Below are 115343 nucleotides of genomic sequence, written 5' to 3'. Positions count from 1 at the left end.
AGAATATTATAAAGAACGCAACCCAACGCATAAATATCCGCACGCCCATCAACCGCTTTACCGCGCGCCTGCTCGGGGGATAAATACTGGGCCGTACCGATCACAGCAGAGGTCTGCGTCATATCCGCGTTGACATCATCAAGCGCACGAGCGATACCGAAATCCATGATCTTCACCACGCCGGTATTCGTGATCATCACATTCGCAGGCTTGATATCTCGGTGGATAATTCCTGCGTCGTGGCTAGCTTGAAGGGCCTCACACACCGGAATCAACGTGGTGGCGGCTTCCTCTGGGCTCAGCGGACCCGTTTCTTTGATGATATCTCTGAGGTTTCGGCCGTTTACGAGCTCCATGACGATATAGGGCGTGGAAATATCATGACGCATAATCTCGCCCGTATCATAGACGGCTACGATTGCAGGGTGATTCAGGCGGCCAGCATTTTGGGCCTCCTTGCGGAAACGTTCACGGGAGTTTTCATTGCGGGCTAAATCAGCGCGCAAAATCTTAATGGCCACCTCGCGGCCCAGAAGAGTATCCATGGCCTGGTACACCTCGGACATCCCGCCGGTGCCAATCACAGGGCCCAGTTCGTAGCGATGAGCGATCATACGGGTCACTGGGCTTCTCCTTGGGTCGATTGGTCAACGGGCGGGGCGGGTATCTCCACCGTGGGGGTATCCGCAGGAATCGGCTGAGCTGGTTCAGGCAGCACCATCGTTGGTGGAGTATCTGGAATAACAGGCGCCTCGGTGATGTCCTCGCGCTCAGGTTCCACCTCGGTGGGCGGAGCCGGAGTATCAATATCCTCAGGCGCCGGAACTGTTACAACCTCCTCGGGAACGACAGTCACAATACTCGGTTGAACTGGAGGAGAGGGCTGCATCAGCTCATCGATTATCCCAGATCTATAAAGGAAGAATCCTAGTGCCACCACACCGCCGAAGACAACTACCAGTATCACACCTGTTATCCATCCACTGCGCTCAGGCGCTGGGGGAACTTCATAGGAAGTCCGAGCCATCTGGGTTGGCGGCATGATTGACGTCGATGCGGGCTGAGGCGGCGATATGATCCGAGTGGTTGGAGGCGCGCTCACAGGTGCCGGGCGCCGACCCAGCCGCGCCGCAGAAATAGCCTGTGCATATTCTCGCCCATCCCGGTAGCGATGCGAAGGCTCTTTGCGCAGCGCGGTAGCAATTACCTCGCGCGCCGGGGCGCTGATAGTGGTGGGGAGAGCAGGCGGTGCCTGATGGATATGCGCCAGCGCCACCGACACGGTGGAATCGCCCTCGAAGGGTCGACGGCCAGCCAGCATTTCATAGCCCACCACCCCGAGGGAATAAATATCGGAGGCAGTATCAACTACAAGACCTTGCGCCTGCTCGGGAGAGACGTACTGAGCGGTTCCTACCACCATGCCCGTGCGGGTTAATGGGGCGGAGGCGGCGGCCTTGGCGATACCAAAATCAGCAATCTTAACCCGCTTATTTTGGGTAATCAGCAAATTCCCAGGCTTAATATCGCGGTGCACGAGGCCCAGACCGTGGATCGTGGCAAGGCCCTGCGCTGCTTGCTCCAGAATATCGAGGGCTTCTCCCTCCTCGAGAGGGCCAGAGCGCCGCTGGAGGAGATCGCTTAAGGTTTCCCCACGCACATATTCCATAATGAGCACGCTGAGAATCTGCTGCGAGTGAGGTTCGCGTAGCTCCAGATAATCGTAGGTGCGCACCACATGATCGGAATTAATACGAGTGCTAGCCGCCGCTTCATTGCGAAAGCGGGAAAGAAATTCAGGGTTGGAGGCAAATTCGGGGCGGAGTACCTTAATGGCCACCTCGCGCTGGTGACAGAGATCGTCGGCTAAATAGACGGTGGACATTCCGCCGGTGCCGATCACCCACTGCAGCTGATAATGACCCGCGAGGAGTTCCTGGAGACGCTCCTGTTCATTCATTACTGTCCTCCCTTGGGTGCTTGAGCGATAATGGCTCGCCCAATTGGGGCGGCAACTGATCCACCTGTTGCTGCCTGGCCGAGATCGCCACCATTTTTGACAACTACGGCCACCGCAATATCTTCGCCCGGGGCAAAGGCGATATACCACGCGTGGGGGTTTGAATTTCGGGAGTCTTCGCCATGCTCCGCGGTGCCCGTTTTGGAGGCAATATTTTGACCTGCGTATCCTGCGGTGAAGCGCTCCGAGGCCTGCATCAGATTAGTCAGCGTTGTTGCCTGATCTTCTGTGATACCTGAGGAGAGAACGCGCGGGCTAGTCTTAGAAATCTCGGTAAGATCATCTGCCACTACGCGGTGGATCAGATGTGGCTCCATGCGCACGCCCTTATTGGCCACGGTCGCGGCAATAACAGCATTCTGTAGCACGGTTAATGCCACATCACGCTGCCCAATCGCAGATTGCCCCAGTGCTGGGTCATCGGGTAAATCACCGACGGTGCCGGGTACCACGGGAAGACCCAAGTCATATCTCTCGCCGATACCGAAATCTCTCGCTGCTTGGCGTAGCGCATCCGCGCCAGCCTGGATTCCCATCTCCACAAAAGCAGTATTGCAGGAGTACTGGAAAGCAGTTAGAAGATTAACCTCGGTAGCACCACCGCACAGTTGACCCCCATAATTCTCCAGTGTTGCCTCAGTGCCAGGCAGCGTTATCTGCGGTTGCCCAGTCAGTGTGGAATCGGGAGTAAAGCCCTTGTTTAAGGCAGCTAATGTGGTCACCACCTTAAAGGTTGAGCCCGGTGGCAGCGTTTCCTGTGTAGCTTTATTGAGCAAGGGATCGCCTGGGTTGGCATTGAGTTCCTGCCAGGCTAATTCGGCCTGGTTTGCATCACTAATGGCGGCTGGGTCGAAGGATGGAGTCGAGGCTAAAGCCAGTACTTCTCCTGTCGATGGTCGGATAGCTACTGCCGCTCCTTCATAGCCGCGTGAGGCGAGTTCGTTGAAGGCGGTCTCTTGGGTAGCAGGATCGAGGGTTAGTTCCACGTTTCCTACTTGTTTATCCTGGCTAATAAGGCTTTTCCACCATAGTGTGGGTGATTGAGCGGTGCCGTTGAGCACATCATTGTAGCTGGACTCAATGCCACTGGCACCGTAAATATCGGAAATATAGCCCTCTACCGCGCCAAAGGCTTGGGGGTTATGTGGATAATTGCGGTAGTAGAAGCCGTCCTCACCTTTTAGTGATTCAGCCAGAATGATGCCACCTGTGGCAATATAGCCGCGGGGCTGAGATTTCAGCTCAATCAGACCGCGTCGGTTGGCGGGGTTTTGAGCGTATTCCTCCTCTTTGAAAACATGAATATAGCTGGCGTTGACTAAGAGGATAGCCATCATGACGAGGGTGAAATAAAAAGATTTCGCAATGGTTCGATTCATGAGTGCACCCCCTGCTGGGCGGATTGGCTAGCGGAGTGGGAGATCCGCAAGATGATACCGAGCAGAATATAATTAGCCATCAAAGATGATCCGCCTTGAGACATAAAGGGTGTTGTCAGACCCGTCATAGGCATCAGTGCTGAGATTCCGGCGGTGACCACGAAGACTTGGATGGCTAGGGTGAGGGAGAGCCCGGCGGCTACCAATTTGCCGTAGGAATCCTTAGTCATCACAGCGGCGCGCATTCCGCGGGCGATCAAGATGGTAAACAAAATCAAAATGGCGGCAAGCCCATACAGCCCCAATTCCTCAGCTAGTGAAGACAAGATAAAGTCGCTCCACGCCACAGGCACTAAATACGGGTGCCCGAGGCCAAGTCCCGTCCCCGTGAGGCCGCCCGTGGACATACCGAACAGAGCCTGCGAAAGCTGGCGGCCCGTATCATAAGGATCAGCTAATGGGTCTAAGAAAATGGAGAAGCGGGTTTGGATCTTATCGGAGATTTGATAGATGGCGGTGCCACCTATGCCAACGAGAATGACTCCAATAAATAGCCATGAGACACGCCCCGTCGCCAGATACAGCATGCCCAAAACTGTGCTGAAGAGAAGCAGAGCGGGGCCGAAATCGTTTTCGCCAGCCATAATAAAGATAGCAATTGCCCACACCACAAGAATGGGTCCGAGATCGCGGAGGCGGGGGAATTCCATACCCATAAGTCGGTAGCCCGCAACATTAAAGAGGGCCCGCTTGGTCACCAGAAGTTGGGCGAAAAAGAGCAACAGAAAAATCTTGGAAAATTCTCCTGGTTGGACCGAAAAGGAGCCGATACTAATCCAGATACGGGCATCAGCGACAACCCCGGGGCGTGTGGGCCAAATGAGCGGGAGGGCCAAGAGGATTAATCCTACGAGACCTAAAATATAGGAAAAGCGTCGCAGCACGCGGTGGTCGGTGAGGAAGATGAGGACGGTGATCATAAGTCCCACTCCAACGAGCGTCCAGATCACCTGCCGCGAGGCCATTGTGGTTTCTTGTGCCACATCGATGCGATACACCATGGCAAGCCCTAAACCATTGAGGAGGGCCGCTACGGGGAGCATGATCTGGTCAGCCTGTGGGGCCAGAAAACTTAAGGCAATATGGGCGATGAGGAAAACTCCGATAAAGCCCCCGATGACCCAGGCGAGTTCGGCGTTGATATCTAACCCCAGCGCCATATTGAGGCTGAGCAAGGTTATGGCCATGATGATGGTGGCCGCTATGAGAAGGCTTAATTCCGTGGTGCGCCAGCGGGCGGTTGAAATCATGGGTTCTTCACCTCCCGGCAATTAACTCCAGGGGTTGAAAGATCTCCTGGGCGGCTTGGGGCAGCAGATGATTGCGATTGCGGTGTGGTGCGCACGGAGCTCGTAGTCGTGCGGGTTTGCGACCGTGGAGCGCTGGTCGAGGTCGGTGGCGTCGTGGTGCTGGAAGGAGTACGTGTAGCACGAGGAGTGCTGGTTGTGCGAGGGCTGGTGGTCTCCTTAACCTTTTGCCTGGTCACACACACAGGTAATGCTTCTTCAGAGAGGCGCTGCATCTGCTGGATTACTTCGTCATAACGCCCGCCAGAGAAATTACTGACGAGGGCGCGCGCCGGCTCGTTGAGATCGTTGAGGGAGAAAATAGCACAATCAGGCCGCTCGCTATTATCAACGAAAGTAAGATTCCCAGCGGCGTTAATGCACGCCGCTTGATAGGCCTTTACTCCCAAGGCGCTGAGGCCTGGGGTCTTAAGCCCCTGGGAAATAATGAATTCCTGCTGGTCATTAAGGCTAATGAAGTAGCGGTCGGCGGCGTAGCTCTGAGCTGCGAGGAAACCTCCGCCGCTCACTAAGAGGGCGAGCATAAACGCAATGACAGGGATGAAACGGCGTGAGCTCTGGGGCGCTTCTTTAGCCTGCTGCGGATGTGGAGGTATCACCTCCGGTTGCCGCGCTGTGGCTGTGGCAAGGGCTGCAGCAGCCCTGCCAGCAGCGGTATTAATCTGCGGGGGTTCCTCCTCGTTATTGAGTGCTCCCGCGGTCAAAGGTGTAGCGGGCAGTGTGGCTGGATCGATGTCATCAGCGACGATATCGGCCACCACCACGGTGACGTTATCGGGACCACCGGAGCGCAGCGCTAAATCGATGAGGCGCCGCACAGCTTCTTCTGGGGTGCCATATGCTAATTCATCGGCGATGGTATCAGTAGTTACTGGATCAGACAGCCCGTCGGAGCAGAGCATGAGCCGATCACCAATACGCGCATCGAGGTGCTCTAAGGTCGGTTCGACCGGCCTACCCGTATAGGCCTTTAAGATCATGGAGCGCTGCGGGTGAGTGGAGATATCCGCAGGGTCTAGCTGGCCTTTATCTACCAGCGATTGCACATAGGTATCGTCGACCGTAATCCGCTCGAGGGTTCCAGCGCGCATGCGAAAACCGCGAGAATCACCCACATGGCATAGTCCCAGTTCGTCCCCGTTGAACATCAGCGCTGTGAGCGTGGTCCCCATGCCCTCAATTTCTGGTTTTTCACGCACTCCGCGCGCAAGCGCCCGATTGGCGTCATCGGCCACGGAGCCGAGCAGCGCTAACATATCATTCTCACCCGGGTCGGCGTCGATCTCCGCGAGATAATTAATCATCATCTGGGAAGCCACCTCGCCGGCAGCGTGTCCGCCCATTCCATCAGCGAGGGCGAGCAGATATGGGCCCGCATAGGCGGAATCCTCATTATTGCTGCGTACTAATCCCCGGTGGGATCCGAGAGCATAATGTAATTTCATCTAGCCCACAAGCCTTAGAGTGGTCCGTCCAATTTTCAGGTCTTGCCCGGCGACAACTCGCTCAGGGGCGTCAATACGTGCACCCTGGACGAAGGTTCCATTGCGAGAATCTAGATCTTCGATAAACCACTCATTGCCGCGACTAAATAGCCGCGCGTGATGTCCTGAGGTGAAATCGTCGTCGAGATTGAGACCGCAATCGTGCGAGCGTCCGATAGAGATATCTGACAGGCCTGATAGATCGACGCGGTAGCCGGTCAACGGACCGTCGAGAATAGCTAATTGCTGCGGGCGTCCTCCTAGAGGAGCCTGAGCAACGGCGGGGCTGGTATGGGATTTCATGGTACGTCGCATTGCAATGAACGCGAAAAAAATAAAAAGCCATAAAAGGGCGAGGAGCCCAATGCGCAGCCCAAATAAAAACGCCGAATCCATGCTTCTCCTTGCCAGTTATTTAATGCGGACGACGATCTGTGAATGCCCAATTGTGATCACATCACCATCGGCGAGTAACCAATTGTCAATCGGGGTGCCATTGACCGTAGTGCCATTGGTGGACTGTAGATCCACAATATAGGCCTCGTGGCCATCCCACACGATCTCCGCATGGTGCCGGGAAACCCCAGTATCGTGCAGCCTATAGTCCACATCCGTACCGCGACCAATCATCGTCGACCCAGTCCTAAGTTGATAGCTGGGGGTGCCGTCGACAGTCAGGCTGATCATCTTCCCAGTGGGTGCGGAAGGAAGCGGAGCGGGGGGATTCATAGGAGCACTCTCTTTCTTAGGTGGGCTCACTTCCAGATCAAAATCGCTTGTGGCATGCAATTGCCCCGTGCGCAAGGATTGATCGGCGCTAATTCTGATGACGATCGGAGCAGGAGAAATCCAGGAGTTATTGCGGAAGTACCGCGATAAGCGATCGGTGAAATCATCTGCCAGAGTTGGGTGCTCAGCGGATATGAGATCAAAATCCTTTTCGCTAACAGAGACCTCATATATATTCGGAACTTCAACGGTGCCTTCATAGGTGTGCACCAAGTTATCCTCCGCCTCCTGCTTGAGAAGTTCTTCGATCTCTGCAGGTACCACGCGGCCGCCAAATATATAAGCGAAGCCGTTATCGAGCCCGCGCTGCATGGCGCTGTCGAGTTTGGCAATCTTGCCGATAATTGACACGCTGCTTCGCCTCCTAGGATGCTCTATCGATCAACGCTTTCCTAACTAGTATAAAGTCAAAGCTGCAATACTCCTAGAGTCACTCCTTGAGCAGTGCCGTAAAAACCAAATGTGTACTGCGGATTTGTTGCTCTATTGTGCGATCGTGTTAAGTTAATGGCAACGCTTTTTCTGTGTCATTGAAGTAGGAAGTGTTAGTTTGAGCCCAGGTGGCGGAATGGCAGACGCGCTGGCTTCAGGTGCCAGTGTCCGCAAGGGCGTGGGGGTTCAAGTCCCCCCCTGGGCACTATCCCATCACTCATCGTAGTGGTGGGATTTTTGCTGTTTTCTAGTCATAAGAGGTGGCAACAAGGTAATAGTCACCCGAAAAGGAAAAAATTAGTGGGACCTAAGAGGTGCAGGCTATAGCGCGATTGGTGTTATAACCGAAAAAAACTTGAACGTTGTTTAAGTGTTTGAGGTGCGCATTGATTAGACTGAGATGACATCACGCAAGCGATCTTCTCACTCGCTCTACTGCAATACGCTACTCGATCGCTCATACAACCGTAGGAGATAAGCCATGGATATCCTCGCGCTGGCACAGGACAAAGTACTTGGGCAAGGCATCGGTCTCAATAAAGACGAAGTTCTTGAGATCCTCAATCTGGAAGAAGACCGCATTCCCGAGCTTCTCGACCTCGCCCACCAAGTCCGTCTGAAATGGTGCGGCGAAGAGGTTGAAGTCGAAGGAATTATCTCGCTCAAAACAGGCGGCTGCCCCGAAGACTGCCATTTCTGCTCCCAATCGGGTCTCTTTGAATCTCCCGTACGCTCCGCCTGGCTTGATATCCCAGGCCTTGTAGAAGCGGCTAAGCAAACTCAAAAATCTGGAGCTACCGAGTTCTGCATCGTTGCAGCCGTAAAGGGGCCCGATGAGCGGCTCATATCGCAGCTCGAACAGGCTGTCGCCGCTATCAAGGCCGAAGTTGATATCGAGGTTGCCGCATCCATCGGCATTCTGACTCAAGAGCAGGTCGATCGCTTGAAGGCAGCCGGGATCCACCGCTATAACCATAACCTGGAAACCGCGCGGTCCTATTTCCCCGAAGTAGTCACTACCCATAGTTGGGAATCGCGCCGGGCCACTCTTGAAATGGTCGCGGAAGCGGGCATGGAAGTGTGCTCTGGCGGCATCTTAGGTATGGGGGAGAGCCTCGAGCAGCGCGCCGAATTCGCTACCGAATTGGCCGATCTTAACCCCACCGAAGTGCCCATGAACTTCCTCGATCCCCGCCCAGGCACCCCTTTTGCCGATCGTGAGGTTATGGAGACGGCCGACGCCTTGCGCGCCATCGGGGCCTTCCGGTTGGCGCTGCCTAAGACTATCCTGCGCTTTGCTGGCGGCCGTGAACTTACTCTCGGAGACCTTGGTACCGAGCAGGGCCTTTTAGGTGGAATTAATGCCGTAATTGTAGGAAATTACCTCACAACATTGGGCCGGCCTATGGAGGATGACGTGGATCTGCTCGGCAAATTGCGGCTGCCTATCAAGGCTTTGAATACGACGATCTAATGAGAAAACCAGCATCAACGGAGCTGCTTGAGGCCGTCTTAGCCGGGGATGAACCCCATTTTCATCCCAATACTGGCCAGGAAGTTACCCCAGATCTCACGCTTGCTCTAAGTCCCTCGGCTCGTGCCGGCCTGGAGGCGCCGCGGTTTTGTCAACTCTGCGGCCGGCGCATGGTCGTCCAGGTGCGCCCTGATGGGTGGGAAGCTATATGTTCGCGCCACGGGGCTCTCGATTCTGTTTATTTAGGCAGGCGTTAACTTCGAATCCATTTGCACTACCTACAGATACGCTTTGGAGCAGAACTGCGGGCGCTAGGTATTGTAGCTCTGGGTCTGACGAGTGGCGTGGGGTCTTTCGGCGGGTAGCACCCTAACCAGCTTTAGCCAGGCTCAGTCAGCCCTCACCAGCCCTAACTAGCCCTAGCCAGGCTCAGCTAGCCCTCATATATCCAATCTGCCAAAGCCTGGGCGATAGTTTGGACGAGATGCACCACCATACCGAGTTTGATATCCCTACCGAAAACCCCCAGAACCAGATGCCCCACTGGGGGATGTTCAATACGGGCGAGCCCTAAAAGTTCAGAGCCGGGCAGCTGAACAGCAACAACCGTATCCTGAATCTCATCTTTTAATGGGTCCATGACCTGAGCTTGAGCAGTGGACACACCCAGCATCGAGGAGTTCAGGGCTGCCATGCGCGAAGCATTATCTTCGGAATCGAATCCTATGGAACACACATGAATACCATCGCCAGTTCCAATGATCATCGCATGGACATTCGGATTCTTGCTTCTGAGGTGAGAGAGAATAGGCAAAGCTGCATGAGCGATATCATTGGTGCCAAAATCGCGATCTCTAACCTTTCGGTGCTTAGCAATTAACTCATCGCTCATAGCTGATTCCTGAGGGCCAATTCTGCAACGTTGATGACATCTTCCTTTATACGGGGGTCTGCTATAACCACAGGGATGAAGGCAGTGTCTGTGCTAGGTGTCGTCTCATTAGATAGGAGGTCTCGAAGAAGACGATTGGCGATTATCTCGGCGCGTTGGACGATCGCTTTGTCGTCTCCGTGCACGAAGTTAAGAGCTATACACAGGCGTCCCGCAATAGCCGAGTCTTTGACTACTGGGAACCATGACTGTAATTGCTCTTCAACCAAGTCCTCTTCACCATAGAGCCATAAGACAATTCCAGCCTCAGGATTTTTGAGGGCGGAACGGCTGGCTGAAAAGCGCTCCTGCCCGGGAATTCCAAAGAGACCCACTTCGCGGTTGTCCGCGCGCTTCCATATCCCATAATCAATACTGACTGTGGTCGAAGACTTGCCGGGGGCAACGAATTCTTGAGCGGCTGCTTTCGCTTCGGTGGTGATAGTGAGAATGGAGGAAAGAGTCTCTATACTGGTGGTTTTTCCGATCCCGACCGGTCCGGCAAAGACGAGCTCGAGAGTGGTTGGGGATCCGACGATTGAATCTCGGGGTGCAGTGAAGGAGGGGTCGAGATCGACGACGTCGAGTTCGTCCACTTTGCCGTGACGCCTACGCCTAAAAGACTGTGCAATCATTTTTCCGATAGTTTCAATTTAAATAGAAGGTTTGTGTAGTTACCTGTTGTAAAGGAGTAGAAAATTTTCTATTCTTATCATAGCAGATTGGATACTTTGCTATTCTTGCACGATATCACCATTGTTCATCGTTAGCAGGCAGTTAAATCAAAAAGAAAGCAGAACCAAAATATGTCCGAACAACAGAAACTCATAGACTTCGTCGAGAGTCTCAGCAATAATCTCAATGGCTTCTTAGGGGCGTCGGTGGTCGATCTTGGAACCGGGATGTCTTTGGCTTCAACCTCTAAATTGTCCACTTTCGATCTGGATGTTGCCTCCGCTTATAACAGTGAAATGGTCAAGGCCAAATTCAAGGCGATTGAGGCGCTCGGGATCGACTCGCAGCTGAAAGATATGCTTCTTACCCTCTCCGACCAGCTCCATCTGATCCGCATGCTGGACGGGAATATGTTTGTCTATGTGGCAGTGTATTCCGCACAATCTAACCTCGCTATCCTCAGGACAATCGTTGATCGTAATATCGAAGCGTTTGGGCTAGCCTGAATTCAACATTCTCACTCAGTCAAGCCGGATCAGAGCGATCGGACGCCCACAAGCGCCCCAGATATTGGCGCGGATAAGGCAGACGATCTCACAGCCACAGGACTGCCGCTGAGACACGAGCAGCCCTTAGATCAGCCGCCGGCTGGCCCATCTACGTTATCTGAAGCTGAGGATGCGGGTGTCTACGATAATCTATCCAGGCATCGTGCCCACAGTGATGTGGTTATAGGGCGGGAGATGCCTGGCATGTCCTCCCTCGGCAGGTCTCCGGCACGACCAAGGAGAATTGTCTACTGGTTGCGGAGGATCCTCCGGCGCTAGGCGAGAGCCATATATCGCCCTCATTGCATGCAAAATTGTGCGTTATAAACGAGTCAATTATCTAAGGCCATCGGGTAAGATCTTGGTGCTAAGAGACTCAAAATAGCGCTCAAATGGTCTGCGAGAGGCGTATGGTATGAATGCTGTGGAAGCTGTTGAAAAGCTTATCAATCACTATGACCGATCATGCGCTTTGGCTACACAGTGTTGTGAATCTGGGAATTTCGACAACTGGAAAGATATTACGTACCCCAAACTCATGGTGCGGGTGCTACGGTGGCATCCAATTGATCGAACCGAACCGTTCGGATACGTAGACGAGGCCGGTGTGTATTCGGCGGTAATCAGCCGCCCGCGGCTGCTGCGCTCCTATTTGATAGCCCAACTCGAGAGGCTGACGTCCAACTACCCGTGTGAACTACAGGTAGGGGACTCAGAAATCGCGATTGCCCCCGAATACCTACCGGATTTTAATGCCGAGGTTTTTCTACAAACGGAGCGCCCCGCTGGGGTGCCGCGACCATCATTAGATATGGTGGACGACGCCATTGTTGATGGTGAATGGGAGGTATTCCATCGATCCGAGAAACCGCTTTTTCACTTTAGTCCGCAGCGCTTCGATATGGCCTGCGCGCGTATTGAGCACTATACGGGCATAGGCGTACAGAGTGTTCAAAAATACTTACTCTTTACCAATTACGGCATGCATATGTCTGAATTTTTGCGCTTCGCCTTATTTGAACTTCATCGCCCTGGATCTCGATACCACGAACTGGTGACTGCTAGCGGTGCGGTCCTGCACTCAACCACCGCCGAATACCCCAGCGAAGAAATATTCGAACAGGCACTAAGATCTCTACACCAAATGCCTCGCCTAGATTTGGTGGCTGCGGACAATAGCGGGGTAACAATGGTGAATATTGGGGTTGGTCCCTCAAATGCCAAAACTATCACTGACTGCTTAGCCGTTTTAAGGCCTGAAGCCTGGATAATGATAGGGCATTGCGCCGGTCTTGATGGGCGCATGCGGATTGGCGATCTCATCTTGGGAAATGCCTACCAGCGGAGCGATAACCTGCTCAATGGGCATATTCCGCTCGATCTTCCGATCCCCGCCATCCCGGAGGTCCAACGTGCACTTGAGGCAAGTGTCAAAGAGATCTACGGCGAGGATCTTTCCCTGATGCGCACCGGTACTGTGATTTCTACTGATGATCGCAACTGGGAATGGCATACCCCGAGGGCTTTATGGGAGTGGCTACGCGGCTCCACAGCGGCTGCGTGCGATATGGAATCAGCTACCTTAGCGGCTAATGGATACCGCTACCGAGTACCCTATGGCACCTTATTGAGTGTGTCAGATCTGCCCCTGAATGCGGTGCCGAAACTACCCGCTGGTGCCCAAGCCTTTTATTCCAGCTCAAAGGAAGCGCACGTGATGTGCGCGGTGCGGGCAGTGGAGAAACTTGCGGCGCAACCGGAAAAGCTACACACCAGGAAATTACGGCGCACGGTGGCGGAACTGCCGCTGCGTTAAAAAGTGCCACGGTTATATAGTTATATTAAGGCGCGGTAGCAGAATGTCCATGGATACCTCCCAGACGCTAATCGCGCAGCACTACTAAAAACTATTAAAAAATCGCGAATATTCTTCAGATAATGCCACGTCTGCTTGCTTAAAAACAAGGAGTAGAAAGCACAGGATAGTCACGCTAGAGAAATGGATCATCACTAGGAGTATGGCCTTACCATGAGCGCCTTATCTACTCATAGGTAAATGGCCAAATTACTAGCGCTGGTCGTTCTCGCAGATATCTCTCCACTGCGTGTGGTGCGCACGAGGGTTTTCCATCAATGTCGCGCCGATCGCATAAGCCCTGCTCAAGTTACGGCCTTTTGCGTACTCCACCATAGTCTTTACCATAGTCTCTGTCGGTGAAACCCCTCACCTCTCACCGTTTAAGAAAATAGCCAGCATGGCTGTGTCGAACGTGTGGCAGAGATGGCCCGAGCGCCCAGATCCAGCACTAGGTCTTAGGCCATGCGATCGGTGACGATCTAGATTCACGAGACAATTCCGCGTTGACAGTTGTCTTACTTTCGAAATAAGGAGAGGTCATTTCCACCGCTATTAGAGGCACTCACTTAATCTAAGCACTTAGTCTAAGCAGGTCCCAGCAATTAGTACCGCGACTAACCTGCGCTCCCGCACATACAGGATTCACCAGCATCCTCCCGCTCAGAGCTACTTTCTTGATCCCCGGAGCCCCAGCAGCGTCTTCTAAGAGTCAAGAAAGTAGCACCAGCGTTAGGAGTGAGAATCAATGGCGTCCAACACCCACGTGTTATTAGCGTGACGCACGATATTCTTGGCCAGAGGAATTTGGTGCGAGGCTGATTCCAAGATGTGCATAAAATACCCTGCGGTATTGACAATGGCCACGGTATCGCCAGGTGCTACAGTAAGCTGCATCTCGCGGCGGATAATGACCTCATCCTCGATGCAATATGCGCCCACCAAATACCCCGTCATATCCCTACGGGGGCCATCACCTGTGGGAATGAGGATGGGGTCAAGCAGAATATCGTCCGCGGCGGTACGACATTGTGTGCGATTCATAGCCAAGCCCACCAGATCGAGTCCGTCGGAACGCTGCTTGGTAAATTCCACGCGGCTTAAAATCATGCCACATCCATCCAACAGGCTCCGCCCGGGTTCCAGGTGCAGCCTTAAGCCCCGCGCTCGTAGCGCCGCAGCGGCCGTGCCGAAGCCGTGGACCTCGCCGCTAAGCAGCTGGGTAAGCCACTCGCCGCGAACTGGGCGCTGCCAAAAGGGGTAAGTATTTATGAGCGGATCGCCCTTCCACGTAAAGGGTTCGCGCTTGCCAGCTCGTTGCAGAGCCAGTTGCTCGTTGAAATATTCCCATTGCTTAACATCCTTGAGATAGCTCATGGGTATACCACCGCCGATATCAATAAAAGAAACCGGGTGGTTATTTTCTTTGTAGTGATCCACAAGTATTAGCGCTTCTGCTAATGCTTGTCGACGATCGTTCTCACTGTACCCGTGGAGATGGATATGCGTTCCCACCACGTCAATGCCCGAGGGGACCTCAGTGCCACGCCAGGTTGACAGCAATTCCCCAAAACGAGTTGGTGCTAAGAGAGCAGGATCAGGGGCTAAGCGCGGAGCGATATGGGCGGTGGTCTGACGTGCTTGAGCACTGCGCGAGATCCGGGTGAGTTCGGTGACATTATCGCAAGAAATGACTACCCCAGCCTGAACTGCGTAGTCGATCAGGGCGGCATCCTTAATAGCAGCACTTAAGATCACGCGCTGCGGATTAACTCCGCGTTCTAAAACTTGCTGCAGTTCACGCAGGCTCGCGACATCCACGCCCAAACCGGCATCGCGGGCGGCGTCGACAAAAGCGAGGGCTTTATTGGCTTTGCGAGCAAAGAATATTCCTACCTCAACTCCTGCCGCCTTACCTGCGGAAATGAGCTCGTTTGCATTATCGCGCAAGGGTGCTGGATTAAGGAGATTAACTGGTGATCCGTATTCGTCAATAAGGGTGCGAACCAGCTGAGGATCATTGATAACCTGATCCATCCAGGGCAGCGTCCTGGCCTCTAAAGGTACGGTGCTCATGATATATCCTCCGAACTAATGCGTGCAGCCCACCTGGGGATCTCATCCAAGAGGGTGCGATTTAGAGAGTCATGGCCTGGGACTATGTGCTCATTCATACGGCCAATAATGGTGATTCCAGGTATATCAGCAAAAACCGACGCCTGTCCTTGGGGTGGGAGCACAGCGTCGATGAGGACATCAACGGGCTGTGAACCTACCATCCATTCCGCGACAATGTCCGGGTGTCCGAGATACTGAGTATCTACCACCTGGGAATCGATAAGGTCGAGCAATACCTGCGCCGTATACGGTGGCGGGCCGAATGCAACGCGTTCCAGAGGACGCGATAAGTCCACATAGCCGGGGATCGGACCAGCATGCTGATGCCGTTTGATAATGGCGGGGTAGAGCTCTCGCAGTGCCGCCCCCACCGCGCCGGCTGGGCTCAGGGGCAGATCGCCACGGGCTACCGCCAGCGATTGCCGCAGCTCGGCGACGGCATCACCAGTAAAATCTTCACCCTTGATCACATCCTGCACCTGGTCTAGCGTACAGTCAGCGAGTGTGACCGCCGCTTCGGCTAAAATCTCGGCCAATTCCGTGGCGTTAGCGCAGCTTAGTACGCGCTGAGAGAATTTAGGATCGAGCTCGGGCACCACAACCGTGGGATCGAGTTTGACCTCCATAAAGCGCCCGGAACGATTAACCGGATAAATTTTTGTAGCCACCTGGCCGTACAACATACAGACGTCAATAAAGGTCAACGCCGCCCCGCGCACCCCAATCGTCGCGGGGTTATCGGGGAGGTTGGCATTCCAATACAGCGGCGTAACAGGCACCGCACTGTCGCTATTCCGCAGAGCTCCCGGGTGGTCATGTTCGTGGCCAGTGACAACGAGGACCTCATCGAAAACGTCGCCTGCAATTTCGTAGCCGGAATTTTCATCAGGGATAATTTCGGTGATGGTGTGCGCCTCATAGCGGATCTGAATATGTTCTGGGGCTCTCTCCAGGGCGGCTTGCCACGAGGCTGCTAGAAACTTACCAACGAGGGCGCGCGGTGGGAAAGGATCGGGGTCATAGCCCTGGTCCACGCGCCACTGGTCGAGGGAATTGAATGCAGTTTTAACCGCGGAGGAGCGCAAATTAAGACGAAAATTTGCGGGTTGATCCTCGCGGTACACTGCTCCTGCGCCGGGTGGGAAGGGATCAAAAACCACAATATCAAGGGCTTTCCGTGAGCGCGCGATGAGCTCCTCAATGGCCCAGAGGCCGCGTGGTCCGGCGCCTACAATAGCAATTTTCATTCTTTACTCCTTAAAGTAGGTCGTTGGATCATCGAGGACGTGCTGATCGATCGTAAAATTCTCATGAACCCACGTGTCGTTATAGACAGTGTCCACGTAGGCGTGGCCTCCGTCGTGAAGCACGAGCGCAACGGTGGAGGATGGGGGTAGCTGAGGAATAAGCCGTATCAAAGCAGCAATGACAGCACCGCCAGAGGCACCGGGGAGGATACCTTCGCTTAAGGCTAATAAGCGGGCGCCCATGATGGCGTCAAGATCTTTTATATATTCGACGCGGTCGGGGTGGAAGGCGCGGGAGAGCTCGGTGACCACTCCGGCGCCGTAGCCTGGCAAGAGCCGAGTGCCACGCTGCCCACCGTAGAGGACGGAACCGAGCGCATCAACCCCAATTTTCACGGTAGGCGCCGAGATTTCGCGCAGTTTTTTCGCGCAGCCCCCGAGGGTGCCAGTGGTGCTCATGGCGACTAAGAGATGCGAAGGTGGCTGACCTAGCTGCGCAATGATCTCCGTCATTGTCCCCTCAGCATGGGCGGTAAAGGCCGCTTGGTTGGCGTACTGATTGAGATTAAAAGAATCAGGTATTTCTGCTAGAAGTTCTTCTACGCGCTGGCGCCGAGCGGTCAACCAATCTCCAGTGGCCGGATCAGGACGCTCTAACATCTCCACGTGGGCGCCGAAAGCCTTCATGGTCAATACCGTGGACTTATTCACTCGCGGATCGACCACGCAGTGGAATCGCATGCCGGCACTTCTGGCGAGGCGGGCGAGGGAGATGCCAAGATTTCCTGAAGAGGATTCGATGAGTGTCGAGCCTTCGCTGATTTTTCCGCTGGCGATGGCATCGTTGATCAGAGCGTGCGCCGTTCGATCCTTCGCGGATCCACCTAAGTTGAATTGCTCCAACTTCGCATAAACGCCGATATCACTTCGGTTGTGAATACGGTCGAGGGAAACTAAAGGGGTATGGCCCACCATCTGCGTGGCGGAGGTAGGCGAAGAATCTTGGCACATAAAACCCACGCTAGTCGGATTAGGCCTTATATGACGTGTGATCTTGCTTGTATGGTGTTGAGCTGGGAAAAGAAGGCTACCCAAAGACTTATGCGGGCTGAGAAACGAGAAAATACACAGGTCGATCTGTCCTCGGAGTTTCCGCAGTATGACCATCCTCCGTCACGGTTTTTGTAGTAGATATGAAGGTTTTTACCGCTCGCAACCCTCCGTTCGATCAAAAAGGTCCTGTGCCTTCGTTGAGATCTGTCGCACCCTGGCAAGCTTTAGATCTTAAGATTTAAGGCATCAACTGCATAGAGGTGGGCGTGTGCTTGTTATGGATTACCGCATTTGAGTGCGATATCGCTGAATATAAAACCCCATCGATGAGCAGGACTTATCAGCTACAAGCGCCCTATATGGCACAGGCGGGTTTATGGCTGGGACAGTTACCGATCTTCACCCTGATGAGCCTCTTCGCTGCTCGTGCGAATCGGGGTTGTGTGGAGGATTGTGCTGATAGTGACCTCATGGAGCTGGTGCGGTTCCAGGGATTTTACCAATAAGGCACAAAAGATTACGGCCACTGCAGCAGTGTGCACGCGTGCACACCCAGATTGCTGCGCACCTGTTGATGAAGGCCTGGGTCACTATGGTGTCAGCTAGTAATTCGGTGGCGGGATTAACTGAGACCAACCGAAACCAAGACGATGAGCCCCACGTGGCCACGCCGTTGTTGTTCTGCCATTTATGGCGTTTGGGGTGCAGCTTAGGTAGTACCTTGAGGTCGCAAAAGTGGCTGGCAACCACTGCCCTTGGGTGCAATGACCGAGACGGGGGAGGAAGGATCCACCTAGCACTGAAGAGTATTGAGGTATGAGAAAACCCCTTGGGCTTGCCAAGGGGTTAGACAAAGTGATCTCTAGGAGATCGCAACATTCTGGCGGGAGTGCGACTCGGCGCTAAGGTCCTCGTAGCTGGTGTCATCATCGAAGATATCGTCGTTCAAGATACCTTCACGTTTAGCCACCACGACGGTGGAAAGATTTTGGCCTGTTACGTTGACCGCGGTGCGGCCCATATCGATGATGGGTTCCACGGCGAGGAGAAGACCCACGCCTGCAAGAGGCAGTCCCAGGGTTGATAAGGTGAGGGTGAGCATCACGGTAGCGCCCGTGGTACCGGCTGTTGCTGCGGAGCCGATGACGGACACGAAGATGATGAGCAAGTAGTGGGTGAGACTGAGGTCAATGCCGTAGAACTGGGCAACGAAGATTGCGGCGATCGCTGGGTAGACCGCAGCGCAGCCATCCATCTTGGTGGTAGCACCGAGGGGGATCGCGAAGGAGGCATATTCTCGCGGAACACCCATGGATTTTACGGCCACCTGCTGGTTGACCGGCATGACTCCCATGGAGGAACGGGTAACAAATCCAAGGGAGGTAATAGGCCAAACTTTGCTGAAGAAGCGCAGGACGGGGATGCGGTTAGCCATCAATACCACCGGGTAGATCACAAACATCACGATGGCGAGACCAACATAAAGGGCAAGAACAAATTTTCCTAAGGAACCAATAGCATCCCAACCATAGGTGGCAACCGCATTACCGATTAGGGCGGCGGTGCCGATGGGGGCCAAGCGGATAATCCACCACAAGATCACTTGAATGATCTGGAGCAGAGATTCATTGAATTGGAGGAAGGGTTCTGCGGCCTTTCCAGCTTTGATCGCAGCGATACCGAGCGCGATCGAGATAAGGATGAGTTGGAGGGCACTAAATCCTAGTCCGATATTTTCGCCACTATTCCACGCCTGGAGGCCGAGGAAATTGGTGGGAATAACAGAGTTAATAAAGCCCAGCCACGAGCCAGTGGAATTAGGCTCAGCAGCCGCTGCAGGATCGATGCTGGAGTTCACGCCTGGCTTGAGTACCGTGGCCACGATAATGGCTGCGATCACTGAGAAGAAGGCCGTGATTGCGAACCAGATGATTGTCTGTCCGGCGAGGCGGGCAGCATTTTTCACCTGTCGTAGATTGGCAATGGAGGTAATAACGGCGGTAATGATGAGCGGTGCGATCATGACCTTGAGGAGCTTGACATAGGTCGAGCCGATCCAGCTCAGGGTGGCGCTTAACCATGAGGTTTCCTCAGCCCCAAGGGAATTGTCGAAATTTTTTGCTACTAATCCTAAAATGACGCCAATGATGAGGCCGATGGTGACCTGGGCGCCGAAGCTGCTGAGCCACGAAGGTGCCTTCGAGCGGGTGGTGGTTGTCATGGGAATCCTTGAAAATTATAAGTTTTGTACTGATCGGTCTATTTGTGAATGGGGAGAGAATCTCTCCTAAATACACTTTTTCATGGTGTCCGAACTGGTTTTATCGCTGATATTGGGTGATTGCGCACTCAGTTTAGTGGGGCACCTAGGAGAAAGCAAGACGAATCAGTTGATTTTTTTGTACCGCTCGGTCTACTCTTGGCCGCGAAGTATTCGCACGGCTTCGCTGAGGCGCTCGGTGAAGGGTGGACGATGAGGTGGGGTTTCCCGCTCCAACTCCGCAAAGGTAGGAGCATTGCGCAGGAGCGCTTCTAGAACGAGCTCACGAACATATTTATTAGTCGACATTTCTTCGTGGCGCACTATTGCCCATTTGTGACTATCCTGCACACAAATATTTTCCGCATCGGGACCTTTGAGGTAGCCCGCTTCTAAAGGCGTAACAATGGCATCTTGACGGGTCACAATGGAGGTATAGCGAATTCCGGGCAGGGTATCTCCTGCGGCATTGAGTGCTGTAATGAGGGGGGAACCGCTTAATAATTCCAACCCGGCTGGGCCAAACCAGCTTGCGATGATTTTATCTAAGCTGCGCTCCAGCGTTTCAGTGCGCGCCGCCGCGGGCAAGAAGGCGATGGGAGTGGTTCCCTGGTTTGGTACGGAAAGGCTGATGAGGTGGTGAGTTTTATGCTCGCCGCCTAAATGATGCATCCAGTATCGCGCCAAGATCCCACCCTGGGAATGTCCAATGAGAATGACCTTGGGAGCCTTCGTCACTTCCAAAACTGCCTCTATATAGGCGCCTACTTGGCTGGCGGATTCCTTTACCGGCGCGGTAGAGCGATGGCCGAAGTCGGGGGCGAAGACAGCGAAGCCTGCAGAGCGCAGATCTTGGCCTAATTCTTGCCAATTACCCTTGGTTTGCCCAGTGCCATGAACGAGGACGACTGGAAAGGGGTGCGCGGAGGTGGGGCGGGCGCGCCAATCATCTTCGAAGATATTGGCGGTGGGAATACGCGCAAGCAGGGGGGTGCGGGTTTCTGCGGGTAGCTCTGCCATATTAACTAAGCTTAGACCCCTGGGGTCAGAAAGTCCTTGACCGTGTTTTTCTGCCTATGTTATCGTTGACACTTCAACAAAATTAAGGGGACATAATGTCTTTAAAAGATATGAGTGTTCGCGAGGCCATTGAGAGTCGTCGCGCAACTCGCCACTATACCGACCAGCCCGTGACCGACGAGGTTCTCGATCATATTGTCACTCTCGCCCTCGAGGCACCAAGTGCCTTTAACGGCCAGCGCCGTGACCTCGTGGTGGTCCGCGACCAGCAGATCAAGGATGGTATTTATAAAGCCTCGCAGCAGACCCAGCTGCGCGACGCACCGGTGGTATTAGTAGCTATCGCACGAACCGGCGAACCGGACGACCTAGCAGAGATCGTTGGCGAGGAACGCGCCGAAGGCATTAAAAAGTGGCTCATGGCTGAGCCGGGTAGGCTGCGTGAAAGTGCTATCAAGGACGCGATGATCATGGGATCTTTTGCAATGATCGCCGCTCAGAGTCAAGGGCTTGTAACCTCGCCCACGACTGGCTGGGATGAGCGCGGCATCTTAGAAGCAGTGGGGCTTGGCGATTCGGCCGATCACGGCGTGGGTATTGTGCTCGCGATGGGGTATCCAGCGGAATCCCCCGAGCACCCGGGGCGCAGAGACGACCGTCGCGTCGACAATCACTACTAAAATTATTTTATTGAGCGCGCCTTTTCCCAAAGGTGCGCTCAATTTAGATTAGGGTGGGTACAAAACTAGGCTTAGAATTGGGGCCTCGATGACCACCCAAAGCGTGACCAACCAAACCGTGACTGACGCTATCATGCAGCGCCGATCGGTGCGCTCTTTTACTGATGAGCCCGTAGCCAATGAGCTTATCGATCATATTATTGCTCTCGGATTGGAAGCACCCAGTGCTTTTAATGCGCAGCGACGTGATCTGGTGGTGGTGCGAGACAGGGCTGCAAAAGAGGCGATCTTTGCAGATTCTCAACAGGAATTTTTAAGTCAAGCTCCCATCCTGGTGGTGGGGGTCGCTCGGCTCTTCGAACCGGATGACCTCAGCGATTATATCGATCAGGACTTCGCCATTCAGGCTTTAGAGTGGTATCGCGAGGAACCTGGCCGACTACGCGAAAGTGCCATCATTGATGCGACCATTGCCAGCTCATTCCTCTTGCTTGCCGCGCAGAGTCGAGGATTGGCCACCTTAGCAACAACCGGATGGCACGAAGACCGTGTTCTCGAGGCTATAGGTCTTGCGGGACGAGGGGATTATGGGGTGGCTATAGTCACGGCTATGGGGTATTCGACTGAATGCCCGCCCCACCCTGGGCGCAAAGCCAATCGGCGCATTGACGGACGTTATTTCCTGTGACTAAGTAGATACAAAGATCACTATTTAATATATACCACATAGAAGCCCTTTTTCTGGCTATTGAGCCTGCTCAGGCGCCCGTAGTGTTACGCAACGCTAGTAAGATATCTCACATAAAATTACTATGAATTCACTTTATGAAGTGATTTTAATCATGGTTTTACCGGGATTTATTGGCTGATAATTTTGTAGTTATAATGAGCGCGTTTTATGGAAATTATCGGTCCTTGAGCAGAAAGAAGCTAAGCGTGCTCGCATTCTTAGAGGAAAAGAGGAAGCCGACTCTCGACCTGCCCGTCGAAGAACGTCGGAAGATGTGGTTCAAGCCTTTTATGCAGTCCTATATGGTCGTTTTCGTGGGCTATATGGCAATGTATTTAATTCGCAAGAACTTCAACGTGGCCCAGAATGATTTGATCGAAACCTACGGATTGACCAAAACCCAGCTGGGTATGATCGGCCTGGGGTTTTCGGTGGCCTATGGCATCGGTAAAACCGTGGTGTCGTATTACGCCGACGGTAAGAATACGAAGCAATTCCTCCCGTTTATGCTTATTCTCTCCGGCCTGTGCATGTTAGGTTTCAGTGCCAGCCTGGGCGGTGGCAGTGTTAGCATCTTCTTAATGGTTGCCTTTTATGGTCTGTCTGGCTTCTTCCAGAGTGCTGGCGGTCCTGCAAGCTACTCCACGATTACCAAATGGACACCGAGGAAGCGCCGCGGCACCTACCTTGGTTTGTGGAATATATCGCATAATATCGGTGGCGCCGGTGCAGCAGCGGTGGCAGTATTCGGCGCTAATGTCTTCTTCGGCGGTCACGTCGTAGGTATGTTTGTCTTCCCCTCGGTAATCGCGCTCATCATTGGTTTCTTTGGTTTGCGATATGGTTCAGATTCTCCAGAGGCCTACGGTTTAGGCAAGGTAGAGGAACTCTTCGAGGAACCAGTCAGTGACGAGGACCTCGCAGCGGAGAGGGAGAACCTATCCAAGTGGCAGATCTTCTTGCGCTATGTATTAAAGAATAAGATCATCTGGATTTTATGCTTCGCCAATATTTTCCTGTATGTAGTTCGTATCGGTATTGATCAATGGTCGCCTGTCTATGCCTATGAGGTTCTAGGATTCTCCAAGGAAGCTGCTATCTCCGGCTTCGCCCTCTTCGAGGTGGGTGCGCTCACCGGTACTCTTCTGTGGGGCTACCTGTCCGATTTCTTCAATGGACGCCGAGCGCTGGTGGCCTGCGTCGCCTTAGCCCTTATCGTGGCCACCTTGGAGTTCTACCAGTTCGCCACCAATGAATTTATGTACCTGAGCGTACTCTTCGTGCTTGGCTTCCTTGTTTTCGGCCCGCAGCTTCTCATCGGTGTGGCAGCGGTGGGCTTTGTGCCCAAGCGCGCGATTAGTGTGGCCGACGGCATCAAAGGCACCTTCGCCTACTTAGTCGGCGATAGCTTCGCCAAGCTGGGTCTGGGCATGATCGCCGACGGGCGTCCTATCTTCGGACTCACTGGCTGGGCTGGTACCTTTGCTGCCTTAAATTTCGCCGCCATAGCCTGCATCGTGCTGCTCTCCTTCGTAGCTATTGCTGAAGAGAAGAAGATTCGTAAGGCAAAGAAGCAGCAGGCCACTGCCTAAGCCTCTGTGATCAGACGCCCACCCGAAAAAAATCAGCGGGTGGGCGTTTTTTGCACCATAATGGGCACTATGCCTCTTATTCTTCCCTGCGGCGGCAAAACCCCGCGTATCCATTCCTCTGCTTATATCGCCCCCAACGCCACCATTATCGGTGATGTGGAAATTGGGCCCGATTCCTCCATCTTCTATGGCTGCGTCCTGCGGGCAGATAGCAATTCCATTCGTATCGGAGCGCGAAGCAATATCCAAGATAACTCCGTCCTCCACGTCGATGCGGATGCTCCCGTGGTAATCGGGGATGATGTCACTGTTGGCCATATGGCTCTTGTCCACGGCTCTACCGTGGCAGACGGCGTTCTCGTGGGAATGAAATCCGCTTTGCTATCGCGCTCCACTATTGGTCGCGGTTCCCTGATCGCGGCGGGCGCAGTTGTGCTCGAAGGGATGGATATTCGGCCGCTGAGTTTAGCGGCGGGTGTACCTGCGAAAATACGCCGCACTCTCAGCGAGGAGGAGGCTCGGGGATTTATCGAGCACGCCGGGCGCTATATTATCACCGCCCATACACAGCCCCTGATCACCGAGGCTGTGGACATAGCCGATGTCCGCTATGACTAGATAGAATAATAATCGCGCCGGGTTTTAATCGCCTGCGTAAATCCCAGCGGGTCTGCGAGCAAGGGCGCGAGCGCTATTGCCCGAGCTGCAGCTCGAGCATTATCAAGGTGGGTAGGAATAACCCGAATTTCCACCTGTGCGTGCTTCGAGCCGCGAATCGACCGCGCCAGGCCATGCGCCTCCTCGCGACTTTCGAAGGCGGACCCTGCGAGCACAATGGTATGCGGATTGATCTGTTCCGTGAGCTGTAGAACAGTCTCGTGAAGTGGCAGTGCTGGGTCGACGGCGAGGCGCTGGACGGAATTAAAGGTATGCACGGCGGCGCCAATAGAATCGTCGGCATAGCAGATGAGCCCACGGTGGTCTTCGCGATGGTTGACACGACTATGAGAAATGCGTTGAGCTTGTTGCTCCGCGCCCGCGATTGCCTCGATAACATTGACGGCCCGAACCTGGGTGTCAAAGGCCTCCTCGAGGGGCGAGAGCAGATTAATATGATCCCAGCCGAGGTTGTCGGCGCTGATACGGCGGCGGGAATTGACTGCTCCCGGGGTGGAAATGCCGATATTAGCCAGCGGAATATCATAATCCGACAGCATTGTTCTCAATGTCGGGATGAGCGCTTCGATAAAGCTCTTAGGAGAATGACGGTGGTGATCGAAAGAGAGAAATTGCTCGCGAATCAGTTGCCCCCCGGAACCGAAGAGTCCTATATAGGTAGAAGAGGTGCCTATAGCGATACCTATATGCAGCCATGGGCTGGGGGCAATCTCGAGTGGGATTTTGGGTCGACCTGGACCTTGAGGCTTGATTTTATCGGGGCGTTCACGCACGAGATCGAGCTGCATCAAGGCTAAGGTGGCGCGTGTGATCGTGGGCTGCGAATGCGGCGAATGGTCGACTAAGAAGGTGCGCGTGACCGGTTGGGTGAGCCTAATCAGCTGCAGACATAGGGCCGCTGGCGTTTGGGGTCCTATAAATTCTGCGGAGGCTGGGTATGAGCTCACAAGGTGCATAGGACTATGATAAACAAAACAGACAACCTAGTCTAATTAAATAGACAGATCGTTCAGCTCGGGTGTACCCTCAACGATGCAATTAAGGCTGAGGCAAAAGGAAAGACTCAGACGTTGTTATCCCGCGTACTTTTGCAAACTATTATCAACCTAGCTCCATGATATAAACGGATTCACTAGATAAACTGCCGTAATCAACCGCAATACAGCTGGCCACAGGATAGACCTCATCGCTCACATCCCCATTTGCTTCGAAAGTATCGGGGAGTGGATTAGAATGACTAACCATGACTTTCGCTGTAGCTGCTTCGCCCCTTGATGACCTCACCGTTCGCATCATGACAAACGGTGTCGACCGAGATCGCGAAGACCGCACCACAGCGGTAATCAATAATCTCAACCGCCTCAGCCCAGGTGATAGTCGCCCGGATATATCCGACCCGACTATCACCCGCTACCTAGACTTTGATAGTCAGCGCGGCGATATCGGTGTAGTCCTCGAAACTCAAACCGGCGAACTGGCCGGCGTTATGTGGGCTTCCTTTATTAAGGCATGGGGTTTTGTTGCCGATAATGTTCCAGAAATGGTGCTCTTCGTAGACCCGAAGTGGCAAGGACATGGCATCGGCGGCTGGTTTATTGATCAAGCTATTACCCATGGCCGTACCCACGGATGGCAAGGAATAAGCGTACGCGTCAATCCACATTCGCCAGCTCGACGCCTCTACGCGCGCAAGGAGTTTATTGCCCAGGATATGCAGGGCATTATGTTGCGCACCCTTTCCCCACTCATTAAATCCGTAGCCGTCTATTGCGGCTCGGTCCCAGGTAACCGCAGTGAATATGCCGATGCGGCCCGCGATCTAGGGCGGGAACTCGCCGAGCGTGGCATCACTATGGTGTACGGGGGCGCCACAGTAGGGCTCATGGGCGAATGCGCCAATGCCTGCCTTGACGCGGGAGGTGAGGTAATCGGAGTGATCCCTAAAGGCTTGAAAGATCTCGAATTCGCCCACCCAGAATTAACGCGCTTGGAAATTACCGACGATATGGTGGACCGCAAATCGCGGATGGAGGAGTTAGCGGATGCATTCATTGCCCTCCCGGGTGGCATGGGAACCCTCGAAGAGCTCAGCGAAGTTCTCGTACGTCAACAACTAGGTCCCTATACCGGCCCTGTAGCCCTCTTTGATGTCGAAGATTACTGGCAGCCGCTTATCGACGCTCTTAGGATGATGGGCGAGGAGGGTTTTATTTGGCCCCGCTATTTAGACGCTATCGTGGTGGCAGATAATGTCAAGGAGCTTTTTGAGGGCTTCAATACCTGGGCCAATCCAGGCTTGAAGTGGCAAAGGGGTGCAGCGGGAGAGAGCGTGCAACACTAGCAGCTTTTCATTGCATGCAATAGAATTGGACATATGTCCGCCCAGGAAAAACTCCAGTCAGATATCTGCTTTCAGTTCTATACCGGCGCTCGCCTTCTCCAGCGCAGCTACCGACCCTACCTAGAAACGTGGGGAATCACCTATGTGCAGTACCTCGTCTTGCAGTGCCTGTGGGAAAAAGACGGGCAAACTATTGCCGCCATCGGTGCTCTCGTCGACCTCGACTCCGGCACCCTATCGCCGCTACTCAAACGCCTAGAAAAAGCTGGATGGGTACAGCGGGCAGTCGATGAAACCGACTACCGCCGCGTGATCTTCTCCCTCACACCGAAAGCCCAGAAGCTTGAGGGAGAGGCTGAAGATATGCGCAGCCAAGTGGAATCCATGATTGGACTTAACAACGAGGATATGGCGGCGATTCACAAGATCATGGACAAAATCCGTCCTTAACTACTCTTGGCGATACTTAGCAACACCTGGCGACTCTAGCGACACCTAGCGACCCAGTGCCCTTTTAGTCTTCGCCGTGGCATCGCTTCGTGATGGATGCTCGGGCCACGGATGCTTAGGATAGCGGCCTCGCATCTCGGAACGGATATGGACATAAGCACCAGACCAAAACCGACTGAAATCGTCGGTACGCGCCAGCACCCGCCCAGCGGGGGAGAGCAGCTCGAAAAGTACTGGCTGGCCCAGGATAGTGGGAGTGTCATCGAGACCGAAGCACTCCTGTAGTTTCACCGCGACCGTAGGGCGCTGACGATAATCCACCCTGATCAAGCGACCTGAGGGTACCTGCAGAGATTCAGGAGCGAGCTGATCCAGCTCGCCTGCTATCGGCCACGGAAGAATACGTCTTAAGGCGGGGTAGAGATCAATATCTTTTCTACCTGCTCCCTCAGCTAAAGCATCAAGCTCTGGGCCTAACCAGGTCAGGGGATCAAGGGCTGCGATATCCGGCCATGGCTCGCCTAGGCGCTCATATAGGAAGTGCAGCCGATCTAAAAGATGACGGGCCCGATCAGAGAGCTCGAAGAAATCTATCCCGTGGCTGCTAATAGCCTCCGCATAGGCCCGGCGCGCCATGAGACGATCGGGAGCAACCGGGCGTTCTGAGAGGGTAATAGCACCTAGCTTCTTTCGCTTTATAGCCCGGATCTTCCCCTCGGCACTTATACAGGTACTGCATTCTTCAGTGGGAGGGTAGATGCGTAGGGCTGCTGCGTGATCGAGCGGCGCAGCCAGGCTGATCTGGGCTCCGCGCGCCTGTAAGGTCATATCAGCAATGGCAATCCACTCAGGTTTATGATCAGCCCACAAGTTTCTAAGAGTGGCTCTGGTTCCACTGGCCAGCAGATAGACCTCACCTTCATTGTGAGCAATACTTTCTGGCATAGCCAAGGCCACGATCTCTCCCACCGAATACGAACGTGCATCATCGGGGGCATAACGCTGCAAGCGTGAGACTTCCCGCCGAAAGCGTGGGGTGGGGGACAGGTCCCTGATCACTTGGTTAAGATCCCCGCGCGCATCCTCCATCATGGCCGCGATGACCTTCGCTGCTTGCTTGCCTGCTTTTAATAGTGCGTGGGCATAACGCGGCGGCGCTGGAATTTCAGCGAGTTTGCGCCCCCAGGCGTTCAACTGCCCCTTATCGTCGAGAGCAGCAAGGGTATCCAAGGTTGCCAGGGCGCTTTCCACAGCGGCCATTGGAGGGGGGTCGAGGAGTGGGAAATCACTGAGTCGACCGCCCCATCCTAGTAACAGGAGAAGAAAGTTGCTGAGATCAGCAGCAAGAATCTCGGGCTGTATATGAGGCTGAAATTTAGCGAAATCATGCTGTCCGTAGAGCCGGATCACCTCACCTGGGCCCTCACGCCCTGCTCGACCCGCACGCTGAATCGCAGAAGACTGACTACACGAGGTGGTCACTAGCCCACTAAGCGACCGACCTGCATCACGCTTCGGAGTGCGCACCAGACCTGAATCAATGACGATTCTTACCCCAGGGACCGTGAGCGACGATTCTGCAACCGGAGTGGCCACCACGATACGCTGACCAGGGGAATACAACGCCTCATCTTGGGCTTGTCTTGATAACTGTCCATAGAGGGCAAAAACTTTAACAGAACTGAGAGCCTCGATGTCGCGGCATACAGTATTGACCTCCCGCACACCAGGCATAAATACCAAAACTGAATGCGGCGACGAGGTCGCCTTTTCCACCGCAAGGCGGGCGGCTTGATGCAGAAAATCCCGATGACAGTCCGCCCGTCCAGCCAGGGGGACATAGGAGATATCCAGTGGAAAAAGGACACTGTCGGTACGTATAACTGGCGCTGACAGAAGATCGGCACAACGGGCTGTATCCACGGTCGCTGAGAGCGCTCCTACGATAAGCTCAGGGCGCAACTGTCGTAATTCCACCAGCATGCCCATGAGAAGATCGGTATCTAATTGACGCTCGTGGACCTCGTCGATAAGAACGGCGCTCACCCCAGATAGCTCAGGATCAGCAATCAGACGCCGCACCAATACCCCGGGGGTAAGAAACTCCACGAGCGCACCTGGATGGCTCTCCCCGCGCACGGTATAGCCCACACGATCACCAAGGGAACTATGGTCGAGCTGCGCAAGCCGCCGCGCAGCCTGCCGCACCGCCACCCGGCGCGGCGCGGTGACTAAAACCTTGCCATTTAAGGCGCATGTATTAGCCACCAGCGGAGGAATAAACGTGGTCTTACCCGTGCCTGGTGGGGCCTGAACCACAACAGTGCGGTGATCATCTAACGCGGTGGTGATCTCGGAAGCGATAGCGCTCACAGATAAACCACGACCGATTGATTCCAACGCAAAAACCATTATTCAAGGATAGCCTTAAAGCAGGAAACCCTCCGATCGAAAGAGAGAACTTACGTGTGATACCTGATCTCGAAGCGCGTGGTCTTATCATGGGCGCAGACGGCCGCGCGCGACCACAATGGGCGCATGGCAGTAATCTCATGCGCGCCTACTATGACACCGAATGGGGTGCGGTCATCACAGACGAGCAATCGATCTTCGAACGCCTCGTCTTAGAAAGCTTTCAAGCTGGTTTAAGTTGGGAGATCGTGCTCAAAAAGCGCGCAGCTTTTCGACGTGCCTTTAAAGACTTCGACCCCGAAAAAGTTGCACACTTTGGTGCCAAAGATATTGAGCGGATGGCGGCAGATACGGACATTATCCGCAATACCCGAAAAATATCGGCCGCCATCACCAATGCCCGTGCCACCCTAGCGCTGCGCGCACACGATGAGGGCGACTTGGCGCACCTCGTCTGGTCCTATGCGCCACAACCACGACCGCGCCCCCAAAACGCCGCCGATATACCCACCAACAGCCCGGAATCGCGCGCTCTTAGTAGTGCATTGAAAAAACACGGCTTCGTTTTTATCGGCCCCACCACCATCTATTCCCTCATGCAAGCCATTGGGATGGTAGATGATCGCATCTCAGGCGCCGCCGATCTTATCCCCACAGAAAAATCAGACTAGGAGAATAAATTTTCATGACTTCACCAACACGTACTGCCGTTATTACCGGCGCCTCATCAGGAATCGGGGAAGCCAGCGCCAGAGCACTGGCGGCCGATGGCTGGCACGTCATTCTCATCGCACGCAGAAAAGACAGGCTCGAGAGAATTGCTCAGGACATTCGCGGGCAGGCAATCGTTGCCGATATCACCGATGATGAGGCGGTACGCCAGGCCGCTTCACTCATTCCAGCATGCGATCTCCTTGTTAATAATGCCGGAGGGGCTATCGGACTTGACCCGATAAATCACGCTAACCTCGACGAATGGCTAAGCATGTATGAACTCAACGTCCTTGGAACCGTACGGATGACTCAAGCTTTGATCGAAAAACTCACGCTATCCCACGGGCATATTATTACCATGAGTTCCACCGCAGCCCTTTACCCCTATGCCGGGGGAGCAGGATATAACGCCGCAAAATTTGCGGTAAGTGCCGTTAATAAAGTGATGCGCATTGAATATGCCACAGATGATATTCGAGTCACGGAAATCAATCCGGGGCGAGTACACACCGATTTCTCCCTCCACCGTTTCCGCGGCGATAGCGCCCAAGCCGAAGCGGTCTACGCCAACCACCTCAATCTGGAAGCAGCTGATATCGCCGAAGCGGTGCGCTGGGTGGCTTCCACCCCGAAGCACGTTAATATCGACCGCCTCGTGATCACCCCGCGCGATCAAATACTGTAGCCCTCTCATCAACCGACTAGACTCGTAGCCTATGCACCCTGAAGATATTGCGATCAAAGGCCAAGAGATCAAACTTGGCCAATTCATCAAACTCGCCAATCTGGTTGATACTGGCGGCGCCGCCAAACAAGTAATTGCCGACGGGTTGGTAACCGTTGATGGCACGGTAGATACGCGCCGGGGTAAGACCTTGCGCGGTGGCGAGATCGTATGCGTGGGTCCTAGCTGTGCCCGCGTAGTTATTGGAGGCGCAAACGACGATGACTATTTCGATGAGAAAACCGCCGATGATGATTTTGATCCCGAACAGTGGCGCTCTGTAACCTTCGACTAGTACCAGTATTACCCCTTCTAATCCGCCGAGCTTACTGAATTACCCGAGGACAACTGATTATGCCTGCTTTTCAATCCGAACCAGGAATGCCTTACTGGATCGATCTGACCACCTCCCAGATGGACGTATCCACCCAGTTTTATGAAAAAATTTTTGGCTGGGAGATTGAAAAGATCAGTTCCGATTATCGCCTTGCCCGCCTTCAAGGCCTCCCAGTGGCGGGTTTCGTTGAACGCCCTGAACAGTCCCAACAACCCGATACCTGGGTCACCTATTTCCAGGCGGGCGATATCGCCCGAAACGTGGCACACGTTGAGGAACTAAGTGGCCAAGTACTCACCAGTCCCCGCAGCGTCAAACTCGGTTCAGTAGCATTGCTAGTGGATCCAACCGGGGCACTCTTTGGGCTGGTAGAACCTGAAGGAGAGGATTCCTTTATCGCTGCCGGTGAACCAGGAACCCCCGTGTGGCACGAACTAACAGCCACCAAAGACTTCGATGCAGCCCTAGATTTTTATGCGGAGCTCTTTGGGTGGGCCCTTGCGACGAGCGAAGACCATAGCTACGCCACTGCGCTTATCGACGGTTCAGGGTTCGCTGGCATCTATAATGCCCGCGAAGAATTCCCACCCCATATTCCAAGTTTCTGGCAAACCTTCCTCGGGATCAAAGACGTAGATCTTATCCGCGAGACGGTCGTGGAATTAGGCGGTGAGATCTTGAGAGAACCCTTCGATTCTGGGTTCGGCCGCATGATGATTATTGCAGATCCGACGGGTGCGCTGGTCACCTTGTGTAATATCGACGAGCCTGTAGAAGAAGGCCGCGAATCAGATCCCCTTGAGGGTTTTGACCTGCCAGGGCTCTAAGGAAGAAGAGGGCTAGACTTATCGGACGATGAAGGTGGCACCTCAGCTACCCGAGGGTATCTTTGGTGGGATTTAGATAAGACTCAGATATCCAAGGGTGACAAGGACGCTAGTTAGCGAGATCGACCTTGGATTGGTCCCGCCTGTAACGAAGCAATCTAAAGTCGCCTTTCTTATGGGTCTGTCTTAGCACTTGCTGTGAGCTGCAAATCTGCTTGGCTAAGATCCGACTAGGTAGCGACCTTCTACGTTGGCCAGGGGAAGATTCCGTATCGTCGGTACTCTAAATTGTTACGTAGATATAGATATGCTAGCTGGTAGCGGTCAGTTTCACCGCGCTTCTCATATGAAATCTCTGACCTGAGATAATGCCTATCTATCTGAATTTTAAAAGATTCTTAGGAGGATGATTTAGCTAGTGTGAAAGAGGGGTGTAAATTGCCTGCTAGGAGCCCAAAAAATGGTCGGGGCCGCAATTCACCTATCGCTATGAAGCCAATTGAAACGCATCAAACCTTACGGTACTCGATGATAGTCAGGGCTCAAGCTCCCCCTTGATAGGAATAACCTACATTTGACAACATGAACCCAGCTGAATCATAAACTTCTTCGCATGATAGTGCTGAAAAGCCAGAGGACTATTCTGTGATCATTGTTATATTTTTCTAAGCCTTCGCTATCGATACTGGCTAACAGCTTTTGTGAAATCCGTAAGAGAAAGACGATTACACGAAACGGCTCTCCGAAAAGATAAGCTTGAATATGGGAGAACCTCCTAAAAGGAACTAAGGAAAATACTATGAAGAACATGACTAACGAGGTCAAGAGACGTATCGTTGCGGTAACGACGGCTCTAGCTGTTACCTCTGGGGTCGTAGCAGCCCCCCAGGCAATCGCAGCGCCATCCAATAACTCTGCTAATGGCCAAAACGTTTCCAAGGGGCAAGGGCCTGAGACTCAGGTTATCTCGATCATCGGGGCAATCCTGGGTGTATCGGTTCTGGCTGCCTTTCTCGCAGCCATCCTGAGCCAATCGAAGGACAACGCTGCTCTTTCATCTGAGATCATCAAGGACATCGGTGACAATATTCCTCAGGGGAATACTCCGGCACCGGCGCCGACACCGCAGCCGCGACCAAACCCACGTCCAGCACCTACCCATGACCCAGCTCCAGCGCCAACTCCGACTCCTTGGGACAAACCCAATGACCCCTATATGAAGGAGTCTGAACTTAGAGAGGAGGCGTTGCGACAGTTCGACGAATGGAATAGGTACCGTCGGATGAACGGCCTTCCTGAGGTTATTTGGGACCATAGGATGGAACAGGACTGCTATCGTTGGGCCGATAAGCTTGGACGGTTCGCTACACCTGAGGGGCCTCATGGAAACAAGCTCATCAACCAGAACGTTAAGTTTGCTCACGAAAGTCCCTATATCGAGTCAGGCCTTGATCCTGAGTATGCCGAACTCGTAATGAAGGTAAGCCCTGATCGCTACTTCGCGGAGAATACACTCGCCACATTCTATGGAGACTTCCAGAAAGCCCTAGAAAAGTTCAAGGCTTCACCAGGACACAATCGGAATCTTCTGCGGGGCAAGGGAACCGGGCAACCTCGTGGAGCCGTCTCAATCGTGAGAAGTAGCTTCGATGGCATATATGGCATGAGACAGTATGTTGTGATCTACCGAATCAAAGAATAACCTATCTGTAAAATGCAGGCTCGTTTGTATCATTAACGATTCAAGTTCCCCTTAATTGGTTGTGAATGGGCTTGTCGGAGACGGCGGTGGAAACTAAGCTCTACCTCTATCGCCGTCTTTTCTATACCTTTCTTCGAGACATCCATAAAAAGTGCAACCCTGAATTCTGACGGTGGCAAGTTTCTGATACAAGCTTTTACCTGTGAGAACGACCACAGAAGGAACCGCATGTGGCCACGATACAACTGAATTGAAATAGGGATAGCCCCGCATAAACTTCAACAGTTGCAGTCCACCTATCGCTACGAAGAAATTGAAACTACGGAACCGTTCTCGCTGAATACATGAGTGAGCATCGCAACTACAGTACGCAATGTTTTAGGAGATTATACGAGACCGAATCGTGTGTGCTCAGGCACGTATTGGAATTATTCAAAATAGAACTCCACGGTGACGTCACTACCGTTCGGGTTCAGCGTGGTACTCTGCCAGCGGTTCGCAGCTAATGGGAATTAGTTCTTGAGCCTGCTGTCAGCGAGTGAGACCAGAAGGCCATATCAGGGGCAGGTGCTATTAGCAATTGTGCTCAGCTAGAAAACCAGCTATTACCTGGCGGCTAATGACAGTAGGCTTTCCATTGGCCGTTTTATTCCCGCCTAAGCTCATTTTCGCTCATATCAAAATGGGAAACAATTTCGGCTCTAGGATTGTGTCAACTGATCACTTTCGCCATGCCATAGCTATCCCATGAAAGGTCTTTCTCGCCAGCGATTATAAGGATATTGGCTCGGGTATCCTCAGCCGCGATCGAATATACGTATCCACCTCGACGGCACAGTTATAAGAACCTCTAGGAATGGAGGGCGACTCAGTTACCGAAGGGATGAGCATACTGGTAATAAAGATAAGGAAAGAGGACTTCTGAACATTTACAAAAAAGAATCTCTTCGCCCTTCCTATCCACGATGAACCGTGGTTTTTAAAATTAAGGCCGAAGAATGTGTACGCAGATGGTGCGATCAGAACTACGTTATCTATCACGTCATATTCAGTCGCGAAATGAAAAGCGTACTCCGCGCCCATCGATGTACCTAGGACGGTGATAGGTTCATCATTGCTGGTATTTTTCGGCACATAGGCGAGTAGGTCTTCGAACTGCTCCTGTGGAAATTTAATTAATATTGCAGGTTGATTAACCAAGCCGAGCGTAGAGGCCGCGAGAGTTTCGTAGCCAAGCTGCGCCAGCCGTCGGGCTTTCCTAGGATTAGGGCTGCCTTCAGAGCTGCCGTAACAGACTATGACCTCTTTGTGGGTTTTATGTCAGGGGTCAGGTGGACGTCTTGGAAGGCCCTGTCGCGAACCTCTTTGATATCCATACCGTTTACGCTCGTAGAATACGATCGCATATCTGTTGCATGAGCGAAAGAATTACTGGGAATATCGCTGTTTTTGTTATAAAACCGCATCGATACAACAAGGACGCAGAGTGCTACGGCGACAACGATAGCGGATACGGCCATCCATAACGGAATCTTCTGTGGCCTAGACACCGATGTTTCTCCTCACCGCTGATCGGTAATAAATATAGATTCTCTAAACACGAAGAGATGGTGCTTGACCCGACCGTACGCTGCTTGCGCTCTTCCTGATTCCCTTAATCGGCCACACGAGGTGGTCAAAAATTTCCGGTCTGATAGTCCTTATCGAGGATATGGGCCCAGCAACCGGGGTGGGCAGAAGCCCGCCCCATGTGCTGTATAAGTACGCTGATCCGATCGTTGGGTATTGAAATATTGTTTGTAGGTAATCAGATGGTGGAAGTGATCCCTAGTTTCAAGAATGGTTGTGTGCGGCATATACGCTACTATTCTCTTGCAGAGTACAAGGACTATCTTCTGCACTACTGCACACCTTAATAGACTTGCTAAGAGTTGCTGATTTTGATCTAGGATTAACCTTTTGCATTGTGATTCTATGTCTCGAATTGACTCCATAAATTAGACCTAAAGTGGAAGAAATACCACTGGGCTGGCTGTCGAGAAGTGAGACAAATGCAGAAACAGAAAGCAGAATCACCTTGCGCGGAGGGAAACCAGTACTAAGTACCTATGACGTAAAAGGAACCCGTTGAAGTGTGCATATTGATGAATGACCTAATATGATCACGGAGTGATGCGGCGTCTAGGAGATGTGAAGATCTTCTACAGTACTCCCTGGAGCGCTCGATGATCCAAATTTACTCACTAAGCTCGGCGATCAAATGCAAATGGTAGAGCGATATCATTGATGCAAGCGTGCGGTTTTAAGGTACCGAAATTTTCAATTAGTGTTGCCGCACTTAGCAAAACAGAAACCGCTATGACCAGTCTCGGGGTGATGGGGATGTTTTGGTTACAGTTTGCGGTTATGAGGAGTTAGTAGATCCTAGTTCGGCTTGCTCTAGTGCACGCAAAGTTACGCCATCGCTGTTCTTCCAGGAAGTTTTTCCGGAAGTCGATGCCCCAATGAGAAAACTAGAGGCCGTTGAGGGTGAGGTGAATAGCGTATCTCGCAGCAGCTTGTGATCGGCGCTTACTCGATCTGCGAAGCGCTGTCTGTTTTTCTTAACAGATTCTGGTGCCGACTCTGTAAGTCCCTCTCGCAGTGTGGCCCCCGCGAGAATAACAAAGCCATCGTTAGTTTGGCGGCCAGTACCACATGCTCCAGCGGCCTTTAGATAGAGTAGAGGCTCTACTTTGGGAGACAACGCTGGTGATTCTGGCGCAATGACCTTTGCATCATCGACTGCATCGAATACTCGGTAGCCAAGCGAGCCGATAGGGATTTTGGCGTTGGCAATGAACTCATCGAGGGCGGCTTTCTTTTCTTCGGTGACATTACCGGGGGAGGGATCATTGCTATTGACCGCACGAACTCGATCGGCGACTAAGGCATGCTGGTAAAAAGCATTTTCCAGATAAGAAATCTCGGTTGGACCAAACGAGTTGTCCGAGTCGATGATCAAGATGGAATGAGTGAAATAGTCTAGTTTCTCCTCGCCAAGGTGCTCTGCCACGCGAGCGAGCACCCCGTTTCCGTTCTTGCGTTCACGGGCTTGTCCGACATAGAGAAGTTCTTCTCCGGATTCGGTGTCATTACCGAACAGCAGGTAGACGCCCGTCTGGTTGAGCTCGGAGCGGTTTTTAGAACGATGGATTTCTGTACGGGGGATGAGATAAACCTTGCCCACCCAGTTATCTAAAGAGCATTTGATCCGACCGTTGGGTGAGCCATCCATCAAGAACAATTGTACGGTCCTAGGAAATACCATGGTTCACCTTATATCTTTTCTGTCTCCCGACTATGATCATTGCTCCAGCCCACTTGCCGCAATGCTACACCTGCAATTGGTACGTATCAGTGCGCAGCGTCGCACTATCCTCGCTTCGGCTTTACTGTTTGGTAGCGATTGGCTATCTACGAATTAATTTTGGTAGAAAGCATCGTCCGAACCTATTTTAGCACCCTCATTTGGGTCTTATTCCCCATTCTCTAAGGGACGTATGACGTCTCGATAATCATACGGCTGAATGATCCGACTGATTCCTTTGTGATTGTCTCGATAGAGACTGCCACGAAGCGAAAATTTATCCTTAACAGTTCGATTTGACGGTACCGTTAAGGACGTTTTGGTAAATGCCCATACAGCCTTGGCTGTTTGGGGCTCATTCGAGGTGGAGAACCACTGGCTATCGCTGCCGCTGCGGCCCGCGATCAGTGGTTAGCCCTAATAGCAAAGTAGTTATGTTCTGGACCCGAATTCAGGACTTGCGTCTCGCCGCACCTTAAAGAGGACCACAGATAATAATTAGCTCTCGTGGGCATAGTTGCTGCGGAAAAACTCAGCGATATCGCGAACCCGCTGCCTAGCCACCGTAGGCGTGGACACTCGATGCTCAGAGGTATAAACCTGAGTGCGCACCGCAGAAGCCTCTTCGAACCACGGATAATGGCCAGCAATAGAATCGTGGCTGGCAATCTGCATGAAAGTGGTGGGAAGTGTGTCAAGGGCCGGGAAATCAGTGCCACCGCGTATATCTTCGGGTAGTCCATCAAGCTCAAGATGGGGGAAGGTGAGTGCGAGGGCGTCAAAAAGCTCAGCGCAAAGAACGGCAAGCGCACCGCCAGAGGAATAACCCCAAGCGCCCACCCATGGAGCACCTTGACTACGAATCCACTCGGCGGCCTGGGTGACGGCAGCGATCACGGCTGGGAGATCGGACTCAGGTAGGAGGGGATAGTCGAGATCAACAATGGTAACCCCAGAAAGCTCCGCGAGACCCGCGACCTCAGGGCGCCAGGCATTCTCGAGCGCAACCCCAGAGCCTTTCCACCAACCACCAGGGTGGAGGGAGATGGCCCAAGCACCGCTGGGTTGAGAAGGCCTAAAGATTTTTGCATTCAGCTCAGGTAGATCCTCAACCGTGATGCCGTCGATAAAGGCCACCCCTGGCATAGCGTGATTTACGGCCGCACCCAACATTAACATGGAGGAGTGGGTGAGACGGTCCGGGAGCATGGCGTCGAAAGTATCGGCTGGGAGTGGATCGGAGGGGTTATCGGACCACGGCGGGTTCTTCTCTGGGGCCTCATAATGAGCATGAATATAGGAGGCGAGCTGCTCGAGCTGTTCTTCTTCGCTCATATCGCGGTCGATACCGCCAACTTGGAAGGCTTCACGTTCGGGGTCGGAATATGGATTAGTCATGGCATCATGGTAACCACACTCGTGTCTAAACTGCTAGGGCGTAGCCGCAAGATTGGAGAAGCAGAATCACCATGCATCGTCTATGCCACTCTGATTGGCGCTATCCTGGTGCTCATGCGGTGCATCTTCACTGCAACGTACTATCGTGTCTTTTCGACATCCACCGACCGCACAGAAAAGGCACTCTGTTAAACGGAGTAGTGCAGATGAGAGCCCTTGAAAATTAAAAGGATAGAGAGTAATTCCGGCTCAGATCCTCATGGGGACCTTGAAAAACCGCTGCCCATATAACCCTAAGTTGTAGGCCCACCAGCTTTAGCGGACCTTGGGAATAAGCAAAAACCCTCGCCGTCAACATTTTTCGGCGAGGGTTGGTTTGTCTCTGCTACCAGATAGTGACGCGATCTTCTGGGGCGATATAGACCGGCGCATCGGTGGGAATATCGAAGGCCTCATAGAATTCAGCTATATTGCCCGCAATGATATTGCAGCGGAATTCCGCTGGTGAGTGCGGATCCACAGCGAGAAGTTGTGCCTGATACTCAGGGCGTTGCTTGGTGCGCCACACATGCGCCCAGGAGAGGAAAAGGCGCTGCAGACCGTTATAGCTGTGCTCGTATAGCTCCGGCGATCCTCCCTCTACTGCAAAAGGCTTGCTAGGGGTATCGTCGATGCTCATACCGTGATCGTCCAAGTAGAGGCGGTAGGCGACCACCGCGATCCCTAATCCACCTAAGTCGCCGATATTTTCTCCGAGGGTGAATTCGCCATTGACACCAGCGGTATCAATTCCGGCGTCGATAAGCGTGTGGGGAACCTTACCGTTAAATTGCTCCACCAAATTGCCGGTGAGCTGAGCAAAGGCGGCCCGATCCTCGGCAGACCACCACGAGTTGAGGTTGCCGTTCCCATCGTACTGGGACCCTTGATCGTCGAAACCGTGGCCGATTTCGTGGCCGATTACTGCTCCAATGGCCCCGAATTTCTCCGCCGCGTCGGCGTCTTTATCAAAGAATGGAGGACGCAAGATAGCCGCGGGGAAGGTGATATCGTTAACCACCGGATTATAGAAGGCGTTGACGACTTGTGGATTAGCAAACCATTCCTCGCGGTTAGCGGGCTTGCCAATCTTATTTATTTCATAATCATGGGCAAAAGCGCTTCCCAGGCGGTAGTTAGCAACCAGATCTGCCCCCGCGGAGGAGAATTCGAGGCCCGAATAATCTCGCCAAGTATCGGGGTAGCCAATCTTAGCTTGGAATTTACCGAGCTTTTCGAGGGCCTTCTCACGAGTTTCCGGGGTCATCCATGGCAGTGAGGAAATACGTTGACGGTAGGCGCGAATAAGATAGTCAACCAGTTCCAGCATCTCCTCTTTATAGGAGGCGGGGAAATGCTTGGCTACAAAGAGTTTTCCAATGTCTTGGCCCACAAAGCTTTCGGCTACCCCAAGGGCGCGCTTCCACCGATCGCGTTGCTCAAGGGAGCCCGATAGGGTGGTGCCGTAGAAATCGAAGTTGGCCTTCGAGATCTCAGCGGTGAGCAGGCCAGCGCGATCTTTGATGATATGCCAAGTAGCCCACAACTTCCACGCCTCAAGATGAGATTCATCTAGGAGAGTGCCCAGATGGTCGAAGTAGTCAGGCATCATCACAATATAGCGACCCTCAGGGAATCCAGCCGCAGTTAGGATTGTGCGCAGATAGGCGGGGAGATCCTCGCTGTTAACAGGATTGAAGGTTTTTACTGCATCGCGGGTGCTCACCACATCCCAGTGCCCTTGAGCCAGCGTAGTTTCCAGCTCCAGAATGGTGCGTGCAGCTTCCTCCGGATCTGAGATCTGCGGGATAAAGCCCAGCATTCTGACAATATGCGCCTGATAGAGAGATCTAATTTCAGCGTGTTCGCTCTTGTGATAGTAGGCCTCATCGGGTAGCCCCAAACCTGCTTGGTACAAGTAGGCGCTAGCATTTTCGAGGGCAGAATCTTTTTCAATATAGGCACCGAAGGGAAGGGAGATACCCACCCGGCTCAACGCGCCCAAAGCGTGGAGGAACTCATCGATAGTGGAGATATCCACGAGTGCAAGGTCAGCGTCAATAGCGCTTATCCCTGCGCGTTCAACGCCATCAGTATCCATATACGAGGCATAGAGCGCGCCAGCTCGCGTATCAGGATTCTCCAGTAAAAGCGCGTGCGTATCAGCTTCTGCTTGGTCGCGTAAAGCATAGAAGGTCCCGTCAGAGGGACGATCATTGGGGATCTCGTGGGTATCGAGCCACGAGCCGTTGACGAACCGGTAAAGATCAGTGATATTTAAAGCCATTACTCCAGTGTAATGCTGAGTCTGGAATCGTGCGTCGGCAGTGTTCTCTGGTCCTGCACAAGGGCAGTGAATGCCCTAGAATTACCACTCATGAGTCGTTTTCAGTACAACCCCCCGACGAATGCGAAACAGTGGTGGGCCATTGTTGGCATCTTCGCCCTGCTGTTGCTCCTTCCTATAGGGCTCGCAGCCGTGGTACCCGAAAAAATCCGCGAATCCGAAGTTATTTTAGGCGACGAGGCCTATAACTGGACTGTTCCGGTGCGCAATGCCGAAGGCGAACCGCTCGTGTGTCGCATCGTCAGCGATACCCTTTATACCGGATCGTGGGATTGCGATGGCATCACTATTGATAGCTCGGTCGTCGAGGCGGGTAGCAACCAGCGCCGAACCGTTACCCGAGCTATGCGGGGGTATATACAGCCTCTGGGTCCTAGTAGCGAGGTGGAGTTTAGCGGTAATATCGCGCGCATGCGAACACTGGGCGACAATCCATATTTCGAGCTCGGATTCAACTTTGGCACCGGCGATAATTCCAATAATGCCCTCATGGTTGTGGTGGGTGGAAACGAATACGATCCGCGCATCGCGGAGGTTTTCACCGCACTAGATAATGCCCCGAAGAATCCCCAGGAGAGTGCAGCATGAGATATACCAAACCCCTCCGCATTACCTTATTAATTGTCACAATCCTCGCGGCCCTCGGGGTAGCAGGCGTGGTGGGACTATCTGCGGTGCTCTCACCGGCATCTATTGGCCTCGGCTTGGTGCTGGTATCGATCTACCTCATCGCTTTTTATTTTCTTATCAGTCGCTCCGGGTTCGCGCCGAACGCCGGTTTTGCGTGGGTATTTAGCTCATTCGCGTGGGGTTCGGCCGTGTGTTTTGGGCTAGCCACATTCGTTGGTACCGCGGTCTCTGAGGTCACCGGTAAATTAGGGTGGGATATTGTCGCCGCCTCCTTTGGAGGCGCTTACCCAGAAGAAATAGCTAAGACTTTGGGCGTTATTTTAGTAATGGCTGCTTTTACTCAGCTCAATCGCCCCTGGCACGGTTTCGCTACCGGAATTATTGTTGGCTTAGGTTTCGATACTATTGAGAATCTGCTGTATGGGCAGATGGGGGGACTGATCCACCCAGATAGTGATATTGAGGGCACGTTGATGATGTGGGGCCTGCGCTCGATTGCAGGTCCAGGCCTCCATATCCTTTTCACCGGAATCGCTGGCTACGGTATTGGCCTGGCCATGACGAGTATTGGCATTAGCTTCGCGCAGCGCCTGAAATATGGGGCAACCTGGTTTGCTATTGCCTTCGTACTGCACTTTGCGTGGAATCTCCAGATTCCCACTGAAGTGATCCTCATCGGTATTTATATCATTGTGGGCCTGATTGGTTATCCGCTCTTTATCTATCTGTGGCTACAGTGCCGCAAAGCCGCTCGGGCAGATCGTGATCAGCCTCAAACTCCCATCAGTTCGCTTAGTGAACTCAATGAATTAGTTCCCCTCGATCACAGTCGCGAGCAACCGCGATTATTTGGAGAAAAGCCTTTTGTTACTCCCATCGCTTATGTGGGACTGACCGCCGAAGAACCTCGCGATTAAGCCTCTATAAGAGTCAAGCCCGCACCGTGGATAGGGTGCGGGCTTATTATTTTTCTAAGTCTCTTTAGCTATCTCCTCGGCTACCATTTTCGATAGCTTGGTGCCCTGGATTCCACAACCCGGAGCGGGTAATAATTTCTTGATCGATGATAGCCGGGGTGGGTATTTCACCTACGGAATTTGCCCGCGGCTGATAGATCTCAACACTGCCCCAGTCGCGCTTCCAGTCATCCTTGGCGTAGCTGGGCAGCTCATAGGATTCATTGACCGCCTCCGCAGGTCCGAGTGCACCGCCGCCATAGTAGTCCATGAAATTCGAGCCCTGCATCTTGCCATCGGCATCTGCACTAATGCGATAGCCTGGAATTTCTGCCACACCCGCATAGTGGTTAAAGGGGCGCTGGCAAGGGAACTGGAAGCCAACGGCCCAATCGATCATGCCTGGTTGATCGTGGCCAATCACCTGATCGAGAGGAGCCAGGGTGGGAATACGCGGTGGGGTGAAAGCTATCCATTGCCGGTAATCGGGGGAATCATCGATAGCATGCAGGCGCACGACGGTCGCTTCAGTTGGGAGCGCATCGAGAGGTAAGCGCAGATTCCGCCACCGGTTCGTGGGCACCATAATTGCGTCATTGAGGTAGAGTTCACCGAGCTTTTCCAGTTCTCCCTGTTCATTCTCGGCGCCATATTCTACAAGCAGGCGGCGACCGTCTTTGCGCACCCCATCCTGATCAAAATAGGCGATCTTACCTGCAGCACTGACCACTAATAGTGGGGCATCCTCACGTTGGGGAGGCAATTGGTACCAGCTGGTAATAGCTTCGGCATAGGGTTGCTCAAAATTGGAATACGATCCCAACACGGGAACTGTGCGGTAGTCGAGGTTGAAGGGGAGACGAATGATTGAATCGTTGACGCCCTCTTCATTTTCTGGGCGTAACCCTTGGTTGGTATTGAGGGTCTCCGCATCTGAGACGAACCCCGTGGAGCGGCTACCTAGATAGGGTATGCGGTTGGGTTCGAATCCTTGGAATTTTGGCCCGGATTCTAGTGATTGCCCTAAGGTCGTCCCGATGGGCTTGAGGAAGGACTCGTTCGTGTCTGTCTCAACCAAGGTATCGCTTGCCAGAGCACAGCGATCGCCGGCGAGGGTACGAAGATTGCCTAAGCCAATTGAGTAGGCAGGGTATTGCGAGACGAAGCCTTTAGCCAGCGAGGCCATGCTAAAGAGCACCGTGAGTGCGCACAAAGCAGCGATCGGTGCGGTGAAGATATGGGTGAATAGGCGCTTTTTCTGTGGTGCGACGTCATCGCCGTGTTCCCCATCGAGACCTGCCTGATGGCGTACTGCCTGGATGGCTCCAATCAGCAAAATAACCAGGGCGATAGCCAGCATCACCGAAGAGGCTTCAATAGCCTTGATCTGGATTGATTTATCCCACCATGGCACTCCATAGGAGGCCACATACCAGTAACCGTTTGTGGTCGAGAGCGAGAATGCATAGACGAAGAGGAGACCACCAACAAAGAGGGTGCGCGCAGATTTCGACCGGGTGGAGAAATCACTAAGAGCCACGGCAGCAAGCGCGCTAAGAGCCGGGGCGATGCCGGCCCATACACCGAAGTGGTGTGACCACTTGGTGGGGGTGAAGCTCATGAAGAAAAGAGTGCCAATAAAAACCAGTACGAGCCGTAGCGAAGGCCCTTGAGCGGAGCCGGGTACCTTGCCGTGGCGTAAAATAGAGGCAAAAACGAGGCCTACCGCAATAAATGCGAACAGTACCGCAAATCGACGAGCGAAAGAGCCATCGACAGTCTGCTGGAAGAGCACCTCATAGCGTTGCCATTCCTGGAACCACTTCAAAGAGGGGCCGATCTCGCCACGCACATGGATGGATTCCAGCACTGTCGCGAGAGTTTGATCGCCGAAAACCGCCACGAGAACGGCCGTGCCAGCGGCAAAGAAGGGACCGAGGAAAACGATCCAGCTCAAGCCATGACGACGCTGTGTCCCTAAGGAGCTCAGTCGTATGCTCATGGTGCGTAATAATTGCGGAAGGCTGACTAGCAGCACCGATACCGCCATCAACCCCGTGGGGCCGCAGGCAAGCGTGAAGGCAGCAACTATGGTACCTACGGCAGCGGGGAAGAGACGCTGATGGGCAATTGAACGCTCGAAGAGTACCCACGTGACTAAGGTACCCAGGGCAATAATGGGCTCCGGGCGTAGACCGTTATTATAGGGAAGCCAGAAGCTTAGGAACATCAACGCGGCAGTCCACTGTGCGGCCCGGCGAGTTTTGAGAGCTGGCCCTAAGCGCGGCAAAATTTCGCGCGAGAGAATCAGCCAGATACTTATTCCCGCTATCAGAGAAGGCAGCCGCATCCACATCGAGGCCGTCGATACCTGCGAGAGCAGGGTGAGGAAATCATAGTAAGGGGCACCGAAAGGAGATTCTGGAACCCCGAACCACCGGTAATAGTTGGCCATATACCCGGCCCCGTCCTTAGCCCGGGCCATGGTGAGAATAAAGCCATCATCGGATGTATTGGCACCAAAAACATACCAGTAACCTAAGACCGCTCCTACCAGTCCATCGAGGATGCGTGGCTTGAGAAAATTCTTAGGCCAGTAGCGATGGCGACCTAAACGATCCAGGCGATCGAGACGATACAGACTAAAGAGAGCTATACCGAGGAAGATAGCGCCCAGGATCATCGTGGAGTACTTCAGCACAGTCGGTGAAGAGGTATAGCGGGAATTAATCTCAACTCGAGCCATAAGACCGGCATCAATGAGTGCGTCAGCATCACCGGTGAGCTCGGTATAGATACCAGAAACTTGCGGGCGCAGATCCTTCTCGTCCTCGCTCTGCCCAGATAAATCTGTGCCGGGAATCTCGGCTGTGCTCAGTTCCTCGGTGGTGGAAATCTGCAGAGTCGCATCCTTAGGCAGCTCGGCCACCTCCGCGGCAGGAACCTGTAGGAGGATGGTACCTAAGGAGGACACCTCAATATTGCCTTCTATGCTCCGAACAAAAAGTCCGCGAGTGGCGGATTGCTCACTCGAGGGTGGGAGCGTGGAGAAGACGAGGGTTTCATCGTCACGCAATTGCTCTAATGCTTGCAGCGGGATGGTGGCATCTAGCCGCTGCGGGGCATAGGAAACCAGCGGGGCGCTGATCTGGTTGAGGGAGCGATTCTGGGGCCACTCGAAGGAGGACTGCACCTGATTCACCGGCATGAACGGGGTCAGAATGAAGAAGAAAAAACCCAAGACTCCAGAAAGGGCAGCGAGTTTCTTCAGCCATCCAGGAGCCTGACCCAAGGTCAGGGATCCAGGTGCCATATCTTCGTGGATCGGGGGTCGAGTATCCGTAGCAAGAGAAGAGGAATTCATAAGACCGTTGGATGTGATGCTTTCAGAATGATCGGGGGATAAGGGGCGGGGGTGCGGATGAGTCACTGCCTAGTCACCACCACAAATGATCCTACTGGGGTGATCTCCCAAGGAGAATTATCGCCGAGAAAAACGGCAGGGTTAAAGCTACTGCCCTTAAAACGCACATTGGGATTGTTGGGGTAGATATCCTCGGCTATATCGAAGATCCACCCGTCGGGTTTGTCTCCTGTGGCCAGTTGCTTCTGTAGAGCTTTGAGATCCCCGCGCAACACAATGGCATCAGGGATGCGCCACGGACTGTGTTCCATGAGAGTGATCAGGTCTTGGCCCGTCATCTGCTCTTTCCAGGAGGCTTCGGCCCAGGATTCGATGGCCGCATTGCGAGCCTCAAATTCACCTAGGGGATTGGCATAATGGCTGGTGAAGGCTTGGTAGCCGCGGAAGGGGTGGAAGGCTAAAAGATTGCGCTGATCAGTAAGGACGATGATCTCACGGGCGGGTTTTGCTATCTTCGCCATAATCGTGTCAGCGATCTCAGGGTAGTATTTCTCGGCATTGGGGGGATAAAGATCTGCCCGGTGGCCGCGGCCATCGGTATCGGTATAGGCCAAATCTATGGAGTGGGCTAAACGATTCGGAATATTTTGTACATAGGACACACCACCGATCGATAAGATAACCACCATAAAAGTGGTGAGTGCTTGGGAAAAGCCGGGGCTGAGGCCTCCAGGTTGGGCGGTGGTTACGAGCCGGTGGACGCCCAATAGACGCAACTCAGCCAAACCTAGTACCCCGGCGGTAGCCATGATGAGTGCCACCACGGCATCCAGGCGGAAACCTAAAAGCGTGGTACCGGTGAGGGTTACAGCCATCGATAGCGTAATCCACCCGTAGAAAACCATGAGCGAGATCCCCATGGTGGCAATATCTGGGTGGGACCACCGTATTAGCAGATAAATTAGGCCGATCAGGCAGATGACTCCCAAAGCATCAGGGATCAGCATAGGAAGTGGGAACTGCGAACCAGCGAGCGGCAGATATTTTTGGGCGGCGGAACCGCTGGTGGGAGCTCCGGAGAAAACTTGATACAGATAGGGTGCCCACCAGATAGCGGCTAAGAGCATGGAACCAATACCCATGATGCCCAGCCGTAGTACAGGTGCGAAGGATTTAAGGACCAGGGCCGCAAAGCAAGCTGCCACAACTATGCAGCTCAAGGCCACCACCGCGGTATAGAGCGTATAAGAGGAGGCTGAGATCCCAAGGTACAAGGTCATGCCCACAAGCGCTAGATTTCCGCCAACTAAGGCGCGGTGCACCATGATGGTTGCCGCCGGAACCCCGAGGGCAATGATAGCCGCATAGGGCTCTTCCGCACTCGTTACAATCGCAATACATACGCTTACCAACGCGATGGCGGTAGCTACGGGGAGGCTTCCAGTTAGACGTTGCCACACCGGGACGAGCACGCTTCCAGCCAGGGCAATCGATACCATTGCCCACGGTTGGAAGACTTCCCATCCAGGGAGATTAAGTAGATCGCCCAATCGGCCGCCAAACCAGAACCACATGCCGGGATAGTAAGAGGGCATATCGATATAGTTCATATCTGAGAGTTGCCATGAGTCCGTGAGCCTCGTCAGAAACTGGGTGCGGAAACCCTGATCAACTGTCACTCCTGATAGATATAGCGAGGTGGCAGAGAGGGGGATAGCTAGGGTGGTTACTACTAGTGCAGCTGGGGATAAATAGCAGATAAAGTAGCTGAAAATCTGTCGCCACCGAGGGGTGCGACGTGCGTGTGCTGCATCGCTCATAAGGAAGTAGACCACTAGTCCAGTTACCAACACAACCAGCATGGACCCGAGGGAGGAGAGAGCTCGGGTCACATTGGAGGGGCCAAACGCGGGCAGATTTGTGGTGTGAATAATAAGCCACGAAGCGAGGGTGAAAAGCCCACCGCCGAGACCCGCTAGGATTATTGCGAGCACAGTGACGGGGGTGGCCAAAACATCAGGGGCATAAGCCGACGGGTGCTGGAGGTGCTGTGTTTGGCAGCGCGAACCCGAAAGACTTGGTGATTGGTCCTGAACAGTCATTATTTTAGTTTCCCATACATAGAGCCAATTATGCGCATACGCCACTGTAACCACAGGGGTCTATGTGACAAAAAGCAGGTCTTGATCATCATGATCAAGACCTGCTCGGTGCCTAAAAGAGCCTGTAAAAAACCTCTAAAAACAGAAGAATTAGAAGGGGAGTTTACGGAAGATTGCCTGCGGAATCACCTTGAATACGAGCGAAACGTACTGGAAGAGAGGATGGACGAAGATCGCATCTTTCTTGGCCACCACAGCGTTGAAGGTTGCCTTTGCGACATCTTCGCGATTTACGGTCAGCGGTGCTTCACCAGCCTCTGCGCTCATCTTGGTACGAACCTGGCCAGGGCGAACGACGAGTACGCGCACACCAAATTCGCGCAGCGCAACGCCTAAATTGACGTAGAATCCGTCAAAGCCAGCCTTGGCAGCGCCGTAGACAAAATTAGAGCGTCGGACACGCTGCCCAGCTACGGAACTGAGAGCGATGAGGTTTCCGTGACCCTGTTTCTTCAGGTATTCACCCAGGAGTACGCCCACAGAGACGGCTGCGGTGAAGTTGGTCTGAGCGGAATCGACAGCCAACTTCTGGTCTTGCCAGAGGGCTTCTTGATCCCCGAGGGTACCAAAGGCCACAATGGCAACGTCGATATCGCCGCCAGCAAAAGCCTGGTCGATAACGGCTGGATGGGAGTCGAAGTCGGTGGCGTCAAAATTAATGACCTCCACCTCCTGGGCACCCCAGGCTTTGACGTCATTGACGGCGATGTCGAGGCGTGGGGATTTATCGCGGGCAGCCAGAATGACCTTGGCTGGACCCTTATCTAAGAATTCTTTGACAATGGCGAGTCCGATTTCGGAGGTGCCCCCGAGGAGCAAAATAGATTGGGCTTGGCCCACAGCATTAAGCATTGATTGATGCCTTCCTTTAAGAAAGTGTGAGGAGAGGGAAATGAATTAGTGAAGCTCGAGGCGACGCGACATATCTGAGGCGAAAACACCGTGCGGGTCGATCGCATTGCGGGTTGTGAGCCAGTTTTCTATCTCTGGGTACATCTTGTGGAAATTCTCTGCCGAGGTCCGTGATTCCTTAGCTAAGTAGAGACGGCCACCGAATTCCATAACTCGGCGATCCAATTCATCAAGGAAGGTTCCGAGGCCGCGCTTGATGGGGAAGTCAACGCAGACATTCCAGCCCGGCATTGGGTAGCTGAGCGGGGCGCGGTTACCCGGTCCGAAGAGCTTAAATACATTCAGAGCCGAGTAGTGGCCAGAGCGCTGTATATCCCGGATGATCTCCTTGAAAGGCTCCACGGCATCCATGGGGACCACGAACTGGTACTGCAAGAAGCCACGCGAACCATAACCGCGGTTCCACTCTCCGATCAGGTCCAAGGGCTGATAGAACTGAGTGAGGTTTTGCACCTGATTGCGGTAAGTGCCGGACTTGAGCCACCACAATTCACCAATGGCCATCATGGATAGCTTGTTCATGGTGAATGAGGGGAAGATATCAGGAACGGTCACTAATTGGGGCGCATTGAATTTCAGCGGATCCTTAGCCAGCTTAGGATTCAATTCCTCGAGCTGAGCCAAGGTAGCCAGCGAGCCTCGCGAAATAGCGGAGCGGCCGAGTTTGGGTTCTGGGGAAATAGCATCGAACCATGCGGAGGAGTAGGTATAGTTCTTCTCCGAACCATCGGAGTGGAATTCGATGGTCTCGTCCAAGTTGGCAGTGAGATCGCCATCTGCGATGAAATAGGCGGTCTCGGTTCTGGTCATCTTGATGCGGGCGCGCACAATAATGCCGGTCAAACCCATGCCACCGACGGTGGCCCAGAAGAGGGAGCCATCGGGATCGTCCGCAGAGCCTTCTGGCTCAATATGGAGGATCCGGCCATCGGCAACAAGCAGTTCCATCGATAATACGTGATCGCCGAAAGAGCCGGCGGAGTGGTGGTTCTTGCCGTGAATATCGGGGCCGATGGCACCACCGATCGTGACCTGGCGGGTACCAGGTAGAACTGGAACCCAGAGCCCATATGGCAGAGCGGCTTTCATGAGTTGGTCTAGAGTGACACCACCATCTACATCAACAACTGCGGTTTCTGGATCGATGGAATGGATCTTATTGAGATCCTGCATATCGATGACCAAGCCGCCAGCGTTTTGAGTAGGGTCGCCGTAGGAACGCCCCATGCCACGGGCAATAACACCGCGCTTGAGATAGTCCGGCTTCGCGGCATTATCCTCGGCCACCAGGCGGACGGCTCGCACCATTTCCTCGAGATCGGGGGTGCGCAGCACCTGGGCGGTGGTGGGGGCGGTGCGTCCCCAACCGGTGAGTTCCTGAGCTTGGGTAGCAAGCAGAGAATGATCAGTCATGAAGGGTCTAGCCCACTTTCTTAGGTAAAAAGGACTGTTTTCTTGATACAGATAACGATTCCACCCTACCCATGTGCCGTGGCACTATCCCAATACCTTCGGTGTGAGATTGTACCGAGCACGGGATCGGGTGAGAGAAAGATGACGGGAGTATAACGCGATACTCCCGCTTAAAGATCGAGAAGGCGCCGAATCTCTTCAGGCAACTCCTCCTGGGAGGTGATTGTCGGTCCTTCGTAGGATTCCAAGATGGAATAGATCCGCCCGCGCGAATCTGAATCGAGGAGGGGAAGCTCTTCAGCAACCAGCCGCGTCATATGATCGCTCATGGGCAGATTCGTGCGCTCTGCCGCGACATGGGGCTTTGGTTGCTGCTTCTTTTTAAAAAGACCAAACATATCATCCATGGTACTTCCTCAAGTAGCACCAAGAGGGGAGCAAAACTGAGAATATACTGGCAATATTTCCAATATTTATCAGTGCCGCAGAGACCACACCACCCTGATTAAGAATCTGTGTCTAGGCTGGAGTCTATGCCCACCTCACCGCCTGCCACCCACGTGACCTCATTGACTGCGGTGCGGGCTGCAAAAATGAATAAGGCGGCAAGCGAATGGGGTACCCGAACGAGCATTGTGAGGATTCAAGCGGTATCAGCCACTGAGGAAATCGTACGCTTTATTGGGGTCAATCAGGCTCTCAGTATTGCCGAACTTAATGCGCTTTTACCTACCGTCTTCGGTATCGACGGCCATAAATCTGACTGCTGTACCACGGCTGCGAAACTCTACCCCGCCCTGGATCCTGCGCGTTTAGTGGGGGAGTATCTAGCCGAGCCAGGCGAGCATCTGCATCAAGAATGGGGACTGTGGTCCTTCGATACCGAAGTCCTCGATATTATCCCCCGCGATATAGCCACCCCCGATATTATCTGCATCGCAGGGGTTGGAAATTTCGGCCCAGGGGAGTGCGATCCGCAGGCGATTAATGCCACACTCACCGGCTCGAAGGTCATTCACGAGGTTTTAGCCCTAGCCCACGAAGAAGTGGTCGATATCATCCGCACCTCAGGTATTTATGATTTTGTGCCTCTACTAAAAGCCATAGATTTTTCGCGAACCCCAACAATAGATGCGACCATTAGCCAGGTACTCTCGCAATTACCGATCGAAAAAGAACCTCATAGGAGGCAGGCCTTCTGGATCTGCGTATTGGCCTTTAGTTGTATGAGCAGCAAAGAGCGCACCGATTATATAATTTCTTCCCTGATTGACGGACTTGATCTGGAAGGAGAAATCGATCCAGCGAGCGCTCGGCTGATGTGCCAACAATCCTTGGCGGCGCTTGCTTCCTTGGGAGCGGGGGGTCGAGAGACCATGAATCTTGCAGAGCGGATGGATATTTATCGCGAATTGCTTAGGCGCTAACGACCCCTGATTTTAGCCGACTGCGCGGTGCGGTATGCTCTATGCTCATGAGTGCCCAACCACCATCTTCCTCTTTAAAAACCCAGTTGAGTCGCTTTATTGCGGTGGGTATTGTGGCGGCCATTGTAGATTATGGCAGCACCTTAATCCTGAATTACCTCTTCGGCTTCCCGCGCTCAGGTGCTAAGGCCCTCGGGTGGTGTGCTGGCACTGTGACTGCGTATGTGATGAATTCTAAATGGACATTTAATGCCACGACGTCGAAGAAGTCAGGGCTTGCTGTTGCTGCTCTCTATCTGTCCACCTTCGCGGTACAGAATTTTGTTTACTATATCCTCAACGCTCCGCTGAGCTCCTTAGGCCTCGAGCAAGCAGCGGTAGATACCGTCTCCTTCGTCATAGCCCAAGGCCTGGCCACTATTACCAATTTCGTGGTGCAGCGTATGGTGATCTTTAAAGAACCTCGGGGCTAGGTCGGATAAATCGTTCCTTGCGCCCTAGACGGTGAAGTTTCAGCCACTTTTTAAAGCCCGTAAGATCGCGGCGTTGCACAAGGAAAAACCAGCCGAAGCGAGCATATTCCTGCGGCAAAAGCCGCCGCATCCCAGGCTGATTCATTAGATAGCCACGATTGCGGTAGGTGAAAAAGCGTTTATGTTCATTATCGGGATACTGCGTGTGCATCCGTCCGCCCAAAATGGGCTTAAATTCTGCCGCCCCGTCGGGGTGTAGATAGGCGGTTGTTAGGCAGGTACCAAAGCGTAGCCCAGAGCGCGCTAATCGACGGTGGTATTCTACCTCGTCGCCCCGAATGAACAGCCGCAAATCTGGAACCCCGATAATCTCCATGGCCTCGGCGGAAATAAGAGCGCCATTAAAGAGAGAGGCAATCCCGGCAAGCATATCTGCCTCCGGATGATCGGGATCGACCAATTCGTGCCGATGACGGCGCCAACTGAGCCCGCGCCTTAAAGGAAAAGCCAGCTGATCGGGATGATCTTTGGTGCATACCACGGGGGAGACCTCAGCGAGTTGATGCCGCTCGGCACAGTGAAGCAAGGTGGTGAGCACGTGTTCATCGGCGGGATGCCCGTCATCGTCGGCGCACCAAATAGCATCTGCGCCTAGCGATAAGGCGTATAAGAAGCCGTAGGCGAAGCCTCCGGCCCCTCCTAAGTTGCGTTGAGAGGGAAGGTAGATTCCGCGTTCGCCAGCGATATCCGTAAGCAGATCGGCTACCTCATCTTCGGCACCATTGTCTACCACGATAATCCAGTTCACTGGGGTGGTTTGATTCGCCACAATCTCTAAGGATTGGCGTAATAAATCAGCACGGTGGTGGGTGACAATAACGGCGGCAATTTTATCCTGCAAGCTCAATACCATAAGGGATATTGTTGCATATCCATCCCTTATGTCTATTGATTGACGGTTCGTTTATAGCAATGACTGCACCCTTGAGTGGGGAGCATGGCTCGGTTGATAGACTAAGCAGACACAGCCCAAAAGAACGATCGGCAGAAAGCGAGACCACATGCGCGTACTCACAGGAGCAACCCTGATCAGCTGGATTTTAGTGGCCGTCGGGATGTATATCCGTTATAACTTTATGGAACCCGTCGGGGCCGGTGGAATGAGCCCTGCCATGACCGTGCTATTTTTTAGCATCCTAGGGATTAGTCTGGTATCCCTGGTTCTCACCGCCACTCTCATTGTCAGCCTATGGACTCTTTGGCGTCACCCCGAACGCTTTAAAGAAGGAAATAATTACTAAGAGATCAGCGCGATAGCTCGCGCTGGAAAACCGGTACCACCCAGAGGCTTAGGCCACGAGGCCCATAAAAGTCCACCGCGCGCCGGGAGCTTATCGAGGTTGGTGAGCAATTCTATCTGCCACCGATCATGCGCCAAGATCGCATACTGGGCCGGCATCTCACCGCGGTCGACGAGGAATCCAGGATCAGTGTCAAAGGTTTCATGTCCGATGGCTCTAATACCGCGATGTTGGACTAGGAAATTAATGGCATCGACAGTCCACCCTGGACTATGGCGATGACCGTGGTTATCGAGACCTAGTAGTGCGTGCTGATCCGGCCAGCGCTTCGACCAGTCAGAGCGGAAAGCCACAAAACTATTCTCGGGAATCGGCCCATAGGTGGCCTCCCAGGAGACGAGCGTCTTTTTATCGAGCTGAAAATCCGGGTTCGTTTGTACGTCACGGTGATAATCTAGGACCACCAGCGGGCTGATCATATCATCGGTATCAATACGATCAACCGTGCGTCCAGATTGCAGAAAGTGTGCTGGAGCATCAATATGGGTTCCCCATTGTCCGACGAGACGGTACTGGGTAACTGCGTAGCCATTATCTGCAATATTTGTGATCTCAGTGCGTTCTTCTACAGGATCGCCAGGGAAATGTGGCTGGGTGGGATAAAAGGTGTGGGTGAGATCCACCAAGTGGGCACAGCGCAGTTGGGCGTAGAGCTCCCACAGATCTTGGTTCACCTTAATCGCTTTGGCTCATGATGCGTCGCACATGATCGGCGGCTTCCTTGCCTTCATAGGCCTGGACAATCTCCGGGATGGGGCCTGCTTGGCGTAGTTGTCCGTGATCCACCCAGATGGCAGTATCACATAGCTGCGCTAGGAAATCATTGGAGTGAGAAGCGAAGACGAGGATTCCTGAGCGCTCTACTAGCTCTTGTAAGCGAGTGCGCGCTTTGGCCATAAAGGCGGCATCAACGGCACCGATGCCCTCGTCGAGAAGCAAAATTTCAGGCTCGATAGAGGTAACGACGCCTAAAGCCAGACGGATACGCATACCTGTGGAGTAGGTGCGTAGTGGCATAGCGAGATAATCGCCGAGTTCGGAAAACTCCGCAATATCGTCCATCTTCTTACGCATTTGTTTGCGTGTTTGGCCAAGGAAAAGCCCACGGATCACGATATTTTCATAGCCTGAGATTTCTGGATCCATGCCCACCCCGAGATCAAAAACCGGGGCTACTCGGCCACGTATATGCGCGGAACCGCGGGTAGGTTCGTAGATGCCCGAAAGGAGACGGAGCAAAGTAGATTTGCCGGCGCCGTTATGGCCCACCAGACCCACGCGGTCGCCTTCTCTTAGGTGAAGATTGATATCGCGCAGGGCCTCAACCACCACCGTATTATTTTTATTGCGCCCAATCGCGCCACCAGCGGCACCGAGGAAGGCCTTCTTCATGGAGCGAGATTTGGCGTCGAAAATAGGGAAATCAACGCACGCATTATAAGTATCGATGGAGACCATGATCGTTGTCCTTATTGTTGTTATCTGGGGCTGCGCGGAGGTTCTAGTTAAGGGAGCCTAGACCCAGTAATTCACCCTAAAACGCCAGTATTTCATGGCCAGTAGCGCCACGATAAGGCCTGTGGCGGTGCACGCGATGACAACCCACCAATGGTAGGCGGGTAGATCCGCACCAATTAAGGGGGCGCGCACCACTTCCATATAGTGATATAGCGGATTAAGCTGCGCTAATTTTGCGCGCTCTGAGATGGTGCCACCTTGATCCTTCAAGGTCTGAGTCATCCACACAATCGGGGTGATATAGAAGAGTAATTGCACTCCAGACTCCAAAAGGGGCGCTACATCGCGGTAGCGGGTTGCCACTATTCCGAAGAACATCGACACCCACACCCCATTGATAATGAGGAGCGCCATCGCAGGTAAGGCGAGCAGGAGGTCCCACCCCAAGGGGCGGGGAAATACCAGCATAAGGACGAGCCAGATCACCAGATTGTGGGCGAGAAAAAGCGTCTGCTTCCACACAAGGCGGTATACGTGGACGGAGAGAGCAGAAGGGAGCTGCTTGATAAGGCCCTCATTGGTGATAAAAACCTCGGCTCCTTCCTTGATACAGCCCGAAATAAAAGTCCACATAATAAGGCCCACTGTCACGTGCGGGAGAAAAGTCGCTACCGGGATTTTGAAGAGCACAGAGTAGAGAAAACCGAGGGCAAGGGCCATCACACCGGTAGCAATCGTGATCCATAAGGGGCCTAAAACGGAGCGTCGATAGCGCTGTTTAATATCTTGCCAGCCTAATTGCAGCCACAGCTCGTGCTGCTTAAAACCGCGCACCAGATCGTGCCACGCTGCACCGAATGTGCGCGAGTGCGACGGCTCTGGGTCGATACCGTCCGCTGCAGTTATTCGCTCAATCTTCGCAGCGATCAGGGGATCGGGGGCTGGTTGAGGGTGACTTGGGTTCGTGAAATTCTTGTCTTCGTGCTCCACGAAGTATAAGCCTAGCTGGGCTGGTGCATAAGTTGAAAGTGACAGGCATACTATAGAGAAGGGTTTTGGCTTCGGTATGCCGGTAGACGGTGGGAGATACAGTACGGTGATGTTCGATAGCGCACGCATGAGGGGTTTATACCCATCTTTAGCGGATGGCTGGATCTATATGAATGCCGCCCAGCGCCCCCAAATTCCCGAATCAGTCGCTAGCGCTACTGCCCGTGGTTTCCGCATGTCCGCGGTGATGGACTACGAAGAAAGCGCCTCCGGTTCTCATGGTCGCGCCGGCACTAGCGTTCGCTTCGGCGCCGATGGTTTGGAAAACAGTGCGCGCATCGCGGTGGCTGACCTCACCAGCACGACAGCTGACGCCATCATCTTTGGACCTAGCCTGCCTGTTCTATACGAACGTCTATCGCGTGCGGTGGAACCGCTCTTTCGCCGAGGCGGGGAGGTAGTTACCTCGAGATTTAATACTCATGCAATCACCGGTAGACCCACTATTATTGCCGAGTCCGATTTAGGCACGGGAGAAGTACCTCCATGGCAATTTGCCACTCTCATTACCGGCTCCACCCGCCTGGTCTCGCTCATGAGTGCTCATCCGCTAACTGGCTCTATGCATGACCTGGTGCGCATGAGCGAGATTATTCGCGCTACCTCCCGCAGTTGGTTGCTTGTCGACGCTACACCTACCTTGGGTTTTAGCTCCGTCACTTTCGAAGCTCTCGGCGCAGATATCATTGCGCTCGATTTGAGTGTTCTCGGGGGTCCTGCCCTATCCTGTCTAGCTTTTCAGCGTGCGAGCATGGTGCCGCGCCTTGCGGGGGATGTATTCATTAATGATGTCTCTTCAGCTTTGATGGCGGGAGTTATTGCGGCTATCGAGCACCTAGCCGATATGGAGGAGCAGGATCGCGGCTCCAGGCGGCGCCGTCTAGAGAGAAGTGTGTATTCTGCGGGGGAATACCTCACCGAATTAGGTCACTACCTCGATGATTCCTTACAACATATAAGTAGCGTATACACCTTTGGGCTCAGTGGGGAATTAGCTATGGGTTCATTGGTGCCACGGCTTCCTCGTGCCACTTTTTGCATTCCAGGTTTAAGCGCGGAAACAATCCATCAGTACCTGGTTGATAATCGCGTTGTGAGCACTCTGACCACGCTTGACCCGCTGCTTGTAGCGATGGGCCTCAATCAGGAAGAAGGTGCTATTACGTGCAGTTTGGCTCCCTATAACACCAGGCACGATATTGATAGATTGGTCCAGAGTCTAGCTGCCCTCGTTGAGGGTGAGCAGTAAAGGAAACTACCCCTTAAAAGGGTTGATTTCTACTATTGGGTATTTTAATAAATAACTATCTCATTATGCTACTGATAGCTCGCAGGCATCGATCACAAATACCTGCGCACCTTCAGACTCAACCTCAAGCTTAGGAGTTTTTATGAAGCGATTCTCTGCCGCTCTCATGGCTGCCGTTACCGCCTTGTCATTGTCCACTGCGGTGGCTCAAGCTAATGATGTGACCTCGTCTACTATTACCGACGAGCAATACACCTACTGGTGGCTAAAAAAATTCTTCGATCCCAACGGAAATGGCATACATCCCGGATACGGATCCGCCCTTTCTTCCTCTGAGGATAAGCCAGCGGATAACGCAGCCATCCAAAGCTCTTTAAAGAACGATGCCGCTAATGACTACCGCATCGGCACTACATATACCATTCTGTGGGCCACTGGCCTCACCCTAACGCTCGTTTCCATCTTGGTGGAGACTGCTCGAGCTAACGGTCTACTGCCTAAATAAAAAATAACAAGCCTCCGCTGCTTTGATCCCGGATCAACTTTCTCAAGAGAAATCCAATCAAAGTTAACGGAGGCTTTTTACTGCCAGTATGGTGCGAGTTTTATGAAACTTCCAAAACAAGTTTGCCAGAAACTTCACCAGACTTAAGTAGGTCGTGTGCCCGTTGAGCCTCCTCGAGTGGGAATACTCGGTGAATATGATGAGTAATCACTTCTGACTCCAAAAGAGGCCATATATGACGTGTGGTATCGGCGACAACCCGAGCCTTATCGGCGCGGTCGCGGGCCCGCAAAGCGGTCGCTGAGATACTGCCCCGCTTGGTTAAGAGCTTGCCAATATTGAGCTCACCTTTAACCCCACCCTGGAGCCCAATAATGACCATATGGCCATCAGGAGCAAGGGCGTCGAGATTAGCGTCAAGGTATTTTGCGCCCATGATATCGAGGATACGGTCGCAGGAATTCTTCAATTCTTGGGCGAAATCTTGCTCTTTATAATTGATCGGGATATCGGCTCCTAAAGAGCGACACAGTTGCAATTTCTCATCACTGCCAGCGGTCACTGCAATTCGAGCCCCAATATGTTTTGCCAGTTGGATAGCAAAGGTGCCGATTCCCCCTGCGCCACCATGAATCAGAATGGTCTGTCCTTTTTCTAAGCCGGTTAACATGCCGATATTCGACCACACAGTGGTTGCCACCTCTACTACTGCAGCCGCCTCAGCGAAACTGTAACCCGCCGGAATTGGGAAGAGTTGACCTTCAGGTACCGCCACATATTCGGCGTAACCACCACCAGCAAGCAAACACGCAACCTTTTCGCCCTTTTTCCTATGAGTGGTCCCAGGATCGACGATTTCTCCTGCGCACTCCAATCCGAGGATCTCGGATTCCCCTGCAGGGGGTGGATAGTGGCCGGCAGCTTGCAAGATATCAGCGCGATTAACGCCTACCGCGCGCACCTTAACAAGTACTTCTCCATCAGCGATACGGGGAGTTGGTGTCTCGAGGAGTTCGAGTTTTTTGGATTCTGTAATTGCGATAGCTTTCATAACAGTCAAGGCTACCGTAGATTATGCGTGTCCTTCAGAAAAGATGTATGATCTGGGAAGCGAAAAATCGCACTGGAGATGTGGCAGAGCGGCCGAATGCACTGGTCTTGAAAACCAGCGTTGGGAAACCAACCGGGGGTTCAAATCCCTCCATCTCCGCAAGGAAAAAAACCCAGCTACCTCGTGTAGCTGGGTTTTTAGCTGTCTAGCAGGGGTTATCGTCTCCTGTGAGGTATCTGCTGTTGTTCTCGTTTGTCTCGAGAATGGCCCTAAGGTGGCCCCAAAATGACCCTAGTGGCCCCAAAATGGCCCCAAAATTAAACTGTCAAGAATCCAGCAGGAGCCCACACTCCGATGGCGAAAATCGACGCCACCCCTATACAAAAAACTCATAGCCCGAAAACAGTGGGGTTGGTGGGAGTCTCCCTGCTACAGATTGTCTACTGCTTTCTGCTTTTCTTCTGATGTAGACCCCTCACCCAATCCACTCTCGCCTGCTGTGTCCTGAGAGTTTATGTGCCCGCAAAGATATGCTGTTTTTTCGATGGAACCTGCTATCTACGAATAATCACGGTCGAAAAGATTAACTAGCTAGTGGGAGACGTACGAGCGAGGCGACGAGTGATTGCTATGTCCTCCGTGGTGGAAGTGGTATCCCCTTGAGGTGACCAATAACTCCTCTCCCTTTTAATATCTGGCAGTATTTCTCATAAAATCAGGCCAACTCTTAAAAGGCGGCGAGCAATTACGAGTGGGCTAACGCATAAGATCCCGAACCTAGATGTGGATTATAAATGCCTGGAAATCATCGCTCTGAAAGCCGCGAAATCAACGTAGTCATTTAGAACCTGAAGAAGCAGCCGCTGTCTGGTGTTTTTCCGTGGCAGGGTTACAATAGTCGCCAGTAGTTTACTTCGCGAAAGGGGTGTAACCCCGGCGGGGTGAAGAACTTCTGTGCCGCTGGAAAGGACAGTGTGTGAGTCTGAAAAATGCAGACCTAAGTACGCAAGATAAAGTCTTGATTCGCACCTTCAAAGCGACGCTGTGGTTCAAGCTAATCTTGGGATTCTTCGAGCTTATCCTTGCCGCCCTGATCAAGGTCATTCCTGTGGAACGCTGGCGCGATATGGCTGAATGGCTCACCCGCGATCAGCTCCTCGCCGACCCCTCCGCTCCATTCGCGCGCGCGGTTATCAATAGCGTCGACAGTATTGACATCAGCACTCAGAACTATATCGTCTTCTATCTAGTAGTTCATGCGGTGGTGAAAACCATCCTGATTGTGGCAGTTTTGCGCGGCAAATTATGGGCCTATCCTCTGATGATCGCCGTTTTAGTGGGCTTTGTAGTCTATCAAAGCTATGAGATGTATTTTGAGGTCACTATTGGGCTGCTCACCCTGACTATTATCGATATCATCCTCATTTGGTTGACTATCCATGAATGGCGAATTAAGAAGCGTTTGAAGTTCTAGGCCAGTCCACAAGCCTCCCACGCTCCCATCAGCGCATCGCACTCTGTAGATGTGGTCACGGTTATGCGCAGGCCTTCTGGGAAAGCGCGTGTGATCACCCCTTGTTCGCGTAAGTTCGCAGCTATTATCGACGCCTGATCAGTGGGGTACCAGAGGAAATTTGCTTCAGAATTGCCGCACTCTAGAAAATCGGCGAGCCGTGCGCGTTGTGCCACGACTTCTTCGGTGCGTTCTAAAATTTCGTCATGAGCGTGCAGGCTGGCTATAGCTGCTGCTTGAGCGAGCGAATTTACCCCGAACGGGATCGCGACCTTATTCAGGGCCGTCATAATCGCGGGATTGCCGAAAGCGTAGCCGATACGCAAACCTGCAAGGCCATACGCTTTCGAGAAGGTTCTTAAGCCCACCAGATTGGGATAGCGCTGAAGGTAGCGGAGGGCAATGGGTGCACGCGGATCGCGGAGGTATTCAATATAGGCTTCGTCGAGCGCAACAATAACAGTAGACGGCACTTGATCCATAAATTCTTCAAATTCTGGTGCGCGCAGGGCTGTGCCAGTGGGGTTATTGGGATTGCATAAGAAAATCAAACGCGTCTGCTCTGTAATGGCAGCCAGCATCGCTTCTAAATCGTGCTCAAAGTTTGAGGTGAGAGCCACGGGAACGGGACGGGCGCCGGCGACGCGCGCAAAAATGGGGTAGCCCTCAAAACTGCGCCACGGAAAGATGACCTCCTCGCCCGCCAGGCAGCTAATCTGCACAAGTTGTTGGCACAGCGCAGAGGATCCGCAACCTACAGTGACGCAGGCTTCATCTAATTCCAAGTGGTCAGCGAGTTGTGCTTTAAGAGCGCGGGCGGTCATATCCGGATACCTATTCACCCCAGCTACCGCAGAATGCATGGCTTCCTGAACGCTTGGAAGTGGCGGGTGGCTGAGTTCGTTGCTGGAGAGCTTAAGGGCGTGAGGCAGGTTTTCACCTGGAATATAGGGAGGAATGTCGTTTAAGTCGCCGCGTATGTGCATGGGTTTATTCTAGACTGCAGGGTGCTGAATCATCGCGTTGAGCGTCGAGAATACAAGGTTTTACTTGGCAGTTTTGCGCCGCGGCTGGGGTTGTGCGTATTATTTAGCGAGATTCAATTATTTGGATCGCCTTGTGGTTTGGAGACGTGCCAGAGCGGCCGAATGGGGCTCACTGCTAATGAGTTGTCCTTTTAACGAAGGACCGGAGGTTCAAATCCTCTCGTCTCCGCCGTAGAAAAACCCAGCTACCTCGTGTAGCTGGGTTTTCTGCTGTCTAGCTGGGGTTATGGTCGCCCGTGGTTTGTCCCAATCAGTCCCGATCCGTCCCAAAAATGACCCTAGTGGCCCTAGAATGACCCTAGAACCAAACCCAAAAATCTAGAAGGAGTCGCACCCCCATGGCCACCTTCTGCACGCTCGGGCAAAACCCCAGAGGGCGATGGCGCGCTCGCTCCCGACACAAAGGCGGACGCTACCAAGCCCCCAGAATATTCAAAAATAAACGCCGAGCAATCGCGTGGCTCGCCGAAGACGAAAAGCTCATCGAGCTCGACGCATGGACGCCACCGAAAACCCGCAACGAGGACGCCACACCGGTTGAAAGCCCCACAGTGGCCGAATGGCTCACCACCTACCACGAATCACTTAGAACACAGCTTAAACCGCTCAAAGAATCAACCCTGCAGAACTACGAGAGGGTCACATCCAACAGGATCACCTCACCGCTTCCCCCAGGCGACCAAGACCTCGACATCATCCACCTAGCAGGGCTAAAAATAACCGAGGTGACTATCGACGATATTCACCGCTGGTGGGAAGCAGTCAACCGTACCTACCCCTCCAAGATGATAAACCAGCAAGCCTACAAACGCCTCAAAGCCGCTTTCGCACGCGCGGTTGAGCGCGAAATCATCGACAAGAACCCCGTCCAGATCAAGGCAGCTACCGCAAAAGTCCAAACCAAGGAGAAATACCTCCCCAGCGACGCAGAACTGAAAGCAATACTCAACGCCATGCAACCACGCTACAAGGTACTCACCTCGCTCGTGCTATTCCACGGGCTGCGGATCGGGGAGGCTATCGCCCTTGAACGCCATCATCTCATCATCGACAAAACCCCCGAAGGTGTCAGAGTGTTCGCGCGAGTCGAGCAGAACGCCCAACGCCTCTACGAAACGATAGACGGCAAGGCACATACCATCATGCACTGGCAGTCCCCCAAGACGAAAGCGGGCTACAGGGACGTCCCCATCATGGCCAGACACGTCCCCCTCTACCTCCAGCACTTGGAGGACTATCCGCCTGTAGCGTGCGAGGTCGCCCACGAGGGCGGGAAGAAAACCATATACCCACCCACGGTTACTGAGCGGGGGAAGCCGATTGTGGATACGAGTTACCGCAGCAGACTCAGCACCGCCGAGACGAAAGCGGGCGTCACCACTGAAATCGATCCCCACTGTGGTAGGAACTGGCTAATCACGCGTCTAGCGGAGCAAGGGGCGCACCTAAAAGAGATCGGGAAACTGTTGGGGCAAACAGACCTAAACACGATCACGCAGGTGTACATGAAGGTTCGCGCGGGGCGCACCGATACCCTCATGGCGAAAGTCGACGCCACCCTCACATAAAAACAACCCCCACAGTCTTCTTACTGTGGGGGTTTTCTTGGGTTCTATATGCAGTCACGCACCGCTATTGAAGCGTCTACTCGTGCAGCTTCTTCGACATATGGCCAGTTGAACAAAATATTCGTGCCCTTGCTGAGTGAATAGATAGGGCCTTGCCCGCCATTTCCCACCGCGAAAGTCACTTGAACTGGATCACCGGCGTTGTACCAATCCACATTGGCGGTCACGAATAGGTTATCTACGCCCTCCACCATCTGTGCTTCCAGGACTGTGGCGTTCGCGCCGTCATCATCCTTGTCCCCAAGCAGGATTGACTCCATAACGTCCGCAGGAACATCTTTACAAGTGAATTCAGATTCGCCAGCTTTCACTGTACGCCCTTGGGGCTCCACTTCCGGGGTTTCCTCGGAGGCGGACTCCTTAGCGGGCGTGTCCTCCACTGGAGCGTCTTCGACGGGGGCTACTTCCACGGTGGTGGTTACAGTCGTCGTCGAAACAGCTGTGGGGGTGTCCGAACTGTCAAGGAGGGCGCTACATGCTCCGATAATGAACAAGACGAGCCCGATCACAAGGAAAATCTTGGCTTTGCTGAGCTTTTTCTTTGCTGGGGCGGGGGTCATGGGTGCGCCATGCGGGTTCGGAATGGGCGTGCCATTCTGGCTGGGGTTTGGTGTGGGTGTTGTCATGCGAAAGTCTTTCCTAGTTGGTGGCGGGAGGGGAGTGCTTGCCAGGTTTCTATCATGTGGCGGGTTACACCGAGTTCGTGTGCTAGTCGTGAGGGGTGGGGCCCGTTGATCCTTTCTGCCTGCGCGTATTCGTCTGGGTTTATGAGCAGTTTAGCGACGAATCTGTCTGCCCGCACCTCGAAGATACGGTCATGCCCAGGAAGATCACTGCAGCGGGCGTGGCCTCTCTTGTGGGCTAGCGTGGGGGACGTCGTAGTCTAGGTCCTTCACTGCACCATCGTCTACTGAATCAACCAGGTCGCACATCTTGCGTCGAGCGGCCAGTTTATCGTGTGCTGCAAGCGGCCGCGGCCGTGGTTGATAAAGTTCCTATCTGTGCTGCGGTGCACTCCTAGTGCAGGGGCTATATCGAGGTTGGAAATCCTGCGTTAGGTCGCGGCGCTGGGGCATAAACACTCCATAAACGTAACTAATCGGCACCGCGTTGGGGTGGCGAGGGTATACAACACCAAAGACAGGCTTAGGCGTCCTCAAGAAGTCAGCGTCACTATAGGCGGCTCATTGTTCATAACGACCTAGATACAGTGCAGGAATATAAGATAGAGCCTTCGAAGGTATGCTGCTGGCGAGTCGTAGATTTGGCAAATATATGATCCAATGGGCTGAGCGTGGCAATTCTAGGCTCTCGGATTTTATACCCGCATGAAATCTTTGCTAACATGATCCCAGCGAAGTAGGGAGCAGGTTATGAACATCCCTAAAGCGCAAAGTAAAAAAGCATAAAACGCTTAAAGAAGCGGAAACACTGAGGATGATCACATCCTCTCATTTCCGCCAGGCGCCCGTAGCTCAACGGATAGAGCATCTGACTACGGATCAGAAGGTTGGGGGTTCGAATCCCTCCGGGCGCACCAAATAAATCCCAGCCAGATTACCAACTGGCTGGGATTTTTCATGTGCCATCAGCGTTCTTTAGACGCGTTAATCGCGGTGCCCGCGTGAATCTTCGCGATTTCAGGTGATAATGCATGTGCACATCGTAAAGCTAACGATGCCGCCTGAAGAGGAACATGAGAACACGTTTCCACCCCTATCTAGGGGCTTATGCATCAGTTTTTGCGGAGAAATATACGGATTTGGAAAATGGTATATCCTGCAAGTTTGACCCTTTTAGGGTGTCTGTGGCCGGGAAAATAACGTTTTTCTTAGGTGCAACCAAAGTCATTAAGGGTAATCTAATGAGCTACTACTGGTTTCGTAACCGCTGACTGATATCATGCGACGTTCGGCCGAGGATTGGAGGCTGCGAGACTCACTTAGTCGGTCTTGGCAATCCAAAGACCGCTGACGAAGGAGGTTGATATTCCATGAGTATTCCTATTATTCACGAGTCATCAGCGCACGCCCTCGCTGAAGATTCACAAGCTCTTGACCCCAAAGAGTGGCGCCGCGAAGCGATCGGCCTCATCGGTGGTCTCGTCGCCGCGATCATTATTTATCTAATCTTCCCGCAATCCTCAGTGGAGCTAGTGCGCGAGCTCAAACCCGATCAGGAATTTGATTATAATACGCTCCGTATCACCGCCGCGGTGGCGGTGCTCATGGGAGCGTGGTGGATGACAGAGGCGATCCCCTTGGCCGCAACAGCGCTCGTTCCACTTGTCGCTTTCCCGATGGCTCAGGTTATCGGGTTTGGAGATATTTCCGCCCCCTATGCCTCTCCCACAATCTTCCTCTTTATGGGTGGCTTCATCCTTGCTCTCGGGATGCAGCGGTGGAATTTACACCGTCGACTTGCCTTAAATGTTGTGCTCCTAGTGGGTACCAAACCCAAGCAGCTCATCGCTGGCTTTATGTTAGCCACCGGATTCTTGTCTATGTGGGTTTCTAATACCGCTACTGCTGTGGTCATGCTACCCATTGGCATATCGGTATTACAGCTCACTGCAGATACCGTCGGGGGAATGGCTCATCAAAAGAAATTTGCCACCGGTTTAATGCTCGCCATTGCTTATGCTGCTTCCATCGGTTCCTTGGGAACCATCATTGGTACCCCACCAAACGCGCTGCTCGTGGCTTATATGGCGGATAACCACAACGTTAAAATCGGATTCGGGCAGTGGATGCTGGTTGGCATTCCATTAGCGTTGGTATTTATGGTGATCGCCTGGGCGGTTTTAATCACGGTATTTAAACCTGAAGTCGATCATATTCCGGGGGGACGGGAGATGATCCGCCGGGAACTTGCTCTCATGGGACCCATCCGCTTCGGTGAAGGTGCCACCGCAGTGATCTTTATTGGAGCGGCCCTCGCGTGGGTTTTTCTCCCCTTGGCAATTTCTTGGACCGGATCCGATATTAAGGTAGCCGATGCTGCTATCGGGCTCAGTGCCGCGATGCTGATGTTTATTATCCCTGCTAATCCCAAGACCGGCGTTCGTTTGATGGATTGGAAAACAGCTAATGAGCTCCCCTGGGATGTGCTTCTTCTTTTCGGTGGTGGCCTAGCGTTGTCGAAAATGTTCGCCACGTCGGGGCTTTCTTTGTGGATTGGTGAATTAGCTAAAGGCTTCGGAGTGCTTCCCGTTATTCTGCTGATCTTCGCCATTGCTGCAGTGGTCTTATTGCTCACAGAATTTACGTCAAATACTGCCACCGCGGCTACCTTCCTGCCAATCATGGCCGGGGTAGCCATAGGTATTGGGCTTACGGCTTCGGGAGATCAGAATATTCTGCTGCTCACGATTCCAGTTGCGCTCTCCGCAACCTGCGCATTCATGCTGCCAGTGGCTACCCCACCTAATGCTATCGCCTATGGTTCTGGATACGTCAAAATTGGCGATATGATCAAGGGTGGTATCTGGTTGAATGTAATCGGAGTTGTACTCGTTACCCTTGTAACTTATTTCCTTGCAGTTCCTGCCTTTGGCCTCATTGTGCTGTAGGGATCTCATGAAATGGCCGTCTATTAGGCCATTTGCGAAAGTCTTTAGCTGCGGTGTAGTGTTTTACTTCGTTGCACCGCAGCGCAATTTTGCGCCCGTAGCTCAACGGATAGAGCATCTGACTACGGATCAGAAGGTTGGGGGTTCGAATCCCTCCGGGCGCACCATAAAAAGAAAACCCACTTCACACCAAGTCTGAAGTGGGTTTTCTTTTTGTTCTCGGGCCTCGCGGTAGAAGCTAGCTGGAGATGCCTTTATATGCTCCTGTCTGCCTGTTATTAGAGCACTTCGATGCGGGCACCAAGATTTTCGGCCTGAATAAGCTGATTGGCCCAATCGGTGCCGTCGTGGTGCAACCGGAAAACGGGGCGATTGGAGATCTTGGCGGGGCTGACAGACTGAGAGGCATTAAGACCTGAGCGCGCTTCAAAGCGCACGCGAGAGCGGTAACCACTATCGACTAAATCTTGAATTTCAGCCTGTGGTGGGCTCAGATGGGCACGAGCATCACGGAGAATTCTTAAACATTCATCGAGTGCCTCACCGAGGGCAAGATGGTTGGTCTCGCACATCGAACGAACCAAGGATGGTGATGTGCCGGCAACACGGGTGGCATCGCGAAAGGAACCAGCCGCAAGAGAGAGGGCGAGTGCCCCACCATTATCTCCCACGATCGCGAGGGCCTCAGCGAGAATATGAGGTAGATGGCTCACCCGTGCAACGGCCAGGTCATGGGCATGGACCCGAGCGGGTACCACCTCCGCCCCCACGAGAGTGGCCATATGCACCACATCAATCCAGAGACGTTTCCAGGTACGGCTAACCTCTGTTGAATCGACGAGGTGATCAAAGGTAACTACCCACACGGCGCGGCGAAAGAGCTCTGGGAAGGAAGCGTCCCACCCTGATTCGGCCGTGCCTGCCATGGGGTGCCCTCCCACGTAGCGGTCTTGCATATTCCGGCTTTTCACGAGGGCATATACTTCGCCTTTGACGCTGACGACATCGGTGAATCCGCAGTGCGGAGCATATTCATTCAAAGCGTCGAGTAGCGAGGCGACAGCGGGCATCGGAGTAGCGAGGACGATAAGAGCATTACTCTCCGCCGCGCGACTTAGAGCCTCGGTGAGATCCGTGGTCACATCAAAGCCTTCCGCGCGGGCCTTGCGGGTTGCAGACGGTGAACGGTTGTGGCCGAAGACGTCGACCCCGTGCTCGTGGAGGGCGCGCATGAGTGAGCCTCCGATCAGACCGAGGCCAAGAATGCAGACGGGACGGGAAATTTGGTTAATACTCACATGCTAAGTGTGGCACACAAGGACTAAGGTTGTTCGGTATGGAGCGTAATTTTGCCGTAACTGTCACCCGATCCGAATCGAACTGGCAGGTTCGACGGTTTTCTGAGGACTCTACCAATATCGAAACCGCCATTAAGGCTGTGCGCGGCTTGCGCGCGGAGTCTGCGGCCTTTGCCCTCTTATGTGTCGATGATGAGTACTTTGTCATCGTCCGTCCAACGCCGAGCCGCGTCCGACTCTTTCTTTCCGACGCCTCCATGGCAGCTGTCGATGACTTCGCCGCTTCGCTCCTCGAAGAGATGGATATTGATATACCCGATATTCCCGAGGAGGACTTTGCCGACACCGAAGGCTGGCCTGACGGCGATTTCGATATTCTAGCCGATCTTGGCATCAGCGAGCAGGTACTTTCTATCCTGTGCGATGAATCCGAGTGGTGGGCCTCTGAACAGCTGCAGAGCTTGTGTGAAGAATTAGGCTGCGAGGAGGAATTCAGTCGCGCCGTCGGTATGGATATCAGCGAATAGAGCGCCTGATGGATCCGCGCCCTCAGACCTCTCGCCCTGCAACGAGCAGTGTTGATCCACCAGTATTACCGCGCCCCGAGCACCAGCAGGGTGCAGAGACCTATATGCGCCGTGCTCTTGCTGAGGCCACGAGGTGCCCAGGTGTAGAGATCCCCGTGGGGGCGGTGGTGATCAATGCGGCCGGGGATGTTATTGGTATGGGGCATAATCGTCGGGAAACTGATCAGGACCCCTTCGGTCATGCCGAAATGATGGCATTAGCTCAAGCAGCGCAGCACCACGATGACGGGTGGCGCTTAACGGGATGTACCCTAGTAGTCACGCTTGAGCCTTGTGCCATGTGCGCGGGCGCGGCGGTTTCTGCTCGGATCGATCATATAATTTTTGGGGCCTTTGAGCCCAAGACCGGAGCGTGTGGCTCGTGGATTGATATCCCTCGGGCACCGCTAGCTGTCCACAGCCCGCAGGTTTCGGGTGGGGTGCTTGGCGATGAGTGCGCATCTCTCTTGCGCCAGTTTTTTCGTTCATTACGTTGATTCTGCAGGCTAGCGGTAGCTCATCCTGTGGATCTTCTTATAAAAGACGTAGCTCTTTTAGGAATTTAGGATTATAATGGGGCGTGCAGCTGTACCCAGCTGCTCTAGGATAAAAATCAGTATCGGCTCCCCTCGTCAATGACCGGTGTGGTAGCGGTACTGGAACTAAAGGAGCAATAATGTCTGATTTCGACAATACCGTTGACGACCTTAAAGGCAAGGCTAAGGAAGCCGCTGGTGACCTTACTGATAACGAGAGCCTCAAGGATGAGGGCAAGGCCGACCAGGTCGTTGCTGATGTTAAGGATGCCGTGCACAATGCCGGCGACAAGGTTAAAGAAGTAGCCGATAAGGTAATTGGTTCCTTCAAGAAGGACGACGAGAAGTAAATTCTCGCAAAGCTTATTTCGCCCTCCCACAGATTATGTGGGAGGGCGTTTTTATATAATTTGCCCCCGCGTTCCCCATCCCCTAAACTTTGCAAACGGTGGCGTGTCCGAGTGGCCGAAGGTGCTCGCCTCGAAAGCGAGTGTTGGGTAACCCCCAACCGCGGGTTCAAATCCCGCCGCCACCGCCAATAATGAGAGGGTCAGCTGTTTAATCGACAGCTGATCCTTTTCGTTTTAGAACCCCTAACCCGCAGGTCTGGTACCCATACTTACTCTAAACGCAGACCAGAAGCAGAAGAGAAGCAAAAGAGAAGCTCTGCCATCCAGGGTGAAGTAGTAGCATATGGGAGAAGGAATATACGCAGGGGAGAAAGGGAGCATTCGTGGCACGATTGCTGTACAGAATAGGCGTCTGGTCGTTTCGAGCGCGCTGGTTCGTTATTGTTGCGTGGTTGCTGATCCTAGGAGCACTCGGTGGATCAGCCTTTGCCTTCGAGAAGGGTTATAATGACGTCTTCGCCATCGAAGGAACCCAGGCTGAAAAAGCAACCGACCTGCTCGCGCGCAATTTCCCAGATCAAAAATCTCCCCTCGATTCCACCGGCGTCACCATTGCGTTCAAGGCTCCACCGGGGGAAAAGTTAACTGATCCTCAAAATTCCGCTGCCGTTGATGAGGTCGTGGAATATATCGAGAAGAACCTTGAAGGCCTCACGGATACGCAGCGCTTTGGTAATCCCGTCACCTTAAGCCCTCAACTGCAGAAATACGTGATCGAGGCGGCCACGGAACAGGGCTTTCCCGAGGAGAATGCGCGCCTAGACGCCCAGAATCTTGCACTGCTCAGTGCCGATGACACCATTGGTTATACGACATTTTCCTTTGATGTTCCCCTGCCCGCCGATGTCAGCGACGATCAGCGGGAAACGGTGGCGGTGGCTATGGATTTGGGTCGCGCCGCGGGCCTAGAAGTCGAGGCGGGTGGCCCGGGCTACGGCGACCCGATCGTGATCGAGGAAACCTCGGAGATCATCGGACTAGCCGTAGCGGCCATCATTCTCATCTTCACCTTCGGTTCCCTTGTCGCAGCCGGTATGCCCCTGTTGATCGCGGTGATGTCGGTCGCGTTGGGCTCACTCGCGGTCACCCTCGCAACGGCGTGGGTGCCCCTGAATAACATCACTCCCGTTCTCGCCGTCATGTTAGGTCTCGCTGTGGGTGTCGACTACGCCCTGTTTATCCTCTTTCGCTATCGAGAGGAACTCAAGCGCTATCCTCCCGAAGAAGCAGTCGGGATGGCGGTGGGCACCGCTGGGTCCGCGGTAGTCTTTGCAGGCCTGACTGTGATTGTTGCCCTTGTTGCACTGGCAGTGGCGAATATTCTCTTCCTCACCTATATGGGTCTAGCCGCAGCTTTAACTGTTCTTATTGCAGTGACGGTATCACTAACCATGCTGCCTGCAGTGCTCGGTGTGCTTGGCGATCGAGCCTTTAAGGGCCGGATTCCGTGGATTGAGAACCGCCGCAAACCAGCGGTCACCATGGGGCAACGCTGGGTTACTCTCGTGCATCGCTTCCCCGGAGTGGTCATCGCCGTGGTGATCTTCTTACTCGGCGCGCTCACTGCTCCAGGGCTCAATTTGCATCTCTCCCTGCCCTCTGATGGCCAATCGCCGTATGAGACGACGCAACGCAAACAAGCCGAATTACTCTACGAAGGTTTTGGTCCGGGTGCTGATGCTCAATTCCTCGTGGTCGCTGATGCCCATCAGGTCGATCCCGAAGCCGCTGTTCTCGCGCCCGTGGTGGCAGCCCAAGAAGCTGACCACAATCCCAGCACGGGTCCTTTTGACCGCAGCGCTGCGGCAGCCTTTGCCTCCTACCTCCATGTCATCCAAAAATTCTCGGTTAATCAAGATGTCAAGCATATCCAGATCGTCGAAGTATCCGATGATGGTAAAGCGGCTCAGATGCTACTCACCTCAGCGCGATCGAATATTGACCCCGCAACTAACGAGCTCATCAATGCGCTACGTGACCAAGAATCTGAGATAACAAAGAGCACAGGTATCACTACAGGAATCACCGGACTTGTGCCCGTGCAGCAGGATGTGGTTAACCGCCTAGCTGATGCGATGCCGTTATATCTCTTGATCGTAGTGGGTCTTGCCATCGTACTTTTACTCATAATCTTCCGCTCGGTGGTGGTGCCACTGATCGCTGGTCTTGGATTCTTGCTATCAGTAGGTGCCGCCTTCGGTGTCACTGTTCTCTTCTGGCAAGAGGGCCTATGGGGTCTGGTTGGGACGCCTGCACCCATTATCGCTTTTATGCCCATCTTCCTCATTGGCGTCTGTTTTGGGCTGGCGATGGATTATCAAGTATTCATTGTCTCGGCGATGCGGGAACATTATTCCCACAGTGCAGAGGGCGAAGATTCGCCCTATAACCGCAATGATGCCTCGGTCATTTTTGGCTTCACCCACAGTGCACGCGTGGTCACGGCTGCAGCGCTGATTATGATCGCCGTCTTTGCCGCTTTTATCGGACAACCGCTGCCCTTTATCAAGATCTTCGGTTTCGGACTCGGTGCCGGCGTACTTTTCGACGCTTTCTTAATTCGCATGGCATTTGTTCCCGCCGCTATGTTCATCTGCGGACGCGCAACCTGGTGGATGCCGGCATGGTTGGATAAGATCCTTCCGCATCTTGATGTTGAAGGCACGTCTCTAGAATCAGGACAGGACACCAAGAAGGCGGCGCGCGTCGATCTTTAAGGGTGCCATGCAGTAAACTGTCGACCATGGATTTGAGCTTTACTGTTGGCACTGAACTAGAACCTGCCCCGGGACGTCATGGTCGTACCGGGGTCATTCATACCCCGCATGGCGATATTGCTACCCCTGCTTTTATCCCAGTGGGAACAAAGGCCACGGTGAAGACTCTCACCCCAGAACAAGTGCGCGAAACTGGTGCCCAAGCGGTTTTGTCGAATGCTTATCACCTTTACCTCCAACCAGGTCCTGATATTGTCGACGAGGCTGGGGGAGTAGCTGCCTTCGAGAATTGGAACGGGCCAACCTATACAGATTCTGGTGGATTCCAAGTGATGAGCTTGGGAGTTGGTTTCAAGAAGGTTCTCGCCATGGATACTGCCCAGCTCACTGAGGGAGATATCCGGGCCAAGAAGAAAGACCGCTATGCGAATGTGGACGAAGATGGGGTAGATTTCCGCAGTGTTATCGATGGGTCGAGGCACCGCTTCACCCCAGAGAAATCAATGCAGATCCAACACCAGCTCGGTGCCGATATTATGTTCGCTTTCGATGAGCTGACTACTCTCGTTGACACCCGTCTTTACCAGGAGCAATCTGTAGAGCGTACCCACCGCTGGGCGCAACGTTGCTTAAGTGAACATGACCGACTGACGCGCGAGCGGGCGCACAAACCGAAGCAGTCCCTTTGGGGTGTGGTGCAGGGTGCGCAGTACGAAGACCTGCGGCGCAAGGCAACACGAGGTCTCATTGAATTATCTGCTGCGCACGAGGCGGAAGGAAAGCGCGGCTTTGGAGGGTTCGGTATTGGTGGCGCATTGGAAAAGGAGAATTTAGGGACCATTGTCGGCTGGGTCTGCGATGAATTACCGCGCGAAAAACCGCGCCATTTGCTGGGCATTTCCGAACCAGACGATCTTTTTACTGCCATCGAGGCCGGAGCCGATACCTTCGACTGTGTAGCCCCCACGAGGTTGGGGCGACGCGGAGGTGTGTACACCCTTGATGGGCGCGTTAATCTCACAGCCGCACCGTATAAACGCGATTTTAGGCCGGTCGATGAGGAATTCGGCGGATACCTTTCGGAAAATTATACGCGCGCCTATATCCATCACCTGTTCAAGGCCAAGGAATTCCTCGGAGGAACATTATGCACCATGCACAATGTGACTTTTATGGTGCGACTCGTTGACAATATTCGAGCCTCCATCGACGGTGGATATTACAACGAGTTCAAGGAAGAATTCCTCGGCCGCTATTATGCTAAGAAGTCCACGGCTTCAGGTTCTTAGGATACCGCGACGTATCAACTGTGCTGGATACCTCGGGGGTGAGGTCTGCGATGCCATCACCAAGGGTGACCAGATTATCGTGGGAGACAATACGTACCGTTTCGCCCCTGGTGTCAACGCTGATATCCCCGAGGGTGATCAGCGCATTATGGGGAAGATTCTCTTCGGCCTTGCCTAGGCGCGGGGCGAACCAGTCCACATCGAGTTCTGGCGGGAATTTTAGAGAGCCCTTAATATAGTTCCCCCTCCCAGCTCCGGTGGTGGTTGGCCATGGGTCGAAGCCGCTATGATCCTCACAGATGAAGTTCTCCGCGTTCTCAAAATCACAGTAGATTTCGTGATCGCCCATGGGTATGCCAAGGACCTTAGCCATATCCGCCTGGGCGCTGATCACTTTATGGTGTGCATTACCGCGCAAGGATGCAGGAGTGATATCTGCTGGTGGGGCCGTAGTGAAATCGAGGTGGAGGGGAGTGGATTGTAGGTCGCCTTCGAGATCAACGCCGTTGTTTAAAAGTCGGTACCTGATGGTGCTGCCGTCAACGGTTGCGCTGATGAGCCCAGTTTCGCTGTGAATATCGGAAAGGCTCTGCGCCAGGAAATAGGGTGCATCGGTAATAAGTTTATCGTGGCTAAAGAGCAGCATACTCTCGCGGCGTGACCCCGGTTGGCTCAGGTTTTCATTGTTGAGGTTGCCCTCGAGTACTACCCAACTGAGTGGTTGGCACGGGTCGAAGTGATTATCACGCACCCGAAATTCAAAAACCTGATTGTCTGTATCCGAGGTGCGGATGATCTTGTGGGGCAGCCAGACGCCGAGTGCGGTTTCGGCGAGATCGAGAGTGGAATAGGGGCAGCCTGGGGTGCTCTCGGCACTGATCATTCCTTGATCGGGGGAGGAGCAAGCGGTGAGTATGAGGGCGAATCCGGTGATGACGAATGTCTTCGCGCGCATGAGGGTTCTTCTTTCTTTGTTTTCCTAAAAGCGTGCCAGAGATTATGCTAGCGCTAATGGAAATGCATATATTCGGATATATGGATATCACCTGCGCACATTCGCCCAATGGTGGCGAAGAGCATAGTGTGATAATGACAATAGAAAAAAGCGGTTGTGGCTTGTAGAATGCGTTAGTGAAAAACTCAGCCCTTCCCGCGCTATTTGATTATCGTTTACAATAAGCAACCGTGGATTATCTCAAGCGACAACTGGAAATGGGTGTCGAGGCGGATCAAATAATGCGCCTTGGCACCATGCTCCTCTGCTCTGGCACCGGCGGTTATCGCGTGGTGCGCGCCATGAAACGCGCCGCTCGCTCGATCGGCTTCGATGATCTCGCCGTCGTCGTCAATATTGACTCGCTTGTGTGCACCTTCTACAAAGGCAGCGAATTTCGCACCCTGGTATCCTCGAACGCCGTGCTCGCGATTAATTCCTCGCGCATCGAAGCGATTGAGGATTTTACCCATAACCGCCTGCACCACCCAATTACGCTCGGGGAATTGCAGGCCACCCTCGATTGGATCGAACAGGTTACCGGGCCTCGGTGGAGCTGGTGGGAGAAAGCTCTCGCGGCAGGGCTAGCCTGTGCTGGCTTCGCTTTGCTGAACCACTTTCTCCTGCTTACCTCGGCGATCGTGGCGGTGGCCGCGGGCATTGGTCAGATAGTGCGTGGGCTGCTAGCGCACCGGCATTTTAATCACCTTGGAACCACAGCCATTGCGGGCGTGATATCGAGCTTGGTGTTCTTTGGCTTAGGGTTACTCGCTTTTCACCAGGGAATTATCGGCCGCGATCAGCTTTCAGCTGGATATGTAGCGAGTGTGCTCTACCTGATTCCCGGGTTCCCACTCTTCGCAGCCCTGCTTGACTTGGCGCGCTTTGATATCACTGCTGGCTTCTCTCGATTGATTTATGCCATCCAGATCAGCCTCGCTGCCACCTTCGCCGTGACCATGACGGGTCTCGCTATCAGCCTCAATCCCTCACACCCTATCTATTATGAGACGGGATTAAAGTGGTTCGGGATCGCTACCGTTGCTAGCTTCTTTGGTATCGCCGGTTTCGCGGTGCTCTTTAATTCATCACGGCGGATGATTGTGCTGGCAGCAAGCCTAGGTACGGTGGTGAACTTAGTGCGCTTGGCACTCGTAGAACTAGGGTATCCACTTTTCCTCTGTGCCTTTATTGGAGGGCTCCTTATTGGGTTGATGGGGCCGGCATTAGTGGGGCGCTTTGATATACCGCGTATTACTATGACGGTGCCTGCCTCTGTCATTATGATCCCAGGTCCTATGATGTACCGTGCGGTGTATGGATTAGTGAGTCACGATATCTCCAGCGCCATTGCAAATGCCGTGGATGCGGGATTGGTTATCTTCTTTATCGCGGGCGGCTTGTCGGTAGCTCGAATGGCCACCGATAAGGATTGGGCCTTTGGGCATCCGATCGATTTCCGCAAAAAATTGGTTTAGGGCTATGCCCTTGCTCACAAAAGATAGCATCTGTGCTTTGGGGCATTGACATATGTTCGATCCGTGGCTTAACTGGTTGCTAAAGGGTCAATCAACCCAGACAACCCTCATATAACCCCACACAGCCAAGGAGGAACCATGGCCGAGAAGAGCACCCCACATATCAATCCTAAAGGCGTCGATATCGCCGAGACCATTCTTTTGCCCGGCGACCCACTACGCGCCAAATTCATTGCCGATACCTACCTCGACGATGTCGTGCAATTCAATGAAGTCCGCAATATGCTCGGCTTCACTGGCACCTACCAAGGAACCCCAGTCTCGGTCATGGGATCCGGCATGGGAATGCCGTCAATTGGCATCTATGCCTACGAACTCATCAATTTCTTTGGCACGAAAAAAGTCATCCGGGTAGGCTCCATCGGCGCGATGCAGGAAAATATCAATCTCTACGATGTCATCGTTGGCGCATCTGCGTCTACCGACTCCAATTTCATGTCGCAGTACAATATCCCAGGTACCTACGCTCCTACCGCGTCCTGGAAGCTCCTCAAGGCAGTGACCGATCAGGCAGCAGAGCAGAATGTACCTGTACATGTGGGCAATATTCTTTCTTCCGATATCTTCTATAACGACGACGAAACTGTCAACGCCCGCTGGGCTCGAATGGGCGTGCTGGGTGTCGAAATGGAATCTGCAGCCCTCTATGCCATCGCTGCGCGCGCCGGGGTCGATGCCCTTGGTATTTTCACCACCTCCGACAACCTCATTACCGGTGCCCGCGCCACTGCTGACGAGCGTCAAAATGCCTTCACTCAAATGATGGAATTAGCTTTGCCGTTGGCTAAGCTCTAAGCGTTCAACCCGTCCTATTGGCTCGTTATCAAAGGGTAGTTTATGAAAACCTCTACCGGCAGTGCTCCTGCCTCACCAGCGCTTAACCCCAAAGCCGCGGTACCCGTATTGCTCTTCTCCTTCGTTTTCTGCCTGGTGGTCGACAACGGATTCAAAACCATGACCGGCCCTATGGCTGAAGGCTTAGGCATCGCTCCCAATGTTGCCAGCCTACAAGCCTCCCTCGCGGGTGTGATTATTGGTATCGGCGCCGTTGTCTACGCTGCGCTCGCTGATTCTATCTCCATTCGCAAGCTCATGATCGTCGGCGTTATTCTTACTACCGTCGGCTCGCTCATGGCTTTCTTCTTCTCCACTATCTGGCCCATGGTGCTACTCGGCCGCATTGTACAAACCGCTGGTCTCGCCTCCGCAGAGACCTTATACGTGATCTACGTAACCAAGCACTTAGAAGAGAAAGATCAGAAGACCTACCTCGGCTTCTCCACTGCGGCCTTCCAGTCAGGCTTACTCATTGGCGCCTTGACCTCAGGCTTCATCTCCACCTATATCTCATGGACCGCGATGTTCTTGGTACCACTGGTACTCATCCTCACCGTTCCCTTCCTGATAAAGAATGTTCCTGAGGAAGTCTCTACAGATGGTTCACTCGATCTCTACGGATTAATCCTCATCGCGGTCTTCGCTGCCTCGTTAACGATGTTCCTCCAAGCCTATAACCCGATCTGGCTTGTTATGGCCATTGCTGGTATTGCGCTTTTCGCCTTCCACGTGGTCAAGGGCAAGGCCCCGCTAGTAACGGTGGAATTTTTCAAAAACCAACGCTACGTCTGGGCAATCGCACTGGTCTTTATTATCTACTCCACCCAATTAGGCTATATCTTCCTCTTGCCCTTCGCCGGCAGTGATCTCTACGGATTAAGCCAGGATAGAAGCGCCATGCTGATGATTCCAGGCTATGTCTGCGCCATTATCGTCGGCGTGTTATCGGGAAAGATCGGACGGGTGCTCAATTCCCGGATCACCATTTTGATTGCGCTCGCCTCAATTATCGCGGCCTTGCTGTTGGGAGTCCTAGCTATTGAGGTCTCTATTTGGGTGATGGTATTCTCCATCGTGCTCTTTGCCTCTGGTTTTGCCCTGCTCTATGCCCCCTTGGTGAAGACCGCCTTGAGCAATATCCCCGCCGCTAAGTCGGGTATTGCGATCGGTTTCTACAACCTCACTATTAATATTGGCATCCCGCTTGGCATCGCCTATACTGCGCGCCTCCAGGCAACGGATCTAAGCTATAACTCGATTCTTTTAGTGCTGGCACTCATTGCCGCCTTCGGCACCGCAATGTATTTTATGGCGGATTATTTCATGAGCGTGAAGGAAAAACGCGCTGCATAGAAAAATTCCCTCTCAATACGAGAGGGAATTTTTTATTCGTTGATCAGCTCGCGCTGCTTGACCAGGGCGATCACTCGATAAGTAACTGGCATAACAAGAATCTCCACTCCGGTTTTCCATAAGAAGCCCACGAGAACATAATTAGCCGTATCCCCCACGGTGCTAATGCCAATAACAGGTGCTGCAATCAAGCAAAAAATTAACGTATCACCGAATTCTCCCAGGACCGTTGACCCTAATAACCGCTTCCATAGTCCGTGCTCGCCAAGACGATCTTTCATCCAGGTCAACAACCAAGCATTCAATAATTGCCCCACCGCATATCCGGCGAGCGAAGCTACGACGATCTGAGGCACCAATCCTAAGGTAGTAGCGAAGGCCTCCTGGCCAACGTAGAAATCCGCGGCGGGCAATGCAATGGCGATATAAAAACTCACCACCGTCAGTAGCATCGCCGCAAAACCTGTCCAGATCGCTCGTCTCGCCGCTCTAAACCCATAACACTCGCTCAAGACATCGCCGATAATATACGCCGCGGGAAAGAGGAAAAAGGCCCCGTCCGTCACCAGTGGACCCATCATCACGCCTTTGGTCGACGTGATATTCGAAATGATGAAAATAGTGACAAAGAGTGCCAAGAGCACAGGATAAGCACTTGATGGGGTGGGGATATAACGTGACATGGAAAAGATTCTACGATAAGACTATGAGCACCCCCACTTCTGCAGCCGGCCGCTATGCCCCTAGCCCCAGTGGCGACCTCCACTTCGGTAATCTGCGCACTGCCACTCTTGCATGGTTGTTCGCCCGGCAATCGGGGCGGCGGTTTCTGCTTCGTGTTGAAGATATTGATACCCAACGATCATCCATGGATTCAGCTTTGCGCCAGATTGAGGATCTTTGTGCCCTCGGCCTCGATTTCGATGGAAGCGTCCTGTACCAGCACGATCGCTTCTCCGCCTATTCTCAGGCTTTGGAGAAATTGCCCTATTATGAGTGCTATTGTTCGCGCAAGGATATCGCTGAGGCTTCTTCTGCTCCCCACATTATCCCCGGCCACTACCCTGGTACCTGCCGCGATCTTAGCGCCGAGGTGCGTGAAAAGAAGCGGGCCGAATTAGCCACCTCAAATCGCGTTCCCGCACTGCGCCTGCGTGCGCAGGTGAGCCAGTGGGATATAACAGATTACTATGCGGGCACTGTTCGCGGACCGGTGGATGATATGATTCTGCGCCGCGGCGGTCAGAGTCCTGATTGGGCCTATAATTTGGCGGTCGTAGTTGATGATGCCTATCAAGGTGTTGATCAAATCGTGCGCGGCGATGACCTCTTAAGTTCCGCTCCCCGCCAAGCCTACCTCGCGCACCTTTTAGGGTTTGAGGTACCGGAATTCGTCCACGTCCCGCTGGTCCTTAATAGCAAAAGACAGCGTCTTGCAAAGAGAGACGGGGCAGTGACCTTCCGGGAGATGGAGGATGTTTTTCCCCGCATCGCACGTTCGATCGGAGTCGATGCCCGTACCCCTGAGGAATTGCTTAATGCCTTTGATCCTCAGACCTTATCGCGCGAGCCCTATATCTTTTTCGGTTAAGGAATATATGCAGGGTAGCTATGATAACGGTACTTTTCCCTGTTCTTGGCACTGCTTAGATTGTTCCCAGGACGCACCGTGTCACGAATTTTTCTCTCTTATGAAGGAAATCCCTATGGTTGCTATTATCCAGGCCCTTGCCGGCATTATTCTTGCCATAATCATTGGACTTGCCGGTTTCTCCAGCTCAGGCGAGCTAAAAAGTTCGGAGAGATTTACCCCCAACGATGCTGTTGCGCCGAACTGGGAGGTGAATCTTCCTCATACGGCTCACCCAGTGACGCCTGAGCAATTAGATCAGGTGCGCCGCGGCACGTGGTACTTAGATATCACAGGAGATACATCAGAGTATTATTTACAATTCGGCGAATATTTTAAGGATCTTTCAGAGGATGCTAAGCCCTTCCCGACAGCTGATCTGCCAGGGGATACTCAGTTCATAGATTATCCCTACGATTGCAATGCCTCGACCCGCTGGGCTCATTTTCAGGAAGATCGTCTGATTGCCCTAGGGGCTTTTTCTACCCGCGTGGGTTGCCCTGCCTTTACATACGGTCAGCTTATTGCCCGGTATATGGAGCAGGGGCCGCGCGCGTACCTTGATGCGGAGGGGCGGCTGTATCTTGCGGTTGATGGCAAAGCCCTCGCGTATCGACGCTAAACCAGCACAAGGGATTCTCTTCGCTTGCTATGGCTGGGCACTCACAGTAGGTGTATACAACTGGTGGCAGGGGATAGTCACGATGACACCATAAGAGGCATCATTAGAGGCTGAGTGTGGATATGCCCCTAGTTCTTTTTGGCCCCTTGGGCAGCGTACTAGATCATTACGGTTAGGGCGCGAAGCTTCGGGCATGACTCATGCTTCGATGCTTAGTAGTGGATTTGGATTAACCATGAGGGTAGCGGTCTTTGGCTAAGCGAAAACCCCCTGATATTCCTATCAGGGGGTAATGGCGGAGGATGTGGGATTTGAACCCACGAGGGGCGTTAGCCCCGCACGCGTTCCAGGCGTGTGACATAGGCCGCTAGTCGAATCCTCCAGAACACTGAAAAACGTTGGAAAACGAAAACCAATGTACCGTGCAATACTCTACACAATGCCCAAGCGAGGGAACAAACTCAATGCTAGACGCCGTGATCTCGCCATGCAGTTGGTCAATTGGCAAGGGGTCGGTTAGAGTTAGTTCTAGGACTTCGTATGGCGTTTATCCCATGAACTCCCCCAGGGCAGGAATGCAGCAAGGGTCAGTGGGCTCTGGCGGGTGTACGGAGTCCCCTTTATTTTCCTCTTCAGAGGCATTACTGTTCGTAATTGGAAGTAAATGCCAATCTGTGGAAGGTGCTGCACATGCCCTTGATCAATGACAATGCTGATCGTCTCGTCTCTTCCTTGAAAGAATTCCAAGCGGAGTACGACAAACTCAAAGGGCGTCACCTGGCCCTCGACCTCACCCGCGGAAAACCATCTCAAGAACAATTAGATTTTTCCAACGAGCTGCTTTCACTTCCCGGTGCTAACTACCACGCCAATGATGGCACTGATTGCCGAAATTATGGTGGCTTATATGGCATCGATGATATCCGCGCACTCTGGGCCGAGGTCCTCGGGGTGGATCCACGCAATATTATCGCCGGCGACGCCTCGAGTCTCAATATCGAATTTGACCTCATCTCATGGGCCTATGCCTTCGGTACTCAGGATTCTCCCCGCCCGTGGTGTGAGGAAGATACTATCAAGTGGCTGTGCCCGGTACCTGGCTATGATCGTCACTTCACCATCACGGAGAAATTTGGCTTCGATATGATTCCAGTTCCCATGACGGAGCACGGCCCAGATATGGATATTGTCAAGGAACTCGTCAAAGATCCCGCCGTCAAGGGCATGTGGACAGTTCCGATTTTCGGTAATCCCACCGGCATTAGCTTTAGCAAAGAGGTCTGTGCCGAGTTAGCGGCAATGGATACCGCTGCTAAGGACTTTAGAATCATGTGGGATAACGCTTATGCGGTCCACACTCTCACTGATCAATTCCCAGAGAATCCAGATGTCCTAACCTTGGCAGCGCAGGCAGGAAACCCAAACCGCTTCTGGTATGTAAGCTCAACCTCGAAGATCACCCACGCGGGTTCTGGTGTCTCCTTCTTTGCCTCGTCTGAAGATAATCTGAAATGGTACGGCGAGATCGCCAATGTGCGCGGAATCGGCCCCAATAAAATCAACCAGCTGGCCCATACCTATTTCTTCCACGATGCCCATGGAGTGCGCGAGCATATGCACAAGCATGCAGCATCGCTCAGCCCGAAATTTGAGAAAGTTCTCGAAATTCTCTCCTCGCGTCTGGGTGATTACCACGTGGCTTCCTGGACGACCCCTCAAGGCGGCTACTTTATTTCCCTCGACGTCATTGACGGCACCGCAGCGCGCGTGGTGGAGCTCGCCAAAGAAGCCGGCATAGCGCTCACCGCGGCAGGTTCTTCCTTCCCCCTCAAGCACGACCCGGATGACCGCAATATACGTCTCGCCCCCTCACTGCCACCCGTAGCCGAACTCGAGGTAGCCATGGACGGCGTGGCTACCTGTGTATTGCTCGCCGCCGCGGAAAAGGCTCAAGCAGCGCTCGATCGTGTTTAATCTTGATGAATCGATAGCGTGGATCAGTCAGCTCTTTCCCACTCCGCTCAGTTATGTAACCTCCGATGTTACACACCTGAGTCTCGCGAGTGGATCCATGGGGGAGCAGCATATAGTGAGCACGCTCGACCTCCACGAGCATGATCAGTTTTTGCAGGCTGACGGCCGAGATATCCGCTGCGAGATTTTCAGTATAAGTGTGCATCAGCCCACCGATATGTTGCCTGTGGTCGATGCGGCAGCGAAATTACTTCTTGATTCTCGCGGCGCGATTCCCGCTCACCCAGGTACCATCGTGCCCGGTATTCTCAATCGCCCGGAGTTTAGTGTGCAGCACGGTCTTCTCATCTCCCCCTCGGTATGGGGTGAGAAGGTTCCCATGCTGCACACCGGAGAGGTTACAACCCTGATGCTGCAACTAATCCTGATCAACTCTGCGGAGTTAAAGATAGCCAAAGAAGAGGGTATTGCGGCCTTGCAGCAGCGCATGCTTCATGCTGGGGTGAATCTTCTTAGCTGGTCGAGGTAGTGCGGTAGGCTTAAAGCTGTGGCTTTATATCGTAAATACCGTCCGGGTTCTTTCGGTGAATTACTGGGCCAGGATCAAGTAACCATCCCGTTATCACGGGCGCTTGATAATGGTCGCATTAACCACGCCTATCTCTTCTCGGGGCCAAGGGGCTGCGGTAAGACGTCCTCGGCGCGCATTATGGCGCGCAGTCTTAACTGTGTAAAGGGTCCAACGTCTCATCCCTGCGGAGTATGCCCCTCATGTGTAGCACTGGCCCCCAATGGGTCCGGGACTCTCGATGTGACCGAGCTGGATGCCGCTAGTAATAACAGCGTCGACGATATGCGTGAGCTCAGAGATCGCGCCATGTATGCTCCTGCGGAGTCACGGTACCGTATTTTTATTATCGACGAAGCGCATATGGTTACCAGGCAGGGATCGAATGCCCTGCTTAAGATCGTGGAGGAACCACCCGAGCACCTCATTTTTATCTTCGCCACCACCGAACCGGAGAAGGTCATTTCCACAATCCGTTCGCGTACCCACCACTATCCATTCCGCCTCTTAAGCCCCCAGGCGATGCGCACTCTCTTAGAGCGCACCGTAGCGGCCGAGGGGATGACGGTGGAAGACTCCGTCTACCCGTTGGTGATACGACAGGGTGGCGGTTCGCCGCGCGATACTCTTTCGGTTCTCGATCAACTTTTCGCAGGCGCCGGCCCCGAGGGGCTGACCTATGAACAGGCACGCTTGGTGCTCGGCGCTACCGATGAAGCCTTAATCGATAGCTCCATCGAAGCCTTAGCCAATCATGATAGTGCCCAACTATTTCGCACCGTCGATACCATCATCGAAGCTGGTCTCTCACCGCGCCGCTTTGCCGAAGACTTACTTGATCGCCTGCGAGATCTGATCGTTATCCAGGCTGTGCCTCAAGCCGTGGAATCAGGGCTGGTCGATGCCCCTACCGATCGCGGTCAGACCCTTCTTGATCAAGCTGAAGCCTTTGATAAGCGCATACTGCCGCAGATAGCGGGTATCTTCAACGACGGTCTGAGTTCCATCAAAGGTGCCACCAGTCCGCGATTATTGCTGGAAATCCTGTGCGCCAAGATGTTAGTCAATATGCAGCCACCTGCGGAGATTAACGATGATATTCCGCGGTATCGACGCCGTGCTGGTGCTCCAGCAGCGCCCGTTGCGAAAAAAGATCCGGCCCCTATAGCGGCCAAGAATCCGGCGCTAAAACCAGAAGACTCTACGCCAGCGGCGACCCGCGAGGGCGCACATACTCCGCACGAATCCGCCCCAGCCGCACCGCCAGAAGTCATACCCGAACCCGCACAGCCAGCGCCATCGCCCGATTATGAGGCGCAGTATGAAAAAATCTCTGCGCAGTGGCAGACAATTCGCTCCCTCGCCGCAGCAGATAGCCAGGTGCTCGGAATCTTGCTCACGGAGGCCTATCCTATGGGGGTCCGAGATGGTCAGCTCATCCTCGGACACACCACCGGAGCATTAGCTAATCGCCTCAATGCTGGTGTTCACGCCACTGCTCTCAAGCAGGCTGTCAAAAAACAGACTGGACTGGAGCTCACAATCAAGTGCGAGGTGGCGATTGACCCAAAAGAACTAGGGTTTAGCCACCCAACTCGCAAGGCTGCGCCGGTGTGGACACCTACAGAAGAGTCCGCTGAGGAGGTTAAACCACCGGCTAAAGACACTCCGCTGCCGAACGAGGACACTCAACCACCAGCAAAAGATACCCGTCCATCGAGTGAGGATATCCACCCACCAGCGGAGGATGATATCCCCCTTCCCCCGGAACCAGAAGAAGATCCGTGGGGGGAACCAGCCGCACTCGGTGGCGAACCGGAGGACTATCTGGGTGAGAATGTAGATCCACTACAGCCTGAGAGCGTATCCCCAGACTCGCACACTCACGCGCACGCGGATACAGACACTGACACAGACACGGACGTGCTCGCAGACGCTCCCGAGGACATCGATGCCGAATCCGGTGACGAGGAATCGGCACTTATGGATGAAGCGGCGAGTGAACCAGGTAGCCATGACCATCGCAGCGCATTGGCGTATGCCATGGATCTTCTCGCCCAGGAACTCGGCGCTAAACCGGTATAACGGGTAGGATAAAATTTCTATAAGAGAACGTACGAAAGGTTAGTTATCATGGGTCAACCCGATATGTCACAACTGCTCGCCCACGCTCAGGCTATGCAATCCAAATTGCAGGCTGCGCAGGAGGAAATCCTCGCCTCGGTCGTTGAGGGTGATGCTGGCAATGGCCTGGTTAAGGCCACCATCGACGGCACCGGCAAGCTCAAGGCTCTGGAGATCAATCCCGAGGTCGTCGATGCCGACGATATTGATACACTGCAAGATCTGATCATCGGTGCTTTTAATAACGCGCATACCAAGCTCGCCACCATTGCTGAGGAGAAGATGGGCCCACTTAACCAGGGCCTTGATGGCATGGGTGGCCTCTTCTAAGACACCAGATCAACGCACCCGTTCCTTGCTCAAGGGGCGGGTGCGTTAGACTGACGTAGTTATGTTTGAAGGACCGGTTCAAGACCTCATCGACGAGCTCTCGCGGCTGCCTGGTATTGGCCCGAAGAGTGCCCAACGGATTGCCTTTTATCTTCTCCACGTCGAACCCGCTGATATCACGAGGCTCCAAAATGCCCTTGGTGCGGTACGCGACGGGGTGAGTTTTTGCCGTATTTGCTGCAATATCTCCGCTGATGAAGTCTGTCGAATCTGCGCAAGTGAGCGCCGCGACACCGGTCTGATTTGTGTGGTTGAGGAACCAAAAGATATTCAGGTGCTCGAGCGCACCGGTGAATTCAATGGCCGCTACCATGTCCTAGGGGGCTCGCTGGATCCCATCAATAGTATTGGGCCTAAGGACCTGACCGTCACCGAGCTCCTACAGCGCATCGGTGGGGTTTTGCCCGACAAAGATGAATCAGCGCAACCCCCAACAATTCACGAAGTTATCCTAGCCACCGACCCCAATACTGAAGGGGAAGCAACCGCAGCGTATCTGCTCAGACTGCTGAAGGATTTTCCCGATCTTATTATCTCCCGACTGGCCTCAGGTATGCCGCTGGGGGGAGATCTTGAATTTGTTGACGAGCTCACCCTCTCGAGGGCACTGACGGGCCGACTACGGTTGGGCTAGAGCTTAAACGCTGAGTCGTTCTTTACGGAGACGCTCAACCACAGGAATATCTAAAGGCTCGAGGTCAAATCCCACAGCTTTGCTCAGTAAGAGATCCGCGAGGCGTGGGTTTCGAGCGAGCACAGGTCCGTGCATATAGGTAGCGATCACAGAGCCTTGGATAGCTCCCTCAACCGTGCCATCATTTCCTACACCGCGCTTTATAGTAGCGAGCGGGCGGGCGTCGGGGCCGAGGACAGTCTTACCCATATGGTTTTCGAATCCAGTCAGTGGCTCATCAACGCCAGGAATAGTGGCCGTGGAGCGTATCTCGCCGATGGCGCGCTGGGGCAAGGCGGTGGTGCTGGCGTCGATTAGCGCAGCTCCGATTATTTCTTTATCGGCGGCTCGAAATTTTTCACCTAAAACTTGGAAGCCGGCACACACGGCGAGTACCTGGGCGCCAGAATCCACTGCGCGGTGGAGGCCGCGATCGTTATTGATATGCTCGGCGGCAAGAATCTGGGCGGTGTCTTCACCTCCTCCGAGGCAGTAAATATCGAGGCTTTCGGGGATTTTCTCCCCCAAGTGAATGCTGACGATTTCGGCGTCGATCCCGCGCATCCGGGCGCGTTGTTGCACAATCAGGGCATTACCGTTATCGCCGTAGGTGCCCAGGACGTCAGGCAAAATGAGACCGATGCTGAGTTTAGACATGGAGTAACGCTTTCTTCAGATCGCGGAAGGCAGTGTAATTAGCTAGGACCTCAACCCGGCCTGGGGGACATGATTGCACAGCGTGCAGCATATCGTGGATGAGCTCGTGATCAATCTCGGCATAGGTTAGCCGGACCGCGAGATCGGTGCCACGTTCACCAGAGGCCTTCACAACCACGTCTCCAAAGTCCTCGAAGCGCACATCCCAGAGCCAGGAAAGATCTTCTCCATCGGCGACCTGACCATTGACCGCTATCACCAACCCAGCGGCGCTGCGATCAACCATATTCATCGCCTCCTGCCATCCAGCAGGATTCTTAGCGAGAAGAAGATGGACTTTGTGGCTTCCAATATCAATGGTGGAGTAGCGCCCAGCAACATCGTCGACTGTCTCCACCGCAGCGATGGCCTCGTTGAGGGGTATATCAAAAATAGTGGTAGCGGCGGCGATGGCCTGGGCTGCATTTCCGCGGTTAGCCATGCCAGGCAGGCTGAGGTGCAAAGATTTATGGCCATCGGGGCAGATGAGTGCGTGCGGGTCTACCGACCACTCCGGTTCGTGGCGGCTAAAAGTGGAGCCGTCAGGAAGGGGTTTGGCAGCGTGCCAGTGTGTACCTTCGTGGACGATATGACCACCAGTGCGGGGGCAGGAGAGAGAATCGCCCTGCCAGCTACTACCCGCCGACACCCACACCACGCGCTGGGCTGCTAGGCCGATCGAAGAAACCAGAACATCATCGCAATTGGCTATCACCGTCATCTCAGGGTGGGCTGCCACGCTTTCGCGTAAGGCTCGCTCGACCTTATTGATCTCACCAACACGGTCAAGCTGATCTCGCGATAAATTAAGCACGATCAAACATTCGGGCTGGAGCCTGTCAACAACTTTTGGCACGTGGAGTTCATCCACCTCGAGGACTAAATGGCTCGCAGCTGTGCCGGCGAGGAGCGCTGAGATAATACCAGCGTCCATATTATCGCCACCGTCATTAGTTGCCACCTGGTACCGGGTGCGCAAAGCGGTAGCCAACATCCTCGTGGTGGTGGATTTGCCGTTGGTGCCGGTGATAATAGCCACAGGTCGCTCGCCGGAGAGGTGGCGCATAATATCTGGGTCGATTTTCTCTGCAACAAGGCCACCAATCATGCCCCCGGAGCCGCGCCCTGTGGCCCGCGATAAATAGGTAGCCAGTCCTGCTATTTTCGTAGCCACCAGAGTCTGCGCCTGCACACACGCTTGAGGTAGTTTCATGGTGCTTTATCCTAGTCTCCGTTTTGCGCTCGGTGCACGTCGTGCGCCAGGTGCATAAATTCTTCATCACCAAGGAGCGGGATAGCTTTGCGGGTGGCGTGCATCGATTTTCCATTGAAGCCTTCACGAAGATTACACACGAGGAACGAGGCGGTGCGGGTAATCTTCTCGGAATATTTCATGCCTAGACCCAAACCAGTCTCGATAATGAGATCGGGATCGATCGTGGTCTCTGGGGCAACAGAGAACTCCATTCCAGCTTGGAGCCCACGATGGGGGGTATAAACACCCGGGTTCTCTATCTCAGCTGGTTGCTCAGCGGCGTCTACGCGAATGGTGGAGCGCTGCAATCCAAATTCGTCCGCACACAAGTGGGCAGGGTCGCGGAGAATAAAATAGCCGGCGTGGTAAAGCTTGACGACTAAGTGCGTTAATTCACGGCTCGTGGTCATCTCATTGAGATGGGCGCGTTCGGTGCTAGCAGCTGCGGGTGAACTCGCGATACCTGCAATATGAGCTACTGCGCGGAGCCGCGGATCAGGAATAACGAGTGCTTTCCGACGTGCCCCAGCAAGGGTATCGGCGATAGCGATGGGGCGGGGGATATGTCCCACGCGCTGCCGGCGCTTCCCGCGCTTCGATGTGCGGCTACGGTTGCGCCGAGCGGCATGAGCCATAGCGCGCCGAGCCTCTTCGTAGAGGAACCCCCAAACATAGGGAGCATTGTGCACAATTAAGGTGCGGCCATCGATGAGCTTATCGAGTGTCTTCAGAACCCCGGAAAAGGGCCTATTCCCTGCAATATCCGCTGCGGTTAGACCATGTAAATGGCGAGGACCTGGATCGCCACCGGGATTGACTACTGCATGGAATTCTTCGGCTATATGGCCAGAGGAATCTAGAACTAAGGCATCGATAGAGACGATATGAGCTGTTTTAGGGTGTATCCCTGTTGTCTGAATGCTCACCGCTATATAGGGTGTGCGAGCTATGAGTTCATTGCGCTCGCGTTCACGCTCTGCTTTTTTGCGCTCGCGTTCTGCTAACTCGGCCTCAGTGGGCTGCGGACGCGGCTGGGATTTCTTCTGAGAATACCGACGATGACGTCGCTTTTTCGGGCGCTCCACCTCGACGATCACCTCAGATTTATTCACAACTACTCATTCTAGCGGCTACCGCTTGACCACCGCTATACCAGCACGTCATTTCTTCCAGTGGTGGCCACATCAACCACAGACTATGTGGCCACGGTAGTGGCGGTGCCATGGTGGAGGAATCGGACGGCAGTCATTGGACAACCATGAGGGGGCTGAGGGTAATTCTCAGCTTGGTTAGTGAGATGGTTGAGGTCAGGCGCAACCGATGGCGTGGTGATATCAGATGGATAGGCTACAGTTCTTTACTGATGAGCCTTCCGAGCCTCTTGCTTATAGCCCGACCCCAAGGAAAGAATATGGTGCGCATCCCACCGCGGATAAAAACTTTGTGGCTTCCCGCCACTGTCCTGAGTGCGATGGCACTTGTCATACATCTCAGTAGCATGTGGATCTTTTCGTGGGCTCACAGCCTCAAACAGGGGTACTCGGCACTTTTCGCATTCCTGAAAGCCTTCGACTCCACTGCGATGCATCGCATTGATTGGGATGCTCGGCACTATATGGATATCGCTCGGTATGGCTATTTCGCCGCCACTCACATGGGGGAGGCTGACCCTCAGATCTATGAGACTCGTCTTGCTTTCTTCCCCGGCCTGCCCTTATTGATGCGCTGGGGAAGCGAGATAACGGGATTAGGCGTAGTGACCATTGGGTTGAGTATTACATTTATTGCCACCGTGATTCTCAGCGCTGGGCTCATCACACTTGCCACGGCTATGGGAGCAACATCGCGCAGCGCCAGGTGGGTGGCCATTTTCTTTCTTGGTGCCCCCATGTCCGTGACTTTCCATATGGTTTATACCGAAGCTCCTTTTCTCGCGGCGATTATCTGGGCCCTCATTTTTCTCAACCGCAGAGATTATCTTGCAGGTGGGCTTCTTATTGCCGTTGCGGGCTGCTTTAGGCTCACGAGCATTGATGCTGTGGCCGCTTTGATCATCGTAGTGCTTATCCAGGCTCGTAGCTCTGTGCGTGCCTGGATAGCGGTAGGTATATCGGCGCTGCCATTGGTGGGGTATATCAGCTGGGCCTCGTCGTATACCCACGATATAGGTGGCTATTTCGGCTTGCAGAAGAAGGGGTGGAATTCAGCCTTCGACTTCGGCCACGCCACGCTGACATGGGTAGGGAAGGTGATCATCAGTGACCATAATTTAGGCTATATTCTGTCCGTCATCAGTATTGTCGGTGCCCTGATTGCGGTGATCTATGGGTTCAGACGAGCCCCGTGGCCGGTGTGGCTTTTCTCCACTGCGTTGGTCTTTAATGTGGTTCTCTCAGATGGCATCATGCATTCTCGTCCCCGTTTGCTCCTACCCGCGCTGCTGCTTTTTATTCCGCTAGTTATTCGTGCAGAGCAGAAGCTTTCACCAGCGGTATCGCTCAGTCTACTGAGCCTATGGGTCCTCGCGGGTGTAGCTTTTTCTAGCTATATGCTGGAGGTTTTCCCCTGGGCTATTTAATGGTGGGCCAATTCATGCAAGCCATGCGTATCTAAGCCGTGTAGGTCTGGGCTGTGTGAGGGGTATTTAGGTATTGCCCCGCGCCGAGAGTGCGAAGGTGGAGGTGACCATCGCGATGAGGGCGAGCGCCATGATAATCCAATTGAATCCGTGGACGTGGAACTGCTCCCCCAGAATGACATAGCTTAAGATAAAGGCGATGATTGGTTCCACTGTGGTCATGGCGGGGAGCGAGAGTTTCAAAGCACCGGTATTGAAGGCATATTGCTGGACTATTGTGCCAATAATGCTGCCGAGAATTAAGAACCAGAAAACCCAGTGGGTTAGCAGTCCGCTCGATCCCTCGTGCTGGTAGACATCGACAGTAGCTTTAGAGAGAACGGCAATAAATCCGTAGATAATGCCTACAATCACTCCCAGAAAGAGCCCGCGAATATTGCGGGGGGCGTGCCGCGTGGCGCGGTCAATGGTGAGGGAAACAATGATGCCGAGGCTGAGCGCTAGTGCCCACACCCACGCTACGGGTCTGGGATCACCTGGTTCGGGGTTGCCCAAAATGACGAGTACAGCTACCGCAATAGTAAGGACAGCTGCCCATCCAATTTCGTCGGCGTATAAGGGGCGTTTGTGATAGTAGGCAGTCATGGGCATGGTGAACATGAGTGAGAGTGCCAGGATGGGTTGGACGATGAGCAAGGAGCCGTAACTGAGTGCGACAACTTGGAAGGAATATCCTGCGAAAGCGGTGCCACAGGCGAACCACCAGAGGGGGCGTTTAATAGCAGTTATCACCGGCGAGCCTTGCAGGGTACCGTCGGCCGGGGCGCGCTCGGCGATATTGTGCCGAACCACGGTGCCCCACGCAATGATGAGGGCTGCGAGTGCCGCGAAGAAGACCGCGAGGATATTATTATTCATCACCATTTAGATTAGCGCTGCGTTAAAAGAAAATAGCTATCGCAACGGCGGACACGCTAGTATGCTTAGAAACCGATAATCCGAAAGAAATGAGTCGAGGAAGCCCGCGAATTTTCTCTTCTTGGATATGATGACACCATCTCTCTTGAGAGGTTGTGGCAGTGGGAGACCCTCACGGCGCAGCTGACAAAGGAGATATCTACAAGAGGAGAGTATCTCTTCCACGGGCTTCAGGAAGGGCTTCAGCCCGTGGCGTTAATCGTACAAAAATATGGGGGATCGTCGCTGGAAACGGCGGAGCGGATCCGGCGAGTGGCCGAAAGGATCGTGGCCACGAAGAAACAGGGTCACGATGTGGTTGTCGTTTGCTCAGCGATGGGCGATACCACCGATGAATTACTCGATCTAGCCGCTCAAATTAACCCTGTCCCGCCGGCTCGCGAAATGGATATGTTACTCACGGCCGGGGAACGTATTTCCAATTCCCTTGTGGCTATGGCTATCGCTTCCTTTGGGGCCCAGGCACAATCTTTTACTGGCTCTCAAGCGGGAGTATTAACCACCGAACGCCACGGCAATGCCCGCATTGTTGACGTCACTCCAGGCCGAGTGCGCGATGCTTTGGATGCGGGACAGATCTGCCTCGTGGCGGGCTTCCAGGGGGTTAACCGCGAGACGCGCGATGTGACCACGCTTGGTCGCGGCGGTTCGGATACCACTGCGGTTGCGCTCGCGGCGGCGCTCAATGCTGATGTCTGCGAAATTTACTCCGATGTTGATGGGGTATATACCGCAGACCCCCGTATTGTTCCCGATGCGCAGAAGTTGGAAACTTTAAGTTTCGAAGAAATGCTGGAGCTGGCCGCCTCTGGTTCGAAGATCTTGGTCTTGCGTAGCGTGGAGTATGCGCGCGCTTTTAATGTTCCGATTCGTGTTCGTTCGTCGTATAGCAATGATCCTGGCACTTTAGTGACGGGCTCTATGGAGGATATTCCTGTGGAAGAAGCAGTGCTGGTGGGCGTTGCCACCGATAGTTCCGAAGCCAAGATCTCAGTTCTCGGCATCCCCGATAACCCTGGTGAGGCTGCCAAGATCTTCCGCGTGCTTGCCGACGCTGAAATTAATATCGATATGGTGATTCAGAATATCTCCTCCCTCGAGGATAATCGCACCGATATCACCTTCACCTGCCCGCGTGCCGATGGGCCTCGAGCCATGGAATTACTCTTTAAACTCCAAGGCAGTGGAACCTGCCAAAATGTGCTCTACGATGACCAAATTGGCAAAGTATCCCTGGTGGGTGCGGGAATGAAGTCCCACCCTGGGGTTACGGCCACATATTGCGAGGCGCTGCGCGATGCGGGCATTAATATCGAGCTGATCTCTACCTCCGAAATTCGTATTTCGGTATTGTTGCGTGAGCAGGATGTGCCTGCTGCAGTAAAGGCACTGCACGCAGCCTTCGAATTGGGCGGTGGAGAAGTTGCCACCGTTTATGCTGGTACCGGCCGTTAACCCCCACGACCAAACCGACCATGTCGAATACGATAATCCTCGTGAATAGACCACAAGCTGCAACGCTCAGGTAGATCGAGGGAGGAGAAAGATAATGATGACCACCATTGCAGTAGTTGGAGCGACCGGCCAAGTTGGGCGCGTTATGCGCGCTCTCTTAGAAGAGCGGAATTTCCCCGCCGAGAAGGTGCGGTTCTTCGCTTCAGAGCGATCCGCGGGAACGACCTTAAAATTTCGCGGAGAGGATATCGTGGTGGAGAACCTCGCTGAGGTCACTCCCGAGAAATTGAGCGATATCGATATCGCCCTCTTCTCGGCTGGTGGATCGACGTCGCTGAAATTTGCCCCTATGTTCGCCTCTGCAGGCGTCAAGGTAGTAGATAACTCCTCAGCATGGCGCAAAGATCCTGAGGTTCCCCTTATTGTGAGCGAGGCCAACCCGCAGGAAACGCAGAATCTGCCCAAGGGGATTATCGCCAATCCCAATTGCACCACTATGGCGATCATTCCCGTGCTCAAGGCACTCAGCGATGCTGCTCAGTTGCAGAAAATGCACGTTTCTTCCTATCAAGCGGTTTCTGGCTCTGGTCTGGCCGGGGTGGAAACTCTAGTACAGCAGGTGGAAAAAGTGGGGGAAAAGGCCCGCGATTTGGTTCATGATGGATCCGCCACCGATCTCGAGGAACTGGGCCCTTATATGGCCCCGATTGCTTATAATGTGGTTCCCCTTGCTGGCAATCTTGTCGACGATGGCTCTTTCGAAACTGATGAGGAACAGAAATTACGCAATGAGTCGCGCAAGATCTTAGGACTACCCGATCTCTTGGTGTCTGGTACCTGCGTGCGGGTTCCGGTATTCACCGGTCACACCATGACCGTTCATGCGGAATTTGAAAAGCCCATCACCCCGGGCGAGGCCAAGGCTCTCCTGGAGGACGCCCCTGGCGTGGCTGTGGTGGATGTGCCGACTCCTCTGGCGGCTGCTGGAAAGGATGATTCCTTAGTAGGCCGCATCCGCCAAGATCAGACGGTAGCGGATAATAGGGGTCTGATCTTTGTGGTCTCTGGTGATAATCTGCGTAAGGGTGCGGCTCTGAACACCGTCCAAATTGCAGAGCTACTTGTTGGTTAATATCCGCTAGAAGTAGTCGAATTAGCCCCATTTCCTCGAGGGAGGGAGTGGGGTTTTCGCTATTCTGGGCGTGAAGAAAGCCTAAGCTAACTGCGAAAATAGCGATTCTCTATTAAAAGAGATTTCCTTGCAAGGATTTTCTTTTTAATGTATCTTGGGGCTGAAGATTACACTTAGAAAAGGCTCACAGTTTCTTATAAAGGAGTTCATGTGACTACCGACGATATCCTCGGCAAGGGCAAGCGCCCAGAACCAACCGGACCTACTACCCAACTGGGTGGACGCCCCGTTGCTTCCGAAAACGCTTCCATTACCCAAGGCCCACAAGGGGCTAGCGTGCTCAATGACTATCACCTTATTGAAAAGCTCGCCCACTTCAACCGTGAGCGCGTTCCAGAGCGCAACCCCCACGCCAAAGGTCACGGAGCTTTCGGTGAACTCCATATCACCCACGACGTGTCTCAGTACACGAAAGCCAAGCTCTTCCAGCCTGGAACCGTCACTCCCATGGTGGGTCGTTTCTCCACCGTCGCCGGTGAACAAGGTTCTCCCGATACCTGGCGTGATGTCCACGGCTTCGCCTTGCGCTTCTATACCGAAGACGGCAACTACGATATCGTAGGCAATAACACCCCCGTTTTCTTTATCCGTGACGGCATTAAATTCCCTGATTTTATTCACTCCCAGAAGCGCATGACCGCAGATGGTCTGCGTTCCCCAGATGCACAGTGGGATTTCTGGACTCGCACCCCAGAATCGGCTCACCAAGTCACCTATCTTATGGGTGATCGCGGTACTCCAACCTCCACCCGCCACCAGGACGGTTTTGGTTCTCATACCTTCCAGTGGATCAACGATGAGGGCGCCCCAGTGTGGGTGAAATACCACTTCAAAACTCGTCAAGGCTGGCAGACCTTCACCGATGCTGAGGCCACCGAGAAGGCGGGAACCGATCCCGATCTCCACCGCGAGGATCTCTTCCAAGCGATCGATCGCGGCGACTACCCAATCTGGGATGTCAAGGTGCAGATTATGCCCTTCGAAGATGCGGAGACCTACCGTTTCAACCCCTTCGATCTCACTAAGGTGTGGTCGCATAAGGATTATCCGCTGATCGATGTCGGCTATTTCGTGCTGAATAAGAATCCCCAGAACTACTTTGCCCAGATTGAGCAACTTGCTCTCGATCCAGGCAACCTCGTTCCAGGTATTGGCTTAAGCCCTGATCGGATGCTGATGGCCCGTGCTTTTGCCTATGCTGATGCCCAGCGCTACCGCATTGGACCAAATTACCGTCAACTTCCGGTGAACCAGCCCCTTAAGCCTGTTAATACCTACACCCACCAGGGTCAGATGGAATATCAGTTCAACCCTGCTGGAGCCCCAGTGTATAGTCCCAACCGTTTTGATAAGGGCGCAGGCTATCTCGATGATGGAAAAACCTCGGCAAGTGGTGAGAGCTTAGGCCAGGCAGAGGATCTCTTTATCAACCCTGATCCTCATGGCACAGATCTGGTTCGTGCCGCCTACGTGGCCCATAAAGACGACGATGATTTTATCCAGGCGCGCACGTTATACCGCGATGTCATGGACGATAACGCTAAGGAGCGGTTAGCAGATAATATCACCAATGCCATGGTGGGAGTCTCTGCTGAGACTGAAAAGCGCTGCTACTGGTACTGGGAGCAAGTAGATCCGCAATTAGGTAAGCGAGTACGCGAGCTCTTCGCTACCAAGAAATAATCGCTGAAGTAACCAGTGAAATAATCGCTCAAGATCACAACCGGTGCGTAGCTTGTGGTGCGCACCGGTTTTCGTCTATGTTCCCCACTCCTTTACGCACCCCCGACCAGCTGCTTGAATCATATCCGCGCGTGCTCGAGCCACCCGAGAACGGATGGTGCCAATGCGTACGCCGGTAATATGAGCTGCCTCTTCATAGGAATAGCCCAAGACTTGGGTAAGTATGAGCGCCTCCCTGCGCTCAGCTGGCAGTTGTTCTATAAGAAGACGGGTATCAACCCACTCTGACCAATCACTAGGAGGTCTAGGGTGGACATGCTCAGGGCTGGTATCTGCAGATATGGGCCGTGAAGTCTCATGCCGAATACTATCGATCCACACCCGCCTAGCCAGGGAAAGTAACCACGTCCGAGCTGAGGACCTAGCTGCAAAGCGGGGTAGCGCCCCCATTACTCGAAGATAGGTCTCTTGGGTGAGATCATCGGCGTTTTCTCGGCCTCCCAGATGCGCGAGGAGTTCCCAAATATCGCCTTGGGTGGCTTTGATAAAGGAATTTAGCGCTTCCCGATCTCCCCGGCCAGCTTGCAGAGCGAGATCGGTAATCTCCTCATCGGTGGGAGCTGGGGTGGTCATAATATTAATTCTAACACTGTGGCAGGTGGGCTATTAGATGCCGAGAGAGAGGACACTTAATAACAGTAGAAGCTGCTATTCTCACGAGATCGTAGAAAAGTAGAGGAGTCGTAGAACGCAGCTTGGCACGAAAAGCTCTGCACCCCTGGTATTCCACAAGTCTGATGAGGATACGTAAAGAATGAGTCTGCGTCGTGCTATACAGGAGGAGGGTAGACCTATTATTTAATTCTGGTAGGCGAAGAATATTTGAGGATTTCAGCCTGTTCCATAGAGAGAATTAGTGCCCTTCACTTTTACATGAAACAAGCAGAAGTGAAAGGCCGAAAGAGGGCGGACCCGTAGTGGACGTATTTGGTGAGCATCACTGAAAAGAAGGTTGTATGCAATACAAATAAAGGATAAGCGCCGCAGCCATAAAAGAACCCTGCTTTCAGATTCGTGAGTATTCTTGGATAGTCCCAGACGTTGAGGGTGTAGACGCGCTAGGCCGTGAGGGCACCGTGATGCTGGAGATAAAAGGAGCCGGTATATCAGACGCGCTGGATCGTCGGCCCTAAGCTCCACCATAAGGGAGAGGGTGTCAAAAGCCTCGAGAGGTTTTCTTCCGTCGCTTAAGCGGATAGGAACGGCAGCGACTCCCTAAGGTAACGGGGGGGGGGAGGATCAGGGCCTCATGCGGAGATCGGTAGGCCAAATTGCTACGCAAGCTGCGTATAAACCTAGTGGTAATAACAGAAAAATGCCCGCATAATCAGAAGGTAGTCGCCTGGATGAGAGTCTCTCCATAGTTGCTTCCCCTTGCGATCCTGTGTGGCGGATTGTCAGCTCCCGTATGATTAAGGGATGACAAGAAAAACCCGCCCCATATAGCTGAGGCGGGTCATGGTGGACGATTACTATGAATCTTCGGTGGCAGTTTGATATAAGCTACGGCCCATAATGAAGGAGCCCACCGCCACCACAACTAGGATGGCAATAATAGCTAGGATCCCACGGACAAGATCGCCGAAAACAAAACCTTCACGGTAGAAATTCACCAACAGTTTCGCAATGATCAAGAGCGGGAGACCAATATTAATTCCAGTGGAAAATAGGTTGGCAGCAGTCATGGGGTCGTAGCGCTTGCGCCAGAGAGCAACGGCAGTGATAAACATTAAGAGCCCTGAGATGAGCACCAAGATGCCGGCAATAGTTTCAATAATCATGGTTTAACGACGCCCCTTTGCGATAATACGAGCCACAGACATCGTGGGGAGAACACCGCCAGCAAGGGCGGCCAGCATTACTACTTCATAGGCGATCTGGGTGTCATGGAACATCGTCCACACCAAGTAAAGCCCGATCATTCCATAGAAGACCACATCGGAGATCACCGCGCGAGAGAACTCGTTGGCGGTGCTCAACATAGCCACCAGCGCAACCATGATGGAAAGAATCATAAGGACGGAGGAAGCAACAGCGAGATAGAAAAACATCGGTGAGTTACACCTGCTTTACGGGGACGGGGGCGGGATATTCCACCTCGGCGGATTCAAGATCGAGGGGAAGATTCTTCACCTTCGGTGACAGCTTCTCCTCCATATGAGCGAGATCGCGCAAAACGGCGCGAGGATCCGAGCCATAAACGGCGTGCACCATGAGGTGACGGGGGCCGGTTACTTGGTCGGGATCTTCGTCGATTAGCGTGATACTCATCGTTGCGGGAGTGATCGTGATGGAGCAGGCAAAGGCCGTAATTTCCCAGTCCTTCGTGACCCGCAACGGATAATAGACCACGCAGGGATCTACCTTTTTACTTCCAGTCAGGGTATCCCAAATCACCACCGAAGTGGCCAGCACCAGCTGCCATAATAGCCACGGAATATAAATAAAAGCATTCATATCTTTACCGTCCTGCCTGCATAAAGGAATCGGAGGCGACCGCAACCGGGGCACCCTTATCGCTGATCAGTACCGCCTGGGCATAAGCCTCAGTATCGAGAAGTTGCGCGGCCGCATCGTGGATCGCGCCCACGAGAGGGCCGGCGAAAATGAACATGGCCAAGGAGATCACCATCATCGACATCGCAGGAGCAATACGCCTAAAAGGTACGCGCAACGTTGAAGGAATACGGGATTTATTCATAACCCCACCCCAAAAGACCTTGCGCCACACGCGCAGCATGGCCAGGAAAGCAGCGAAGGAGGCGATCACCATCACCGCGAGAACGATCCATGCGGCAACCGAACCAGCTTGAGCCACAGCGATCATGATATAGAGTTTGCCCCACAAACCGGAGAAAGGAGGGAAGCCAACAACCGAAAACGCGCCTGCTGCGAAGACCGCGGCCACCAGTGGATCGCGGTGCATAATGCCAGAGAGCTTGCGCAAGGAGTTATTGCCATACGTTTCCTCAATAGCTCCTGCAGTCAAAATCAGCGAGCCCAAAGTGATCATATGGTGCACCATATACAGAATGCCCGCAGCAAGGGCTATGCGTGCTTGGCCAGCGCTAAAGGCGAGAGTGACCAAGATAAAAGGCATTCCATTAACCATCTGATAGGACAGCACTCGGCGCATGGTATTCTCCGCCAAACCAGAGAAGGAACCCACCACCATGCTGGCAACAGCGACCACAATGATGAGAGTGGCCCAACGCTGATCGAGATCGAAGATCACGGTATATATCCGGAAGAGGGCATAGACAGCCACCTTGGTATGCAGACCGGAGAAGAGCGCCATCACACCCGCAGAGGTAGCGGGATAGGTACGCGGCAACCATGTGTGAACAGGGAAGATACCAGCCTTGACCACCAAAGCGATGACAACGATACCCATGGCTACGGTGGCAGGACCATGACCGGCTGCCACACCACGGAGGGCGGCTAGATTGACTGTGCCCACAACGCCATAAACCACTGCCACGCCGGCGAGCAGGATGGTAGAGGTTGCTAAGTTCACTAGGACGAATGTGCGCCCCGCTGACAGGCGCGCCCAGGTGCCAGTCATGGCGAGCAGACCATAGGAGGGCAGCAGCATGACTTCGATGAACACGAAGAAGTTGAAGAGATCTGCGGTCAAAAGGGCACCCATCACTCCTGTGAGCAGCATGAGAGAAAGTGCATTAAAGAATCGAGCCCGAGTTTCACCAACCACAATCGAGAACCAGTTGGCTACAAACGCCACAATGGAGGTGGTGACAATCATCAGGGCAGAGAATTGATCACCCACAAATGGGATGGCTACGCCGCCAATATAAAGGCCCACAGAATGCGCGATCACGCCGTGGCTAGCGGTCAGCGCATAAAGCCACAATCCGGCTAGGCCGGTGCCCACAGGCACGATGAGCATAAGAGCATCGCGGACTAAGCGCCACGGGATAACCGCGGCCAGACCGACGAATAATAGGGGGATACCCACAAAGAGTGGGAGAGTATACGCGTATTCCATTAAAAATCTTCTCCCTTCGCGCTCTTGGGGCTGCGATAAGGGGCGCGGCGGCGAGTTGCCTGATGCGCCTCGTGGGCGGCCACCTCAGCGGTGGTCGTGGAACGACCGAGAGTTTGCAGCGGCGAATCCTCGTCGCTAATCATCTCGGCCTCGGTATCATCCGTGCGGCCCACGCCAGCAAGAGTGAGCATGAAGGTGGTGGTGGCCATGGCGATCACGATAGCCGTGAGCACAAAAGCCTGGGGGAGAGGGTCAGCGGCGGCGCTGAGATCGGTGATCGACGGGAATGGTTCCCCGCGCCACGCAGTCACGCCAGCCGAGACGATGAGCAGGTTAGTGGCATGGCTAAAAAGCGTCATGCCCAAGATGATGCGCAACATGCCGCGCTGCAGGACCAGGTAGACACCACCTGCGGCAAGGATGGCGATGGTAGCTGAGAGAATCACTACTGCTTCCCTTCTTCCGAGTTGATGGCGTCTTGGTTAATGGCATCCTGGTGCATATCCGTATCAGCTTGCAAGGCAGCCGCCTCCCGGCGCGCTGCTTCTTCGATACGGTGCTGTTCCGGAGCCTCTTCAGCGTGGCGATCTTCAGGATCGAAATCACGGAAGGAATCTGGAACCTTCATGGGCTGCCAGAGAGGGGATTTCTCACGCGTGAAATTCAATTCTTGGTATTCCATGCCCGGGCGCAAATAGCCTCCCAGGGCATTAATAGCCATAGACAGCATGCCGATCACCGCAAGGTACACTCCGACGTCGAAAATGAGCGCCGTGGTGAGGTGCTGATCGCCGATATGGCCGTGAATGGCGTAGAGGAAAGAACCATGGCTAAGGCCAATAAAGCCTGCCACAACCGCGGTAATCACACCCGATGCGGTGAGATACACAGGCATAGCTACAGGGAAAATACGGTGATCGTGGGCATAGCTGATATAGATGAGCATCATGGCACAGCCAGCCACTAAGGCAGCAATAAAGCCACCACCAGGTTGGTTGTGTCCGCGCCAGAAAATGAGCACACTCACGATCAAGAGCACCGGAACCAAAACCTTCAGCAGGGTGCGCAGTGGAATGGAGTTCACGGTGGCCTGGCGGAAAGGCGCAGGGTGGGTACCGGGGTAGAAGGGGTAGCGCGGCATCGACGTCACAACTGCGGCGATTACAACCGCAGCCATGCCTAATACCGATAGTTCTCCTAAGGTATCGAGAGCACGGAACTCCACCAAGATGGTATTGACAACATTATCGCCGCCGGTGATCCCGGGAGCTTCGTTGAGATACCAGAGGCCGATTTCGCTACGCTCGTGCCGGCCCAAAAGCATATAGGAACCCAAGAAGGTCATGATGCCCATGGCGATAGCAATGGGGGCTCCGAATACTTGCCGACGCTTCTTCGTTGGATGGAATTTATCCGGCTGCTGCCGGATAACCAACATCATGATCACAATGGTCAGTGCCTCAACTAGGAACTGGGTAAGAGCCACATCTGGGGCACCAAGCATGAGCATCTGGAAGGTCACACCAATACCGGCGGTACCCACGAGGAGGACCGCAGTAAGACGCAGGCGGGTCCGCACCAATCCCAGTAAGCTGAGGGCAATAATGAACAAAGGTATGAGATCAATCAGCGAATCGGTGCCCTCGATACGAGGACGAAGAGCCACCGAATCGATACCGCCATTGATGAGTCCCTGAATCGTTACTGCCGAGCCCAAGAGAATGATGAGGCCAAAGACATAGGCCAAATGCCGCGCCGGGGAGAGACGATCAGCCATGGTGCCAAAGATTTTGCCCACGGTGCTGGCCCCTTGATTAAATCGCTGCAGCAGATCATTGCCGCTAAATGGCAGGCTTTCGCGGTGCGTCATAAGCGCCCAGATTGCGTGACGGTAGTACACGCCGATGAAGCTCGCCACTAGAACCACGATGGAGATGATCAGCGGGATATTAATCCCGTGCCACAGGCTTAAATGCAGGTCAGGGGCGGTGCTAATAGTACCTACCGCGGCGGCGATCGGACGATCGAGAGCTGCTACGACTACTACGAGAGGTAGAGAGAGCAGGCCGGGGAGAGCCGCTGGTAGCCATAGGGAAAGCTTTGCTTCTTTGACCGCGCTCATATCTCGCTCGCCATCGATGAAGCCATCGAAGACAATGCGTGCGGAATAAGTAAAGGTGAAGAATGCGCCGATGGCGGCAGCGATGAGAAGCAGTACGACTCCCCAGTTTGCAAAGGGTGCTTCTTCAAAGGCTGCCAACATGCCTTCTTTTGAGATAAAGCCGAAGGTCGGAGGAAGAGCAGCCATGGAGCTCGCAGCAATCACCACTGAGGTGAATGTAAAGGGCAGATTGCGCCAACAGGAGCCGAGACGCTGGGAATCGCGGGTTCCCGTCTGGTGGTCTACCACGCCAATGAGCATAAAGAGGGAAGACTTGAACAGCGCGTGCGCCAAGGTGTGCACCAAAGCCGCAGCCAAAGCAAAGGATGTACCTACACCGATTGTGGCTACAATCCAGCCGAGGTGGGAGACCGTGGAATAGGCCGTAAGCTTCTTCAGGTCCGTCTTTTGAATAGCAAAGAACGAGGACACAACGGCCGTGGTCATACCGACGATAATGAGCAGATAATTCCAAATAAGAACCTCATGGAATACCGCAGAAAAACGCATCAGAACGTAAATGCCGGCCTTAACCACAGCTGCCGCGTGAAGAAATGCCGAAACAGGAGTAGCTGCGGCCATAGCTTCCGGAAGCCAGAAGTGGAAGGGGAGCTGAGCGGATTTTGTAAAAGCAGAAATCGCAATAAGCACCGCCAATACCATGGTCATCGTCGGCTTTTCCGCCCAGAAGGGAGAAGCCAAAATACCTGAGATCGATGTGGTTCCGGCTTGAGTTGCGGCGATGGCCATGGCTACTAGCAGGGTGAGCCCACCGATAAAGGTAAGAATCAGGGTGCGCTGGGAGCCCTTCTCGCCACCGGCGCCGCCGGAGCGGGCGATCAGCATGAAGGAGGCTAGGGACACTAATTCCCAAGCGATAAATAACACAAACGCATCATTGGCGAATACCAGCAGCAAGATCGAGGTCATAAACGCTGTCATGATGGTGTAGAAGCTGGTGTTGCCTTCACCATTAGAAAGGTATCCAGATGAATAAATGAAGACGACTGCACCGATGCACAGCGCAAGCAGTGCGAAGAAAACGCTAAGGGAATCAGCTCGCAACGCTAGGTTAATATCAATGCCGGAACCCAAAAGATTGGGAATCCAAGTATAACTATATTCGAGGGCGTTACCGGAGAAGATGGCATCGAGGTGCGGTACCAAAAGCGCTGCTGCCGCAATAAAAAGGGCAGCGAGCGGCCAGCCGGCACGGCGGTCGAGTATCCTCACCAACACAGGTGCCGCGGCAACGCCTAACGCCGACAGTAGTGGAATAACAATTAAAGACACGAGGCTTAAATCTCACCCCCAAGGTACACCAAGGTACCAAGGAGTTGACACCCCCTTCTAAGATCTCGCGGCCGAAGCGCACTGTCGCCGCAATTATTCATCCACCTAGAGAAACGATTGCGGTACAGCACATCATCTATCGGCCGTGCGGTGCTCTTATATCAGGGTGCCTGCTTTCATTAACTTGAAGGGACTATTTACCAACCGTGTAAACCTTACCAGAGTGCCCTAAAGGTCGTGCTAGTGCGCTATTTTTGTGAATCAAACTACTAGTGACCCACACGCCTTAATACTCTAAAGTGTAATGAACGTAACAGAGCTTGATAGATGGATCTTGCGGGAGTTACTCGGGGGTTCTCAGTGGATCGTAAATAATTCTTGAGTAGATCTTTCAGTAGGATGGACGGTGTGCCTTAGCCACCACCTGCGCTGCCCCCGATACCGTAGAGAACTATGAGCCAGCGTCGTATCTCACAAACCCTCCAGCGTATTATCGCTATCCTCCTCTTAAGCCTCCCCCTCGTGGTCGGAGCGATCTTTACCGTCCTCCAGGGCATTGACCCTGCTGATTCGTGGTCGCGGGGTGAGGAAAAATCAGGAGCCCCGCAAGCCGTCGACGATTCGGCTCTTATCCAAGCCCGACGAGCGGCAGGCGAAGCAAACTCCCAGGCCGGCTTCCTGATAGGCGGCACGAAAGAACTCGTCGATGCCACCGCAGCGATTGACGGCGCCACCGCGGATATAGAGGATCCAATTCGCCGAGCACGGGAAGGCTCCCAACAGCTGAGCCAAGGTTTGGTGGAATTGCAAAATGCCACCGGTAGCCTTGGCGCTGGGGCCACCGACGTTGCTAATGGTGTGGAACAGGCCGTGAACCAGGTGGTCGGCTTTGAAGTAGTGCGCGGGCAAATCATTAGCGCCCTCGATAACTATCTAGCCCAAATCGAGGACTCGAAGGATCCTGAAGTAATAGCTTTAAAAGGCAACCTCAAAGACCTTCGAGAGCGCGCCATGACTTTCCAGATTGACCCAGCTCTCAAAGGTCAGTTGGAAAAATTGCGTGACGGATCGCGAGAGGTAGCTAATCAGCTAGCTGCCCCAGGATTTGCCTATCATGACGGTGTCTATACCGCCACCAAGGGCTCCAAGGAATTAGCCGATGGGCTCGTCCAGTTAGAAAATGGGACAGGTGAAGCCCTCCAAGCAGTCGAGCAGCTAAAGGGCGGGGCCGCTCGGATTAATGATATGGCCAATCTAACCAAAGATCGCATAGGAGCCGTACAACGCGCTATGCCTATTGCCCCAGTAGGAACTGAGCAGGCAGAGGAGCAGGGTATTACCAAAGCCCTAGCCCCCATGTATGGTTTTCTAATCGCAGCGCTCATCCTGCTCGGCTCCGCGCTTGCTAGCCGCAATCATAGGGTGATAATGGCCTTAACTACAGTTCTGATTTCTCTTGTCGGAGCCATTTCGTTCCATATTCTCACGACCGGAGCCTCCGTGGGAGATAGTGCGATGGTCGCGCTCATCCTCGGCCTCGTTTCCCTGGCATCAATGATGGCTGGGATGGTGCTATCCCGTCACTTTAGCGACGTTGTGGCCCAGATTCTGAGCCTGGTTATAGCAGTCGGGCAGATCGCTGTGGTGGGCTGGGCCTGGCATCTCGCCGCTATCAACGAAACTCACAGTACCTGGATGGCACTGAGTGCGCTATTCCCAGTACACTATCCCACGGCTGCGCTGGTAGCACTTGGAAACTCTGGATCGCAGGCTGCTGTTATTCTCGCGATTGGTGTCTTGATCGGGTTTAACCTTGCTGCGCTGGGCAGCCTATGGATGACCAAGAAGACGCAGGCATAAAAAATCCCCCTCAAGGTACCCGCAGTGTTCTTGAGGGGGATTTTTATCGCTTTAAACTTTCGAACTGAGCATCTTTACATGGCGGTACAAGCCCGCTACAAGGCCAGCGAAGACGATAATACCGATGAGCTTGGTGGCCTCGCCGAAGTCGAAGAGGGCCAGAGGCTCCTCGGAGCCAGTGGCGCCAATGATGCCCGCATTAAGGACACCAAAGAGGGATTCGCCCACAATAAGTCCCGTGGCCAGAAGAGTACCCATGCGTTTGGAGAACTCAGGATTATTTTGTTTATCGGCCCAGTGGTTATAAGCACGACCCAAGAAGGCGCCAATTGGAATAATCAGCGTCAAGGCGATTGGGAGGTACATGCCCATACCCACAGCTAGTGGGGGGAGGGTATAGCGGGCCTGAGTAGTTTTCCGCAAAGTCTCGTCGATAATAATGACAACGACACCGATTAGGGCACCCAGACCGATCCGTGACCAGTCAAGGGAGCTACCTAAGATTCCGTTGGCAACCGACGATAAGAGGGAAGCCTGGGGTGCGGCGAGGGCATTCTCCCCCGCACCTTCCATACCCACAAAGCCGAAGCCAGAGAGCATAAGCTCGAGCACAAGGGGGATTACCAAAGAGCCGAACAGCACACCGATTACTAGGGCTACCTGCTGCTTCCAGGGAGTAGCGCCGACGAGTTGGCCGGTCTTGAGGTCTTGCAAATTGTCGTTGGCAATCGTAGCCATGCCGAAGACTACAGCGGATGTAAAGAGCGTATAGGCCACCAGCGCGAGCGCATTACTATCAGCCTCATCGCCGGTTACGGCCTTAATGAGCAGCGCAGCAGCCAAAACCACGATGATACCGACGCCCGAGATAGGGGAGTTGGAGGCACCGATCAGACCCGCCATATACCCGCAGACCGAAGCCACCAGCAATCCGATGAGCAGGACGAAGAGAATACTCAGCAGCACCAGGGTGGTGGTGTGATGGGCGATCTCGGTGACATTAACGAAGAGATATAAAAGAGCACCGATGGGCAGCATCGAAGCTAAAATAACGCCAACAACGATCTTAAAAGGAATATCGCGCTCAGTAATAGGCACCTCCTGGCCACTATGCCGCAGCTGAGAGGAGGAGATGGATTCCTTGATGCCTTTAATGATGGGGCCGATGATTTTAGCGAGTGTCCACACCGCGGCTACTGCCATGGTGCCAGCACCAATAAAGCGCACTTCGGTACCAAAGGTGGTGCTCACAGCGGTGGCAAGCTCTGTGCCGGAGGTTATACTTGCGGCCGAGAAATATGGCAAAAGGACGCCATAAGAAATCAGGAGCCCCGCAATCATGGCCACACCTACACCAACACCCACTAGGTGGCCCACGCCGATAAGGGCTAGCGAAAAGGAACCGCCGATCATAGTGCCGCCAGCAAAAACCCTAAAAGGATAGGAAACCCCACCAACAACTGCTTTCATGGCTGCTAAGAGAGCAAATCCTGCCGAGGCCAAACCGCCGGCGATGATTACTTTCAATCCCTGCTGGTTTTCAGCTGCAGCCGATCCATCGGCGCTGCTATCGCCAACCTTGAGCACCTCAGCGGCCGCCACTCCTTCGGGATACGGCAGGTCTGAGCCGGTAACGAGAGCGCGGCGCAAAGGAATGGAGTACATCACGCCTAACGTGCCGCCGAGGGCGCAGACGGCGGCGGTGGTGAAATAAGGGAATCCAGACCAGAAACCGATCATGACTAAACCAGGGAGGACGAAGATAATGGCCGAGAGCGTGCCTGCTGCGGAAGCGATAGTCTGGACAATATTATTTTCTACCACCGAGTGATCGGCGAATCGGCGCAGCACAGCCATGGAGATGACGGCAGCTGGGATAGAGGTAGCGAAAGTAATACCAACCTTGAGGCCTAAATAAACATTGGCCGCAGTAAAAATGAGAGTTATAAGACCACCGAGAATGATGGAGCGAATTGTTAATTCGCGGACATCACGAGAGGTCTGTGTATGAGTAAGAGACACGCGTCCGCCTTTCTGCTACCTGAAGTGAGGGTGTGGAAACTGTTGAGAAAACAATCTCCAATTTCGTAGCTGCAAAGGAAAGTGCTGACACCAAGACGCGAGCAAAAACGGTGCTAGTAAATCTCGGAGCGACCTCCATCTTCTTGCGAAAATAAGCCCCAAAATCGGCGATTGATATCGAAAATCCTAAGCTATACCTATCAGATTGTCTATTTGTGTATACATTCACAGATATAAGGACAACGGGTTAATCGGCAGCGACGAGATTGAGCCTTTGGCAGTGCTTGGAGGGTGTTTAGAAATATATCCGCGGCGAGAACACTGTAAACTCTTTGCTGAAAAATGTGACAAACCCTACTATCTCATGATTGTAAGAAGTAGGTATTGCGAGTCGGTATAACGAGGTCACCCGCAACTAGGATCGGTCAGCCAATGTCGGCCTAATTGGGCGCGCTAATTGCGTCATGGCATTGCGCCCGCGCAACTCCACCGATTTCATTAAGGTCCACCGCGCCTGCTCAGCTTCATTGGCTAATCTTAAAGTTGCCGCGTTGGTAATAACCGCTCCAGGGGTATCCTTGGCAATCTCCGTTAGGCGTGCCGCCGCGTTAACAGCATCGCCGATAACGGTGTATTCAAAACGGTTCTGACCTCCAATATGGCCGGCCACTACGGTTCCAGCCGTCACCCCAATACCAGCCTCGAGCCGCATCCCTTTTAAACCTTGACGCAGCTCTCGAGCCGCTTGCAAAGCGTGACCAGCATAATCCGATAAGGCCAAGGGCGCTCCAAAGACCGCGAGTGCAGCGTCGCCCTGAAATTTATTGATAAACCCCTTATTGCGGTGCACCACCTCCACCACATGTTCGAAGAATCGATTTAATTCCTCAACGACCTCCTGGGGATCATTATCTACCGCAAAGGTTGTCGAACCGATAACGTCGACAAAAAGCACCGCCACTTCGCGATTCTCTCCACCTAATTCCGGCCGCTCCTCCAAAGCGCGTCTGGCTACCTCAATTCCAACATAGCGGCCAAAAATATCGCGGACTCGTTGACGTTCTTTGAGCCCCCGCATCATTTCGTTAAAGCCCGCCTGTAAGGAACCGATTTCGGAGCCATCATAAATATCTACTTGAACATCCGTATCTCCGTGGCGCACCTTATTAATAGCGGCTTTGAGTTCCACAATTGGATCCACCACGCTCATGATAACCAACGTGGTTCCCAAAAATCCGGCTGTTAACGCCGCAATAGCCAAAGCTGCAATCGCTGGAATAAGAGCATCCAAGCGCCCCAGGAAATACCCATAACGGTGGCCTACTAAAAGCAATAGAATTCCCAATATAGGGATCGCAGAAGTAAGTGCCCACGTCAATCGTAAACGGAATTTAATCGGCGGTTCCAGTGTGGAATCTTCAAAACGACGTGCCATGGCTGCTGCCGCAATCGGGCGCACGATCCGTTCCGATTCCAGGTAGGTAAACATCGCCGCCATGAGCGTGGTAAACAGCATGGAAACTACTAAGACGACAGCTAATTTGGGGGAGGTGCGGGCGGAGAAAAAGCCCATGATCGCCGTTCCTAGCGCCCAAAAAAGCACACAAATAGCAGTTTGATAAAAGGGTATGCGCATGACTAGATTGCGTACCATATTTGGATCGTGGCGATCCGGGTCACGCTGCCAGTCAAAGATGGGGCGGAAGAGGATAAAGGTCGCGATCGTTCCTGTGGTGACCGCCGTGATTAGCAGCAAAGACCCAATGGGTTCCATGTGTGGAGCCTGGGCTAAAATATCGAAACTATCCACCGGCAGCAGCACATTAACAAAAGCCATAATGCCTATAGCGGCTAACAGGTTCGAACTAATGATCGTGGCCGTATATAGGGGCCACGAAGTCTTGGCCAGCCAGGACACGAATCCCCACATTTTTTCCATGGCCCTAACTTTAACCGCCTTGAACCCGTGGCACCCAACGAAAAGTTGATAATGCTAATACGCTGGGAAGCGTGACCGACTCTTCAGTACCCGATATCTTTAATCAACTCGGCATTAAAGCACGCGTTGCTGAGGAACTACGCCGTGCTGCAGCAGCCGCACGTGCAGGTTCCGCCTCTAGTGCCATGACCCATGCGTGGCTATTTACCGGCCCACCGGGCTCGGGGCGTTCGGTTGCAGCCCTCGCTTTTGCCGCCGCTCTCGAATGCACCGGTCCCGTACCAGGTTGTGGCCGCTGCGAAGCGTGTACAAAAGTGGGGCGCGACGCCCACACCGATGTTGTCCATATTATCCCGCGCGAACTCTCCATTGGTGTGGAGATGATGCGCCGCGAGGTCATCGAACCAGCAGCAGGGCTTCCCACCGTGGGGCGGTGGCGTATTGTGATTCTTGACGACGCCGACCGGCTGACCGAACAATCCGCCAACGCGCTGCTCAAAACTGTCGAAGAACCACCCGCTCGTACCGTCATCATTTTATGCGCACCGTCGCCTGACGATATTATTCCCACCCTCTTCTCCCGCTCGCGGCATATCTACGTCCCCCAGCCCACCCGCGATGAAGTGGCTGCGATTCTCATACGAGACGGCATCCCTACCGAGGTCGCGCACCTCGCCGCGGCAGCCAGTGGCCACCATATTGGTCGCGCCAGACACTTAGCCCGGGACGAAAAAACCAGAGAACGCAGATACGCGATCCTCAACCTCGCCGAACTCATAGGCCACGGGGATCAAGCTTTCCAAGCAGTGACTGATATCGTAAAAAGCGCGAAAAAATTTGCCATAGATAACCTCGCGCCCGAAAACGAGCGCGAGATTGATAAACTGCGGCTCGCCCTTGGTATGGGAGCCAAAGGAAAAGGGGCGCACAAAGCACTCGGGGGCGCAGCCTCCCACATCAAGGAACTTGAAGCAAAACAAAAGAAGCGTGAAACGCGCGCCATTCGCGATGTGCTGGATATGCAACTAGTAGATCTCATGGGTCTCTACCGCGACGCTTTAATGATCGCCTCTCATTCCCCCATCGATCCCATCCACCCCGATATGGAAGGGCTTGCTAGAGAGCTTTCCGCCATTGGAGTTGAAGGGCTGATCGCTTCGCTCGATGGAATCCAGAAATGCCGTGAGGCTTTTAGCTTCAATGTGCGCCCCGAGGCTGCGCTGGATGCGATGGTGGGGCGACTGAGGATCGCTGCCAAGGTGAGCTAATAAGCGATTTGGAAAATCTGCACAGTTATCATGTAGAATCACCGCGTGGACTAAGAGCTACTTCCCGTTGTGGAAGAGAGCTCGTTTGCGCCGCCTTAGCTCAGTCGGTAGAGCGTTTCACTCGTAATGAAAAGGTCGTGGGTTCGATTCCCACAGGCGGCTCCACTAAATACGCATCCAGATACAAAATTCGGGCGGGAGATAGCCCCCTTGAGGGTCGTATTTTCATTGGAAATACGCGGCGCTCAAAGGTTTTCTTGTGATATAGACGTGGCATTGGTAGTTGTAGCTAATGGATGAGAAGCTGTGAATACTGAAATCAGGGGAGTTCTTGATCCGAACTCGCGAGATTTGTTGAAAATGTTTAGGTATAGATATTCGGACGAAATATTAGACCTTTGAGTTCGATTTGACGTTTGTATCTATTCCTGGGGAAGGCAGTAGTTCGCACTCATCTTGTATGCTCAGCGTGTTGTCGTGGAGTATGTAGAGGAAGCTATCGCGTTTTCAGCCTGGTGAATAGTTCCATGAGGCACTAAGTGCCTTTATACACGACCTCAGTTACGTCGTATTCAACTCGATCAGAGTAGCGCCTACGCCATGGAAGATATCGGTGAGGGGGTCGAGATTCGTAGTGACTGGGTCGAGTGATGCAGGAACTGAAATGGAGTAGTGGGTCAAAATGTCTAGGCTTATTTCAGAGTTACTCGTTAAGTGGATTTAGCCCCATACACTGATGCTATTTTCTATGGTGAAGTTCATATAGCAGTAGAAATTTAGGAACGTGACACAGTTTTGCATCACGTTCGATACTAACGAGAAATACCAAAGCTACGCGCTACTGCAGAAAATCTTCACCACGGACCTCCTGCCCAAAACCATCAAGACTAACTAAGGTTAAATACCCCAGTACTACGTCTCAAGTAACCACGAACCTATCATCGACCCTGCCACGTGGGAACTGGGCCGGCACGAGACCGCAAGTCGGGCCGCGCGGGAGTTGGTGTGGACGCAAAGATCTGGCACTCCACCAGCAGACACCGCCGATATATTTGGCGATATAACAATAAATAGGAACACTCCACAGGCTGTGCCACACCTCATCGAAGCGGTAAAAAAATTCAAGACACATTCACTGGTGTCATAACCAGGCTCGCGCCACCACGAAGCCAAGAATCCCCGAACCTGATCATTGCGCAAGCTTGTCACTCCGCGAAGCTAGAGGAATAACTAGCTTCGGAAGCCTTCGTCCGTGACGCGATCCTTACGCACCTAAACCAACTCATAACTATTAATGCCTCCCAACTTCTAGACCAAGACACCTACCAAACAAGATATTGAGAAGTTTTAAGCCGACTATGAACACCACAGTGAATGAAATAAACAGATTTAGTAGACATCCACCACATCTACCAACGCCAACACTGCACAAAACAAGTTCACGTCTACCGCACCAAGTACCCGGTCGTGGACTGCAGTGAGGAAGCCAAGAACACACTCATAGATCTCGCCACCGCCCGCGAAACCGGGAATATCGCCTTCACGCTCAAAGACAGCCGCACTTTGAAATTGTAAGACGATAGTAGTTGCCTTTCAAGTGTTCACTTCGTATAGTAAACATATTAGGCATATAAAACTATTGAGGTAGATAAGGGGGAAATAATAATCAATACTTACCGAGAGCGATAGCATAAGTTATAAAGAGTGTATATCCAGTTATTAGGAGCAATGATGAGGGACAATTATGGAAACTACATAGGAAATATTGGTAATGGCAATCATATATCTATGGGGCGAAATATAACGAAAGTTCAGGAATTGACTAATATTAATGACTTAGCTGAATAATATGTATTTGCTAATACGCGCTTAAAAGAAGAACGGCGAGATCGACTCTTTAAGAATGGAGTTCTACTTCTTATCTGTTTATTGTTTGTTGTTGGGATAAGCGTTTATCTATGGTTGAACAGAATGCCTAACTTTAGCTTACTGAACTTCGAAAATTATCTATCTGACATGCTAAAACAGTTCTGGCCAGCTTTCCTGGCTGATTTATCATCTTTCCTTATTGGAGCCCAAGCTGTTGGTAATTTAACGCATCCAACAAATGTAGAAAACAAACTTAGGAAAGTTTGGAATGCTGCTAAGGATCGGGCTAAAGTCATAACCCCAAAAAAGAAATGGAAATCCTCTTGGAAAGGTGCCTGCCGCTCAGCACATGAGAAATACTCCAATGTAGAATATGATGAGAGATAATTTTGGGGTTTATATAGCAACAATCATTCTATTTGATGCCAAAAGCACACTTTCCATAAGAGTTGTCTTTTTTATAAGATATCTCAAAACTGCCACATAGTCTAATAAAAGCTAACCGTGTAGCCTTGCGCCCATCCTTGCCAGATTTGCACCAACCTCGAGTCGTGTATCCAGATGAGTCACTAAACAATTACTAGGACACGCATTCAGATATTGCCACATGTAGATAAGCGGCTATTTGGATGGGTGCTTTCGCTTACTGTGGGCCAGTTAATGTAGCCACGATGGCGGAGTATAGCTGTATTGACAGGAGTAGGAAGGTCCCTTCAAAAGAAGACTTATTCAGGGAGCGACTGTAAAACACCAGAGTGCGCCCAAGTTAAGCTTTCGGATTCTATTACGTAATATCACTGGGGCTAGTGAAGGGTCTTCCTTTGGAGTCGGTAGCCGAAAAACTTTCTTGCATTTGGGTATGTGTTCTTCTGAAGAGTCTTTGAATCAGGCGTCTTGGCCTGCAACTATTATTAGATTCGCTGAAAAATGACTCTGCGAATATTGGGTAAACGCCATGCCCAGTGACGTCTATTTTGTTGAGCGACTCACCACAAGCGTAGAAATAGCAGTGAGGGTGATAAATAACGAAACTGTGGCCTCTGAGTTCTGTGACACTGGGCTCAAAAATGGAATATTAAAGGCTAGGAGTGCGTAAGCCAGGAGGAGGGGGAGATCACTATCTTTATCTCCTCCATCGGTGAGACTGGTGCAGATTCGGGCAAATTGCACTCCCGCAAAAATTGCCCCTACAAGATTTGCGGTGAGGCTGATGAAGAAATACATTCTCATATAGTAAATGAACGTGGGTAAGGTTCCCATTACTCGTTCGGTGCTGATCAAACTAATGAGTTCTCTCAGATGGGACTGTGAAGGCTGGCTGTAGGTGCACACCTGTAGGCACCAGCATAATCGGCAGTATCTACCATTCGTAAAAAGGGATTCTTCTGATCCATTTGATAACAGCCAAGGGATGGACAGGTTCCATCCAGTCATATGAGTTTTTGAAAAACTCGCTAGAGAGCCGGTTATGCCGAAACCTCGTAGCCGAGCGAGAATCGTCGGTGACGAAGAGTTTTGTTGGTACTAGAACGCCTGGCCTCATGGAGGTGTAAATTACGCGGTTTCACAACTCGTCGGCGCTAGCCGATTGAGTCCGTGTGTATGTTGCTGATACCAATTGGGTGCGCGAATTTGGGTGATACTTAGGGATCGGAAAACACTGTCCGGATGGTGTTAGTTGGTGTCTTCGTCTCTGATCCACCCACCGATTACCTTAGGGATCACAACCGGGGGATCACCAAGAAGATCCCGAAGGTTCCCCTCACGCTCAACCGGATTACTAATCCGACGCTTTTGCTTCCGCCCTTGATCCTCACCAGGCTGGGCCTGATTCATCATCGGAACAAACCCACGCCCTTGAGAACCCGACTGAGACGAACCCGCCCCACTCGAACCCGCCCCACCGGAGGAATTCAATCCGCGGGAAGTCCCCGACGACCCATCCGGACCGTTCGACCCCACACCACCAGTACCCCCTGGCCCGTGCACACCAGGAGAAGAACCCCGAGGAGTGCCCCGCTGGTTGAGACCATTGTCGGCAAACGCACCACCGCGACGAGCCACGTCACCTGAGGTAGTGCTGTTGCGGCTACCAGTTGTGCGGTGACCGATATAACCAGTCCCATTTTTGGAACCTAATAAACGCGAGCGGGAGTTGAGGGAGGAATGATCTTGGGCGTTTGCACCTAAAGCTCCACGGTCACCGATGCTCCCTCCGGTTCCAAGACCACTATAAGGAGTACTGGTAGTGGTGGGATTTTTACCTGTTAGTGTTGCATACGCATGTGGTGGGAGACCACCACCGGTGGCAAAACTAGTGTGTGTGGTGGTTGTTGCTGCGGTGGTGGTCATTGGCGAGGCCCCTGCCCCAGCAAGGCCTGCCCCGTGAGGGGAAGTGAGGGTGGTACTTGCTTGGTGGGTGTTAATGGTGGTGGGGTTATGTGGGTTACTTACCCCGAGTGTGTGGTGATCGGTGGTATTCGGGTTATCGCCACCAGCGGTTGCTGATGTGGGTGTGCTGGTGGTGTCGGTTGTGGGGTTTCCTGCTGTTTCGGTGCTAGGTGTGGGGTAGACGAGGTTGCGTATGGGTGGGTTAGCTGCAGCGATCTCTGATTGCAGGCGTTGTTGGAACTGGTCGAGATAGTTTTCCTCCATGCGCTGTGCGTGTTGTTCTGTTTCAGTTTCGATCATGCGTGCTGTGGTGGGGTCGTCTGCTGCGCGGGCGGCGGCTGCTTGTTCAGCGCCGCGTTTGCGTAGTTGTTCGATTG

The 115343-nt window shown here is 53.3% G+C and carries 99 protein-coding genes, 8 tRNA genes, 1 other RNA gene and 1 pseudogene (1 of these 109 running past the window's edge); 56 read left to right on the top strand and 53 right to left on the bottom strand.

Annotated elements, in window-relative coordinates; genetic code table 11:
* The 7 genes in view from pknB to NXT00_RS07305 are tightly spaced (at most 15 nt apart) and all read right to left on the bottom strand, a layout consistent with a single transcriptional unit that may run on beyond the window.
* Window positions 1–623: the 5' portion of a Stk1 family PASTA domain-containing Ser/Thr kinase gene (gene pknB, locus NXT00_RS07335; protein WP_259158572.1), read on the bottom strand. Its footprint begins 1312 nt before the window's first position; 623 of the gene's 1935 nt are visible here — the first part of the coding sequence; the start codon lies at window positions 621–623; its stop codon lies beyond the left edge, outside the window.
* Window positions 620–1960, bottom strand: coding sequence for a protein kinase domain-containing protein (locus tag NXT00_RS09465; RefSeq protein WP_259158570.1), 1341 nt, complete (start codon window positions 1958–1960; stop codon window positions 620–622). Before NXT00_RS09465 ends, pknB begins: the two co-directional genes overlap by 4 nt.
* A complete protein-coding gene (locus NXT00_RS07325) occupies window positions 1960–3399 on the bottom strand; it encodes a penicillin-binding transpeptidase domain-containing protein (RefSeq protein ID WP_259079322.1) in 1440 nt (479 codons plus the stop codon). The genes NXT00_RS09465 and NXT00_RS07325 overlap by 1 nt, the downstream gene beginning before the upstream one ends.
* Window positions 3396–4709, bottom strand: a complete 1314-nt coding sequence (locus tag NXT00_RS07320) for an FtsW/RodA/SpoVE family cell cycle protein (protein WP_259079320.1) — start codon at window positions 4707–4709, stop codon at window positions 3396–3398. The genes NXT00_RS07325 and NXT00_RS07320 overlap by 4 nt, the downstream gene beginning before the upstream one ends.
* On the bottom strand, window positions 4706–6211 hold the full coding sequence (locus NXT00_RS07315; protein ID WP_259158569.1) for a PP2C family serine/threonine-protein phosphatase: 1506 nt from the start codon (window positions 6209–6211) through the stop codon (window positions 4706–4708). Before NXT00_RS07315 ends, NXT00_RS07320 begins: the two co-directional genes overlap by 4 nt.
* Window positions 6212–6646, bottom strand: a complete 435-nt coding sequence (locus NXT00_RS07310; protein ID WP_259079313.1) for an FHA domain-containing protein — start codon at window positions 6644–6646, stop codon at window positions 6212–6214.
* A gap of 15 nt (window positions 6647–6661) precedes the next feature.
* Complete coding sequence (locus NXT00_RS07305; protein WP_259158568.1) at window positions 6662–7390, bottom strand: DUF3662 and FHA domain-containing protein; 729 nt, start codon at window positions 7388–7390, stop codon at window positions 6662–6664.
* Window positions 7391–7593: 203 nt separating this feature from the next.
* On the opposite strand from NXT00_RS07305, the gene NXT00_RS07300 reads away from it, so the two are divergent.
* From NXT00_RS07300 to NXT00_RS07290, 3 genes are all read left to right on the top strand, one after another.
* Window positions 7594–7676, top strand: a tRNA-Leu gene (locus tag NXT00_RS07300).
* A 276-nt stretch (window positions 7677–7952) separates the two neighbouring features.
* Window positions 7953–8945 carry a biotin synthase BioB gene (gene bioB, locus NXT00_RS07295; protein WP_259079299.1) on the top strand — a complete coding sequence of 331 codons (993 nt, stop codon included), beginning with the start codon at window positions 7953–7955 and terminating at the stop codon, window positions 8943–8945.
* Complete coding sequence (locus NXT00_RS07290) at window positions 8945–9202, top strand: hypothetical protein (RefSeq protein ID WP_259079293.1); 258 nt, start codon at window positions 8945–8947, stop codon at window positions 9200–9202. The genes bioB and NXT00_RS07290 overlap by 1 nt, the downstream gene beginning before the upstream one ends.
* 176 nt (window positions 9203–9378) lie before the next feature.
* Here NXT00_RS07290 and NXT00_RS07285 read toward each other — a convergent pair whose 3' ends face one another.
* Together NXT00_RS07285 and NXT00_RS07280 are read right to left on the bottom strand one after the other, a co-directional pair.
* On the bottom strand, window positions 9379–9837 hold the full coding sequence (locus tag NXT00_RS07285; RefSeq protein WP_259079291.1) for a hypothetical protein: 459 nt from the start codon (window positions 9835–9837) through the stop codon (window positions 9379–9381).
* Window positions 9834–10511, bottom strand: coding sequence for a hypothetical protein (locus NXT00_RS07280; RefSeq protein WP_259158567.1), 678 nt, complete (start codon window positions 10509–10511; stop codon window positions 9834–9836). Before NXT00_RS07280 ends, NXT00_RS07285 begins: the two co-directional genes overlap by 4 nt.
* 171 nt (window positions 10512–10682) lie before the next feature.
* Between NXT00_RS07280 and NXT00_RS07275 the strand changes: the two genes are divergently transcribed.
* Both NXT00_RS07275 and amn read left to right on the top strand, forming a co-directional pair.
* Window positions 10683–11057, top strand: a complete 375-nt coding sequence (locus NXT00_RS07275; RefSeq protein WP_259079288.1) for a hypothetical protein — start codon at window positions 10683–10685, stop codon at window positions 11055–11057.
* A gap of 457 nt (window positions 11058–11514) precedes the next feature.
* Window positions 11515–12915, top strand: coding sequence for an AMP nucleosidase (gene amn, locus NXT00_RS07270; protein WP_259158566.1), 1401 nt, complete (start codon window positions 11515–11517; stop codon window positions 12913–12915).
* A 771-nt stretch (window positions 12916–13686) separates the two neighbouring features.
* On the opposite strand, the gene NXT00_RS07265 is transcribed toward amn, so the two are convergent.
* Genes NXT00_RS07265 through NXT00_RS07255 form a run of 3 tightly spaced genes read right to left on the bottom strand, consistent with a single transcriptional unit; the run spans window position 13687 to window position 17330 of the window.
* The gene (locus NXT00_RS07265; protein ID WP_259158565.1) at window positions 13687–15030 is read right to left on the bottom strand and encodes a Y4yA family PLP-dependent enzyme; all 1344 of its coding nucleotides are present in this window, start codon (window positions 15028–15030) and stop codon (window positions 13687–13689) included.
* Window positions 15027–16319, bottom strand: a complete 1293-nt coding sequence (locus tag NXT00_RS07260) for an FAD/NAD(P)-binding protein (protein WP_259079278.1) — start codon at window positions 16317–16319, stop codon at window positions 15027–15029. Before NXT00_RS07260 ends, NXT00_RS07265 begins: the two co-directional genes overlap by 4 nt.
* Window positions 16320–16322: 3 nt before the next feature.
* Window positions 16323–17330 carry a pyridoxal-phosphate dependent enzyme gene (locus tag NXT00_RS07255; RefSeq protein WP_259079276.1) on the bottom strand — a complete coding sequence of 336 codons (1008 nt, stop codon included), beginning with the start codon at window positions 17328–17330 and terminating at the stop codon, window positions 16323–16325.
* A gap of 368 nt (window positions 17331–17698) precedes the next feature.
* On the opposite strand from NXT00_RS07255, the gene NXT00_RS07250 reads away from it, so the two are divergent.
* Entirely contained in the window at window positions 17699–17878 is a 180-nt protein-coding gene (locus NXT00_RS07250) for a hypothetical protein (protein WP_259158564.1), read from the top strand.
* Window positions 17879–18234: 356 nt separating this feature from the next.
* Here the strand turns inward: NXT00_RS07250 and NXT00_RS07245 are convergent, their stop codons facing one another.
* Both NXT00_RS07245 and NXT00_RS07240 read right to left on the bottom strand, forming a co-directional pair.
* Window positions 18235–19593 (bottom strand): dicarboxylate/amino acid:cation symporter, encoded by a 1359-nt coding sequence (locus NXT00_RS07245; protein WP_259158562.1) that lies wholly within the window; start codon window positions 19591–19593, stop codon window positions 18235–18237.
* A 192-nt stretch (window positions 19594–19785) separates the two neighbouring features.
* Window positions 19786–20652: a triacylglycerol lipase gene (locus NXT00_RS07240; protein ID WP_259158561.1), complete on the bottom strand. Its 867-nt coding sequence runs from the start codon at window positions 20650–20652 to the stop codon at window positions 19786–19788.
* Window positions 20653–20747: 95 nt separating this feature from the next.
* Here NXT00_RS07240 and NXT00_RS07235 point away from each other — a divergent pair, with 95 nt between their 5' ends.
* From NXT00_RS07235 to NXT00_RS07220, 4 genes are all read left to right on the top strand, one after another.
* Entirely contained in the window at window positions 20748–21332 is a 585-nt protein-coding gene (locus tag NXT00_RS07235; protein WP_259079268.1) for a nitroreductase family protein, read from the top strand.
* Window positions 21333–21420: 88 nt separating this feature from the next.
* Window positions 21421–22020 carry a nitroreductase family protein gene (locus NXT00_RS07230; protein ID WP_259158559.1) on the top strand — a complete coding sequence of 200 codons (600 nt, stop codon included), beginning with the start codon at window positions 21421–21423 and terminating at the stop codon, window positions 22018–22020.
* 248 nt (window positions 22021–22268) lie between these two features.
* Window positions 22269–23654 (top strand): hexose-6-phosphate:phosphate antiporter, encoded by a 1386-nt coding sequence (gene uhpT / locus NXT00_RS07225; RefSeq protein ID WP_259158558.1) that lies wholly within the window; start codon window positions 22269–22271, stop codon window positions 23652–23654.
* Window positions 23655–23714: 60 nt separating this feature from the next.
* A complete protein-coding gene (locus tag NXT00_RS07220) occupies window positions 23715–24272 on the top strand; it encodes a gamma carbonic anhydrase family protein (protein WP_259158557.1) in 558 nt (185 codons plus the stop codon).
* Here the strand turns inward: NXT00_RS07220 and NXT00_RS07215 are convergent.
* Both NXT00_RS07215 and NXT00_RS07210 read right to left on the bottom strand, forming a co-directional pair.
* Window positions 24269–25279 (bottom strand): ROK family protein, encoded by a 1011-nt coding sequence (locus tag NXT00_RS07215; RefSeq protein ID WP_259158556.1) that lies wholly within the window; start codon window positions 25277–25279, stop codon window positions 24269–24271. The two genes, NXT00_RS07220 and NXT00_RS07215, sit on opposite strands and share 4 nt — an antisense overlap.
* A 154-nt stretch (window positions 25280–25433) precedes the next feature.
* Window positions 25434–25577 carry a hypothetical protein gene (locus tag NXT00_RS07210; RefSeq protein ID WP_259158555.1) on the bottom strand — a complete coding sequence of 48 codons (144 nt, stop codon included), beginning with the start codon at window positions 25575–25577 and terminating at the stop codon, window positions 25434–25436.
* Between NXT00_RS07210 and NXT00_RS07205 the strand changes: the two genes are divergently transcribed.
* Entirely contained in the window at window positions 25576–26673 is a 1098-nt protein-coding gene (locus NXT00_RS07205) for a TIGR00730 family Rossman fold protein (protein WP_259158554.1), read from the top strand. The genes NXT00_RS07210 and NXT00_RS07205 overlap by 2 nt on opposite strands.
* 33 nt (window positions 26674–26706) lie before the next feature.
* On the top strand, window positions 26707–27123 hold the full coding sequence (locus tag NXT00_RS07200; RefSeq protein ID WP_259079241.1) for a MarR family winged helix-turn-helix transcriptional regulator: 417 nt from the start codon (window positions 26707–26709) through the stop codon (window positions 27121–27123).
* Between the two features lie 45 nt (window positions 27124–27168).
* On the opposite strand, the gene hrpB is transcribed toward NXT00_RS07200, so the two are convergent.
* Window positions 27169–29535, bottom strand: a complete 2367-nt coding sequence (hrpB, locus tag NXT00_RS07195) for an ATP-dependent helicase HrpB (RefSeq protein ID WP_259158553.1) — start codon at window positions 29533–29535, stop codon at window positions 27169–27171.
* Between the two features lie 56 nt (window positions 29536–29591).
* Here hrpB and NXT00_RS07190 point away from each other — a divergent pair, with 56 nt between their 5' ends.
* The 5 genes from NXT00_RS07190 (at window position 29592) to NXT00_RS07170 (ending at window position 33839) form a co-directional block, all read left to right on the top strand.
* Complete coding sequence (locus tag NXT00_RS07190) at window positions 29592–30206, top strand: DNA-3-methyladenine glycosylase I (protein WP_310470444.1); 615 nt, start codon at window positions 29592–29594, stop codon at window positions 30204–30206.
* A 14-nt stretch (window positions 30207–30220) separates the two neighbouring features.
* Window positions 30221–30934 (top strand): SDR family oxidoreductase, encoded by a 714-nt coding sequence (locus NXT00_RS07185; protein ID WP_259158552.1) that lies wholly within the window; start codon window positions 30221–30223, stop codon window positions 30932–30934.
* Window positions 30935–30965: 31 nt separating this feature from the next.
* Window positions 30966–31268, top strand: a complete 303-nt coding sequence (locus NXT00_RS07180; RefSeq protein WP_259079235.1) for an RNA-binding S4 domain-containing protein — start codon at window positions 30966–30968, stop codon at window positions 31266–31268.
* Between the two features lie 59 nt (window positions 31269–31327).
* Window positions 31328–32137 carry a VOC family protein gene (locus tag NXT00_RS07175; protein WP_259158551.1) on the top strand — a complete coding sequence of 270 codons (810 nt, stop codon included), beginning with the start codon at window positions 31328–31330 and terminating at the stop codon, window positions 32135–32137.
* A gap of 799 nt (window positions 32138–32936) precedes the next feature.
* Window positions 32937–33839, top strand: a complete 903-nt coding sequence (locus NXT00_RS07170; protein ID WP_259158550.1) for a CAP domain-containing protein — start codon at window positions 32937–32939, stop codon at window positions 33837–33839.
* Window positions 33840–34610: 771 nt separating this feature from the next.
* Here the strand turns inward: NXT00_RS07170 and NXT00_RS09460 are convergent.
* The 5 genes from NXT00_RS09460 to NXT00_RS07150 form a co-directional block, all read right to left on the bottom strand.
* Entirely contained in the window at window positions 34611–35084 is a 474-nt protein-coding gene (locus tag NXT00_RS09460) for a hypothetical protein (protein ID WP_396124957.1), read from the bottom strand.
* 50 nt (window positions 35085–35134) lie between these two features.
* Window positions 35135–35389, bottom strand: a complete 255-nt coding sequence (locus tag NXT00_RS07165) for a hypothetical protein (protein ID WP_259158549.1) — start codon at window positions 35387–35389, stop codon at window positions 35135–35137.
* Window positions 35390–36243: 854 nt separating this feature from the next.
* Entirely contained in the window at window positions 36244–37116 is an 873-nt protein-coding gene (locus NXT00_RS07160) for a GIY-YIG nuclease family protein (protein ID WP_259158548.1), read from the bottom strand.
* Between the two features lie 570 nt (window positions 37117–37686).
* A complete protein-coding gene (locus NXT00_RS07155) occupies window positions 37687–38586 on the bottom strand; it encodes an alpha/beta hydrolase (RefSeq protein ID WP_259079223.1) in 900 nt (299 codons plus the stop codon).
* A 385-nt stretch (window positions 38587–38971) separates the two neighbouring features.
* The gene (locus tag NXT00_RS07150) at window positions 38972–40912 is read right to left on the bottom strand and encodes a M13 family metallopeptidase (protein WP_259079221.1); all 1941 of its coding nucleotides are present in this window, start codon (window positions 40910–40912) and stop codon (window positions 38972–38974) included.
* 90 nt (window positions 40913–41002) lie between these two features.
* On the opposite strand from NXT00_RS07150, the gene NXT00_RS07145 reads away from it, so the two are divergent.
* On the top strand, window positions 41003–41560 hold the full coding sequence (locus NXT00_RS07145; RefSeq protein WP_259079219.1) for a hypothetical protein: 558 nt from the start codon (window positions 41003–41005) through the stop codon (window positions 41558–41560).
* Window positions 41557–42519, top strand: a complete 963-nt coding sequence (locus NXT00_RS07140; RefSeq protein ID WP_259079216.1) for a PrsW family intramembrane metalloprotease — start codon at window positions 41557–41559, stop codon at window positions 42517–42519. The genes NXT00_RS07145 and NXT00_RS07140 overlap by 4 nt, the downstream gene beginning before the upstream one ends.
* A 64-nt stretch (window positions 42520–42583) precedes the next feature.
* Here NXT00_RS07140 and NXT00_RS07135 read toward each other — a convergent pair whose 3' ends face one another.
* The 5 genes from NXT00_RS07135 to NXT00_RS07115 form a co-directional block, all read right to left on the bottom strand.
* Complete coding sequence (locus NXT00_RS07135) at window positions 42584–45871, bottom strand: arabinosyltransferase domain-containing protein (RefSeq protein ID WP_310470466.1); 3288 nt, start codon at window positions 45869–45871, stop codon at window positions 42584–42586.
* Between the two features lie 113 nt (window positions 45872–45984).
* Complete coding sequence (locus NXT00_RS07130; RefSeq protein WP_259079205.1) at window positions 45985–48024, bottom strand: galactan 5-O-arabinofuranosyltransferase; 2040 nt, start codon at window positions 48022–48024, stop codon at window positions 45985–45987.
* 150 nt (window positions 48025–48174) lie between these two features.
* Window positions 48175–48936, bottom strand: coding sequence for a decaprenylphospho-beta-D-erythro-pentofuranosid-2-ulose 2-reductase (locus NXT00_RS07125; RefSeq protein ID WP_259158546.1), 762 nt, complete (start codon window positions 48934–48936; stop codon window positions 48175–48177).
* A 45-nt stretch (window positions 48937–48981) separates the two neighbouring features.
* Window positions 48982–50409, bottom strand: a complete 1428-nt coding sequence (locus tag NXT00_RS07120) for an FAD-binding oxidoreductase (protein ID WP_259158544.1) — start codon at window positions 50407–50409, stop codon at window positions 48982–48984.
* 170 nt (window positions 50410–50579) lie between these two features.
* On the bottom strand, window positions 50580–50807 hold the full coding sequence (locus NXT00_RS07115; protein WP_259079640.1) for a hypothetical protein: 228 nt from the start codon (window positions 50805–50807) through the stop codon (window positions 50580–50582).
* Between the two features lie 135 nt (window positions 50808–50942).
* On the opposite strand from NXT00_RS07115, the gene NXT00_RS07110 reads away from it, so the two are divergent.
* Window positions 50943–51836 carry a hypothetical protein gene (locus tag NXT00_RS07110; RefSeq protein WP_259079194.1) on the top strand — a complete coding sequence of 298 codons (894 nt, stop codon included), beginning with the start codon at window positions 50943–50945 and terminating at the stop codon, window positions 51834–51836.
* Window positions 51837–51883: 47 nt separating this feature from the next.
* Window positions 51884–52309, top strand: a complete 426-nt coding sequence (locus NXT00_RS07105) for a GtrA family protein (RefSeq protein WP_259079192.1) — start codon at window positions 51884–51886, stop codon at window positions 52307–52309.
* Here the strand turns inward: NXT00_RS07105 and NXT00_RS07100 are convergent.
* Window positions 52290–53222, bottom strand: a complete 933-nt coding sequence (locus tag NXT00_RS07100; protein WP_259158543.1) for a glycosyltransferase — start codon at window positions 53220–53222, stop codon at window positions 52290–52292. The genes NXT00_RS07105 and NXT00_RS07100 overlap by 20 nt on opposite strands.
* 148 nt (window positions 53223–53370) lie before the next feature.
* On the opposite strand from NXT00_RS07100, the gene NXT00_RS07095 reads away from it, so the two are divergent.
* A complete protein-coding gene (locus NXT00_RS07095) occupies window positions 53371–53610 on the top strand; it encodes a hypothetical protein (RefSeq protein WP_259079189.1) in 240 nt (79 codons plus the stop codon).
* On the opposite strand, the gene NXT00_RS07090 is transcribed toward NXT00_RS07095, so the two are convergent.
* Genes NXT00_RS07090 through NXT00_RS07080 form a run of 3 tightly spaced genes read right to left on the bottom strand, consistent with a single transcriptional unit; the run spans window position 53607 to window position 56058 of the window.
* A complete protein-coding gene (locus NXT00_RS07090) occupies window positions 53607–54344 on the bottom strand; it encodes a cyclase family protein (RefSeq protein WP_259158542.1) in 738 nt (245 codons plus the stop codon). The genes NXT00_RS07095 and NXT00_RS07090 overlap by 4 nt on opposite strands.
* A 1-nt stretch (window position 54345) precedes the next feature.
* Entirely contained in the window at window positions 54346–55128 is a 783-nt protein-coding gene (locus NXT00_RS07085) for an ABC transporter ATP-binding protein (RefSeq protein ID WP_259079185.1), read from the bottom strand.
* Between the two features lie 57 nt (window positions 55129–55185).
* Window positions 55186–56058, bottom strand: coding sequence for an ABC transporter permease (locus NXT00_RS07080; RefSeq protein ID WP_396124955.1), 873 nt, complete (start codon window positions 56056–56058; stop codon window positions 55186–55188).
* A 169-nt stretch (window positions 56059–56227) separates the two neighbouring features.
* Here NXT00_RS07080 and NXT00_RS07075 point away from each other — a divergent pair, with 169 nt between their 5' ends.
* The gene (locus NXT00_RS07075) at window positions 56228–57427 is read left to right on the top strand and encodes an aminotransferase class V-fold PLP-dependent enzyme (protein ID WP_259158541.1); all 1200 of its coding nucleotides are present in this window, start codon (window positions 56228–56230) and stop codon (window positions 57425–57427) included.
* 142 nt (window positions 57428–57569) lie between these two features.
* Entirely contained in the window at window positions 57570–57932 is a 363-nt protein-coding gene (locus tag NXT00_RS07070; RefSeq protein WP_259079176.1) for a hypothetical protein, read from the top strand.
* Window positions 57933–58032: 100 nt separating this feature from the next.
* Here NXT00_RS07070 and NXT00_RS07065 read toward each other — a convergent pair whose 3' ends face one another.
* Window positions 58033–58983 (bottom strand): NAD(P)H-quinone oxidoreductase, encoded by a 951-nt coding sequence (locus NXT00_RS07065; protein WP_259158540.1) that lies wholly within the window; start codon window positions 58981–58983, stop codon window positions 58033–58035.
* Window positions 58984–59057: 74 nt separating this feature from the next.
* On the opposite strand from NXT00_RS07065, the gene NXT00_RS07060 reads away from it, so the two are divergent.
* Together NXT00_RS07060 and NXT00_RS07055 are read left to right on the top strand one after the other, a co-directional pair.
* A tRNA-Ser gene (locus tag NXT00_RS07060) sits at window positions 59058–59142 on the top strand.
* 817 nt (window positions 59143–59959) lie between these two features.
* Window positions 59960–60457 carry a DUF2127 domain-containing protein gene (locus NXT00_RS07055; protein ID WP_259079172.1) on the top strand — a complete coding sequence of 166 codons (498 nt, stop codon included), beginning with the start codon at window positions 59960–59962 and terminating at the stop codon, window positions 60455–60457.
* On the opposite strand, the gene hisC is transcribed toward NXT00_RS07055, so the two are convergent.
* On the bottom strand, window positions 60454–61482 hold the full coding sequence (gene hisC / locus NXT00_RS07050) for a histidinol-phosphate transaminase (protein ID WP_259158539.1): 1029 nt from the start codon (window positions 61480–61482) through the stop codon (window positions 60454–60456). The genes NXT00_RS07055 and hisC overlap by 4 nt on opposite strands.
* 140 nt (window positions 61483–61622) lie before the next feature.
* Here hisC and NXT00_RS07045 point away from each other — a divergent pair.
* A tRNA-Ser gene (locus NXT00_RS07045) sits at window positions 61623–61711 on the top strand.
* A 169-nt stretch (window positions 61712–61880) separates the two neighbouring features.
* Window positions 61881–63110: a site-specific integrase gene (locus tag NXT00_RS07040; RefSeq protein WP_259158538.1), complete on the top strand. Its 1230-nt coding sequence runs from the start codon at window positions 61881–61883 to the stop codon at window positions 63108–63110.
* Between the two features lie 44 nt (window positions 63111–63154).
* Here NXT00_RS07040 and NXT00_RS07035 read toward each other — a convergent pair whose 3' ends face one another.
* Window positions 63155–63796 (bottom strand): hypothetical protein, encoded by a 642-nt coding sequence (locus NXT00_RS07035; protein ID WP_259158537.1) that lies wholly within the window; start codon window positions 63794–63796, stop codon window positions 63155–63157.
* A gap of 838 nt (window positions 63797–64634) precedes the next feature.
* Between NXT00_RS07035 and NXT00_RS07030 the strand changes: the two genes are divergently transcribed.
* From NXT00_RS07030 to NXT00_RS07020, 3 genes are all read left to right on the top strand, one after another.
* Window positions 64635–64710 (top strand) — tRNA-Arg (locus NXT00_RS07030).
* Window positions 64711–65163: 453 nt separating this feature from the next.
* Window positions 65164–66741, top strand: a complete 1578-nt coding sequence (locus NXT00_RS07025; protein WP_259158536.1) for a DASS family sodium-coupled anion symporter — start codon at window positions 65164–65166, stop codon at window positions 66739–66741.
* 91 nt (window positions 66742–66832) lie between these two features.
* A tRNA-Arg gene (locus NXT00_RS07020) sits at window positions 66833–66908 on the top strand.
* 111 nt (window positions 66909–67019) lie between these two features.
* On the opposite strand, the gene NXT00_RS07015 is transcribed toward NXT00_RS07020, so the two are convergent.
* Window positions 67020–68039, bottom strand: a complete 1020-nt coding sequence (locus NXT00_RS07015) for a prephenate dehydrogenase (protein ID WP_259158535.1) — start codon at window positions 68037–68039, stop codon at window positions 67020–67022.
* A 38-nt stretch (window positions 68040–68077) separates the two neighbouring features.
* Here NXT00_RS07015 and NXT00_RS07010 point away from each other — a divergent pair, with 38 nt between their 5' ends.
* From NXT00_RS07010 to tgt, 6 genes are all read left to right on the top strand, one after another.
* Entirely contained in the window at window positions 68078–68566 is a 489-nt protein-coding gene (locus NXT00_RS07010; protein WP_259079147.1) for a tRNA adenosine deaminase-associated protein, read from the top strand.
* A 104-nt stretch (window positions 68567–68670) separates the two neighbouring features.
* Window positions 68671–69102 carry a nucleoside deaminase gene (locus tag NXT00_RS07005; RefSeq protein ID WP_259079638.1) on the top strand — a complete coding sequence of 144 codons (432 nt, stop codon included), beginning with the start codon at window positions 68671–68673 and terminating at the stop codon, window positions 69100–69102.
* Between the two features lie 179 nt (window positions 69103–69281).
* Window positions 69282–69491, top strand: a complete 210-nt coding sequence (locus tag NXT00_RS07000) for a CsbD family protein (RefSeq protein ID WP_259079146.1) — start codon at window positions 69282–69284, stop codon at window positions 69489–69491.
* A 97-nt stretch (window positions 69492–69588) separates the two neighbouring features.
* Window positions 69589–69679: transfer RNA gene (locus NXT00_RS06995), tRNA-Ser, on the top strand.
* Window positions 69680–69874: 195 nt separating this feature from the next.
* On the top strand, window positions 69875–72268 hold the full coding sequence (locus NXT00_RS06990) for an MMPL family transporter (RefSeq protein ID WP_259158534.1): 2394 nt from the start codon (window positions 69875–69877) through the stop codon (window positions 72266–72268).
* Between the two features lie 26 nt (window positions 72269–72294).
* Entirely contained in the window at window positions 72295–73557 is a 1263-nt protein-coding gene (gene tgt / locus NXT00_RS06985) for a tRNA guanosine(34) transglycosylase Tgt (protein ID WP_259158533.1), read from the top strand.
* On the opposite strand, the gene NXT00_RS06980 is transcribed toward tgt, so the two are convergent.
* Window positions 73529–74512, bottom strand: coding sequence for a hypothetical protein (locus NXT00_RS06980; protein ID WP_259158532.1), 984 nt, complete (start codon window positions 74510–74512; stop codon window positions 73529–73531). The two genes, tgt and NXT00_RS06980, sit on opposite strands and share 29 nt — an antisense overlap.
* A 230-nt stretch (window positions 74513–74742) precedes the next feature.
* Between NXT00_RS06980 and NXT00_RS06975 the strand changes: the two genes are divergently transcribed.
* From NXT00_RS06975 to NXT00_RS06965, 3 genes are all read left to right on the top strand, one after another.
* Window positions 74743–76029: a threonine/serine exporter ThrE family protein gene (locus tag NXT00_RS06975; RefSeq protein ID WP_259079138.1), complete on the top strand. Its 1287-nt coding sequence runs from the start codon at window positions 74743–74745 to the stop codon at window positions 76027–76029.
* Window positions 76030–76167: 138 nt separating this feature from the next.
* Window positions 76168–76884: a purine-nucleoside phosphorylase gene (gene deoD / locus NXT00_RS06970; RefSeq protein WP_259079136.1), complete on the top strand. Its 717-nt coding sequence runs from the start codon at window positions 76168–76170 to the stop codon at window positions 76882–76884.
* Between the two features lie 42 nt (window positions 76885–76926).
* Window positions 76927–78279: an MFS transporter gene (locus tag NXT00_RS06965; protein WP_259079135.1), complete on the top strand. Its 1353-nt coding sequence runs from the start codon at window positions 76927–76929 to the stop codon at window positions 78277–78279.
* Between the two features lie 32 nt (window positions 78280–78311).
* Here the strand turns inward: NXT00_RS06965 and NXT00_RS06960 are convergent, their stop codons facing one another.
* Window positions 78312–78962, bottom strand: coding sequence for a queuosine precursor transporter (locus tag NXT00_RS06960; protein ID WP_259158531.1), 651 nt, complete (start codon window positions 78960–78962; stop codon window positions 78312–78314).
* A gap of 23 nt (window positions 78963–78985) precedes the next feature.
* Here NXT00_RS06960 and gluQRS point away from each other — a divergent pair, with 23 nt between their 5' ends.
* Together gluQRS and NXT00_RS06950 are read left to right on the top strand one after the other, a co-directional pair.
* On the top strand, window positions 78986–79870 hold the full coding sequence (gluQRS, locus tag NXT00_RS06955) for a tRNA glutamyl-Q(34) synthetase GluQRS (RefSeq protein WP_259158530.1): 885 nt from the start codon (window positions 78986–78988) through the stop codon (window positions 79868–79870).
* Window positions 79871–79985: 115 nt separating this feature from the next.
* The gene (locus NXT00_RS06950; RefSeq protein WP_259079118.1) at window positions 79986–80531 is read left to right on the top strand and encodes a hypothetical protein; all 546 of its coding nucleotides are present in this window, start codon (window positions 79986–79988) and stop codon (window positions 80529–80531) included.
* Window positions 80532–80824: 293 nt separating this feature from the next.
* Here the strand turns inward: NXT00_RS06950 and NXT00_RS06945 are convergent.
* Window positions 80825–80913: transfer RNA gene (locus tag NXT00_RS06945), tRNA-Ser, on the bottom strand.
* A 145-nt stretch (window positions 80914–81058) separates the two neighbouring features.
* Here NXT00_RS06945 and ffs point away from each other — a divergent pair.
* The 6 genes from ffs (at window position 81059) to recR (ending at window position 86221) form a co-directional block, all read left to right on the top strand.
* Window positions 81059–81155, top strand: an RNA gene (gene ffs / locus NXT00_RS06940) — signal recognition particle sRNA small type.
* Between the two features lie 66 nt (window positions 81156–81221).
* The gene (locus NXT00_RS06935; protein ID WP_259079116.1) at window positions 81222–82505 is read left to right on the top strand and encodes an aminotransferase; all 1284 of its coding nucleotides are present in this window, start codon (window positions 81222–81224) and stop codon (window positions 82503–82505) included.
* The gene (locus tag NXT00_RS06930; protein WP_259079114.1) at window positions 82498–83034 is read left to right on the top strand and encodes a suppressor of fused domain protein; all 537 of its coding nucleotides are present in this window, start codon (window positions 82498–82500) and stop codon (window positions 83032–83034) included. The genes NXT00_RS06935 and NXT00_RS06930 overlap by 8 nt, the downstream gene beginning before the upstream one ends.
* An 18-nt stretch (window positions 83035–83052) precedes the next feature.
* Window positions 83053–85158, top strand: coding sequence for a DNA polymerase III subunit gamma and tau (locus tag NXT00_RS06925; protein WP_259158529.1), 2106 nt, complete (start codon window positions 83053–83055; stop codon window positions 85156–85158).
* A 48-nt stretch (window positions 85159–85206) separates the two neighbouring features.
* On the top strand, window positions 85207–85527 hold the full coding sequence (locus tag NXT00_RS06920; protein WP_259079102.1) for a YbaB/EbfC family nucleoid-associated protein: 321 nt from the start codon (window positions 85207–85209) through the stop codon (window positions 85525–85527).
* A gap of 61 nt (window positions 85528–85588) precedes the next feature.
* Window positions 85589–86221, top strand: a complete 633-nt coding sequence (gene recR / locus NXT00_RS06915) for a recombination mediator RecR (protein ID WP_259079095.1) — start codon at window positions 85589–85591, stop codon at window positions 86219–86221.
* A 3-nt stretch (window positions 86222–86224) separates the two neighbouring features.
* Here the strand turns inward: recR and NXT00_RS06910 are convergent, their stop codons facing one another.
* From NXT00_RS06910 to NXT00_RS06900, 3 genes are read right to left on the bottom strand one after another with little or no spacing between them, the layout of a single operon-like run.
* A complete protein-coding gene (locus NXT00_RS06910) occupies window positions 86225–86917 on the bottom strand; it encodes a type 1 glutamine amidotransferase (protein WP_259079087.1) in 693 nt (230 codons plus the stop codon).
* Window positions 86910–88169, bottom strand: coding sequence for a MurT ligase domain-containing protein (locus NXT00_RS06905; RefSeq protein WP_259158528.1), 1260 nt, complete (start codon window positions 88167–88169; stop codon window positions 86910–86912). Before NXT00_RS06905 ends, NXT00_RS06910 begins: the two co-directional genes overlap by 8 nt.
* 11 nt (window positions 88170–88180) lie before the next feature.
* On the bottom strand, window positions 88181–89161 hold the full coding sequence (locus tag NXT00_RS06900; protein ID WP_396124766.1) for an exonuclease domain-containing protein: 981 nt from the start codon (window positions 89159–89161) through the stop codon (window positions 88181–88183).
* Between the two features lie 461 nt (window positions 89162–89622).
* Between NXT00_RS06900 and NXT00_RS06895 the strand changes: the two genes are divergently transcribed.
* The gene (locus NXT00_RS06895) at window positions 89623–90789 is read left to right on the top strand and encodes a hypothetical protein (RefSeq protein ID WP_259158526.1); all 1167 of its coding nucleotides are present in this window, start codon (window positions 89623–89625) and stop codon (window positions 90787–90789) included.
* 66 nt (window positions 90790–90855) lie between these two features.
* On the opposite strand, the gene NXT00_RS06890 is transcribed toward NXT00_RS06895, so the two are convergent.
* Window positions 90856–91707, bottom strand: coding sequence for a DMT family transporter (locus tag NXT00_RS06890; protein ID WP_259158525.1), 852 nt, complete (start codon window positions 91705–91707; stop codon window positions 90856–90858).
* Between the two features lie 249 nt (window positions 91708–91956).
* Between NXT00_RS06890 and NXT00_RS06885 the strand changes: the two genes are divergently transcribed.
* The 3 genes from NXT00_RS06885 to NXT00_RS06875 all read left to right on the top strand — a co-directional run bounded on the left by NXT00_RS06885 (window position 91957) and on the right by NXT00_RS06875 (window position 96097).
* Window positions 91957–93222, top strand: a complete 1266-nt coding sequence (locus tag NXT00_RS06885; RefSeq protein ID WP_259079072.1) for an aspartate kinase — start codon at window positions 91957–91959, stop codon at window positions 93220–93222.
* A gap of 97 nt (window positions 93223–93319) precedes the next feature.
* The gene (locus NXT00_RS06880) at window positions 93320–94354 is read left to right on the top strand and encodes an aspartate-semialdehyde dehydrogenase (protein WP_259158627.1); all 1035 of its coding nucleotides are present in this window, start codon (window positions 93320–93322) and stop codon (window positions 94352–94354) included.
* 210 nt (window positions 94355–94564) lie between these two features.
* On the top strand, window positions 94565–96097 hold the full coding sequence (locus tag NXT00_RS06875) for a catalase (protein WP_259158524.1): 1533 nt from the start codon (window positions 94565–94567) through the stop codon (window positions 96095–96097).
* Between the two features lie 75 nt (window positions 96098–96172).
* On the opposite strand, the gene NXT00_RS06870 is transcribed toward NXT00_RS06875, so the two are convergent.
* From NXT00_RS06870 to NXT00_RS06840, 7 genes are all read right to left on the bottom strand, one after another.
* Window positions 96173–96730, bottom strand: a complete 558-nt coding sequence (locus NXT00_RS06870; protein WP_259079057.1) for an RNA polymerase sigma factor — start codon at window positions 96728–96730, stop codon at window positions 96173–96175.
* Between the two features lie 899 nt (window positions 96731–97629).
* Window positions 97630–97938: a Na+/H+ antiporter subunit G gene (locus tag NXT00_RS06865; RefSeq protein ID WP_259158523.1), complete on the bottom strand. Its 309-nt coding sequence runs from the start codon at window positions 97936–97938 to the stop codon at window positions 97630–97632.
* Window positions 97939–97941: 3 nt separating this feature from the next.
* A complete protein-coding gene (locus tag NXT00_RS06860; RefSeq protein ID WP_259079053.1) occupies window positions 97942–98208 on the bottom strand; it encodes a cation:proton antiporter in 267 nt (88 codons plus the stop codon).
* A gap of 7 nt (window positions 98209–98215) precedes the next feature.
* Window positions 98216–98614 carry a monovalent cation/H+ antiporter subunit E gene (locus NXT00_RS06855; protein ID WP_259079050.1) on the bottom strand — a complete coding sequence of 133 codons (399 nt, stop codon included), beginning with the start codon at window positions 98612–98614 and terminating at the stop codon, window positions 98216–98218.
* 4 nt (window positions 98615–98618) lie between these two features.
* Window positions 98619–100163 (bottom strand): monovalent cation/H+ antiporter subunit D family protein, encoded by a 1545-nt coding sequence (locus NXT00_RS06850; RefSeq protein ID WP_259158522.1) that lies wholly within the window; start codon window positions 100161–100163, stop codon window positions 98619–98621.
* Window positions 100163–100609 (bottom strand): cation:proton antiporter subunit C, encoded by a 447-nt coding sequence (locus tag NXT00_RS06845; protein WP_259079046.1) that lies wholly within the window; start codon window positions 100607–100609, stop codon window positions 100163–100165. The genes NXT00_RS06850 and NXT00_RS06845 overlap by 1 nt, the downstream gene beginning before the upstream one ends.
* Entirely contained in the window at window positions 100609–103617 is a 3009-nt protein-coding gene (locus NXT00_RS06840) for a DUF4040 family protein (protein ID WP_259158521.1), read from the bottom strand. Before NXT00_RS06840 ends, NXT00_RS06845 begins: the two co-directional genes overlap by 1 nt.
* Before the next feature lie 453 nt (window positions 103618–104070).
* Between NXT00_RS06840 and NXT00_RS06835 the strand changes: the two genes are divergently transcribed.
* Entirely contained in the window at window positions 104071–105477 is a 1407-nt protein-coding gene (locus NXT00_RS06835; RefSeq protein WP_259158520.1) for a hypothetical protein, read from the top strand.
* 51 nt (window positions 105478–105528) lie between these two features.
* Here the strand turns inward: NXT00_RS06835 and NXT00_RS06830 are convergent, their stop codons facing one another.
* On the bottom strand, window positions 105529–107499 hold the full coding sequence (locus NXT00_RS06830; protein ID WP_259079040.1) for an OPT family oligopeptide transporter: 1971 nt from the start codon (window positions 107497–107499) through the stop codon (window positions 105529–105531).
* 415 nt (window positions 107500–107914) lie between these two features.
* On the bottom strand, window positions 107915–109438 hold the full coding sequence (locus NXT00_RS06825) for an adenylate/guanylate cyclase domain-containing protein (RefSeq protein ID WP_259079038.1): 1524 nt from the start codon (window positions 109436–109438) through the stop codon (window positions 107915–107917).
* A 71-nt stretch (window positions 109439–109509) separates the two neighbouring features.
* Here NXT00_RS06825 and NXT00_RS06820 point away from each other — a divergent pair, with 71 nt between their 5' ends.
* From NXT00_RS06820 to NXT00_RS06810, 3 genes are all read left to right on the top strand, one after another.
* Window positions 109510–110706 carry a DNA polymerase III subunit delta' gene (locus tag NXT00_RS06820; RefSeq protein ID WP_259158519.1) on the top strand — a complete coding sequence of 399 codons (1197 nt, stop codon included), beginning with the start codon at window positions 109510–109512 and terminating at the stop codon, window positions 110704–110706.
* Between the two features lie 89 nt (window positions 110707–110795).
* Window positions 110796–110871 (top strand) — tRNA-Thr (locus NXT00_RS06815).
* Between the two features lie 1806 nt (window positions 110872–112677).
* Window positions 112678–112962 carry a hypothetical protein gene (locus NXT00_RS06810; protein WP_259158518.1) on the top strand — a complete coding sequence of 95 codons (285 nt, stop codon included), beginning with the start codon at window positions 112678–112680 and terminating at the stop codon, window positions 112960–112962.
* A gap of 582 nt (window positions 112963–113544) precedes the next feature.
* On the opposite strand, the gene NXT00_RS06805 is transcribed toward NXT00_RS06810, so the two are convergent.
* Together NXT00_RS06805 and NXT00_RS06800 are read right to left on the bottom strand one after the other, a co-directional pair.
* On the bottom strand, window positions 113545–113799 hold the full coding sequence (locus tag NXT00_RS06805; RefSeq protein ID WP_259079006.1) for a hypothetical protein: 255 nt from the start codon (window positions 113797–113799) through the stop codon (window positions 113545–113547).
* Between the two features lie 450 nt (window positions 113800–114249).
* Window positions 114250–115343 (bottom strand): annotated as a pseudogene (locus tag NXT00_RS06800) (hypothetical protein); the annotation flags it as partial.

Source organism: Corynebacterium sp. ES2715-CONJ3, from assembly GCF_024814365.1.
Lineage (GTDB): Bacteria > Actinomycetota > Actinomycetes > Mycobacteriales > Mycobacteriaceae > Corynebacterium.
Note: the sequence above shows the minus strand (reverse complement) of the source record. Positions and strands in the feature narration are given on the sequence as shown.

Excerpts from the sequence above, each read along its gene's own strand:
- NXT00_RS09465 (WP_259158570.1), bottom strand. The coding sequence starts at position 1,960 with ATGAATGAACAGGAGCGTCTCCAGGAACTCCTCGCGGGTCATTATCAG.
- NXT00_RS07325 (WP_259079322.1), bottom strand. The coding sequence starts at position 3,399 with ATGAATCGAACCATTGCGAAATCTTTTTATTTCACCCTCGTCATGATG.
- NXT00_RS07320 (WP_259079320.1), bottom strand. The coding sequence starts at position 4,709 with ATGATTTCAACCGCCCGCTGGCGCACCACGGAATTAAGCCTTCTCATA.
- NXT00_RS07315 (WP_259158569.1), bottom strand. The coding sequence starts at position 6,211 with ATGAAATTACATTATGCTCTCGGATCCCACCGGGGATTAGTACGCAGC.
- NXT00_RS07310 (WP_259079313.1), bottom strand. The coding sequence starts at position 6,646 with ATGGATTCGGCGTTTTTATTTGGGCTGCGCATTGGGCTCCTCGCCCTT.
- bioB (WP_259079299.1), top strand. The coding sequence starts at position 7,953 with ATGGATATCCTCGCGCTGGCACAGGACAAAGTACTTGGGCAAGGCATC.
- NXT00_RS07290 (WP_259079293.1), top strand. The coding sequence starts at position 8,945 with ATGAGAAAACCAGCATCAACGGAGCTGCTTGAGGCCGTCTTAGCCGGG.
- NXT00_RS07285 (WP_259079291.1), bottom strand. The coding sequence starts at position 9,837 with ATGAGCGATGAGTTAATTGCTAAGCACCGAAAGGTTAGAGATCGCGAT.
- NXT00_RS07280 (WP_259158567.1), bottom strand. The coding sequence starts at position 10,511 with ATGATTGCACAGTCTTTTAGGCGTAGGCGTCACGGCAAAGTGGACGAA.
- NXT00_RS07275 (WP_259079288.1), top strand. The coding sequence starts at position 10,683 with ATGTCCGAACAACAGAAACTCATAGACTTCGTCGAGAGTCTCAGCAAT.
- amn (WP_259158566.1), top strand. The coding sequence starts at position 11,515 with ATGAATGCTGTGGAAGCTGTTGAAAAGCTTATCAATCACTATGACCGA.
- NXT00_RS07265 (WP_259158565.1), bottom strand. The coding sequence starts at position 15,030 with ATGAGCACCGTACCTTTAGAGGCCAGGACGCTGCCCTGGATGGATCAG.
- NXT00_RS07260 (WP_259079278.1), bottom strand. The coding sequence starts at position 16,319 with ATGAAAATTGCTATTGTAGGCGCCGGACCACGCGGCCTCTGGGCCATT.
- NXT00_RS07255 (WP_259079276.1), bottom strand. The coding sequence starts at position 17,330 with ATGTGCCAAGATTCTTCGCCTACCTCCGCCACGCAGATGGTGGGCCAT.
- NXT00_RS07250 (WP_259158564.1), top strand. The coding sequence starts at position 17,699 with ATGAGCAGGACTTATCAGCTACAAGCGCCCTATATGGCACAGGCGGGT.
- NXT00_RS07245 (WP_259158562.1), bottom strand. The coding sequence starts at position 19,593 with ATGACAACCACCACCCGCTCGAAGGCACCTTCGTGGCTCAGCAGCTTC.
- NXT00_RS07240 (WP_259158561.1), bottom strand. The coding sequence starts at position 20,652 with ATGGCAGAGCTACCCGCAGAAACCCGCACCCCCCTGCTTGCGCGTATT.
- NXT00_RS07235 (WP_259079268.1), top strand. The coding sequence starts at position 20,748 with ATGTCTTTAAAAGATATGAGTGTTCGCGAGGCCATTGAGAGTCGTCGC.
- NXT00_RS07230 (WP_259158559.1), top strand. The coding sequence starts at position 21,421 with ATGACCACCCAAAGCGTGACCAACCAAACCGTGACTGACGCTATCATG.
- NXT00_RS07220 (WP_259158557.1), top strand. The coding sequence starts at position 23,715 with ATGGGCACTATGCCTCTTATTCTTCCCTGCGGCGGCAAAACCCCGCGT.
- NXT00_RS07205 (WP_259158554.1), top strand. The coding sequence starts at position 25,576 with ATGACTTTCGCTGTAGCTGCTTCGCCCCTTGATGACCTCACCGTTCGC.
- NXT00_RS07210 (WP_259158555.1), bottom strand. The coding sequence starts at position 25,577 with ATGGTTAGTCATTCTAATCCACTCCCCGATACTTTCGAAGCAAATGGG.
- NXT00_RS07200 (WP_259079241.1), top strand. The coding sequence starts at position 26,707 with ATGTCCGCCCAGGAAAAACTCCAGTCAGATATCTGCTTTCAGTTCTAT.
- hrpB (WP_259158553.1), bottom strand. The coding sequence starts at position 29,535 with ATGGTTTTTGCGTTGGAATCAATCGGTCGTGGTTTATCTGTGAGCGCT.
- NXT00_RS07185 (WP_259158552.1), top strand. The coding sequence starts at position 30,221 with ATGACTTCACCAACACGTACTGCCGTTATTACCGGCGCCTCATCAGGA.
- NXT00_RS07180 (WP_259079235.1), top strand. The coding sequence starts at position 30,966 with ATGCACCCTGAAGATATTGCGATCAAAGGCCAAGAGATCAAACTTGGC.
- NXT00_RS07175 (WP_259158551.1), top strand. The coding sequence starts at position 31,328 with ATGCCTGCTTTTCAATCCGAACCAGGAATGCCTTACTGGATCGATCTG.
- NXT00_RS07170 (WP_259158550.1), top strand. The coding sequence starts at position 32,937 with ATGAAGAACATGACTAACGAGGTCAAGAGACGTATCGTTGCGGTAACG.
- NXT00_RS07160 (WP_259158548.1), bottom strand. The coding sequence starts at position 37,116 with ATGGATGGCTCACCCAACGGTCGGATCAAATGCTCTTTAGATAACTGG.
- NXT00_RS07155 (WP_259079223.1), bottom strand. The coding sequence starts at position 38,586 with ATGACTAATCCATATTCCGACCCCGAACGTGAAGCCTTCCAAGTTGGC.
- NXT00_RS07150 (WP_259079221.1), bottom strand. The coding sequence starts at position 40,912 with ATGGCTTTAAATATCACTGATCTTTACCGGTTCGTCAACGGCTCGTGG.
- NXT00_RS07145 (WP_259079219.1), top strand. The coding sequence starts at position 41,003 with ATGAGTCGTTTTCAGTACAACCCCCCGACGAATGCGAAACAGTGGTGG.
- NXT00_RS07140 (WP_259079216.1), top strand. The coding sequence starts at position 41,557 with ATGAGATATACCAAACCCCTCCGCATTACCTTATTAATTGTCACAATC.
- NXT00_RS07135 (WP_310470466.1), bottom strand. The coding sequence starts at position 45,871 with ATGGCACCTGGATCCCTGACCTTGGGTCAGGCTCCTGGATGGCTGAAG.
- NXT00_RS07130 (WP_259079205.1), bottom strand. The coding sequence starts at position 48,024 with ATGACTGTTCAGGACCAATCACCAAGTCTTTCGGGTTCGCGCTGCCAA.
- NXT00_RS07125 (WP_259158546.1), bottom strand. The coding sequence starts at position 48,936 with ATGCTTAATGCTGTGGGCCAAGCCCAATCTATTTTGCTCCTCGGGGGC.
- NXT00_RS07120 (WP_259158544.1), bottom strand. The coding sequence starts at position 50,409 with ATGACTGATCATTCTCTGCTTGCTACCCAAGCTCAGGAACTCACCGGT.
- NXT00_RS07115 (WP_259079640.1), bottom strand. The coding sequence starts at position 50,807 with ATGTTTGGTCTTTTTAAAAAGAAGCAGCAACCAAAGCCCCATGTCGCG.
- NXT00_RS07110 (WP_259079194.1), top strand. The coding sequence starts at position 50,943 with ATGCCCACCTCACCGCCTGCCACCCACGTGACCTCATTGACTGCGGTG.
- NXT00_RS07105 (WP_259079192.1), top strand. The coding sequence starts at position 51,884 with ATGAGTGCCCAACCACCATCTTCCTCTTTAAAAACCCAGTTGAGTCGC.
- NXT00_RS07100 (WP_259158543.1), bottom strand. The coding sequence starts at position 53,222 with ATGGTATTGAGCTTGCAGGATAAAATTGCCGCCGTTATTGTCACCCAC.
- NXT00_RS07095 (WP_259079189.1), top strand. The coding sequence starts at position 53,371 with ATGCGCGTACTCACAGGAGCAACCCTGATCAGCTGGATTTTAGTGGCC.
- NXT00_RS07085 (WP_259079185.1), bottom strand. The coding sequence starts at position 55,128 with ATGGTCTCCATCGATACTTATAATGCGTGCGTTGATTTCCCTATTTTC.
- NXT00_RS07075 (WP_259158541.1), top strand. The coding sequence starts at position 56,228 with ATGTTCGATAGCGCACGCATGAGGGGTTTATACCCATCTTTAGCGGAT.
- NXT00_RS07070 (WP_259079176.1), top strand. The coding sequence starts at position 57,570 with ATGAAGCGATTCTCTGCCGCTCTCATGGCTGCCGTTACCGCCTTGTCA.
- NXT00_RS07065 (WP_259158540.1), bottom strand. The coding sequence starts at position 58,983 with ATGAAAGCTATCGCAATTACAGAATCCAAAAAACTCGAACTCCTCGAG.
- hisC (WP_259158539.1), bottom strand. The coding sequence starts at position 61,482 with ATGCACATACGCGGCGACTTAAACGACATTCCTCCCTATATTCCAGGT.
- NXT00_RS07040 (WP_259158538.1), top strand. The coding sequence starts at position 61,881 with ATGGCCACCTTCTGCACGCTCGGGCAAAACCCCAGAGGGCGATGGCGC.
- NXT00_RS07035 (WP_259158537.1), bottom strand. The coding sequence starts at position 63,796 with ATGACAACACCCACACCAAACCCCAGCCAGAATGGCACGCCCATTCCG.
- NXT00_RS07025 (WP_259158536.1), top strand. The coding sequence starts at position 65,164 with ATGAGTATTCCTATTATTCACGAGTCATCAGCGCACGCCCTCGCTGAA.
- NXT00_RS07010 (WP_259079147.1), top strand. The coding sequence starts at position 68,078 with ATGGAGCGTAATTTTGCCGTAACTGTCACCCGATCCGAATCGAACTGG.
- NXT00_RS07005 (WP_259079638.1), top strand. The coding sequence starts at position 68,671 with ATGCGCCGTGCTCTTGCTGAGGCCACGAGGTGCCCAGGTGTAGAGATC.
- NXT00_RS07000 (WP_259079146.1), top strand. The coding sequence starts at position 69,282 with ATGTCTGATTTCGACAATACCGTTGACGACCTTAAAGGCAAGGCTAAG.
- tgt (WP_259158533.1), top strand. The coding sequence starts at position 72,295 with ATGGATTTGAGCTTTACTGTTGGCACTGAACTAGAACCTGCCCCGGGA.
- NXT00_RS06980 (WP_259158532.1), bottom strand. The coding sequence starts at position 74,512 with ATGCGCGCGAAGACATTCGTCATCACCGGATTCGCCCTCATACTCACC.
- deoD (WP_259079136.1), top strand. The coding sequence starts at position 76,168 with ATGGCCGAGAAGAGCACCCCACATATCAATCCTAAAGGCGTCGATATC.
- NXT00_RS06965 (WP_259079135.1), top strand. The coding sequence starts at position 76,927 with ATGAAAACCTCTACCGGCAGTGCTCCTGCCTCACCAGCGCTTAACCCC.
- NXT00_RS06960 (WP_259158531.1), bottom strand. The coding sequence starts at position 78,962 with ATGTCACGTTATATCCCCACCCCATCAAGTGCTTATCCTGTGCTCTTG.
- gluQRS (WP_259158530.1), top strand. The coding sequence starts at position 78,986 with ATGAGCACCCCCACTTCTGCAGCCGGCCGCTATGCCCCTAGCCCCAGT.
- NXT00_RS06950 (WP_259079118.1), top strand. The coding sequence starts at position 79,986 with ATGGTTGCTATTATCCAGGCCCTTGCCGGCATTATTCTTGCCATAATC.
- NXT00_RS06935 (WP_259079116.1), top strand. The coding sequence starts at position 81,222 with ATGCCCTTGATCAATGACAATGCTGATCGTCTCGTCTCTTCCTTGAAA.
- NXT00_RS06920 (WP_259079102.1), top strand. The coding sequence starts at position 85,207 with ATGGGTCAACCCGATATGTCACAACTGCTCGCCCACGCTCAGGCTATG.
- recR (WP_259079095.1), top strand. The coding sequence starts at position 85,589 with ATGTTTGAAGGACCGGTTCAAGACCTCATCGACGAGCTCTCGCGGCTG.
- NXT00_RS06910 (WP_259079087.1), bottom strand. The coding sequence starts at position 86,917 with ATGTCTAAACTCAGCATCGGTCTCATTTTGCCTGACGTCCTGGGCACC.
- NXT00_RS06905 (WP_259158528.1), bottom strand. The coding sequence starts at position 88,169 with ATGAAACTACCTCAAGCGTGTGTGCAGGCGCAGACTCTGGTGGCTACG.
- NXT00_RS06895 (WP_259158526.1), top strand. The coding sequence starts at position 89,623 with ATGGTGCGCATCCCACCGCGGATAAAAACTTTGTGGCTTCCCGCCACT.
- NXT00_RS06890 (WP_259158525.1), bottom strand. The coding sequence starts at position 91,707 with ATGAATAATAATATCCTCGCGGTCTTCTTCGCGGCACTCGCAGCCCTC.
- NXT00_RS06880 (WP_259158627.1), top strand. The coding sequence starts at position 93,320 with ATGACCACCATTGCAGTAGTTGGAGCGACCGGCCAAGTTGGGCGCGTT.
- NXT00_RS06870 (WP_259079057.1), bottom strand. The coding sequence starts at position 96,730 with ATGACCACCCCAGCTCCCACCGATGAGGAGATTACCGATCTCGCTCTG.
- NXT00_RS06865 (WP_259158523.1), bottom strand. The coding sequence starts at position 97,938 with ATGATTATTGAAACTATTGCCGGCATCTTGGTGCTCATCTCAGGGCTC.
- NXT00_RS06860 (WP_259079053.1), bottom strand. The coding sequence starts at position 98,208 with ATGTTTTTCTATCTCGCTGTTGCTTCCTCCGTCCTTATGATTCTTTCC.
- NXT00_RS06855 (WP_259079050.1), bottom strand. The coding sequence starts at position 98,614 with ATGAATGCTTTTATTTATATTCCGTGGCTATTATGGCAGCTGGTGCTG.
- NXT00_RS06850 (WP_259158522.1), bottom strand. The coding sequence starts at position 100,163 with ATGGAATACGCGTATACTCTCCCACTCTTTGTGGGTATCCCCCTATTA.
- NXT00_RS06835 (WP_259158520.1), top strand. The coding sequence starts at position 104,071 with ATGAGCCAGCGTCGTATCTCACAAACCCTCCAGCGTATTATCGCTATC.
- NXT00_RS06825 (WP_259079038.1), bottom strand. The coding sequence starts at position 109,438 with ATGGAAAAAATGTGGGGATTCGTGTCCTGGCTGGCCAAGACTTCGTGG.
- NXT00_RS06810 (WP_259158518.1), top strand. The coding sequence starts at position 112,678 with ATGCCTAACTTTAGCTTACTGAACTTCGAAAATTATCTATCTGACATG.
- NXT00_RS06805 (WP_259079006.1), bottom strand. The coding sequence starts at position 113,799 with ATGTATTTCTTCATCAGCCTCACCGCAAATCTTGTAGGGGCAATTTTT.